The organism is Brevundimonas sp. TWP2-3-4b1 (assembly GCF_049897665.1).
Taxonomy (GTDB): Bacteria; Pseudomonadota; Alphaproteobacteria; order Caulobacterales; family Caulobacteraceae; genus Brevundimonas; species Brevundimonas subvibrioides_B.
This window is the reverse complement of record NZ_JAFCWQ010000006.1, coordinates 1-110,575: the sequence shown is the minus strand read 5'-3', so window position 1 is coordinate 110,575 and position 110,575 is coordinate 1. Positions and strand designations below refer to the sequence as shown.

General features: G+C 67.2%; 108 protein-coding genes, 1 other RNA gene and 1 pseudogene. 54 read left to right on the top strand and 56 right to left on the bottom strand.

Annotated features, from left to right (window positions below):
• Window positions 1-150 precede the first annotated feature (150 nt).
• From ACP7A5_RS06795 to ACP7A5_RS06775, 5 genes are all read right to left on the bottom strand, one after another.
• A complete protein-coding gene (locus tag ACP7A5_RS06795; RefSeq protein ID WP_426041201.1) occupies window positions 151-1,128 on the bottom strand; it encodes an alpha/beta hydrolase in 978 nt (325 codons plus the stop codon).
• On the bottom strand, window positions 1,128-2,315 hold the full coding sequence (locus ACP7A5_RS06790) for a thiolase family protein (RefSeq protein ID WP_426041256.1): 1,188 nt from the start codon (window positions 2,313-2,315) through the stop codon (window positions 1,128-1,130). The genes ACP7A5_RS06795 and ACP7A5_RS06790 overlap by 1 nt, the downstream gene beginning before the upstream one ends.
• 252 nt (window positions 2,316-2,567) lie before the next feature.
• The gene (gene gatA / locus ACP7A5_RS06785) at window positions 2,568-4,046 is read right to left on the bottom strand and encodes an Asp-tRNA(Asn)/Glu-tRNA(Gln) amidotransferase subunit GatA (RefSeq protein WP_426041200.1); all 1,479 of its coding nucleotides are present in this window, start codon (window positions 4,044-4,046) and stop codon (window positions 2,568-2,570) included.
• A 2-nt stretch (window positions 4,047-4,048) separates the two neighbouring features.
• Window positions 4,049-4,336 carry an Asp-tRNA(Asn)/Glu-tRNA(Gln) amidotransferase subunit GatC gene (gatC, locus tag ACP7A5_RS06780; RefSeq protein ID WP_426041199.1) on the bottom strand — a complete coding sequence of 96 codons (288 nt, stop codon included), beginning with the start codon at window positions 4,334-4,336 and terminating at the stop codon, window positions 4,049-4,051.
• A 74-nt stretch (window positions 4,337-4,410) separates the two neighbouring features.
• Entirely contained in the window at window positions 4,411-4,953 is a 543-nt protein-coding gene (locus tag ACP7A5_RS06775) for a hypothetical protein (protein WP_426041198.1), read from the bottom strand.
• A 72-nt stretch (window positions 4,954-5,025) separates the two neighbouring features.
• Here ACP7A5_RS06775 and ruvX point away from each other — a divergent pair, with 72 nt between their 5' ends.
• Genes ruvX through pyrC form a run of 4 tightly spaced genes read left to right on the top strand, consistent with a single transcriptional unit; the run spans window position 5,026 to window position 8,728 of the window.
• Complete coding sequence (gene ruvX, locus ACP7A5_RS06770) at window positions 5,026-5,505, top strand: Holliday junction resolvase RuvX (RefSeq protein ID WP_426041197.1); 480 nt, start codon at window positions 5,026-5,028, stop codon at window positions 5,503-5,505.
• Window positions 5,502-6,425 carry an AEC family transporter gene (locus ACP7A5_RS06765; protein ID WP_426041196.1) on the top strand — a complete coding sequence of 308 codons (924 nt, stop codon included), beginning with the start codon at window positions 5,502-5,504 and terminating at the stop codon, window positions 6,423-6,425. The genes ruvX and ACP7A5_RS06765 overlap by 4 nt, the downstream gene beginning before the upstream one ends.
• Window positions 6,426-6,473: 48 nt before the next feature.
• Complete coding sequence (locus ACP7A5_RS06760; RefSeq protein ID WP_426041195.1) at window positions 6,474-7,454, top strand: aspartate carbamoyltransferase catalytic subunit; 981 nt, start codon at window positions 6,474-6,476, stop codon at window positions 7,452-7,454.
• Window positions 7,451-8,728: a dihydroorotase gene (gene pyrC / locus ACP7A5_RS06755; RefSeq protein ID WP_426041194.1), complete on the top strand. Its 1,278-nt coding sequence runs from the start codon at window positions 7,451-7,453 to the stop codon at window positions 8,726-8,728. Before ACP7A5_RS06760 ends, pyrC begins: the two co-directional genes overlap by 4 nt.
• 235 nt (window positions 8,729-8,963) lie before the next feature.
• Here pyrC and ACP7A5_RS06750 read toward each other — a convergent pair whose 3' ends face one another.
• Window positions 8,964-9,206, bottom strand: coding sequence for a DUF2164 domain-containing protein (locus ACP7A5_RS06750; protein ID WP_426041193.1), 243 nt, complete (start codon window positions 9,204-9,206; stop codon window positions 8,964-8,966).
• On the bottom strand, window positions 9,206-11,086 hold the full coding sequence (locus ACP7A5_RS06745) for an ABC-F family ATP-binding cassette domain-containing protein (RefSeq protein WP_426041192.1): 1,881 nt from the start codon (window positions 11,084-11,086) through the stop codon (window positions 9,206-9,208). Before ACP7A5_RS06745 ends, ACP7A5_RS06750 begins: the two co-directional genes overlap by 1 nt.
• Window positions 11,087-11,235: 149 nt before the next feature.
• On the opposite strand from ACP7A5_RS06745, the gene ndk reads away from it, so the two are divergent.
• Together ndk and ACP7A5_RS06735 are read left to right on the top strand one after the other, a co-directional pair.
• Entirely contained in the window at window positions 11,236-11,655 is a 420-nt protein-coding gene (ndk, locus tag ACP7A5_RS06740; protein ID WP_426041191.1) for a nucleoside-diphosphate kinase, read from the top strand.
• 148 nt (window positions 11,656-11,803) lie between these two features.
• Entirely contained in the window at window positions 11,804-12,013 is a 210-nt protein-coding gene (locus ACP7A5_RS06735) for a hypothetical protein (RefSeq protein ID WP_426041190.1), read from the top strand.
• A 209-nt stretch (window positions 12,014-12,222) separates the two neighbouring features.
• Here ACP7A5_RS06735 and ACP7A5_RS06730 read toward each other — a convergent pair whose 3' ends face one another.
• The 4 genes from ACP7A5_RS06730 to purM form a co-directional block, all read right to left on the bottom strand.
• The gene (locus ACP7A5_RS06730; protein WP_426041189.1) at window positions 12,223-14,283 is read right to left on the bottom strand and encodes a M13 family metallopeptidase; all 2,061 of its coding nucleotides are present in this window, start codon (window positions 14,281-14,283) and stop codon (window positions 12,223-12,225) included.
• A 73-nt stretch (window positions 14,284-14,356) separates the two neighbouring features.
• The gene (gene purN / locus ACP7A5_RS06725; protein WP_426041188.1) at window positions 14,357-14,959 is read right to left on the bottom strand and encodes a phosphoribosylglycinamide formyltransferase; all 603 of its coding nucleotides are present in this window, start codon (window positions 14,957-14,959) and stop codon (window positions 14,357-14,359) included.
• Entirely contained in the window at window positions 14,956-16,347 is a 1,392-nt protein-coding gene (locus ACP7A5_RS06720; protein WP_426041187.1) for a M28 family metallopeptidase, read from the bottom strand. Before ACP7A5_RS06720 ends, purN begins: the two co-directional genes overlap by 4 nt.
• Window positions 16,348-16,550: 203 nt before the next feature.
• Window positions 16,551-17,582 (bottom strand): phosphoribosylformylglycinamidine cyclo-ligase, encoded by a 1,032-nt coding sequence (gene purM, locus ACP7A5_RS06715; protein ID WP_426041186.1) that lies wholly within the window; start codon window positions 17,580-17,582, stop codon window positions 16,551-16,553.
• Between the two features lie 80 nt (window positions 17,583-17,662).
• On the opposite strand from purM, the gene rnd reads away from it, so the two are divergent.
• Complete coding sequence (gene rnd, locus ACP7A5_RS06710) at window positions 17,663-18,811, top strand: ribonuclease D (RefSeq protein WP_426041185.1); 1,149 nt, start codon at window positions 17,663-17,665, stop codon at window positions 18,809-18,811.
• A 9-nt stretch (window positions 18,812-18,820) separates the two neighbouring features.
• Here the strand turns inward: rnd and ACP7A5_RS06705 are convergent, their stop codons facing one another.
• The 3 genes from ACP7A5_RS06705 to ACP7A5_RS06695 form a co-directional block, all read right to left on the bottom strand.
• A complete protein-coding gene (locus ACP7A5_RS06705) occupies window positions 18,821-20,242 on the bottom strand; it encodes a Ppx/GppA family phosphatase (RefSeq protein WP_426041255.1) in 1,422 nt (473 codons plus the stop codon).
• Window positions 20,243-20,304: 62 nt separating this feature from the next.
• Complete coding sequence (locus tag ACP7A5_RS06700; protein WP_426041184.1) at window positions 20,305-22,521, bottom strand: RNA degradosome polyphosphate kinase; 2,217 nt, start codon at window positions 22,519-22,521, stop codon at window positions 20,305-20,307.
• Window positions 22,522-22,544: 23 nt separating this feature from the next.
• On the bottom strand, window positions 22,545-23,258 hold the full coding sequence (locus tag ACP7A5_RS06695) for a chromosomal replication initiator DnaA (protein ID WP_426041183.1): 714 nt from the start codon (window positions 23,256-23,258) through the stop codon (window positions 22,545-22,547).
• A gap of 383 nt (window positions 23,259-23,641) precedes the next feature.
• Between ACP7A5_RS06695 and aspS the strand changes: the two genes are divergently transcribed.
• Window positions 23,642-25,477, top strand: a complete 1,836-nt coding sequence (aspS, locus tag ACP7A5_RS06690; protein WP_426041182.1) for an aspartate--tRNA ligase — start codon at window positions 23,642-23,644, stop codon at window positions 25,475-25,477.
• A gap of 41 nt (window positions 25,478-25,518) precedes the next feature.
• Here aspS and ACP7A5_RS06685 read toward each other — a convergent pair whose 3' ends face one another.
• The 4 genes from ACP7A5_RS06685 to ACP7A5_RS06670 form a co-directional block, all read right to left on the bottom strand.
• Window positions 25,519-26,415 (bottom strand): pentapeptide repeat-containing protein, encoded by an 897-nt coding sequence (locus ACP7A5_RS06685; RefSeq protein WP_426041181.1) that lies wholly within the window; start codon window positions 26,413-26,415, stop codon window positions 25,519-25,521.
• 74 nt (window positions 26,416-26,489) lie between these two features.
• The gene (locus tag ACP7A5_RS06680; protein WP_426041180.1) at window positions 26,490-26,975 is read right to left on the bottom strand and encodes a pentapeptide repeat-containing protein; all 486 of its coding nucleotides are present in this window, start codon (window positions 26,973-26,975) and stop codon (window positions 26,490-26,492) included.
• Between the two features lie 86 nt (window positions 26,976-27,061).
• Window positions 27,062-27,463, bottom strand: coding sequence for an acyl-CoA thioesterase (locus ACP7A5_RS06675; RefSeq protein ID WP_426041179.1), 402 nt, complete (start codon window positions 27,461-27,463; stop codon window positions 27,062-27,064).
• Between the two features lie 6 nt (window positions 27,464-27,469).
• A complete protein-coding gene (locus ACP7A5_RS06670) occupies window positions 27,470-30,238 on the bottom strand; it encodes a TSCPD domain-containing protein (protein ID WP_426041178.1) in 2,769 nt (922 codons plus the stop codon).
• 205 nt (window positions 30,239-30,443) lie between these two features.
• On the opposite strand from ACP7A5_RS06670, the gene ACP7A5_RS06665 reads away from it, so the two are divergent.
• Complete coding sequence (locus ACP7A5_RS06665) at window positions 30,444-30,836, top strand: NADH:ubiquinone oxidoreductase subunit NDUFA12 (RefSeq protein WP_425987293.1); 393 nt, start codon at window positions 30,444-30,446, stop codon at window positions 30,834-30,836.
• Complete coding sequence (locus ACP7A5_RS06660; protein WP_426041177.1) at window positions 30,833-31,510, top strand: DUF2155 domain-containing protein; 678 nt, start codon at window positions 30,833-30,835, stop codon at window positions 31,508-31,510. The genes ACP7A5_RS06665 and ACP7A5_RS06660 overlap by 4 nt, the downstream gene beginning before the upstream one ends.
• Here the strand turns inward: ACP7A5_RS06660 and aat are convergent.
• The 4 genes from aat to ACP7A5_RS06640 are packed head-to-tail and all read right to left on the bottom strand — an operon-like array spanning window position 31,477 to window position 34,530.
• Complete coding sequence (aat, locus tag ACP7A5_RS06655; protein ID WP_426041176.1) at window positions 31,477-32,172, bottom strand: leucyl/phenylalanyl-tRNA--protein transferase; 696 nt, start codon at window positions 32,170-32,172, stop codon at window positions 31,477-31,479. The genes ACP7A5_RS06660 and aat overlap by 34 nt on opposite strands.
• Window position 32,173: 1 nt before the next feature.
• On the bottom strand, window positions 32,174-33,526 hold the full coding sequence (accC, locus tag ACP7A5_RS06650) for an acetyl-CoA carboxylase biotin carboxylase subunit (RefSeq protein ID WP_426041175.1): 1,353 nt from the start codon (window positions 33,524-33,526) through the stop codon (window positions 32,174-32,176).
• Between the two features lie 4 nt (window positions 33,527-33,530).
• Window positions 33,531-34,043: an acetyl-CoA carboxylase biotin carboxyl carrier protein gene (gene accB, locus ACP7A5_RS06645; RefSeq protein WP_426041174.1), complete on the bottom strand. Its 513-nt coding sequence runs from the start codon at window positions 34,041-34,043 to the stop codon at window positions 33,531-33,533.
• Window positions 34,044-34,068: 25 nt separating this feature from the next.
• Window positions 34,069-34,530: a type II 3-dehydroquinate dehydratase gene (locus tag ACP7A5_RS06640; RefSeq protein ID WP_426041173.1), complete on the bottom strand. Its 462-nt coding sequence runs from the start codon at window positions 34,528-34,530 to the stop codon at window positions 34,069-34,071.
• 129 nt (window positions 34,531-34,659) lie between these two features.
• Between ACP7A5_RS06640 and thiS the strand changes: the two genes are divergently transcribed.
• The 4 genes from thiS to ACP7A5_RS06620 all read left to right on the top strand — a co-directional run bounded on the left by thiS (window position 34,660) and on the right by ACP7A5_RS06620 (window position 38,044).
• A complete protein-coding gene (gene thiS / locus ACP7A5_RS06635; protein WP_426041172.1) occupies window positions 34,660-34,857 on the top strand; it encodes a sulfur carrier protein ThiS in 198 nt (65 codons plus the stop codon).
• A 40-nt stretch (window positions 34,858-34,897) separates the two neighbouring features.
• Entirely contained in the window at window positions 34,898-35,704 is an 807-nt protein-coding gene (locus ACP7A5_RS06630; protein WP_426041171.1) for a thiazole synthase, read from the top strand.
• 57 nt (window positions 35,705-35,761) lie between these two features.
• Window positions 35,762-36,265, top strand: coding sequence for a DUF3224 domain-containing protein (locus tag ACP7A5_RS06625; protein ID WP_426041170.1), 504 nt, complete (start codon window positions 35,762-35,764; stop codon window positions 36,263-36,265).
• A 69-nt stretch (window positions 36,266-36,334) separates the two neighbouring features.
• Complete coding sequence (locus ACP7A5_RS06620) at window positions 36,335-38,044, top strand: hypothetical protein (RefSeq protein WP_426041169.1); 1,710 nt, start codon at window positions 36,335-36,337, stop codon at window positions 38,042-38,044.
• Between the two features lie 231 nt (window positions 38,045-38,275).
• Here the strand turns inward: ACP7A5_RS06620 and ACP7A5_RS06615 are convergent, their stop codons facing one another.
• A complete protein-coding gene (locus ACP7A5_RS06615; RefSeq protein ID WP_426041168.1) occupies window positions 38,276-38,848 on the bottom strand; it encodes a hypothetical protein in 573 nt (190 codons plus the stop codon).
• 346 nt (window positions 38,849-39,194) lie between these two features.
• Here ACP7A5_RS06615 and ACP7A5_RS06610 point away from each other — a divergent pair, with 346 nt between their 5' ends.
• The gene (locus ACP7A5_RS06610; RefSeq protein WP_426041254.1) at window positions 39,195-41,636 is read left to right on the top strand and encodes a hypothetical protein; all 2,442 of its coding nucleotides are present in this window, start codon (window positions 39,195-39,197) and stop codon (window positions 41,634-41,636) included.
• A gap of 62 nt (window positions 41,637-41,698) precedes the next feature.
• Here ACP7A5_RS06610 and ACP7A5_RS06605 read toward each other — a convergent pair whose 3' ends face one another.
• From ACP7A5_RS06605 to ACP7A5_RS06590, 4 genes are all read right to left on the bottom strand, one after another.
• Window positions 41,699-43,120 (bottom strand): phospholipase D-like domain-containing protein, encoded by a 1,422-nt coding sequence (locus ACP7A5_RS06605; protein ID WP_426041167.1) that lies wholly within the window; start codon window positions 43,118-43,120, stop codon window positions 41,699-41,701.
• Window positions 43,121-43,559: 439 nt separating this feature from the next.
• A complete protein-coding gene (locus tag ACP7A5_RS06600; RefSeq protein WP_426041166.1) occupies window positions 43,560-44,357 on the bottom strand; it encodes a thioredoxin domain-containing protein in 798 nt (265 codons plus the stop codon).
• A 22-nt stretch (window positions 44,358-44,379) separates the two neighbouring features.
• Complete coding sequence (locus ACP7A5_RS06595) at window positions 44,380-45,804, bottom strand: M48 family metalloprotease (protein WP_426041165.1); 1,425 nt, start codon at window positions 45,802-45,804, stop codon at window positions 44,380-44,382.
• 55 nt (window positions 45,805-45,859) lie between these two features.
• The gene (locus ACP7A5_RS06590; protein WP_426041164.1) at window positions 45,860-48,553 is read right to left on the bottom strand and encodes an Rne/Rng family ribonuclease; all 2,694 of its coding nucleotides are present in this window, start codon (window positions 48,551-48,553) and stop codon (window positions 45,860-45,862) included.
• Between the two features lie 580 nt (window positions 48,554-49,133).
• Here ACP7A5_RS06590 and ACP7A5_RS06585 point away from each other — a divergent pair.
• From ACP7A5_RS06585 to prfB, 3 genes are all read left to right on the top strand, one after another.
• Window positions 49,134-50,300: an N-acetylmuramoyl-L-alanine amidase family protein gene (locus ACP7A5_RS06585; protein WP_426041163.1), complete on the top strand. Its 1,167-nt coding sequence runs from the start codon at window positions 49,134-49,136 to the stop codon at window positions 50,298-50,300.
• Window positions 50,301-50,376: 76 nt separating this feature from the next.
• On the top strand, window positions 50,377-52,803 hold the full coding sequence (locus ACP7A5_RS06580; RefSeq protein WP_426041162.1) for a penicillin-binding protein 1A: 2,427 nt from the start codon (window positions 50,377-50,379) through the stop codon (window positions 52,801-52,803).
• Between the two features lie 147 nt (window positions 52,804-52,950).
• Window positions 52,951-54,073, top strand: a protein-coding gene (gene prfB, locus ACP7A5_RS06575) for a peptide chain release factor 2 (protein WP_426035421.1) whose coding sequence is annotated in 2 segments (ribosomal slippage) — window positions 52,951-53,019 and window positions 53,021-54,073 — 1,122 coding nt in all. Because the reading frame shifts where the segments join, the coding sequence is not laid out codon by codon here.
• Between the two features lie 196 nt (window positions 54,074-54,269).
• On the opposite strand, the gene ACP7A5_RS06570 is transcribed toward prfB, so the two are convergent.
• The 4 genes from ACP7A5_RS06570 to tyrS all read right to left on the bottom strand — a co-directional run bounded on the left by ACP7A5_RS06570 (window position 54,270) and on the right by tyrS (window position 58,047).
• Window positions 54,270-54,851, bottom strand: coding sequence for a bactofilin family protein (locus ACP7A5_RS06570; protein ID WP_426041161.1), 582 nt, complete (start codon window positions 54,849-54,851; stop codon window positions 54,270-54,272).
• A complete protein-coding gene (locus ACP7A5_RS06565; protein WP_426041160.1) occupies window positions 54,841-55,971 on the bottom strand; it encodes a peptidoglycan DD-metalloendopeptidase family protein in 1,131 nt (376 codons plus the stop codon). The genes ACP7A5_RS06570 and ACP7A5_RS06565 overlap by 11 nt, the downstream gene beginning before the upstream one ends.
• A 215-nt stretch (window positions 55,972-56,186) precedes the next feature.
• Window positions 56,187-56,639 carry a peroxiredoxin gene (locus tag ACP7A5_RS06560; RefSeq protein WP_426041159.1) on the bottom strand — a complete coding sequence of 151 codons (453 nt, stop codon included), beginning with the start codon at window positions 56,637-56,639 and terminating at the stop codon, window positions 56,187-56,189.
• A gap of 148 nt (window positions 56,640-56,787) precedes the next feature.
• The gene (gene tyrS / locus ACP7A5_RS06555) at window positions 56,788-58,047 is read right to left on the bottom strand and encodes a tyrosine--tRNA ligase (protein ID WP_426041158.1); all 1,260 of its coding nucleotides are present in this window, start codon (window positions 58,045-58,047) and stop codon (window positions 56,788-56,790) included.
• Between the two features lie 191 nt (window positions 58,048-58,238).
• Between tyrS and ACP7A5_RS06550 the strand changes: the two genes are divergently transcribed.
• Window positions 58,239-58,745 (top strand): DOMON-like domain-containing protein, encoded by a 507-nt coding sequence (locus tag ACP7A5_RS06550; protein ID WP_426041157.1) that lies wholly within the window; start codon window positions 58,239-58,241, stop codon window positions 58,743-58,745.
• Window positions 58,742-59,941 (top strand): exo-beta-N-acetylmuramidase NamZ family protein, encoded by a 1,200-nt coding sequence (locus ACP7A5_RS06545; protein WP_426041156.1) that lies wholly within the window; start codon window positions 58,742-58,744, stop codon window positions 59,939-59,941. The genes ACP7A5_RS06550 and ACP7A5_RS06545 overlap by 4 nt, the downstream gene beginning before the upstream one ends.
• Window position 59,942: 1 nt before the next feature.
• On the opposite strand, the gene ACP7A5_RS06540 is transcribed toward ACP7A5_RS06545, so the two are convergent.
• The 3 genes from ACP7A5_RS06540 to ACP7A5_RS06530 all read right to left on the bottom strand — a co-directional run bounded on the left by ACP7A5_RS06540 (window position 59,943) and on the right by ACP7A5_RS06530 (window position 61,486).
• Window positions 59,943-60,161 (bottom strand): hypothetical protein, encoded by a 219-nt coding sequence (locus tag ACP7A5_RS06540; RefSeq protein ID WP_426041155.1) that lies wholly within the window; start codon window positions 60,159-60,161, stop codon window positions 59,943-59,945.
• Window positions 60,162-60,311: 150 nt separating this feature from the next.
• Entirely contained in the window at window positions 60,312-60,764 is a 453-nt protein-coding gene (locus tag ACP7A5_RS06535) for a transporter (RefSeq protein ID WP_426041154.1), read from the bottom strand.
• Between the two features lie 71 nt (window positions 60,765-60,835).
• Entirely contained in the window at window positions 60,836-61,486 is a 651-nt protein-coding gene (locus tag ACP7A5_RS06530; RefSeq protein WP_303695578.1) for an alpha/beta hydrolase, read from the bottom strand.
• A gap of 156 nt (window positions 61,487-61,642) precedes the next feature.
• On the opposite strand from ACP7A5_RS06530, the gene ACP7A5_RS06525 reads away from it, so the two are divergent.
• The 13 genes from ACP7A5_RS06525 (at window position 61,643) to ACP7A5_RS06465 (ending at window position 72,136) form a co-directional block, all read left to right on the top strand.
• Window positions 61,643-62,107 (top strand): Rrf2 family transcriptional regulator, encoded by a 465-nt coding sequence (locus ACP7A5_RS06525; RefSeq protein ID WP_426041153.1) that lies wholly within the window; start codon window positions 61,643-61,645, stop codon window positions 62,105-62,107.
• Entirely contained in the window at window positions 62,104-63,246 is a 1,143-nt protein-coding gene (locus ACP7A5_RS06520) for a cysteine desulfurase family protein (RefSeq protein WP_426041152.1), read from the top strand. The genes ACP7A5_RS06525 and ACP7A5_RS06520 overlap by 4 nt, the downstream gene beginning before the upstream one ends.
• A 4-nt stretch (window positions 63,247-63,250) precedes the next feature.
• Complete coding sequence (gene sufB / locus ACP7A5_RS06515) at window positions 63,251-64,717, top strand: Fe-S cluster assembly protein SufB (protein WP_426041151.1); 1,467 nt, start codon at window positions 63,251-63,253, stop codon at window positions 64,715-64,717.
• Between the two features lie 14 nt (window positions 64,718-64,731).
• The gene (sufC, locus tag ACP7A5_RS06510; RefSeq protein ID WP_426041150.1) at window positions 64,732-65,481 is read left to right on the top strand and encodes a Fe-S cluster assembly ATPase SufC; all 750 of its coding nucleotides are present in this window, start codon (window positions 64,732-64,734) and stop codon (window positions 65,479-65,481) included.
• A 163-nt stretch (window positions 65,482-65,644) separates the two neighbouring features.
• Window positions 65,645-66,658 (top strand): Fe-S cluster assembly protein SufD, encoded by a 1,014-nt coding sequence (gene sufD, locus ACP7A5_RS06505; protein WP_426041149.1) that lies wholly within the window; start codon window positions 65,645-65,647, stop codon window positions 66,656-66,658.
• On the top strand, window positions 66,637-68,001 hold the full coding sequence (locus tag ACP7A5_RS06500) for an aminotransferase class V-fold PLP-dependent enzyme (protein WP_426041148.1): 1,365 nt from the start codon (window positions 66,637-66,639) through the stop codon (window positions 67,999-68,001). Before sufD ends, ACP7A5_RS06500 begins: the two co-directional genes overlap by 22 nt.
• A 5-nt stretch (window positions 68,002-68,006) precedes the next feature.
• Window positions 68,007-68,393 (top strand): SUF system Fe-S cluster assembly protein, encoded by a 387-nt coding sequence (locus ACP7A5_RS06495; protein ID WP_426041253.1) that lies wholly within the window; start codon window positions 68,007-68,009, stop codon window positions 68,391-68,393.
• Window positions 68,394-68,402: 9 nt separating this feature from the next.
• The gene (locus ACP7A5_RS06490; RefSeq protein WP_426041147.1) at window positions 68,403-68,822 is read left to right on the top strand and encodes a HesB/IscA family protein; all 420 of its coding nucleotides are present in this window, start codon (window positions 68,403-68,405) and stop codon (window positions 68,820-68,822) included.
• Between the two features lies 1 nt (window position 68,823).
• Complete coding sequence (locus tag ACP7A5_RS06485; RefSeq protein WP_426041146.1) at window positions 68,824-69,819, top strand: methionine ABC transporter ATP-binding protein; 996 nt, start codon at window positions 68,824-68,826, stop codon at window positions 69,817-69,819.
• Window positions 69,819-70,481 (top strand): methionine ABC transporter permease, encoded by a 663-nt coding sequence (locus tag ACP7A5_RS06480; RefSeq protein WP_426041145.1) that lies wholly within the window; start codon window positions 69,819-69,821, stop codon window positions 70,479-70,481. The genes ACP7A5_RS06485 and ACP7A5_RS06480 overlap by 1 nt, the downstream gene beginning before the upstream one ends.
• Window positions 70,482-70,504: 23 nt before the next feature.
• Window positions 70,505-71,308, top strand: coding sequence for a MetQ/NlpA family ABC transporter substrate-binding protein (locus tag ACP7A5_RS06475; RefSeq protein ID WP_426041144.1), 804 nt, complete (start codon window positions 70,505-70,507; stop codon window positions 71,306-71,308).
• A gap of 98 nt (window positions 71,309-71,406) precedes the next feature.
• Window positions 71,407-71,763, top strand: coding sequence for a hypothetical protein (locus ACP7A5_RS06470; protein WP_426041143.1), 357 nt, complete (start codon window positions 71,407-71,409; stop codon window positions 71,761-71,763).
• Window positions 71,764-71,767: 4 nt separating this feature from the next.
• Window positions 71,768-72,136 (top strand): TfoX/Sxy family protein, encoded by a 369-nt coding sequence (locus ACP7A5_RS06465; protein ID WP_426041142.1) that lies wholly within the window; start codon window positions 71,768-71,770, stop codon window positions 72,134-72,136.
• Here the strand turns inward: ACP7A5_RS06465 and ACP7A5_RS06460 are convergent.
• From ACP7A5_RS06460 to ACP7A5_RS06450, 3 genes are all read right to left on the bottom strand, one after another.
• A complete protein-coding gene (locus ACP7A5_RS06460; RefSeq protein WP_426041141.1) occupies window positions 72,126-72,911 on the bottom strand; it encodes a lysophospholipid acyltransferase family protein in 786 nt (261 codons plus the stop codon). The two genes, ACP7A5_RS06465 and ACP7A5_RS06460, sit on opposite strands and share 11 nt — an antisense overlap.
• A gap of 66 nt (window positions 72,912-72,977) precedes the next feature.
• Window positions 72,978-74,033: a diguanylate cyclase gene (locus tag ACP7A5_RS06455; RefSeq protein WP_426041140.1), complete on the bottom strand. Its 1,056-nt coding sequence runs from the start codon at window positions 74,031-74,033 to the stop codon at window positions 72,978-72,980.
• A gap of 113 nt (window positions 74,034-74,146) precedes the next feature.
• Window positions 74,147-75,736 (bottom strand): DEAD/DEAH box helicase, encoded by a 1,590-nt coding sequence (locus tag ACP7A5_RS06450; protein WP_426041139.1) that lies wholly within the window; start codon window positions 75,734-75,736, stop codon window positions 74,147-74,149.
• 297 nt (window positions 75,737-76,033) lie between these two features.
• Between ACP7A5_RS06450 and ACP7A5_RS06445 the strand changes: the two genes are divergently transcribed.
• Entirely contained in the window at window positions 76,034-76,393 is a 360-nt protein-coding gene (locus tag ACP7A5_RS06445) for a hypothetical protein (protein WP_426035465.1), read from the top strand.
• Window positions 76,394-76,519: 126 nt separating this feature from the next.
• The gene (locus ACP7A5_RS06440) at window positions 76,520-77,884 is read left to right on the top strand and encodes an MATE family efflux transporter (protein ID WP_426041138.1); all 1,365 of its coding nucleotides are present in this window, start codon (window positions 76,520-76,522) and stop codon (window positions 77,882-77,884) included.
• A 131-nt stretch (window positions 77,885-78,015) separates the two neighbouring features.
• On the opposite strand, the gene parE is transcribed toward ACP7A5_RS06440, so the two are convergent.
• From parE to ACP7A5_RS06420, 4 genes are all read right to left on the bottom strand, one after another.
• Window positions 78,016-80,094, bottom strand: a complete 2,079-nt coding sequence (gene parE, locus ACP7A5_RS06435; protein WP_426041137.1) for a DNA topoisomerase IV subunit B — start codon at window positions 80,092-80,094, stop codon at window positions 78,016-78,018.
• Window positions 80,060-81,406: an O-antigen ligase family protein gene (locus tag ACP7A5_RS06430; protein WP_426041136.1), complete on the bottom strand. Its 1,347-nt coding sequence runs from the start codon at window positions 81,404-81,406 to the stop codon at window positions 80,060-80,062. The genes parE and ACP7A5_RS06430 overlap by 35 nt, the downstream gene beginning before the upstream one ends.
• 41 nt (window positions 81,407-81,447) lie before the next feature.
• Complete coding sequence (locus ACP7A5_RS06425; RefSeq protein WP_426041135.1) at window positions 81,448-81,852, bottom strand: hypothetical protein; 405 nt, start codon at window positions 81,850-81,852, stop codon at window positions 81,448-81,450.
• A gap of 136 nt (window positions 81,853-81,988) precedes the next feature.
• On the bottom strand, window positions 81,989-84,364 hold the full coding sequence (locus ACP7A5_RS06420; protein WP_426041252.1) for a UvrD-helicase domain-containing protein: 2,376 nt from the start codon (window positions 84,362-84,364) through the stop codon (window positions 81,989-81,991).
• A 123-nt stretch (window positions 84,365-84,487) separates the two neighbouring features.
• On the opposite strand from ACP7A5_RS06420, the gene ACP7A5_RS06415 reads away from it, so the two are divergent.
• Both ACP7A5_RS06415 and ACP7A5_RS06410 read left to right on the top strand, forming a co-directional pair.
• On the top strand, window positions 84,488-84,679 hold the full coding sequence (locus ACP7A5_RS06415; protein WP_426041134.1) for a hypothetical protein: 192 nt from the start codon (window positions 84,488-84,490) through the stop codon (window positions 84,677-84,679).
• Window positions 84,680-84,997, top strand: a complete 318-nt coding sequence (locus ACP7A5_RS06410; RefSeq protein WP_426041133.1) for a hypothetical protein — start codon at window positions 84,680-84,682, stop codon at window positions 84,995-84,997. It abuts the gene before it with no gap.
• Window positions 84,998-85,097: 100 nt separating this feature from the next.
• On the opposite strand, the gene ACP7A5_RS06405 is transcribed toward ACP7A5_RS06410, so the two are convergent.
• Together ACP7A5_RS06405 and ACP7A5_RS06400 are read right to left on the bottom strand one after the other, a co-directional pair.
• Complete coding sequence (locus ACP7A5_RS06405; RefSeq protein ID WP_426041132.1) at window positions 85,098-85,814, bottom strand: SIMPL domain-containing protein; 717 nt, start codon at window positions 85,812-85,814, stop codon at window positions 85,098-85,100.
• 42 nt (window positions 85,815-85,856) lie between these two features.
• Window positions 85,857-86,081, bottom strand: a complete 225-nt coding sequence (locus tag ACP7A5_RS06400; protein WP_426041131.1) for a ribbon-helix-helix domain-containing protein — start codon at window positions 86,079-86,081, stop codon at window positions 85,857-85,859.
• A 75-nt stretch (window positions 86,082-86,156) separates the two neighbouring features.
• On the opposite strand from ACP7A5_RS06400, the gene ACP7A5_RS06395 reads away from it, so the two are divergent.
• Both ACP7A5_RS06395 and ACP7A5_RS06390 read left to right on the top strand, forming a co-directional pair.
• Complete coding sequence (locus ACP7A5_RS06395) at window positions 86,157-86,918, top strand: Coq4 family protein (RefSeq protein ID WP_426041130.1); 762 nt, start codon at window positions 86,157-86,159, stop codon at window positions 86,916-86,918.
• 102 nt (window positions 86,919-87,020) lie between these two features.
• A complete protein-coding gene (locus ACP7A5_RS06390) occupies window positions 87,021-87,935 on the top strand; it encodes a DMT family transporter (RefSeq protein ID WP_426041129.1) in 915 nt (304 codons plus the stop codon).
• On the opposite strand, the gene ACP7A5_RS06385 is transcribed toward ACP7A5_RS06390, so the two are convergent.
• Both ACP7A5_RS06385 and ACP7A5_RS06380 read right to left on the bottom strand, forming a co-directional pair.
• A complete protein-coding gene (locus tag ACP7A5_RS06385) occupies window positions 87,932-88,111 on the bottom strand; it encodes a hypothetical protein (protein ID WP_426041128.1) in 180 nt (59 codons plus the stop codon). The two genes, ACP7A5_RS06390 and ACP7A5_RS06385, sit on opposite strands and share 4 nt — an antisense overlap.
• A 4-nt stretch (window positions 88,112-88,115) precedes the next feature.
• Complete coding sequence (locus ACP7A5_RS06380; protein ID WP_426041127.1) at window positions 88,116-88,292, bottom strand: DUF4169 family protein; 177 nt, start codon at window positions 88,290-88,292, stop codon at window positions 88,116-88,118.
• A 66-nt stretch (window positions 88,293-88,358) separates the two neighbouring features.
• Between ACP7A5_RS06380 and ACP7A5_RS06375 the strand changes: the two genes are divergently transcribed.
• A complete protein-coding gene (locus ACP7A5_RS06375; RefSeq protein ID WP_426041126.1) occupies window positions 88,359-88,601 on the top strand; it encodes a DUF2171 domain-containing protein in 243 nt (80 codons plus the stop codon).
• A 108-nt stretch (window positions 88,602-88,709) separates the two neighbouring features.
• Entirely contained in the window at window positions 88,710-89,102 is a 393-nt protein-coding gene (locus ACP7A5_RS06370) for a YccF domain-containing protein (protein ID WP_303695611.1), read from the top strand.
• Here ACP7A5_RS06370 and ACP7A5_RS06365 read toward each other — a convergent pair whose 3' ends face one another.
• The 4 genes from ACP7A5_RS06365 to fumC are packed head-to-tail and all read right to left on the bottom strand — an operon-like array spanning window position 89,103 to window position 91,822.
• On the bottom strand, window positions 89,103-89,411 hold the full coding sequence (locus ACP7A5_RS06365) for a CcdB family protein (protein ID WP_426041125.1): 309 nt from the start codon (window positions 89,409-89,411) through the stop codon (window positions 89,103-89,105).
• A complete protein-coding gene (locus ACP7A5_RS06360; RefSeq protein WP_426041124.1) occupies window positions 89,412-89,654 on the bottom strand; it encodes a type II toxin-antitoxin system CcdA family antitoxin in 243 nt (80 codons plus the stop codon).
• Between the two features lie 42 nt (window positions 89,655-89,696).
• Entirely contained in the window at window positions 89,697-90,428 is a 732-nt protein-coding gene (locus tag ACP7A5_RS06355) for an AAA family ATPase (protein WP_426041123.1), read from the bottom strand.
• A gap of 2 nt (window positions 90,429-90,430) precedes the next feature.
• Complete coding sequence (gene fumC, locus ACP7A5_RS06350) at window positions 90,431-91,822, bottom strand: class II fumarate hydratase (protein ID WP_426041122.1); 1,392 nt, start codon at window positions 91,820-91,822, stop codon at window positions 90,431-90,433.
• Window positions 91,823-91,920: 98 nt separating this feature from the next.
• On the opposite strand from fumC, the gene ACP7A5_RS06345 reads away from it, so the two are divergent.
• Together ACP7A5_RS06345 and ACP7A5_RS06340 are read left to right on the top strand one after the other, a co-directional pair.
• Entirely contained in the window at window positions 91,921-92,535 is a 615-nt protein-coding gene (locus tag ACP7A5_RS06345; protein WP_426041121.1) for a peptidylprolyl isomerase, read from the top strand.
• A 62-nt stretch (window positions 92,536-92,597) separates the two neighbouring features.
• Entirely contained in the window at window positions 92,598-92,891 is a 294-nt protein-coding gene (locus tag ACP7A5_RS06340; protein WP_426041251.1) for a RusA family crossover junction endodeoxyribonuclease, read from the top strand.
• On the opposite strand, the gene ACP7A5_RS06335 is transcribed toward ACP7A5_RS06340, so the two are convergent.
• From ACP7A5_RS06335 to ssrA, 4 genes are all read right to left on the bottom strand, one after another.
• On the bottom strand, window positions 92,888-93,289 hold the full coding sequence (locus ACP7A5_RS06335; protein ID WP_426041120.1) for a GFA family protein: 402 nt from the start codon (window positions 93,287-93,289) through the stop codon (window positions 92,888-92,890). The two genes, ACP7A5_RS06340 and ACP7A5_RS06335, sit on opposite strands and share 4 nt — an antisense overlap.
• 61 nt (window positions 93,290-93,350) lie before the next feature.
• Window positions 93,351-94,106 (bottom strand): C13 family peptidase, encoded by a 756-nt coding sequence (locus ACP7A5_RS06330; RefSeq protein ID WP_426041119.1) that lies wholly within the window; start codon window positions 94,104-94,106, stop codon window positions 93,351-93,353.
• A 186-nt stretch (window positions 94,107-94,292) separates the two neighbouring features.
• Window positions 94,293-94,778, bottom strand: coding sequence for an SspB family protein (locus ACP7A5_RS06325; protein ID WP_426041118.1), 486 nt, complete (start codon window positions 94,776-94,778; stop codon window positions 94,293-94,295).
• Window positions 94,779-94,916: 138 nt separating this feature from the next.
• Window positions 94,917-95,284: a transfer-messenger RNA gene (gene ssrA / locus ACP7A5_RS06320) on the bottom strand.
• A 176-nt stretch (window positions 95,285-95,460) separates the two neighbouring features.
• Between ssrA and ACP7A5_RS06315 the strand changes: the two genes are divergently transcribed.
• Both ACP7A5_RS06315 and ACP7A5_RS06310 read left to right on the top strand, forming a co-directional pair.
• Window positions 95,461-95,928, top strand: coding sequence for a PP2C family protein-serine/threonine phosphatase (locus tag ACP7A5_RS06315; RefSeq protein ID WP_426041117.1), 468 nt, complete (start codon window positions 95,461-95,463; stop codon window positions 95,926-95,928).
• A 50-nt stretch (window positions 95,929-95,978) separates the two neighbouring features.
• Entirely contained in the window at window positions 95,979-97,160 is a 1,182-nt protein-coding gene (locus tag ACP7A5_RS06310) for a protein kinase domain-containing protein (RefSeq protein WP_426041116.1), read from the top strand.
• Between the two features lie 588 nt (window positions 97,161-97,748).
• Here the strand turns inward: ACP7A5_RS06310 and ACP7A5_RS06305 are convergent.
• On the bottom strand, window positions 97,749-98,201 hold the full coding sequence (locus ACP7A5_RS06305; RefSeq protein ID WP_426041115.1) for a response regulator: 453 nt from the start codon (window positions 98,199-98,201) through the stop codon (window positions 97,749-97,751).
• 63 nt (window positions 98,202-98,264) lie between these two features.
• Here ACP7A5_RS06305 and ACP7A5_RS06300 point away from each other — a divergent pair, with 63 nt between their 5' ends.
• The gene (locus ACP7A5_RS06300) at window positions 98,265-99,074 is read left to right on the top strand and encodes a DUF4344 domain-containing metallopeptidase (RefSeq protein ID WP_426041114.1); all 810 of its coding nucleotides are present in this window, start codon (window positions 98,265-98,267) and stop codon (window positions 99,072-99,074) included.
• Between the two features lie 58 nt (window positions 99,075-99,132).
• Here ACP7A5_RS06300 and ACP7A5_RS06295 read toward each other — a convergent pair whose 3' ends face one another.
• Together ACP7A5_RS06295 and ACP7A5_RS06290 are read right to left on the bottom strand one after the other, a co-directional pair.
• A complete protein-coding gene (locus ACP7A5_RS06295) occupies window positions 99,133-99,618 on the bottom strand; it encodes a hypothetical protein (RefSeq protein WP_426041113.1) in 486 nt (161 codons plus the stop codon).
• Between the two features lie 64 nt (window positions 99,619-99,682).
• The gene (locus ACP7A5_RS06290) at window positions 99,683-100,141 is read right to left on the bottom strand and encodes a hypothetical protein (RefSeq protein WP_426041112.1); all 459 of its coding nucleotides are present in this window, start codon (window positions 100,139-100,141) and stop codon (window positions 99,683-99,685) included.
• 810 nt (window positions 100,142-100,951) lie between these two features.
• On the opposite strand from ACP7A5_RS06290, the gene ACP7A5_RS06285 reads away from it, so the two are divergent.
• The 8 genes and pseudogenes from ACP7A5_RS06285 to ACP7A5_RS06250 form a co-directional block, all read left to right on the top strand.
• Window positions 100,952-102,271 carry a TolC family protein gene (locus ACP7A5_RS06285; protein WP_426041111.1) on the top strand — a complete coding sequence of 440 codons (1,320 nt, stop codon included), beginning with the start codon at window positions 100,952-100,954 and terminating at the stop codon, window positions 102,269-102,271.
• Entirely contained in the window at window positions 102,268-103,248 is a 981-nt protein-coding gene (locus ACP7A5_RS06280; protein ID WP_426041110.1) for a hypothetical protein, read from the top strand. Before ACP7A5_RS06285 ends, ACP7A5_RS06280 begins: the two co-directional genes overlap by 4 nt.
• Window positions 103,249-103,251: 3 nt before the next feature.
• Entirely contained in the window at window positions 103,252-106,359 is a 3,108-nt protein-coding gene (locus ACP7A5_RS06275; protein ID WP_426041109.1) for an efflux RND transporter permease subunit, read from the top strand.
• Entirely contained in the window at window positions 106,334-107,005 is a 672-nt protein-coding gene (locus ACP7A5_RS06270) for a winged helix-turn-helix domain-containing protein (protein WP_426041108.1), read from the top strand. Before ACP7A5_RS06275 ends, ACP7A5_RS06270 begins: the two co-directional genes overlap by 26 nt.
• A complete protein-coding gene (locus ACP7A5_RS06265) occupies window positions 106,986-108,410 on the top strand; it encodes an ATP-binding protein (RefSeq protein ID WP_426041107.1) in 1,425 nt (474 codons plus the stop codon). The genes ACP7A5_RS06270 and ACP7A5_RS06265 overlap by 20 nt, the downstream gene beginning before the upstream one ends.
• A 77-nt stretch (window positions 108,411-108,487) precedes the next feature.
• Window positions 108,488-109,642 (top strand): MFS transporter, encoded by a 1,155-nt coding sequence (locus ACP7A5_RS06260; RefSeq protein WP_426041106.1) that lies wholly within the window; start codon window positions 108,488-108,490, stop codon window positions 109,640-109,642.
• Between the two features lie 111 nt (window positions 109,643-109,753).
• Window positions 109,754-109,939, top strand: a complete 186-nt coding sequence (locus ACP7A5_RS06255) for a helix-hairpin-helix domain-containing protein (protein ID WP_426041105.1) — start codon at window positions 109,754-109,756, stop codon at window positions 109,937-109,939.
• Window positions 109,940-110,023: 84 nt separating this feature from the next.
• Window positions 110,024-110,575: pseudogene (locus tag ACP7A5_RS06250) on the top strand (IS701 family transposase); the annotation flags it as partial.

Sequence of the window (110,575 nt, the reverse complement as noted above, 5' to 3'; positions counted from 1 at the left end):
TGCGAAAGACCAGGCAATCTTGCGAATGGTTCGCAACGAGGAGGCGCCCGGTGATCGTTCTGTCGACAGGCCCGGATGACTTGATCCGCCTGATGCGGGAGGCGAGGCGACGGCCCGCGCCCGCGCCTCGGAAACCTGTCGTCCGCGTGTTTACGCGCTGAGCCAGCCGTTCCTGCCGCCGAACGCCAGGACAAGCTCGGGCCAGACGGCGGCGGGCTTTCCGGCGATCAGGCGGATGCCGAAGCCGTGGCCGCCTTCCTGAAACAGATGGGCCTCACTGACGACATGGGCGGCACGGAGCGCGGTCAGGAGCTGAAGGCTGTTTTCCGGCGGCACGCTGGCGTCATCGAGGGCGTGGATCAGGACGGTGGGACCGACACCAGTCCAGTCCAGCCTGTCCAGTGACCACTGTGCGATCTGTTCCTGCGTCGGCGACAGGCCCAGCAGGTGTTCACGCGATCCGGCATGAACGAACGGATCAGCCATGGTCGCGACCGGATAGAGCAGGAAGTTCAGGTCGGGGCGGTGAGAGACATTGTCCGCAGCATCGATCGCCTCGTAGGTCGCGTCGTGACGGGCGGCGAGCAGGCCGGCAAGGTGACCGCCTGCGGAGGCGCCCAGACTGGCGATGCGGGCCGGATCGACGCCATAGACGGCGGCATGGGCGCGGATCAGTCGCAAGGCCCGCTGGGCGTCCTGCAACGGCGCGTTCGGACCGGCGGCCCAGCCGTCGGCGGGCAGGCGATAGCGCAGGACGAAACAGGTGATCCCGGCCGCCGCGAACACGCGGGCGCAGTCCATCCCCTCCTTGTCCACGACCGCCCAGCGGTAGCCGCCGCCGGGGATCAGCAGCAGTGCGGCGCCGTTCGGTCGCTGCGGGCGCATGACGGTCAGGATCGGGTCGGTGGTGTACTGGGCGAAGCGGTCGTGGAAGGCCGGATCGGTCGAGCGCTCCGGCACGATCGGCGTGACGGTGACAGTCTCTCCGCCCGGCGCGCCGTTCGGCCACAGGTGGACAACTTCGGTGGGATCGGCCGGGGCGATGGTCTGCGCCCGGGCGGCGCCCGCCGCTGCTGCTGCGGTGACAGCCGCCGCGCCGAGGAGGGAACGGCGGCTGAGATCGATCATCAGGCCAGCTCGACCGCGACCGCTACGGCCTCGCCGCCCCCGATGCACAGGGACGCCATGCCCTTCGACTTGCCCCGGTTCTGCAGCGCTGAGATCAGGGTGGTCAGGACGCGCGCGCCCGAGGCGCCGATGGGGTGGCCCAGGGCCGTGGCGCCGCCGTTCACGTTCAGCTTGCTGTGTTCAATGCCCATCTCCTGCATGGCGATCATGGGGACGACGGCGAAGGCCTCGTTGATCTCCCACAGGTCGACGTCCTCGACCGACCAGCCGGCCTTCTTCAGCGCCTTCTGCATGGCCGGGACCGGAGCGGTGGTGAACAGGCCCGGCTCGTGGGCGTGGGCGGCATGGGAGACGATGCGGGCCAAGATGGGCAGGTTCATCGCCTTGGCCACGCTCTCGCGCGTCATGACCAGGGCGGCGGCGCCGTCACTGATCGACGAGGCGTTGGCGGCGGTGATCGTGCCGTCCTTCGAGAAGGCGGGCTTCAGGGTCGGAATCTTCTCGGGCATGGCCTTGCCGGGCTGTTCGTCCTCGGTGACCGTGACGGTCCCCTTGCGCCCCGCGACCTCGACCGGGGTGATCTCGGCCTTGAAGGCGCCGCTCTCGATGGCCTTCAAGGCGCGGCTCAGGCTTTCAAGGGCGTAGGCGTCCTGCTGCTCGCGCGTGAACTGGTAGGTCCGGGCCGAGTCCTCGGCGAAATTCCCCATCAGCTTGCCGGGCGTGTAGGCGTCCTCGAGCCCGTCCATATACATACTGTCGACGATCACATCGTGGCCGATGCGAGCGCCGCTGCGGTGCTTGTTCATCAGGTAGGGGGCGCCGGTCATCGACTCCATGCCGCCCGCAACGATGACGTCGGCCGAACCGGCGTGGAGGGCGTCACTGGCCATCATCACGGCCTGCAGGCCCGAGCCGCACATCTTGTTGACCGTCGTCGCCTCGACATGCTGGCCGAGGCCGGCGCCGATGGCCGCCTGGCGCGCCGGGGCCTGGCCCAGGCCCGCCGGCAGGACGCAGCCCATATAGATCTGCTCGATCTTTGCCGGATCGACGCCCGCCCGCTCGACCGCCGCCCTGACCGCCGTGGCGCCCAGCTCGGTCGCCTTCACGCCGTTGAACGCCCCCTGGAAGCCGCCCATGGGCGTGCGGGCGAAGGCGACGATGACGACGGGATCGGACATGGACAGGCTCTCACAATGACGTGGAGCGGATGTAGCGTTCACCGTGGTGGATTGCGAGGGGAGGGGAAATCCCTTCTCCCCTTGCGGGAGAAGGTGGCCGAGCGAAGCGAGGTCGGATGAGGGGTCACGCTGACGTCGACGGTCAGCGTTTGATCCGGCCATTCCAGCCGCCGGTGTGATCCCTCACCCTACCGCGCAAGGACGACGGCTACGCCGCCGTGCGCGGGCTCCCTCTCCCGCAAGGGGAGAGGGAAGAAATCACCACCAGCGCTCCGCCCGCCCCACGCCGCCGGCCGCCTGTTCCAGCGCTGCGCCGACCTGAAGCACGGTCGCCTCATCCAGCGCCTTGCCGATCACCTGCAGACCCAGCGGCAGGCCATTGGAATCCACGCCCGCCGGCACCGAAATCCCCGGCAGGCCGGCGAGGTTGGCCGTCACCGTGAAGACGTCGTTCAGATACATCGTCACAGGGTCGATCTGCTTGTCGCCGATGGCGAAGGCGGCCGATGGCGTCGAGGGCGTCAGGATGGCGTCGACCTGGCCCCAGACCTTGTCGAAGTCCTCGGCGATGCGGCGGCGGACCTTCAGGGCGCGGACGTAGTAGGCGTCGTAGAATCCGGCCGACAGCACATAGGCCCCGATGATCAGACGGCGCTTGACCTCGGCGCCGAAGCCCTCGGCGCGGCTGGTCTCGTACAGGTCGGTCAGGCTGGTCGCCTTCTCCGCCCGGTGGCCGAACCGCATGCCGTCGTAGCGGGCCAGGTTCGAGGAGGCCTCGGCCGGGGCGACGATATAGTAGGTCGGCAGGGCGTATCTGGTGTGCGGCAGGGAGATGTCGACGATCTCGCAGCCCGCGTCGCGCAGCCAGGCTACGCCCTGGTCCCACAGGGCCTGGATCTCTGCGGGCATGCCGTCGACGACGTATTCGCGCGGCACGCCGATGCGCAGCCCCTTGACCGACCTGCCGACCGAGGCGGACCAGTCGGGCGTCGGGATGTCGAGGCTGGTCGAATCCTTGACGTCGAAGCTGCACATCGACTGCAGCATCAGGGCGGCGTCCTCGACCGTCTTCGTGATCGGCCCGGCCTGATCCAGCGACGAGGCGAAGGCGACCATGCCGAACCGGCTGGCGCGGCCGTAGGTGGGCTTGATCCCGACCGTGCCGGTGAAGGCGGCGGGCTGGCGGATCGAACCGCCGGTGTCCGAGGCCGTGGCGGCCAGGCAGAGGTCGGCGGCAACGGCCGAGGCGGACCCGCCCGAGCTCCCGCCCGGCGTCAGGTCGACGTTGGATTTCTTCGACTTCCAGGGGTTCACGACCGGACCGAAGGCCGAGGTCTCGTTCGACGAGCCCATGGCGAACTCGTCCATGTTGAGCTTGCCCAGCATGACCGCGCCGTCGCGCCACAGGTTGGCGGTGACGGTGGACTCATACGGCGGCACGAAGCCGCGCAGCATGTTGGAGCCGGCGGTCGTCTGGACGCCGTTGGTGCAGAACAGGTCCTTGATCCCCAGCGGCGCGCCTTCCAAGGCGCCGGCCGTTCCGGCCGCGATACGGGCGTCGGAGGCCTTCGCCATGTCGATTGCCTTGTCGGCGGTGACCACGACATAGGCGTTCAGGGTCGGGTTGGCGGCCTCGATGTTCGAGATGAAGGCGCGGGTGATCTCTTCGGACGAGAAGGCCTTCGACTTCAGCCCGTCGACGGCGGCCTTGAGGGTCAGTTTCGTGAGGTCGCTCATGACTATTCGACCACCTTGGGCACGACGTAGAAGCCGTCCGCAGATTGCGGCGCATTAGACAGGACCGCCTCGACCCTGGCGCCGTCGGTGACGACGTCGTCGCGCAGGCGCAGCGGCTGGGCGACGTTCGAGGTCATCGGCTCCACGCCGACCACGTCGACCTCGTTGAGCTGGTCGATCCAGGCCATGATGCCGTTCAATTCCCCGGCCAGCGGCTCCAGCCGGTCGTCGGGGGTCTTGATGCGGGCGAGGTGCGCGACCTTCCTCACCGTCTCTGCGTCGATGGCCATCCGGCCCTCCGATAGTCTCAGTGCAAGCGGGCGGGATTAGCCGCCCGTGCCGCGCTGCACAAGGACCGCGGGCCTTACTGTGCGGGCGTGACGGTCAACAGGGTTGGGGCGGTGTCGCTCGCGTCTTGGGTCCACTGGACGATGATCTTGCGATGGCGGTCGCCGATATTGCCGGTCGCTTCGTCCATGGTGCTCTCATGGATGTCGAGATCGATCCGGCCGTTGGCGTGGGACAGGACCGTGTAGTCGAGGAAATCGCCGATCTGATAGATGGCCCAGCCGTCTGCGGGGTTCTCGAAGAAAGCGATGTAGGTCTGAAGCCCGTTCATGGCCGGATCGCCCCCGGACACGCCGAACAGCTTTGCGCTCTCGCGCGGAATATCGTCGCTCTTCACCACGCTGGCGGCCCATTGCAGGCCGTCGTCGCTCTGTGATGGCTCGGCGATCGTAAGGGGCTCAGGGGCCCCGGATGCCGTCAGGGCCGCGGCCTGCGGCGGCGTGTCGGCGCCTTCCGTGGTCGTGGTGACAGTCGTCTTCGCGGACGGCGTGGCGTCGCAGGCGGCGAGCGACAGGGCGGCGACGATAGTGATGCTCAGAAACGAAGAACGCACGGACATGGACCCCTCCCGGACCGGTGATATAGGACAGTCGCCTTTGACAGGGGGAATGGCAACGCCTACCGCCCGCATGTGCCAGTTCTAGACATCCTCGACCTGCCCGCCGCCTGCCTGCCCGGCACCGCCTGGATGGGGCTGGACCTGGGCGAGCAGACCATCGGGGTCGCGGTGTCGGATACGACACGGCTGATCGCCAGCCCGCTGTCGCTGATCCGGAAAACGAAGTTCACAGATGATGCCGCCGCGCTGTTCAAGCTGATGGACGCCCGCAAGGTCTCCGGCCTCGTCATCGGCCTGCCGGTCAATATGGACGGCACGGAGGGACCGCGCGCCCAGTCGTGCCGGGCCTTCGCGCGCAACCTCGAGCGTTTCCGGCTGGTGAACGTCGCCTTCTGGGACGAGCGGCTGTCGACCAGCGCCGTCGAGCGCTTCCTGATCGACGAGCTGGACCTGTCACGGAAGCGTCGCGCCGGGGTGGTGGATCGGACGGCCGCCGCCTGGATCCTGCAGGGAGCCCTGGACCGGGTGCGCGACCAGCAGACCTGGACATGATCGGCCTGATCGCCGGGGTCGTCCCGGTCTTCATCCTGATCGCCCTGGGCTACGGGTTGAGGAAGACGGATTTTCTGCCCGACGCGACGTGGCGGCCGATCGAGAAACTGTCGATCAACCTGCTGTATCCCGGCTTCCTGATCCCGGCGATCTGGGGCGCCGACCTGTCGGGCGGCAGCGCCGGGGCGGCCGCGGCGGCGGCGGTCGTCGCGGTCCTGATCGTGTCGGCGGCGACGCTGCTGGCCAAGCCTCTGATGACGATCGAGGGGCCGGCCTACACCTCCGTGTTCCAGGGCGTGATCCGGTGGAACAGCTTCGTCTTCCTGCCGGTGATCCAGACCGCGTTCGGGGCCGAGGGGCTGGCGCTGGCGGCGGTGATGATCGCCTGCATCATTCCTGTGACCAATATCGCCTGCGTCGCCGTGCTGGCGAAATGGGGCGCCGATCAGCGGGTGGTGACGCCGTTCCAGCTCCTGAAGGCGATGCTGGCCAATCCGATCCTGCTCGCCTGTCTGATCGGCCTGGCGCTGAACTTCGCCCGCGTACCGCGCCTGCCGGGGATTTCGGACACGCTGGAGCTGCTGGGCTCGGCCGCCCTGCCGCTGGGCCTGATCATCGCCGGCGCGGGCCTGAGCTTCGCCGAGGTGGCGCGCAGGAAGTTCACCATCGCCGGGGTGTCGTTCGTGAAACTGTTCCTGATGCCGCCCCTCATGTGGGGGCTGTGCATCCTGTTCGGCGGCGATCATCTGGCTCAGGGCGTCGCGATGCTGTGCGGGGCGGCGCCGGGGGCGGCGGCGGCCTATCTGCTGGCGCGCCAGATGGGCGGCGATGCGCCCCTGATGGCGGGTGTGATCGCTCTGACGACCGTGATCAGCGCCCTGATGATGCCGCTGCTGCTGTTCCTCCATCACCTGACTTGAGGCCATTGTCTTGAGGTCGGGGCCTGACGTCCGTATAGCCGGGCTTTGATGACCCAGCTTGATGCCGCCGCCGACCTTATCGCCGACCGGCTGGTTCCGTTTCCGAAACCCCATTTCCTCGCCGCCGGCGATCTCAACCCGCCGTTCGTGTTGAGCCTGCTGGATCTGGCGGACTCGTTCGTCGACCTGAACCGCCAGTCGACCAAGCAGCTCGACCTGCTGCGGGGCAGGACGGTGATGAATCTGTTCTTCGAGAACTCGACCCGGACCAGTTCCTCGTTCGAGATCGCGGCCAAGCGGCTGGGCGCCGACGTGGTGACCATGCCGGTCCAGGCCAGTTCGGTGAAGAAGGGCGAGACCCTGATCGACACGGCGGTCACCCTGAACGCCATGAAGCCCGACATCCTGGTTGTCCGGCACGGCGCGTCGGGCGCGGCGGCCCTGCTGTCGCAGAAGGTCGGCTGCGCAGTGGTCAACGCCGGCGACGGGCGGCACGAGCATCCGACCCAGGCCCTGCTGGACCTGTTGAGCCTGCGCCGCGCCTTCGGCGACGTGGGCGGGCTGACCGTCGCCATCTGCGGCGACATCGCCCACAGCCGGGTGGCGCGGTCCAATGTCGCCCTGCTGTCGATGATGGGGGCGCGGCTGCGGCTGATCGGGCCGCCGACCCTGGTGCCCGGCGACGCCGACCGCTGGGGCTGCGAGGTCTTCCATGACATGCGCGAGGGCCTGGCCGGCTGCGACGTCGTCATGATGCTGAGGCTGCAGCTGGAGCGGATGGACGGGGCCCTGGTGCCGTCGACGCGCGAGTATTTCCGCTTCTGGGGTCTCGACCGCGAGAAGCTGGCCTGGGCCAACGCAGGCGCGAGGGTCATGCACCCCGGACCGATGAACCGGGGCGTGGAGATCGATTCCGACGTCGCCGACGACCTGACCGTGTCCCTGATCCAGGACCAGGTCGAGATGGGCGTCGCAGCGCGAATGGCGGTCCTGGCCTCGCTTTCGGCCCGGCTGGAGGGCGCGGCATGAGCTCTCAGGCCATCATCAACGCCCGCCTGCTGGACCCGGCCTCCGACTACGACGGCCCCGGTTCTGTGGTCATCGAGGACGGCGTCATCACTCGCGTCGAGCGCGGCTCGGTCGCCGTCTCGGCCACGGAAATCCTCGACGCGCGAGGCCTCTGCCTGTCGCCCGGCCTGATCGACATTCGCGTGCGCACCGGCGAGCCGGGGGCCGAGCCCAAGGAGACGCTGAAGTCCGCCAGCCTGTCCGCGGCGGCGGGCGGAGTCACGACGGTGGTCATCCAGCCGGACACCGATCCGGCTGTGGATGATCCGGCCATGGTTGATTTCATCCAGAGACGGGGCGCCGCCCTGAACCTGGTCAACGTGCGGGCGGCAGGCGCGGCGACCAAGGCGCGCGACGGCAAGCGGATGGCCGAGATCGGCCTGATGCACGAGGCCGGCGCCCTGTATTTCACCGACGGCGACCACGTCATCGCCGACAGCCGCGTGCTGCAGCGGGTCATGGCCTATGCCACGGCGTTCAACGCCCTGATCGCCTGTCGTCCGGCCGATCCTTGGCTGACGGAGGGCTCGGTGGCGACGTCGGGCGAGCTGGCGACGCGGCTGGGTCTGAGCGGCGCGCCGGCCATCGCAGAACGCATCCAGCTGGAGCGGGATCTGGCCCTGGTCGAACAAACGGGCGTGCGGTTCCTCGTGGATCAAATCTCGACCGAGGCGGCGCTGGAGGTGCTGGCGCGCGCGCGGGGCCGCGGGCTTGAGGTCGCGGCCTCGGTCTCGATCAACCACCTGTGCTTCAACGAGATCGACATCGGCGACTACCGCACCTTCTTCCGGCTGGAGCCACCTCTGCGCCCCGAGAGCGACCGGCGCGCCCTGATCGAGGCGGTCCGCGACGGCCTGATCGAGGCGATCACCTCGGCCCACACCCCCGCGCCCGCCGAGGACAAGCGCCGCCCGTTCGCCGAGGCCGCGCCGGGCGCCGTGGGTCTGGAGACCCTGCTGCCCGCAGCCCTGAGCCTGCATCACGAGGAGGGGCTGGATATCCTCGACGTCCTGCGGCCGCTGACTCACGGACCGGCGACCCTACTGGGGCTGGACGCGGGCGTGCTAGAGGCCGGAGCGCCTGCGGACCTGATCCTGTTCGATCCGGGCGCACCGGTGATCGTGGATGCCGCGACGCTGCGGTCCAAGTCCAAGAACTCGCCGTTCGACGGACGCCGGCTCCAGGGCCGGGTCGAGATGACGATCGTCGGCGGGCGGGTCGTGTTCGAGCACTGACGCTTGGCAAGAGGTTCGTCCGTCCGTCCGGACGAAAAACACCCTGACGAAACGGACGAAACGGACGAAATCGCCTCTGTTCGCTCTCTCCGCGAACCGTGATTGGGAAGTATAGGGTCTCGGCGAACCAAGGCGCGCAAATCGCGGTGCGGGTCCCACTGTGACTGACCAGATCGGGATTTGGGCGTCGAACGGAAAAATTCCTTCGACATCAATTTGCGTCAACCCCGCCGGGTCAGGGCTTCCGCTCCAGCGCGTAGAGGGCCTCGGCCATCTCCTCGGCCTTGGCCGCGATCAACGCCTGGGCGTCATAGATCGCGCGGTTGTAGACCGCGTGACCCAGCTTCTCGGCGAAGAAGTCCATCAGCATCGACGCCTGCAGGTCGCCGATCTCCTGATCCAGTTCATCGCGCACGAAGGCCTTGATGCGCGGGATCAGGTCGCGCTGCTCCTCCTTCGAGAAGACGATCGCCTTCATCAGGACACCTCGGCCAGCGTTTCCTCCGCCGCCATCCAGGCCGCTTCCGCAGCGTCGAGATCGGCCTGCGACCTGGCCCGCGCGCGGGTCAGGCCTTCCAGCGCCTTCGGATTGGACACGGCGGCGTTGGCGAGGTCGTCGTCGATGCGGGAAATCTCTGCCGTCAGGGCGACGACCCGCTCCTCTGCCTTCTTCACCGCATGACGCAGGGTCGAGGGAGAAGGTCCGCCCTTCTGCTTCTGAGGCCTGGCGTTGGGGGTCGAGGCGACGGCCGCCTCTTCCTTCTTGATCTGACTGGGCTTCACCGCCGCCTGTTTGGCGCGGTCGAGGACGAATTTCGCATAGTCGTCCATGTCGCCGTCGAAGGGCTTCACCGTGCCGTCGGCGGCCAGCCACAGCCGGTCTGCGACCATCTCCATCAGCGACCGGTCGTGGGTGATCAGGATGACGGCGCCCGTATAGTTGTTCAGCGCGTCGAGCAGGGCGCGGCGGCTGTCGATGTCCAGGTGGTTGGTCGGTTCGTCGAGGATCAGGACGTGCGGCGCCTCCATGGCCACCATGTTCAGCAACAGGCGTGCGCGTTCGCCGCCGGACAGGCTGTCGACCGTGGTCTCCTGCTTCTCGTAGTTCAGGCCGAACTGGGCCAGCTTGGACCGGCGCCCGGCCTCGGTGGCCTCCGGCATGGCCCGGCGGATGATCTCCAGCGGCGTGTCGGTCGGGTCCATGGCCTCGATCTGGTGCTGGTGGAACCAGCCCACGCGCATCTTCCTGTCGCGATGCAGTTCGCCCTCGGTGACCTTCAGGGCGCCTGCGATCATCTTGGCGAAGGTCGACTTGCCCGCGCCGTTGACGCCCAGCAGGCCGATGCGGTCGTCCAGGTCCATGCGCAGGTTGAGATTGCGAAGGATCGGCCGGCCGGTCTCGTAGCCGACATTGGCACGCTCCAGCCGGATCAGCGGCGGGGCCAGGGGACGCGGCGGCGAGGGCAGGGTGAAGGGGGCGACGCGCTCCTCGATCGTGGTCGAGACAGGCTGCATCTTGGCCAGGCGCTTCATGCGGCTCTGGGCCTGGGCGGCCTTCGAGGCCTTGGCCTTGAACCGGTCGACGAAGGACTGGAGGTGGGCGCGCTCGGCGTCCTGCTTGGCCTTGGCCGACAGCTGCAGGCGGGCCTTTTCAGCGCGCGCCTGTTCGAACTGGTCGTAGTTGCCGGTGTAGATCTCCAGCTTGCGATTCGCGAGGTGCAGGATGTGGGTGCAGACCTCGTTCAGCATTTCGCGGTCGTGGGAGATGATCAGAGCCGTGGCCGGGTATTTTTTCAGCCGCGACTCGAGCCACAGGGCGCCTTCCAGGTCGAGGTAGTTGGTCGGTTCGTCGAGCAGCAGCATGTCCGGCTGGGCGAACAGGGCCGCGGCCAGGGCCACGCGCATGCGCCAGCCGCCGGAGAACTCCGACATCGGCCGTTGCTGGTTCTCGTGGTCGAAGCCGAGGCCGGCGAGGATTTCGGCCGCCCGGGAGGGGGCCCCGTCCGCGTCGATCTCGATCAGGCGGGTCCAGATCTCGCCCATCTCCTCGGGCTCGGCCGTTTCGAGGCGGCCCAGAAGGTCGTGGCGCTCGGTATCGGCCTCGAGAATGGTCTCGACCACGCTGACGGGCGTCGCCGGGTGCTCCTGATCGACAGAGCCGATCCGGGCGGTCCTGGGCAGGGAGACTTCGTCGCCGTTGCCGGCCAGTTCGCCCAGGATGATCTTGAACAGGGTCGACTTGCCGATGCCGTTGCGACCGACAAGCCCGACCTTGGAGCCCGGCGGCAGGCTGACCGAGGCGTCGTCCAGAAACTGGCGACCCCAGGCGTTGAACGTCAGGTTGGTGATCTGGAGCATGGCGAAAGAAAACGTCCGAAAGGCGAAAATCCGCTCCTCAAGCAGCGAGCCGCCGCGCAAGGAGCGATAGGAGCCAACATCATGTTGGAAACCGGGGAGGCGGCGTCTATAAGCCCGCGACCTTCAAACTCCCAACAAGAAGTCTATCCATGACCGACCGTACCTTCTCGATCATCAAGCCCGACGCCACGCGCCGCAACCTGACGGGCGCCATCAACGCCGTGATCGAGGGCGCCGGCCTGCGCATCGTGGCTCAGCGCCGCATCAAGCTGACCGAAGCCCAGGCGAAGAAATTCTACGATGTCCATGCCGAGCGTCCCTTCTACGGCGAACTGGTCGGCCAGATGATCGCCGAGCCGGTCGTCGTCCAGGTGCTGGAAGCCGAAGGCGCCGTCGCCAAATACCGCGACGTCATGGGCGCGACGAACCCGAAGGACGCCGCCGACGGCACGATCCGCAAGCTGTTCGCCCTGTCGATCGGCGAGAACTCGGTCCACGGTTCGGATAGCGAAGAGAACGCCGCGCTCGAGATCGCCCAGTTCTTCACGGACGCCGACATCGTCGGCTAAGCGGCTGATATAAAACGTCGCTCAAGCAGAGAGCGACCGCGTCGCGAACGATAGCGACACTTAACATAGAGGCCCGCGTCCGGAACCGGACGCGGGCCTTTCCGTTTGATCTGCACGCTGTCCCCGAAGCGAAACTGGAAATTTGACCATGAAGACGATCCTGAAGATGGCCCCGCTGGTTGGCGCGATGGCCCTGCTGGCCGCCTGCGGCACGACGATGGAACAACGCGCCGCCACCGGCGCCATCGGCGGCGCTGTCGCCGGCCAGATCATCGGCGGCAACACCGGCTCGACCGTTGCCGGCGCCGCGATCGGCGGCGTGGCCGGCGCTGCGACCACCCCGCGTCGTCCGAACTAGGCAAGACCGTCGCTTAGTAAGAAGAAAAGGCCCCGGAGCAATCCGGGGCCTTTTAGTTTGTATATGCGCCCCTTTTCCACCGTGCACCCCGGCGAAGGCCGGGGTTCAGATGGACAGCGAGGTGCTTTCCGACTGAACGAGACACCAGATCCAGACGACTGTGTCTGTGATCTGGACCCCGGCCTTCGCCGGCGTGCACGGCAGGATGCTTACCAGATCCGCGCCCGGGCTTCAGGGGCCAGATACTGTTCGTCGCCGGGCTGGACGCCGAAGGCTTGGTACCAGGCGTCGATGTTCCGGGGCGAGACCGCGGCGCGGTACATGCCCGGCGAGTGCGGGTCGGTCGTGACCTGCTGACGCAGGTATTCGTCACGACTGTTGGTCCGCCAGACCTGGGCCCAGCCGAGGAAGACGCGCTGATCGCCGGTCAGGCCGTTGATAACCGGGGCTTCCTGGCCGTTCAGCGACATGTGATAGGCGTCCAGCGCCATCAGCAGACCGCCCAGGTCGGCGATGTTCTCGCCCATGGTCAGGTCGCCGTTGACGTTGGCGCCTTCCACCGGCGACAGGGCCGAATACTGGGCCCCCAGGACCGCCGCCCGCTCCTCGAACTTGGCGGCGTCCTCCGCGGTCCACCAGTCACGCAGCACGCCGTCGCCGTCGGTCTTGCGCCCCTGGTCGTCGAAGCCGTGGGTGATCTCGTGGCCGATGACGGCGCCGATGCCGCCATAGTTGACCGCCGGGTCTGCGCGCGGATCGAAGAAGGGCGCCTGCAGGATGGCGGCCGGGAAGACGATCTCGTTGCGCGGCGGGTTGTAGTAGGCGTTCACCGTCTGGGGCGTCATGCCCCATTCCAGCGGGTTCACCGGGCGATCCAGCTTGGAGAGGTTGAACGCCCATTCGAAGGCCGCCGAGCGTTCGACATTGCCGTAGAGATCGCCGGCCACGAGGTTCAGCCCGTCATAGGAGCGCCATTCGTCCGGATAGCCGATCTTCACCCCGAACCGGCTCATCTTGTAGAGCGCCTGCTCCTTGGTTTCCGGGCTCATCCATTCGAGGTTCTGGATGCGGATGGTCATGGCGGCGCGCAGGTTGGCGACCAGGTCCTCCATCTGTGCCTTGGACTCGGCCGGGAAGTGGCGGGCGACGTATTCGCGCCCCAGGGATTCACCGAGCGAGCCCTCGACCAGGGTCACCCCGCGCTTCCAGCGGGGCTGGATCTCCTGCTGACCGCTCAGGGTCTTGCCGAAGAATTCGAAGCGAGCGTCGACGAAGGGCTGCGACAGATAGGGGGCGGCCTGATCGATGACGTGGAAGGCTTCCCACGACTGCAGGGTCGAGATCGGGGTCTCGGCGAACACCCGCGCCATTCCCGGGAAGGCGGTGTTGTTGGCGGCGATCAGGGTGCGATCCGTTCCGACGCCGGCGGCCCTGGCCCAGCCGGCCCAGTCGAAGCCGGGGGCTGCGGCGGTCAGTTCGGTCACCGTCATCGGGTTGTAGATCTTGTCGATCTGGCGGTTCTGGACGGCCGTCCAGTGCTCCTGGGCGATGGCGGTCTCGAAGGCCAGGATGGCGTCGGCGGCCGCGGCGGGCTCGGCCCAGCCGGCCAGGGTCAGGGCCTGTTCGACATAGGCGCGATAGGCGGCCTTCTGGGTCGCGAAACGGTCTTCCAGATAGTAGTCGCGGTCGGGCATGCCGATGCCGCCCTGGACCACATAGGCCGAGGTGCGGTCGGGGGTCCGCAGGTCCTCGAAGGTCTGGACGCCGAACAGGCTGGAGCCGAATCCGTACTGGGTGCGGCCCATCAGGACGGCCAGTTTCTCACGGGTGTCGGCGGCGCGGACCTCCGCCAGGTCCGACTGCAGCGGCGAGGCGCCGAGGGCGTTGACGGCGGCCTCGTCGAGGAAGGCGGAATACAGGGCGCCGATGCGGGTCGCATCGGCGCTGGCGCCGGGGTTGGCGGCGCTCTCGTCGATGATGGCGCGCAGATCGGCGTCCGAGCGGTCCCGGAGCACGGTGAACATACCGTAGGACGGCTTGTCGGCGGGGATCGGGGTGTTGGCCAGCCAGTTGCCGCTGACGTAGCGGTTGAAGTCGTCGCCGGGCTTCACCGACGTATCCATGCCGTTGAGGTCGACGCCGAAGGCGCCGATCTCGGCCTGGTCCTCGGACGGAATCTCGACCGGAAGGGGCGTGGTCTGGGCGAGGGCGGGCGAGGCGAGCAGGAGGGCGGCGGCGGCGGTGCACGCCATGAGGCGAATTCTGGACATGAGGGATCCCGGTCTGAAAATTTTCGGCAGACTGCCTCCGCCGCATCGCCGTGTCGCGGGCAAAGCGCGATGATTACAAACTTCTAATCCGCGCCTGGCAGAAGTCGGCCAGCGCGCGGGCATAGAGGACGTGCTCGGCCTGCAGGACGCGCTGGGCCAGTGTCGCGGGCGTGTCATCGGCGACGATGGGCACGGCCTGCCGGGCGAGGATCGGGCCTTCGTCCACGCCCTCGGTGACCAGATGGACGGTGCAGCCGGCCTCGGCATCACCGGCGGCCAGAGCGCGGGCATGGGTGTTCAGCCCCGGATATTTCGGCAGCAGACTGGGGTGGATGTTCAGCATTCGGCCTTCCCAGCGCTGCACGAGGAAGGGCGTCAGCAACCGCATGTATCCGGCCAGGGCGACGACCTCGGTCCCCGCAGCCTTGAGTTCAGCATCAATCGCAGCCTCGTGCGCGGCGCGGTCCTTGCCGAACCGCCTGTGGTCGATCGCAGCGGTGGGCACGCCCTTGGCGCGTGCGATGGCCAGACCGCCCGCTTCGGGGTCATTGGACAGGACGAGAACCACGTCGAACGACGCATCGGCTGCCTGACCCGCGTCGATCAGCGCGGCCATGTTCGACCCGGCCCCGGAGATCATCACGGCCACGCGCACGCGGCCCGACGGCTGGTTCATCGGGCGGCGGGCGCCAGCGGGTCGCCCACGGAGACGAAGGCGCCGGCGGGGCCGGGATAGACGACCGGGCTCTCGAACCCGTCTTCGGACAGGGCCGAGACGCCGAAGAAATAGTCGTCGATCGGCACCCCGGTCAGGACCAGCGACGTCGCCGTTCCGGCCGAGCGGTTGAACGTCCACTGCGGCGCCGTCGTCGATCGCCACCAGACGCGATAGCCGGCCGCGCCCGGGACGGCGGACCAGCGCAGGGTGGTGTCGGGCTTGACCGCGCCCTCGATGGTCACGCCGGACGGGACCATGGGAGCGCTGGCCAGGGCGGCCATGGTGGCGATGTTCAGGCGGGCGACCTGGGCCAGGTAGTCGAAGTCCACGCCCTCTATCGTATCGCCGTATTCGACGCCGTTCTCGGTGCGCAGGTCCTGATGCTGGCGGTCGTAGTTTTCGGAGCCCTCGGAGATGCGGACGGCGGGGAAGCCGGCGCGCAGCATCTCCACCTGGTCGCCGCCCCGGCCGAAACGGTCGGTGCGATAGATCATGTCGACGTCGAAATTGGTCAGGTAGCGGTCGGCGATTCCGTCGACGTAGCGGGCGAGATTGCGCGAGGAGCTGTCGACCTCGCCGCCGTTGTAGCGCCGCCGCTCGGCCTGCAGGGCGGTCTCGACGGTCTTGGTGCCCTCGGAGAAGACACGGACGCGGGTGGTGTCGCGGATGCCCGACTGGCCTTCAGAGTTGCCGACGATGTCGTTGTTCAGATTGGCCTCGACGACCCAGCCCTGGGCCTTGGCATAGTCGGCCAGGATCTTGCCGCCCAGCAGACCCTGCTCCTCGCCCGACAGGACGGCGTAGACGAGGGTTGCGTCGAACGAGTGTTTCGACAGGACGCGGGCCGCTTCCAGCACTGCGGACACGCCCGAGGCGTCGTCGTTGGCGCCCGGCGCGTCGGCGGTGAAGTTCATCACGTCGGTGACGCGGCTGTCGATGTGGCCGGAGATGATGATGACGCGGTTCGGGTCGCCCCCCTCTTGCTCAGAACGCCCGCGCTGGATGGCCACGACGTCGACGACCTCCGTCGGGGTCGGCACGCGGGGGCCGGTCACGGTGTCGGCGGGCAGGGCGATCTCGAGACAGCCGCCGCATTCCGTGCTGATGGTCCGGAAGTGGCTCTCGGCCCAGCGGCGGGCCGCGCCGATGCCGCGCGTGTCCGAATCGGTCTGCGACATCGTGTGGCGGGTGCCGAACCCGACGAGGGCCGTGATGTCGGAGCGCATCCGTTCGGCTTCCACCTGGGAGACGACGGTGTGGAGCAATGCCTGTTCGACGGCGGCGGGCGTCTGGGCGTGGGCCACGGCGGGCAGGGCCAGCAGGGCGGCGAGGGCGATCAGACGCATGGACGACTCCGTTTTCAGCGGCAACCTAACCATATCCCTCTCCCGGCGGGAGAGGGCTTGAGCGTCCAGGAGCGAAGCGATTGGAAACGCGAAAGGGTGAGGGGTTGGCGATAACCGGAGAGGGCGCGGCCCTCACCCTTTCGGCCAGGCCGCATCGCTAACGCTCTGCGGGCCTCAAGCCCTCTCCCACCGGGAGAGGGAAGTCAGACCAGTTGCCCGCAGACGAAGGCCGCTTCACCCGCCTCCAGCAAGCCGGCCAGCACATCCTCGGCGTTCTCCGGCGCGACGATCAGAATGAAGCCGATGCCGCAGTTGAAGGTGCGGCGCATCTCGTGGTCGCTGATGCCGCCGGTCTCGGCCAGCCACTGGAACACCGCCGGCATCGGCCAGGCGTGCCAGTCGAACTCGGCGGTCAGGCCCTCGGCGATGCAGCGGGGCGGGTTCTCGATCAGGCCGCCGCCTGTGATGTGGGCCGCGCCCTTGATCAGGCCCGCCTTCATCAGCGGCAGGACCGGCTTCACATAGATTCGGGTCGGCTCCATCAGGGCCTGGGCCAGCGAACGATCTTTTGCGAACGGCGCGTCGTCGCCCCAGGCCAGGCCCGAGCGGTCCACGACCTTGCGGATCAGCGAATAGCCATTGGAGTGTGGGCCCGAGGACGCCAGGCCGATGATCAGGTCGCCGGTGTTCTGCAGATCCAGCCGGGGCAGGGCGTGGCCGCGCTCCACGGCGCCCAGCGAGAAGCCGGCCAGGTCGTAGTCGCCGCCCGAATACATGCCGGGCATCTCGGCCGTCTCGCCGCCGACCAGAGCGGCGCCGGCCTGACGGCAGCCCTCGGCGATTCCCGAAACCACGCGGCGAGCCGCGTCGATTTCGAGCTTTCCAGTCGCATAATAGTCGAGGAACAGCAGCGGCTCGGCACCCTGGGCCAGCAGATCGTTGACGCACATGGCGACCAGATCAACGCCGACGCCGTCATGACGGCCCGTCTCGATGGCGATCTTCAGCTTGGTGCCGACGCCGTCTGTGGTGGCGACGATCAACGGGTCGACGAACCCGGCCGCCTTCAGGTCGAACAGGGCTCCGAATCCGCCCAGCGAAGGCTCCGAACCGGGGCGGGCTGTGGATTTGGCCAAAGGTTTGATGTGCTCGACCAGCATGTCGCCGGCGTCGATATCCACCCCTGCATCGGCGTAGGTGAGGCCGTTCGGCAATGGGTCTTTATTGTCGCTCATCGCTCACGGGCCTGGAATCGGTGCGGAAATATGGTCGCGGCTCTTGCCACGACCGCGTCGCGGGGGGCTATAGCATTTCAATGACGCCGATCACCACTAATGACGCGCTGGTTCAGTTCTGCGCGGCCGTCGCCCAAGCTCCGTTCATCGCGGTCGATACCGAGTTCATGCGGGAAACGACCTACTGGCCCAAGCTGTGCCTGATCCAGGCCGCCACGCCGGAGCATGAGGCCATCATCGATCCGCAGGCCGAGGGCCTGGACCTGGAGCCGTTCCTGGACATCCTGCGCGATCCGAAGATCGTGAAGGTCTTCCACGCCGCGCGGCAGGACACGGAAATCTTCGTCAAGCTGGGCGCCATGCCGAGGCCGATGTTCGACACCCAGGTCGCCGCGATGGCGGCCGGGTTCGGCGATCAGGTCGCCTATGACGGGCTGGTCCGCCAGATGCTGCGCATCGACCTCGACAAGGGCAGCCGGTTTACCGACTGGTCGCGTCGGCCCCTTTCCGACGCCCAGCTGACCTATGCGATCGGCGACGTGACCCACCTGGCGGCCCTGTATCCCAAGCTGCGCGATCGGCTGGAGAAGGATGGCCGCCTCGACTGGGTGACCTCGGAGATGGAGGATCTGGTCGATCCGGCCCTCTACGACACCGATCCGGAGAAGGCCTGGAAGCGGCTGAAACCCAAGAAGTACAACGCGAAATATCTGGCGGCCTTCAAGGCCACGGCGGTGTGGCGCGAGAAGGCGGCTCAGGATCGCGACCAGCCGCGCGGCCGCATCCTCAAGGACGAGGCGATCGACGAGATCGCGACCCAGGCCCCGATGGACGTCGAGGCCTTCAACCGCCTGCGCTCCGTGCCCAAGGGATTCGGCGGCTCGCGCCTGGGCCTCGAACTGACGGAAGAGCTGAAGCGGGTCATGGCCGATCCGGAGGCCTATGCGCCCAAGCTGGACCGCCCGGCCCACAACCAGCCGGCTCCGCCCTCGGTCGTCGAACTGCTCAAGGTGCTGCTGAAGGCCAAGAGCGACAATGCCGGCGTGGCGTCCAAGCTGATCGCCAATGTCGCCGACCTGGAGCGGATCGCCATCGACGACAATGCCGGGGTCGACGCCCTGACCGGCTGGCGGCGTCAGCTGTTCGGCGAGGATGCGCTCAAACTCAAGCGCGGCGAGATCGCCCTGGTCCTCAATGGGGCCCGGGTCGAGGTCGTCGAGATCGAATAGGCCGCCCGTTCAGATCTCCAGCTTCAGCCCCATGGCCTCGGCCAGGGCCTTGGCGCGGCGACGGGTCTGTTCGCCCAGCAGCACGTCGGCATAGCCGGGCGACGCGGTCAGCTTCAGCGCGCCGTTCTTCACGGTCACCGAGGCGTTGGCCAGCAACTGGGGCGAGCGGCCCGACAGGTCGCAGCCCAGCCGCATGGCCAGGCCCAGGGCCCGGGCGCTGACCCGCGCGTCATCGCTGAGAAGGCGGGTGACGGCAGCCGGCGCGGGCGTCGAGGCCCCGCCGCCGTAGCGACCGTTCAGTGCGCAGGCGAGCCACACGCGCTCGGGGTGGGTCTGGCCCGGGATCGGCGCGCGCAGCACCTGATCGAACACCAGTTCCAGCCGGTGATCGGGATGAAGCCGGGCCCCGAGGTCAGCGAGGCGGCAGGCCGCGGCGGCGAGGACGGCGTCGCGTTCGCGGTCGAAGGCCACGGGCAAGGCGGCGATGACATCGGCGAGCCAGGCGTTAAGGGCGGCTGGCATGGCCGGCGAAATGCCCTGGCGCGCCCCCAGGGCGGCGGATCCGGCGATCAGCGGATCGGCGGGGGCCTCATCCTGATCCAGCGTCTCGTAGAGCAGGCCCTCGCGCAGGCCCCAGGCCGAGAAGGTGAGCGTCTTCAGTCCCAGGGTATCGATCAGTCCCTCCAGCACCAAGGCGGCGTAGGGCAGGGTCTCGGCGCGGCGTTTTGAGACGCCCGGAAGGCGGTCGAGCGAGGCCTTCGATTGTTGGGCCACCAGTCGGGCCACCCCGCGCGCGTCTTCGGCGCTCATCGCGTACTGGTGGACGATGCGGAGCGGATAGCCGCTCATTTCCATGTGCAACTGTGCCAGAGAGCGCCAGCCGCCGCCCACGGCATGGAGTTCGTCGGCGGCGAACCGTTTCGCCGCCGGTCTCAGCCGTTCCGCGATCGTGGCGCGCAGTCGCCCGGCGTCGAACCCTCTCGGATCGGCCAGGCTGAACGGCCCGAGCGGCAGGGTGATGCCTGACGACGCGGTCCCGTCGCCGACCTTGATAAGCTCCAGGCTGGACCCGCCCATGTCGGCGGCGACGCCGGTCGAGCGCGGCTCTCCGGCCAGGACGCCCAGGGCGGCGTATTTCGCCTCCTCCTCGCCGGTCAGGACGCGGACGCGCAGGCCCGTAGTGGCGGCGACGCGGTCGCAGAAGTCCGGGCCGTCTGCGGCCTCGCGCACGGCGGCGGTGGCGGCGACGAAGGTGTAGGCGGGACGCACCCCCTCCAGCACGGCCGCGAACCGGCGCAGCGTCGTCATCGCCAGCTCGACGCCCTCCGGCGACAGTCTGCCGGTCTCCGGCAGGTCGCGGCCGAGGCCGGCCTGGACCTTTTCGTTGAACACGGTCCAGATGGCGCGGCCTTCCAGCCGGTACAGCACCATGCGGACGGAGTTCGAGCCGATGTCGATCACCGCCGCCTCGCGCGGCGTCGCATAGAGTGCGTTCACTGACCGGGCCGATCGTAGCGCAGCGCTTCCGGCCGGGTCTTCACCTTGCGGCCGCGTCCCGACAAACTTGGGTTGGTCATGAAGTATTTGTGGGCCGAGAAGGGCCGTGCCGGATCGGCCGGCGTGACCCTGGTGTAGCCGCCGTCGGCGCCCAGAACCCAGCTCTGGGCGTCGTCCTTCAGGTTGGCGACCATGATCTGGTCCAGCACCTGGTCGTGGACCGTGGCGTTGAACACGGGGGTCATGATCTCGACGCGCCGGTCCAGATTGCGGGTCATCCAGTCGGCCGAGGAAATGAAGAGCTTTGCCTTGTCGTGCGGCAGGTCCTTGCCGTTGGCGAAACAGATGATCCGGCTGTGTTCCAGGAACCGGCCGACGATCGACTTGACGCGGATATTCTCCGACAGGCCCGGCACGCCGGGACGCAGGCAGCAGATGCCGCGCACGACCAGCTCGATCCGCACGCCCCACTGGCTGGCGCGGTACAGGGCATCGATGATCTCTGGATCGACCAGGGCATTGAGCTTGACCCAGATGGCCGCCGGCTTGCCCTTGGCCGCCGCCGACATCTCCTTGCCGATCAGCTCGATCAGCGTCGACTTCATGTTCAGGGGCGAGACGACCAGCGCCTCCAGATCCTCGGGCTGGGCATAGCCGGTGATGTAGTTGAACACCCGCGACGCATCGCGGGCCAGCACGGGATCGGAGGAGAACAGACTAAGGTCGGTGTAAATCTTGGCCGTGATCGGGTGATAGTTGCCGGTGCCGAAGTGACAGTAGGTCTTCAACGCATCGCCCTCGCGCCGCACGACGACACTGAGCTTGGCGTGGGTCTTGTATTCGACGAAGCCGAAGACGACGTGGACCCCGGCCCGCTCCATGGCGCGGGCCCAGCGCAGGTTGGCCTCCTCGTCGAACCGGGCCTTGATCTCGACCAGGGCCACGACGTTCTTGCCGTTCTCGGCCGCCTCAATCAGGGCCGCAACGATCGGGCTGTCCTTGGAGGTGCGATACAGCGTCTGCTTGATGGCGATGACGTTGGGGTCGCGCGCCGCCTGCCGCAGGAACTGCACCACCACATCGAAGCTCTCGAACGGGTGGTGGATGAGGATGTCCTTCTCGCGCACTGCGGCGAAGACGTCGCCGCCCTGGTCGCGAACCCGTTCCGGATAGCGGGGCTCATAGCCGGGGAACTTCAGGTCCGGGTGGCCGGAGGGGATCAGTTCGCCCATCTGCGCCAGGCCCAGCATGCCGTCGACCAGAACGACATCCTGGGGCGCGGCTTCCAGTTCGCCGATGATGAAATCGCGCAGATCGGCTGGCATCGACGCCTCGATCTTCACCCGCACGACAGAGCCCAGACGACGCTGTTTCAGCGCCTCCTCGAACTCCAGCACCAGGTCCTCGGCCTCCTCCTCGATCTCGATGTCCGAGTCGCGGATCAGGCGCAGCACGCCCTTCTCGAGCACCTCGTGGCCCGGGAACAGGTGCTCGATGAACAGCAGCAAGACGTTTTCGAGCGAGATGAACCGCCTGCGCCCCTTCACCGACCGCCCGTCGCCGGTCAGTTCCCAGAAGCGCCGCACCTGGGTCGGCACGGGCACCAGCGCATAAAGCGTCTTGTTGTCCCGGTTCCGGCGCAGCTTCAGCGCCAGGGAAAAGCCGAGGTTGGGCAAGAAGGGGAAGGGGTGCGCCGGGTCTATGGCCAGCGGCGTCAGCACGGCGAAAAGCTGGTTCAGGAATTCGGGCTCAAGCCGTTCCTTGTCCGTCTTGGTGATCTTGCCCGGCTGAACAACCTCGATCCCCGCCCCTGTCAGTTCCTTGCGCAGTTGGCGCCAGCGTTCCTGCTGTTCGTCCATCAGCTCGCCGGCGGCGACGTTGACCTTTTCAAGCTGTTCGGCGGCCGTCAGGCCATCGGCGGACAGCACCCGCACCCGTTCGCGCACCTGACCCTTCAGACCGGCGACGCGGGTCATGAAGAACTCGTCGAGGTTATTGGCCGAGATCGACAGGAACCGCAGCCGTTCCAGCAGCGGGTGGCTGGGGTTCGCGGCTTCTTCGAGAACCCGGGCGTTGAAGGCCAGCCAGCTGATCTCGCGATTGAAGAACCGTGTGGGCGAGGCCATCAGGCCCTCGTCCAGGTGCAGCTGGGGCGCTCGGGAAGATGGGACTTCCTCGCCCCGGGTGGCATCGGCTATGGCGGCGTCGGACATGGGCCGGTTGTGGGGCGCGATTGTTACGGCTGCAAGCCTGATCCGCCGTCATCTTCAGGCGCCTCGTCGAACAGGTCGTCGCTGGCCTCCAGCACCTGCCGCGCCAATGTCCGCGTGACCGGCCTGTGCTCCGCATCCAGCCGGTCGACCACGTCGGCGACGGCGGCCGCCGACCGGTCGATGCGTCTGACCAGGTAGTCGATCACGCCGTCACCCGGCGTGATGCTGTGTTCGGCGAAACGGGCGGTCAGAATAGCCGACAGGACCGTGTCGTCCGGGGCCTCCATCGCCACCACCCGCACCGCATCGAGCCGCGACCGCAGATCCGGCACCGCCACATGCCAGCGACGCGGCGAGGGCCGCGAGACCATCAACAGGGCGCCGCCGTCGTGCTGGGCCAGGTTGATCAGGTGGAACAGGGTCTCGTCGTCGGCGTCCTGCGCGATGTCCAGCAGGACAGGGCGGCCCTCCAGTTCAAGCGGATCGGCCAGCGCCGCCTCGGCCCCGTTCAGGGGGATGGCGCCGACCCGTTCGGCCCAGAGGGCGGCCAGATGGCTCTTGCCGCATCCGGCAGGACCGCAGATGGCCATGACCTGACCCGCGCTGTCGGGCCAGGCGGCGAGCGCATCGACGGCATAGGCGTTGGACGCCGAGCGCACGAAGGCCGTCGCGCCATGCGACGCCGCCCGGGTCAGGGGCAGTCTGAGCTGTTCGCGAAGGGGAGGGCGCGCCGACATGGCTTCACCATAGCAGATCGCCCGGATTGTCCTGATACGGGATTGTCTTGCGACGTGGACAGACGATCCGGCCCTGTGGACCGCTGCGACCGCTTCTGACGTCGAACATAAAAAGTCATTCGACGGTCTGGAAGGCGCCTCTTCCCGGCGGGCGGGCATCGAGGCCTCTCGTCCGCGCCTTGGCGGTCTGCGGGTATAGACTACGGGGCTGGCTCGGACGTCGGCCGCGAACGTGTAGACTCTGCCGACTCTATCGACTCCGTTCTTGGAGTCGCGCAGGTCCCGAAACCGGCGTCCGACCTTGACTTTCGGGGGCGCGGATGCGCCTTACGCCGCTTCCAATTCCCGCCGTTTCGCGGCCGATTCAGACGATTTTCCCCCCGATGTCCGACATGCACGCCTATCGCTCCCACACCTGCGGCGCCCTCCGGTCTTCTGACGCAGGCTCCAATGTGCGTCTGTCCGGCTGGGTGCATCGCAAGCGCGACCACGGCGGTCTGCTGTTCATCGACCTGCGCGACCACTACGGCCTGACCCAGCTGGTCTTCCACCCCGAGACCCCGGGCTTTGACGCCGTCGAGCGCGTGCGTGCCGAAAGCGTGATCCGCGTGGACGGTGAAGTGGTCGCCCGCGACGCCTCGGTGGTGAACCCGAACCTGCCGACCGGCGAGATCGAACTGCGCGCCACCGGCGTCGAGGTCCTGTCAGAGGCCGCCGAACTGCCGCTGCCGGTCTTCGGCGAGCCGGAATACCCCGAGGAAATCCGCCTCAAGCACCGCTATCTCGATCTGCGCCGCGAGACCCTGCACAAGAACATCGTCCTGCGCTCGCGGGTGATCTCCTCGATCCGCCAGCGCATGGTCGGCCAGGGCTTCCTCGAGTACCAGACCCCGATCCTGACGGCCTCCAGCCCCGAAGGCGCGCGCGACTTCCTCGTGCCGTCGCGCCTGCACCCCGGCAAGTTCTACGCCCTGCCGCAGGCCCCGCAGCAGTTCAAACAGCTGCTCATGGTCTCGGGCTTCGACCGCTATTTCCAGATCGCCCCCTGCTTCCGCGACGAGGACCTGCGCGCCGACCGGTCGCTGGAGTTTTACCAGCTCGACGTCGAGATGAGCTTCGTCACCCAGGAAGACGTCTTCGCCGCCATCGAGCCGGTCATGCACGGCGTGTTCGAAGAGTTCGCCGACGGCAAGCCGGTCTCGGCGATCGACGGCGCCCATACCTTCACCAACGACTTCGGCCAGACGCTGGAGCATGCCGGCTTCGAACGCCTGACCTACGCACAGTCGATGAAGTGGTACGGCACCGACAAGCCGGACACCCGCAACCCGATCAAGATGCAGGACGTCTCGGAGCATTTCCGCGACGGCGGCTTCGGCCTGTTCAACAAGATCCTCGGCGCCGACGCCAAGAACGCCGTCTGGGCGATTCCCGCCCCGACCGGCGGCTCGCGCGCCTTCTGCGACCGAATGAACTCCTGGGCCCAGGGCGAGGGCCAGCCGGGCCTCGGCTACATCTTCTGGTCGGATGACAACAATGCCTGGGGCGGCCCGATCGCCAAGAACCTGGGCGAGGCCACCGACGCGCTGATGACCGCCCTGGGTCTCGGCAAGGGCGACGCCGCCTTCTTCGCCGCCGGCCTGCCGTCGGTCTTCGCCAAGTTCGCCGGCCTGGCCCGCACCCGCGTCGCCACTGAGCTGAAGCTGGTCGACGAGGCGCAGTTCAAGTTCTGCTGGATCGTCGACTTCCCGATGTTCGAATGGTCCGAGGAAGAGAAGAAGGTCGACTTCTCGCACAACCCCTTCTCGATGCCGCAGGGCGGGCTGGAGGCTCTGGAAACCCAGGACCCGCTGACCATCCGCGCCTATCAGTACGACATCGTCTGCAACGGCTACGAGCTGTGCTCGGGCGCGATCCGGAACCACAAGGCCGAGATCATGCTCAAGGCCTTCGAGATCGCCGGCTACGACGCCTCGGTGGTCGAGGAGCAGTTTGGCGGCATGCTGAACGCCTTCCGCTATGGCGCGCCGCCGCACGGCGGCCTGGCCCCCGGCATCGACCGCATCGTCATGCTGCTGGCTAACCAGGTCGCCATCCGCGAGGTCATCGCCTTCCCGCTGAACCAGCAGGGCCAGGATCTGCTGATGAGCGCGCCGGCCGAGGTTGCGGACCGTCAGTACAAGGAACTGCACATCCGTCAGAGCCTGCCGCTGAAGTAGGGCTTCGGCTCACACAGCGGCGGCTTCGGCGGCCGCCGCGATCAGTGGTCGGCGCTGGCGAAGTTGCGGCGCGGCGAGGGCGGCGCCGGAGGTGCGGGCGGGACCGGCGGCGCAGGCGTCCGGATCATGACCCGGGAGCCGCAGCTCCGGACGCTGAGACCGTTCGGCAGGCGGGTCGAGGAGTCGCCGCAGGCCTGCGCAATCTGGGCCTGGGTCAGGCCCCGGGCGCTCGACAGGTCGGCGCCCCGGATGTCGGCCCGGCGCATCGAGGCGTCGGTGAAACGGGCCCGGCCGAAGATCCCCCGGGACAGGCGGGCTCCGTCCAGCTGGGCGTTGCTGAAGTTGGCGGCGCTGAAGTCGCCGTTGGCCATGTTGGCCGCGTTCATCTCGGCGTTGGCGAAGGAGGCGCCGCGCGCGCTTACGTTGGCCAAGGTGGCACCGAACAGCTCGGCGTTGGACAGATTGGTCCCTGACAGGACCGCGCCGTTCATGTTCGCGCCCATGAGTTCGGCGCCCGACAGGTTGGCCCGGCTGAGATCAGCGCGGCTGAAGACGGCGCCCTGGGCCTCCGCTCCGCTGATATTGGCGTTGATGAAGACCGCGCCGCCAAAGTTCGATCCCTGGATCTGCACACCGGTCATGTTTGCGTCGGTGAAGTCGCTGTTCGAGAAATTGGAGCCGACCAGTTCAGCGCCGCGCATGTCCGCCCCGACCAGCATCGCGCCCTGGAAGCTGGCGCCGGTGAAGGTCGCGCCGGCCAGGTTGCGGCCCGACAGCTCGCAGCGGTTGCAGGACCCGCCCAGCGAGACCATCCGGGTCACGTCGCGGTCCTGGATCGACAGGCCGACCTCGGCCGCCGCAGGAGCCGCAAGCGCCGAAAGGCCGGCGAACAGCGCGAGCGCCGGCAGGGCGGCCGACAGGTGGCTGGAAAAAGTCACGGTCTGTTTCACACCCCATAGATGATCTCTGATCACCGGAAACCCTACTTAAATCGCGGTAAGGATGGAGGTCTTCAACAGGCGGGAATGCGCAGACTTCCGGGCAGGGTCGTCGCGGCGTCGCCGCAGGCCCGGTTCAGCTGGCTCTGGGTCAGGCCCGTGGCGCGCGCCAGTTGGGCTCCGGAGAAGTTTGTCCCGGTCAGGGTCGCGCCCGAAAAGCTGGAGCCTTCCAGATAGGTCCCGACGAAGCTGGCGTTGGTCAGGTCGGCGCGGTTGAAGTTCGAGCTGGAGAAGACACCGCCGTAGGCCTCTACGTCGCGCAGGTCAGCGCCGGAGAATCGCGTGCGGTTCATCTCTGCAAGACTGAGGTCCGCCTGGCGCAGCCTGGAGCCGCTGAGGTTCAGGCCGCGGGCCTCCAGCCCCGAGAAATCGCCCTGGAACAGGTTGCACCCTGAACAGCTGGCCCCTCCGCGCACGCGGGCGATCTGGCCGGCGTTCTGGGCAAGGGCCGGGGCGGCGATAAGGGTCAGGGCGGCGGCGGCGAGGATGAGGCGTTTCAAGGCGGTCGTGCTCCGAAGCCGGCGAACCGGCGGCGTTCGTCGCCCTGTGGTTAGCGCACAGGTGCTTACGATCTGTTGAACCGTGCTCAGTCGGGAGCCGCCACGCGGGCGAGCATGGCGCGATAGGCGTCGGAGAGCGGTTCGGACCTGCCCTCCAGGGCGCGGACATAGGTCAACGAGACGTCGGTCAGGATCTGGCCGTCGCGCCGGATATCGACGCGAAGCTCATAGCTGGAGCGACCGATACGGGGCAGGGAGACCTCCATGTCCAGAAGGTCGTCGAACCGGGCCGAGCTGCGAAAGCTGGCCCGCGCGTCGACGACATAGCTCTGGGCCATGTCTGGATGGTCGTCGGTCAACACGCCGGCGGCGCGGAAGAATTCAGTCGCGGCGACGTCGGCATAGGCGAAATAGTTGGGATTGAAGACGACGCCCTGGGCATCGACCTCGCCCCAGCGGACGCGGAGCGGGCAACTGAACCCGGACATTTGCGCCTATCCGCGCATCTGGGGCGCGATCCCGCAGGTGTCGCAGATCCAGGCCGCCCCACGCTGTTGCAGGGTGAAGTCGCCGCAGGCGGGGCAGGCATCGGCCTCGCTGTGGTCGCCGCTGACGACGGGCGCCTCGGTGCGGCGGCCGAAGGGCAGGACGACCAGATTGTCAGGCGTGGCGCCCCGCGCGAAGCCCTTGGAGATGAAACGGGCCGCCGGGACCAGTTCGTCAGCCTTGCCAGAGCCCAAACCGTCGGCGTCCAGGGGCTCGGCGTCGGCGTTGGCCAGCTCGTGCCGATCCAGGTAGCTGACGCCCAACTCGCGGAAGATGTAGTCGAGGATCGAGGTCGCGGAGCCGATCGAATCGTTGCCGGTGACCCGCCCGGCCGGCTCGAACCGGGTCAGGACGAAGGCGTCGACGAACTCGTCCAGCGGCACGCCGTATTGCAGGCCAATCGAGACCGCGATGGCGAAATTGTTCATCAGGCTGCGGAAGGCGGCGCCTTCCTTGTGCATGTCGATGAAGATCTCGCCGAGCTCGCCGTCCTCGTATTCGCCGGTGTGGATATAGACCTTGTGGCCCCCTACGGCGGCCTTCTGGATATAGCCCTTGCGGCGGTCGGGGAGTTTTCGGCGAGTGCGGACGCGCTCGATGACCCGTTCGACCACGCGCTCGGTCCTGGCGGGACGGGGCGAGGGAGCGGGTTCCGGCGCGCGCCGGGCCGGTTCGACGTCCGGCAGCAGAAGCAGGGGCTGGTTCGCTGCCTGACGGCGCGACAGACGAATCGCGCGGCGGCCCTCGGATGCGGCCTGGGTCAGCATGGCCATGGCCGCGCCGATGCCCGCCCGGCTGGGCAGCTGCACCGATGTCATGTCCGCGACGTCGCTCGACGGCTCCGCCGCGCGCACGAGCGCGGCGGCTGCGGCATCGAGGTCGGCGAGAACGGTCTTCAGTCGGGTGGGCGTGCTGGGCCAGGCGGACAGGTCCCGATGCCCGAACACATGCTCCGTCGCTGCCGCGATTTCATCGGGGGACGCCAGCTGGGCCAGCAGCCCGCCTTGTATCAGGGTCTCCTGATCGATGCCCAGGACATCGCGGATGAAGCCGGCTTCCAGGGTCGGCGCTCTAAAGGCGTCTTCGAGCCGCTCGACATGGGTCAGAGCCGTCTCGACGGCTTCCAGCTCCAGTTCGGTGAACCCTTTCGCCGAGAGTTCGGCATGGCCGAGGGCCGGCGAGTCCATCAACGTCCGACGGCCCAGCAGCCAGCGCTCGGCGCCCTCCACGTCGCCGCCCTGGGCGGCGATCGCGGCGGCCAGCGTCGGATGCAGGCGGCGAACCATCTCGCCGTCGCGGGTCTGGAAGACTTCGAGGCCGGACAGAGGGGCGACGCCCAGCCGCAGATCCCGCTCCGCGTCCGCTGACAGGGTGGCGATGAGGCACTGGCGGCGACCGGACGCGCTCGCGGCGGCGTGGGCCTGGGCGGTACGCAGGGCTGCGGCCCGCCCCAGATCGCTCGTCAGGTCGGCGAGGCGCGCCTCGCGCGCCGCAAGGGCGGCGAGGATGGTCTCGGCGGCGACGGGCCAGTCGGCGGCGGGGCGCAGGGTCTCGGCCAGTTCGCTGGAGGCCAGGGAGGCTGACGCCGCCAGCAGGCCTGAGGCGGCCACGAACTCGGTCTCGTTGATCGCTCCGTCGGCCTGGGACGCCAGCCAGTCGAGCCCGCCCACCAGAGTCAGGACAACCGGCCGCACGGCGTGACGCCGTCGGGCCAGACGGCCGTCGGGGGCGAAGCCGCAGGCGACCTCGATCTCCAGCGCCGTCGTCCACAGCCGGGCGAGGGCATCCAGGCCTGCGATCATGTCCGGCAGGGCGGCGGCCACGGCGGGCAGGGCGATGGCGCAGCCCGGAGCGATGGCCAGATCGGCGGCGGCCTCCGCATCGCGCACGGAGAAGGCCACGATCAGGTCGTCGGCCAGACAGCCGTCGGCGGCGGCGCGCAGCGGGGCGTCCATCGGCGAATCGGGATCGGACACCGCGACGACCCGCGTCTGTTTCAGCGGTTCCGGTTCGGGGGCGGAGAACACTCGCCGGGCGATGGCGTCCAGGATGGCCGTGTCGTCGGCGCCGGCCCGGCGGGCTGCGAGGGCGGCGCGGCCCAGGACCGGGTTGGCGGCGGGGTCGGAGCATATCGACGCCGGGCCGTCGCAACGCCTGACCGCGTCGGTCACGGCCCGCAGGGTGCGGGTGACCCCGGACAGGGCGTGGGCGGTGACGCGCGCAGTGCGCCGCCGCGCCGTGTCGCTTTCGAATCGCGCGCGCACCCCGGCGTCGCCGAGATCGAAGACGGTCGCGTTGCGCGTCGGACCGGGCTGATCCTCGGCTGCAGGGGGAGTCCGCGCGCCCTCCATCAGGACCGAGGACGGCGCGGCCAGCCCCAGAATGACGCTGGCGACCAGCTCCGAAGCGAAGGTGTCGGCAGCGATCGCGGACGGGAATATGCCGGTGGAACGGCCCCAGGCGGCGAGGCGGGCGGCCCAGCGATCCAGGGCGCCGTCCAGGACGGGGGGGCCGGCGGCTGCGGTGCGGGTCGGCGCCCCCTCGAGGCGGGGCCAGTCGTCGGGCGACTGGTCGTACCAGTCCAGCCACGCCTCGACCCTGGCGTCGCTCCAGCCGGCAGGCGCCAGCACCCTGATGACGCGGTCAGCGCGCTCGATCTCGCGCCCTTCGCACACGACGGAGGCGGACAGGTCGGTCAGGAAGGGGGTGAAACGCATTCGCAGGCCCGGACAGGATCGTTTCGCCAGCCTAGGGCGCTCCGCAAGGTCGCTGCAATAGATGTAGCGGTTTGAGGCGAGGTTACCCCCAAGATGTTGCTCCATGTGATTTGGGTTGGACGCTGGACGCGGACGCGGCCGGTTTCTATGATCGGGCGAGTGGATCGGGGCTCCCGCCGATCCGAATCTGGACTGGAATCGCCTCGTGCTCGGCAGAATCTTCGGTTGGACGTCCGGCGCGACGATCGGCACCCTCTTCACCATCGCCAAGCGCGGCGAACTGATCGGGACCGACGAGAACGGCAACCGCTATTATCAGTCGCGCGATAACATCAGCTACGACGGCCGCAAGCGCCGCTGGGTCGTTTACGACGGATATGCCGAGGCGTCGAAGGTGACGCCCGACTGGCACGGCTGGCTGCACTATACCTTCGATGAACCGCCGACCGAGGCGCCGTTGCCGCGCCGTCGCTGGGAACTGGATCACCGCCCCAACATGACCGGAACGCCTTTGGCCTGGCACCCGCAAGGGTCACTGCTGGAGGAGGGCGTGCGCCCGGCAGCGACCGGCGACTACGAGGCCTGGAAGCCCGAATGAACCGTGCTCGCATCCTGCTGATCGGCACGGCGGTCGTCGGACTGGCCGTCTCGGGCGGCGTGGTCGCGGGCGGCTGGCAGAATGCGCCGGCCCAGGATGCGACCCCGGCGCCCGATCCCATCGGCGACGTCCTGAGATCGACGCCGCAGACCGACGAGGCCGCGCCCGCTGGTGATCCGGCCCCGGCCGTGCCCATCGCTATTACTCCGCCGACGCCCGCGATCCAGATCGAGACGGCCGCTCTTCAAGGGGATGAGGCCGACGCCGAGGGAGCGGATGACGCGGACAAGGAAGACGAGGACGCCGAGTCTGAAGCGGACAAGGCCAAACGCCTCGCCGCCGATACCGTGCTCCCGCGCCAGCGTCGCCGCGTCGCCATCATCGAGGCGATCGACAAGATCACGGCCGAAAGCATGCGGTTCGAGGTCGAGGTCGGCGGTCGCCCGGTACGCTTCAACCAGGCGCTGATCTTCACCGCCCGCGCCTGCGAGGTCTCGGCGGAGAACGAACTGGTCTCGGACGCCATCGCCTATGTCGATGTGACGCTGCAGCCGAAGGCAGCCGGCGCCGCGCCGCGCCAGATCTTCCGGGGCTGGATGTTCTCGTCGAGCCCGGCCATCAGCGGGCTGCAACACCCGATCTATGATGCCTGGGTCGTGGGCTGCAAGGCATAGGTTACGGCCTCCACGCCTGACAGCGGGCGGGTGAGGGCGGACGTGTCCGGTATCACGGGCAAGGCGTCGGCCAAGCGTTTCAGATAGGCCCGCTGCGGGATTTCCAGCAGACCGAACTGATCCAGATGCGGCGTGCGGAATTGGGCGTCGAGCAGTCGCCAGCCGCCAAGCCGAAGCCGCGCCACCAGATGGACGAGCGCGACCTTTGAGGCGTCTGTGGCCCGGCTGAACATGCTCTCGCCGAAGAAGGCGCCCCCCAGGGTCACGCCGTAGAGGCCGCCGACCAGGACCTCGTCTCTCCAGCATTCGATGCTGTGGGCGTGACCCCGCATATGCAGGTCGAGATACAGGCGCATGATGGGGTCGTTGATCCAGGTTTCCTCGCGCCCTGGCCCGGATGCGGCGCAGGCATGCAGGACGGCGTTGAAGGCCGTATCGACGCGCACGACGAACGGTTCGTTGCGGATCGTGCGGCGCAGACGGGCGGGAATGTGGAAGCGGTCGAGCGCGATGACGCCCCGCTGCTCGGGCTCGACCAGATAGACGCGCGGATCATCCCTGTCCTCGCCCATTGGAAAGACGCCGTGGGCGTAGCACTGCAACAGGGCGTGGGCGTCAAACGGATCCGGCGGCGTGAAGGCGCTGGCCGCCGGATCGGTCACGTCAGGCGTCGGTCTTTTGACGCTTGGCCCAGTTCTCCAGCCAGTGGATGTCGTAGTCACCGGACAGGATGTCGGGCTCGTTCAACAGCTTCTGGAACAGGGGAATGGTCGTATCGATGCCGCCGATGACCATCTCGTTCAGGCTGCGCTTGAGCCGGGCGACGCACTCGGCGCGGTCGCGGCCGTGGACGATCAGTTTGCCGATCAGGCTGTCGTAGTAGGGCGGGATCGAATAGCCGGCGTAGATGGCGCTATCCAGCCGCACGCCCAGCCCGCCGGGGGCGTGGAAGTCGGTGACCGTGCCGGGCGAGGGGGCGAAGGTTTCCGAGTTTTCGGCGTTGATCCGGACCTCGATGGCGTGGCCCTCGAAGTGGATATCGTCTTGCGTGAACGAGAGCGGCAGGCCGGCGGCGATACGGATCTGTTCGCGGACCAGGTCAACGCCGGTGACGGCTTCGGTGACCGGGTGTTCGACCTGCAGCCGGGTGTTCATCTCGATGAAGAAGAACTCGCCGTCCTCCCACAGGAACTCGATGGTGCCGACGCCGAGGTAGCCGATCTTGCCAATGGCCTTGTTGACGACCTCGCCGATCTGGATGCGTTCGGCGGCCGACAAGGCAGGCGACGGGGCCTCTTCCAGCACCTTCTGGTGGCGACGCTGCAGCGAGCAGTCGCGTTCGCCCAGGTGGACGACGTTGCCGTGGCTGTCGGCCACGACCTGGATCTCGATGTGGCGGGGCTTCTGAAGGTAGCGCTCCATATAGACCGCGCCGTTGCCGAAGGCGGCCTTGGCCTCGGTCTGGGCGGTCTGGACGGCCTCGACGAGATCTTCGGCGGTCAGGGCGACCTTCATGCCGCGTCCGCCGCCGCCCGCAGCCGCCTTGACGATCAGCGGGAAGCCGATCGTCTTCGACGCCTCGATGGCGGCCTCAATCGTCTCGACCTCGCCGGCCGAGCCGGGCACGCAGGGGATGCCGGCTTCCAGCACTGTCTGCTTGGCGCTGATCTTGTCGCCCATGACCCGGATGTGCTCGGGTTTTGGACCGATAAAGGTCATGCCGTGAGCCTCGACGATCTCGGCGAAGCGGGCGTTCTCGGACAGGAAGCCGTAGCCCGGGTGGATCGCCTGGGCGCCGGTGATCTCGGCGGCCGCGATGATCGACGGGATGTTCAGGTAGGATTTCGCGGCCGGGGCCGGGCCGATGCAGACGCTTTCGTCCGCCAGCCGCACCCACATGGCGCCGCGATCGGCTTCCGAGTGCACGGCGACGGTGGAGATGCCCATCTCCTTGCACGCGCGGTGAATACGCAGCGCGATCTCGCCGCGGTTGGCGATGAGGACTTTGGTGAACACGGGATCAGGCCTCGAGGACGACGAGAGGTTCGCCGAACTCGACGGGCTGGGCGTCGCCGACCAGGATCTCCTGCACGACGCCGTCGCGTGGAGACTGGATCGGGTTCATCGTCTTCATGGCCTCGACGATCAGCAGGGTCTGACCCTTCTTGACCTTGTCGCCGACCTTGGCGAACGGCGGGGCCTCGGGCGAGGCCTGCAGATAGACGGTGCCGACCATCGGCGACTTCACCTGCTCGCCCGACTTGGCGACGATCGTGGCCGGGTCCGACGGCATGGACAGAGGCGCTGCGGCGGCTACGGGCGCTGCGGCGGCCTGCGGGGCGTAGGCAGGAGTCGACGCGTACTGCATCACCGGGGCGGCGGTGATTTCGCGGGCGACGCGGATGCGCAGCTCGCCGCGCTCGACCTCGATTTCGGTCAACGAAGTGTCATTGAGAATGTCGGCCAGCTGGCGGACCAGCATGGTGTCGATCTCCACCGAGGACTCGTTATCCAGTTTCTTGTCGGTCGCCATGAGAGCTATGCCTTGTGGTCTGGGTTCAACGGGCAGGCGATGCGGAGCGTTCCCGCGCCAGCCGGAGGGCGGCCTTGACGGCCAGTTCGTAGGAATGGGCGCCGAAGCCGGAGACGATGCCAGTCGCCGCCAGCGAGACGTAGGAGTGGCGCCGGAATTCCTCGCGGGCCGCCGGGTTGGACAGGTGGCACTCGACGACCGGGATCGTCAGGGCCTTGAGCGCGTCCAGCAGGGCGATGGAGGTGTGGCTGTAGGCCGCCGGGTTGATGACGAGCGCCACAGCTTCCGTGCGAGCCTCCTGGATCCAGCCGACCAGTTCGCCTTCATGATTCGACTGGCGGAAGACCACGGTCGCGCCTTCAGCCGCCGTCTCGCACAGGGCCTGGACGTCGGCCAGTGTCTCGCGCCCATAGATGTGCGGCTCCCGCACCCCCAGGAGGTTGAGGTTGGGGCCGTTCAGGACGTAGAGGACGGGGGTTTCGGGCATTCGCTCCGGATGGGTTGGCGACGGGGCCAATGAGAGTGGTTCGCCGCTTCGGTGGGCGGGCCTTTTAGCGGAACGGCGTCGCTCGTCAAAGCCGAGGTTGCGCCGCACAGGTCAGGTTGACGTAACGACATGCGCATTCAAGTCAACGGAGATACGCGAGAGGTGGCCGCGCGGACGGTCCTGGCGCTGGTCGAAGAGCTCGGATTCGACGTTCGCAAGGTCGCCGTTGAGCGCAACCTGGCCCTTGTGCCCCGGTCGCTGCATGCCGTGACGGCGCTGGAGAACGGCGACCGGATCGAGCTGGTCCAGTTCGTCGGCGGCGGGTGAGCGGGTTCCGTTCCCGGGCGCGCAGGCCTAGATTGGCGCGATGAACGCTCCCTTCGTCGCACCGACCGCCGATTTCCCGACCGATCGCTGGACCGTCGCCGGTCGCAGCTTCAACTCGCGCCTGATCGTGGGCACCGGCAAATACGCCGACTATGCCCAGAACGCGGCGGCGGCCGAGGCTGCGGGGGCCGACATCGTCACCGTGGCCCTGCGCCGGGTGAACCTCAGCGATCCGTCCCAGCCGATGCTGGTCGATTATCTGAAGCCGGACCGGTTCACCTTCCTGCCCAATACGGCGGGCTGTTTCACGGGCGAGGACGCGGTGCGGACTCTGAGGCTGGCGCGCGAGGCAGGCGGCTGGGACCTGGTCAAGCTGGAGGTTCTGTCCAACTCGGCGCACCTGTATCCCGACATGATCGAGACGCTCAGGGCCCTGGACCTGCTGGTCAAGGACGGGTTCGACGTCATGGTCTACTGCACCGACGACGTGGTCATGGCCAGGCGGCTGGAAGACGCGGGCGCGGCGGCGATCATGCCGGCGGCCTCGCCGATCGGATCGGGTCTCGGCATCCAGAACCGGGTCAATATCCGGCTGATCGTCGAGCAGGCACGCGTTCCGGTGCTGGTTGACGCCGGTGTCGGCACGGCCTCGGATGCCACCATCGCCATGGAACTGGGCTGCGACGCCGTGATCGCCAACACGGCCATCGCCGGGGCGCGCGATCCTATCGGCATGGCGCGAGCGATGAAGCACGCCGTCATCGCCGGGCGCGAGGCCTATCTGGCCGGGCGTATGGCGAAGAAGATGTACGCCGATCCGTCCTCGCCGCTGGGCGGGCTGATCTGAGCTTGACGGAACGCGGGTTCGGAGACAGGGTGTTCCTGTAATGTTCCGGAGCGACCGATGCGCACCCTGACTCTCCGAGGCTATCTCGCCGTGGCTGTTCTCGGCCTGTTGATCGCGATCGGGGTCATGGCCGCCGGAAGCGCCAAGGCCCAGGAGACCGTCGTGCACCACGCTGTTGGAACCTTCGAAGTGGCAATGGTCCCTGCCGACGAAGAGGTTGTCGAGGCCGGACTGGGCCTGTCGCGCTATGGTCTGATCAAGCGCTTCAAGGGCGGCATCACCGGCGTGTCGAGCGGCCAGATGCTCACGGGAGGGCCTCCGGGCGACACGACCGGGACCTATATCGCGCTGGAGCGGGTGGTTGGCACGCTGGATGGCAAGGAGGGCGGCTTCCTGCTGGCTCATCGGGGCGACATGAGCCTGGAGGGCTATACGCTGTCGATCACCGTCGTGCCGAACTCGGGCACCGGAGCGCTGGCGGGGATCAGCGGGGACTTCGCCCTGACGCTCGAAGGCGGGGAACACCGCTACGACCTGAGCTACAGCCTGCCAAACCCCTGAGACGATCGGGGCGCTTGGAAGCGCTCTGCGGCTGGTGCAGGATCGTCGCCTCGGATCGAGGGGAAGACGATGCGACTGACACTACTCACCTTCACCGCCGTCGCCCTCTGTCTGGCGGGGCCGGCCGCCGTCGCGGATGCGACCACGGCCGCGGCGGATGCGGAGGCGAGCGCCTCCCTGTTGCAGAATCCCCGGGGATGCGGCCGGGTCGGGTCGGTGCTGGACGCCGCGCCGGAAGCCTCCATGGTCCTGGTGCCCGGTTTCGGCGAGGTCGCGAGCTGGCCTGTCGACACCACAAATCCGGAGGCCCAGGCCTGGTTCGACCACGGGGTGCGGCTGCGCTGGGCCTTCGAGCACAAGGAATCGGTCCGGGCCTTCCGCCGGGCGCGGGCCATCGATCCCGACTGCGGCCTGTGCGCCTGGGGCGAGGCCTGGGAGACCGGGCCCAACCTCAACGGCGGCGGCACGGATGACGACTCCCTGCGGGCCGGGCTCAGGCTGGCCCAGCTGGCCCGGCGCGAGGCGGGAGGCGCCACTGCGGTCCAGCGCCAGATGATCGACGCCCTGATCCAGCGCTATTCCGGGGCCAAGGCCAGCCAGGGCGTTCGCTTCGCCCGGGCCATGGACCGGATCGTTCGCCGCAACCCCGACAGCCCCCTGATCGCCGCCATCGCCGCCGACGCCTGGATGCTGCAGGCCGATGAGTGGTTCGACGACGACGGCGCGCCCAAGGACCGCGGCATCGTCCGGGCCATGGACATCCTTGAGGCGTCGCTGGCGAAGGCGCCCGACGACCCCGGCACCATCCACCTCTACATCCACCTGACCGAGTGGTCCGACGACCCGCACAAGGCCATTCCCTATGGCGAGAAGCTGGCCCGGCTGGCGCCCTCGGCCAGCCATCTGGTGCATATGCCGTCGCACACCTTCTATCGCGTCGGGCGCTACCGGGACGCCATGCGATCCAACGTCGAGGCCGTGGCCCTGGACAAGCGCTATGACCGGCTGGCCGCGCCTCCGGGCGGGATCACCGGCATGGCCCTGCATGCCCACAACATCCACTTCGGCATGGGCGGCGCCCTGATGGCGGGCGGGGCCGAGGAGGGGCTGGCGCTCGCCGAGGGCTTCCTGTCGACCTATCCCGACATCCCGGCCGAGAACCTGTGGCGTCAGCTGATGGCCAACGACGCCTATGCGATCTACGGCCGCTTCGGCACGGCCACCCAGGTCGCAGCCCTGGCGGAACCGCCGGAAGACAAGCCGGTGCAGCGCGCCAACTGGCGCTACGGCCGCGGCGAGGCGGCGGCCCGGGCCGGCGATGCGGGCGCCGTCCGCGCCGAGGCCGAGGCCATCCGGGCGATCCGCGAAGGCGACGCCATCACCGGCGCCCAGGCCGCCGACATGAAGGACTTCATCGAGGTCTCGCAACGCGTGCTGGAAGGCCGGGCGGCGATGCTGGAGGGCAATGCGGCGGCGGCCGTGGCCGCCTTCACCCGCGCCGCCGAGATCCAGGGCCAGGAGGAGGAGGGCGGCGACCCGCCGATCATCTGGTTCCCGACCCGCCGCAGCCTGGCCGCCGCGATGCTGGCCAATGGCGACGCGGCCGGCGCCAAGGCGAAGATTGAGGAACTGCTGACCGACTGGCCGATGGACCCCTACAGCTATTTCGTCCTGGCCGAGGCCGAGGCCGCCTTGGGCAACACGGCCGCCGCCGAGGCCGCGCGGGCGCAGGCGCGGGTCGAGTGGATCGGCGGGGAGATGAGCCTGAAGCTGGCCTAGGGCCCCGCGTCTGTCCCGTTTCGTGCCCTGGTCCTGACGCAAAACACCCTGACGAAACGGACGAAACGGACGAAACTCGGGATCAGGTCCTCAATCTCCGTGCACCCCGGCGAAGGCCGGGGTCCAGATGGCAGACGCTGTCTCTCGATCAGTCGTTCAGGTGCGAAATCCCGGCCGCTTCGGTTTGTGATCTGGACCCCGGCCTGCGCCGGGGTGCACGGGTGGGGGAGGTCAGGTCTCTTCCGCCGCCTCCTCCTCGGCCGCCGCCTCGTCGTCTTCCACCCGCCCCTCGGCGATGGCCTCGTTGATCCGGTGCAGATAGGCGGCGCGGACGTAGTCGACCTCGCGGAAGGCGGCGGCGTCGCTGTCCAGACCGTCGCCGCAGCGCTCGACGAGCTGGCACAGCCGCATCCAGGCGACGGCCTGCTGCGGCCGGTCGACGGCGGCGTTCTCGGCCGCCTGGCGGAAGGCGAAGCGCCGCAGGGTCCGGGGATGGGGGTTGAACAGGAGGCCGAAGCGGGAGGTCGACTCGGCCGCGTCCACCTCCTCCAGCGCCGGATCGGTCTCCATCTCCTCGTCTTTGGTGCGCGGCCCGGCCATCCAGGGCGGCGGCGGGGCCACACGTGCAGGCAGGAAATCACGGCGTCGCCAGCCCTCGAGGGCCGCGCGGCGGCGGACGCTGCGGTCGGTCGTGCCGTAGCGTTCGGCGATGACGGCGCAACTGACGCCGGCGATGAAGTCCTCGCGGGCGTGGCCCCAGGTTTCGGCGGTGAGGCGGGGCGGTCTGTGGTCGGTCTGGGTCATGCCCGGCATTGTCCGGCCGTTTCGAACCAGGGCGCGTAAAATGGCTCTCGTCAGAGCCGGGCGTTGAATTTAAAGGGGTTTGGGGACGATCCGCGCCTTGGTATCAGGGCTATCGCATACATTGATGAGCCTGATAGCGGACGCTTCGAACGTCGGTAACGGGTGGGGAGCGGACATCGGGCGGGGATACTGAAAAGGCCTCCAGAACGTCCTGTCTCGGCGACCATCCTTGCTACCCTGGAATGGGCCGTCGCACTGGACAGGCTACAACATCGGGTTGTTCTGCCGGACAGCCCCGGGTAACATGCTGCTATAGAGCAGTTCTCGTTTGTCTTGGAGTTTGGGTATGCCGACCATTACGGGCACGATTGGCAACGACACCCTGACCGGTTTCGACGACACGACTGACCCGGAAGCAGGGACCGACACGATCTCCGGCCTGGGTGGCAATGACACCATCAATGGACTGGGCGGCACGAACACCCTCTACGGCAACGAAGGCGACGACGTCTTCCTGTTCACGTCGAACACGACCGAGACCCAGACGGTCAATGGCGGATCCGGCGTTGACGTCTTGGACTTCACTGCCTTGGGCGCACGACGCTTGTCTTACGGCGACTTCACCGACGGCCGAATGTCGTTCAACGGCGATGGGCCGGCAGGCACGCCGCCCTACAGCAGTGTTCCAGCGGGAACGCCGCGCTACACCTGGTATGCCACCGAGGTCGAGCGTCTGGTGTTCGGCGCCCAGGACGACACGGTCACCCTGGGGGGCTTCCTGTCCGTGACGGCCGATCTTGGCGGGGGTAACGATTTCGGACATCTCGCCGTCCTCGGCTATCAGGCCAACAGCCAGACTCCCTTTGCCCATGGCGCTGGAGGGTCGACAATCAATGGCGGCGACGGAAACGATTTCCTGCGGGCCACCTTCAACGGGCCCAAACAGACCGGGACCCTGAATGGAGACGGCGGAAACGACACCTTCGTGATCGCGTTTGGCACGAAAGTGCCAGTCTACGGGTCGGTTTCACCCACAACCAACTATGCTTCCGACACGTTTCTCACAGTGAACGGCGGGACCGGCCGTGATCTGCTGTCGCTCGAGGGGCCGGTCGGGACGGCCACCGGCAATGAGGCCTTTGGCGTTCGCGTGAATATCGATCTGCGAGCCGGGTCATTCTCGATTCTGTCCAACGTCGTATCGTTCTCGAGCATTGAGGACGTAAATTCCACGTTCGGAGGCGCAATCACCGGCACCGCGGGCGATAACGAACTTAGAGTCACGGGCTTCAATGCCGTCGATCTGTTCGGCCTGGGCGGCAATGACAGGCTGTTCGGGGGGGCGGCGGGCGACATTCTGGATGGCGGCGACGGCGACGACTATCTCGTCGGCGGGGCTGGAGCCGATCGCCTTGTCGGAGGGGCTGGAAATGATGTGATGTACGGCGGCGAAGCCGGGTCATCGGTTTCTTCCGGGCAGGATGTCCTGAATGGCGGGGACGGCGACGACCAACTCTTCGGCTCGGGCACCCTGGATGGCGGCGCAGGCAATGATATAATTCGCGGCTCGGGAATCTTGATTGGCGGGCAGGGCGACGATCAGCTTTCCGGCAGCGGGAGCTCGGAAGATACTCTGCGACCCGGCGCGGGTCAGAATTTCGTTTCAGGGGGAGAGGGGCCGTACACGTCTTCTCCCGACACCGTGGAGTTCAGCTACAGTTGGGCGGACGCGGACATCCGCACCTTCCTGAGCGGGATGGTCATCACAAATCCGAACGGCGTGGATACGCTGGATCATTCGATTGAGAGGTTCCAGTTCTCGGATGTGTTGATCAACAACTACGACGGCAATTATCTCGTCGACGACCTGTACTATCTGACCGAGACACGGGATTTCAACGCGCCGACCGTCGATGCCGAGGCGTCATACAACTCCGTGGGCTGGCGGATGGGCCGGGACCCCAACCCTCTCTTTGATACGTCGGCCTATCTCGCCGCCTACCGTGATGTCGCTGCAGGCGGGAACAATCCGCTGGACCACTATCGCCTCTATGGGTGGAGGGAGGGGCGCGACCCGTCCTTGGCGTTCGACACCGAGCAGTATCTGGCCCGGAATCCACAAGTGAGGCTGGGCGCCGCCAGCGCGCTGGAACACTATCTCATAGTTGGCCGGTACGAAGGCCGCCAGATCTATGCAGCGGTGGGCGCCACGATCGTCGAGGGCTTCGACCGCGACTACTATCTGATGGCCAATGAGGACGTGGCCAGGTCGGGAATGGATCCCTATCAGCACTTCATCCAGTATGGCTGGCGCGAAGGGCGTGATCCGAATGCCTATTTCGACGTCAGCTTCTACCTGGATCGGTATGTGGACGTGCGGGCCGCCGGCGTCGATCCGCTGCAGCATTTCTACCAGTTCGGATATGCCGAGGGTCGCGACCCATCGGCACTGTTCAACTCGACCTATTACGCCAGCACATATCGCGACGTCGGCGCTGCGGGCGTCAACGGCCTCGAGCACTATCTGGAATACGGGCGTCTGGAAGGGCGCAACAACATCGCTCCCCCGTCAGCGGCCTCAGCCGACATGAACAGCGGCTCTTGGCCGGTCCTGGAGATGAGCGGGGAACAGGCGGACTCAGACCTGGCGTGGGTTTTGCCTGCGCTTGAGATCGAGCGATCTGAACGGCATCGGATGGACGAACTCGGGTTGGAGATCCTTGATGTTTCGGCTCCGCCAAGCGTGCCTTTGATCGATCCTTGGCATTCCGAGTTCCTGCTGGCGTGATGTTCTGACCGTTTTGGGGCTGGAGCCGACCGTCGCGTGAGGATGGAAAGCAGACGCTGCGGCTAGATTGACTTTTTGCTGAGCCGCCTGGGCGGCGTGGGGAGGCCTGCGCGCTGCACCTTGCGGGCCGCCGCTGCCAGGGCTGCTTTCAGGCGGGCCCGCCGGCTCCAGGGTCGCCATGAATCATGTGGCGTTATCGGGTCTCCAATGTGGAAGGTCGCGATAAAGGTGGCCATTGGCCCGATCGGCGTTGGCGTCAACGGTCGCAGGCGGCAGTAACCGGCCAAGCGAAGCGCCTCGATGGCCAGACCGACCCGACCTGCCTTGCTGAGCGCCGCCTGGACGATGCCGTCTTCACAGCCAAACCAGTGGGCGAGGATGCGGGTTCGAATATCCCTGATGCGCGCCCGGTCTTCGGCGCCGCGGGCGCCGCGGGGCGCCTCGATCGACAGATCGCATTCCGTGTCAAAGCCGAACGATCGATTATTCAGGTTGCTCGATCCAACGCGCAACAGCACGTCGTCAATGATCGCCATCTTGGCATGGACAATGATCGTGTGGCCGAGGGTAGTGATCGGACTGTAGGCATGAAAGCGGCCGTGCTTATCGGCGTCCTGCAGTCGCTTCAGAAATACCGACCGGGTACGATCCATGGTTATCTGGTCGAAATAGCTCGGCGAATGTTGAGTCGAAACCAGGATGATCTCCGGCCCCTTCGGCTCACCCAGGCGCGTTGCAGGGGCCTCCGCCATGATCGGTGAGGTGAGGTATTGGTTCTCCAGATAGATGCAGCGCTTCGCCGCCGCGATTGACGCGAGATAGAGCGCCTCGCTTTCCCGAACCTGCTTGACCCGCCGCCACGCCGCCACGCTCCGGGACAACCCCACGGTGACCTGGCGAAAGTCGGGATTTACGGATGCCGGCCAGGCAGATGGCGGGAGCGTGTCCGGCTCAGGCAGTATCTCTTTGGTGGCCCGGAGCCAGCGATCTCGAACCAACTGTCCCAAGGCGCGCGCGGGGTCGCCGTCCACCACCGTCATCACCTCGTGCCGTGAATCGAAACACGTGTTGTCGTGAGAGGTTTTCTCGCGGCGTGGATTGTTGTCGAGATGATCAGCCGTGTCCCAGCGGTCGGGTCCGATGTCGCCGCCGCCACAGAATGCGACAGCATCGTCAACGATGATGACCTTCTGGTGATGCGAGGCGCCCAGCGGCAAGGCGCCGTCCAGCACGAACTTTACTGCCGTGCCCGCGAAGCATTTGCGCGCCTTAAGTGGAAAGAAGTCCTGCGTCGCGGCGATCGGCAAGGGCGACTTCCAGCACAGCACGCGCACGTCCAAATCTGGTCGGCTGCAAGCGAGCTCTTTCAGGAATGCGCCGAAGCGGTCGGAGTCTGGCCCTGTACAGCCTGGCTGGGGGTCGAAGAGCGTGTCGGGATCAAACGCCCAGTTCAGCAGGTGGATCGAACGCTTGGCCCGGGACATTGCGTCCCTCGCTGCGAGGAAATAGTCCGCCATATCGAGCAGGAAGGCGGCTCGCGGAGCGACCCCGACGCGCCAACAAGTGGTCCCCTCGTGTAGCAGCATTGTCAGATACCCGAAGTTCACGCGGCCGCGTCGTGCAGCCGGCGGCTCCGACGCCACAACTGCCGAGCTTCCAGTCGCGTTCCGCCGCTAGCCGATATTGTCGCGCCAACGGGGCCGCTGCCTGACCCCAAGCCCATCCTCAGACTGATAAAGCGCTTCCGACTCACTGCGGAAAGTCCGCAAAGAGTCGGACGCGGTCCAGCGCACATCTCCCGAAATCGGACGTCCGCCCGAGCTTTGAATGCCGTCTTTCGGGCAGTGAGCCGAGGACCGGTTCTGGGGCAACAGCGTCGGTAGCTCGCGGCTCTGCCTCATGCCCAAGTCCAGCTGCCCCCGACTACTCCCGCTTCGCCGCCTCGATCGCCGCCGCCACCTCCTGCGGGTTGATGGTGGCCGTGGTCTTGCCGTTGATCAGGAAGGTCGGGGTGCCGATGAGGCCGAGGGTGGCGCCGGTGGTGTGGATGTCGGCCAGCAGGCGGTCCGTGCCGGTATCGCGGATAACGGCGGCGGCCTGGTCCAGGGCGACGCCGTTGGCGGCGAGGATGCGATCCACCGCCTCGGGCGTCAGGCTGCGCTCGGCCATGAGGGCCTGGTGGACGGCGAGGTATTTGCCCTGGCGATGGGCGGCGAGGGCGGCGCGGGCGGCGTAGTTGGAGGTGGTGCTGTCGCCCCGGTCGAGGATGGGCCATTCCTTGAAGACGAAACGGACGTCCGGATGGGCGCGCATCAGGGCCAGATAGTCCTCGGAAACGGCCTTGCAGCCCGGGCACTGGTAATCGAAGAACTCGACCACCGTGACCTTCGCATCGGCGGGGCCGAAGGCCGGGTCTCGCGGGTCGGGCGCCATCAGGGCCGCGTTGGAAGCGACGGCTGCGTTGATCGTGTCGACGCGGACGGTCTCGGCCCGGGTCTCGAACGCGGCCTGGACCTCGGTCATGACTTGGGGGTTGGCGAGCAGATAGGCGCGGACCTTGCCGCCGAAATCGCCCCCGGTGAAATAGGGCGCGGCCGCCAGACCCAGGGCGACCACGGACACCGCCAGAGCCGCCGCGCCGCCGCGACCGGACGCGAACCAGGCGAGGGGGGCGCGAGTCGGCTTGTCGTCCGGGGACGGGGCGGGGGCTTGGTCGGTCATGCAGGTCTCGAAAAAGGAGAGGTCAGGCGCCGGGCGTGATGACGGTCTGTTGTTGTTCGCGGCGACGCTCGTTGCGCCGATCGACGTCGGCGATGTCGTCCATCGTGGCCCCGGACGCCAGAACGATGTCCATGGCGCGCCGCCATTCGTTCGAGCCGGGCGGCAGCATGTCGCGCGCGCGCAGGGCGAACTGGGTCGACTGTTCCTCAGCCCCGGCGGCGAAATAGTATTCGGCCGAGGCCAGACGCGCCTCGCCCTCCTTTCCCTGGCTGGCATAGGCCTGACCCAGCAGACGCCAGGCCAGGGTGTTGTCGCCTTCGCGGGCCGTGGCGCGCTTCAGCTGGTCGACGGCTTCCTCGAGGTTGGCGGGATCGTTGGTCTCGATCAGGGCGTGGGCCAGGTTGATGCGCAGCAGGGGGGCGTCGGGCTTCAGCCGGATGGACTCGCGGTGGGCGTCGATGGCCTCGCGCGGGCGGCCTTCCTCGAACAGAATCTGGCCCTTCAGCTCCCACAGATAGGGGTTGTCGACGTCCCCGGCGATCAGGGCGTCGGTGGCGTCCAGGGCGCGCTGGGTCTGGCCGTCGCGATACCAGGCGATGGCGCGGGCGTAGCGGGCCGGGAAGGACGTGTCGCTCTCCAGATAGGTGCGCAGGGTCTGGGTGGGCGCATCCATGAAGGCATGGACCTTGGCCAGGATCAGGGCATGCTCGGCCAGCCTCTCCGGGCTGTCCCTGTGGCTGTAGTGAGGCGCGGCCTCGACGGGCCTTCGCAGGGCCTCGATGCGCTGGCCGGACAGGGGGTGGCTGCGGAAATAGGGATAGCGGCGGGCGTCGGAGAAAACCTCCTGACTGCGGAAATTCTCGAAGAACTCGACCAGGCCCCGACCGGATTCGCCGGCGGCTTCCAGTCCGCGCGCGGCGGTGATGTCGGCCTCGCCCTCCTGGCCCTGCATGTAGCGCAGGGCCCCGAGCGTGCCGAAATACTGGCCGGACCCGATCAGCGCCATGCCGGCGCCCGGCTGACCGGCCGCGACGGCCAGGGCGCCGAGCGCCATCGACATCAGCATGGGTTGCATGCCCGCGCTCTGGGCGCCGTCGCGCAGGGTGTGCCGATTCTTGACGTGACCGGCCTCGTGGGCGAGCACGCCCAGCAACTCGTTGGGGTCGCGGGTGCGCAGGATCAGGCCGGTGTTGATGCCGATGATCCGCCCGCGCGTGGCGAAGGCGTTCAACTCGGGATCATTGATCAGCAGGACCTCGACCTCGGACGGTTCGAGACCCATGGCCGCGAACACCGGGTCCGACCACCCGCGGATGATGCCCTCGACCTCGGTATCGCGGATCGTGCTCTGCGCGGTGGCGGGTCCGGCCGCCGCCATCACGAGGACGGCGGCGGACGCGGCGACCAGCCCGAGAAGGGAGGACGTGACGCGGGTCGGCCGGATCATGGCGAACTCCTTCGACTGGCGCCCCCGCCCCACGGTCTAATCTAGGCGCGGTTCATCACAGACGCCACCATCCGCGTTTCGGCTTGGCCGGCGGCGCGGTGATCTGGTTCGGATCGTTGGCGATGATCGCGCTGAGATCGGCCTCGGGGGCCGGGGCGACCGAGGCCTCGGCGGTGACCAGGGTCTCCGTCCCGATGACGACCGATTCCGGCACCGGCTCGGCCGCGACGGGCGCGGTTTCGGGCTCCGCCTCGACGAAGGCGATCTCGGGCTCCAGCGGCGGCGCGACAGCCTCGACGGCTTCGGCCGTAACGACTTCGGTCTCCACCGCCGAGCCGGCCGTCTTGCGACGGACGCGGCGACGCTGGGGCTCGGGCGCGATCACCGGAACGACCGCCTCGGAGGCCTCGTCCGACAAGACCACGGCCATGGGAGTCTCGGGATCGCCGTCGGCGGGCATGCCTTCGTTGGTGGCGCGACCCTCGACCCTCAGATCCTGCGGCGTGGCGCGTTCGCCGCGACCCCTGCCGCGACGGCGGCGACGCGAGCGACCGCCTTCGCGGTCTCCGGCCAGTTCGCCCTCGGGACGTTCACCGATCATCTCCTCGACGTCGTGCGCGGCCTCTGCCGTGTCACGGGCGGGCGTGGCCGAACGTTCGGCGCGCGGGGCGGGGTTGATCGGGTCGAACCAGACATAGGGATCGTCCAGGGACGGCGTGCGGCCCCGGACCCAGAAGAAGGATCCCGCGCCGGCGCCGGCGCCGGCGGTGTCACCGTCTTCGCGGATGCGACGTCCGCCCCGACGACCCCGACGACGGCGACGGCCGGCCTCGCTGTCATCGTCATCGGCGGCCAGACCCTCGACCTCGGCGTCGGCGGCCACGGGAGCGGCCTCCTCGTCGCGACGCCCGCCCCGACGGCGGCGACCCCGACCGCGGCCCTTGTCGCCCTCCGAACGCTCGGCGCGCTCGGCCCGCTCGCGCGGTTCGTCGTCGTCGGAGTCTTCGCGATCCAGCGCGTCCTCGTCGTCGTCGCCCGCGATGATGTCGTCTTCGTCGTCGTCGTCTTCGTCCTGCCAGGCGTTGTCGTCGAAGTCGTCGTCGAGATCGGCCAGCGAGACGATGGCTTCAGGCGGGGTGAAGTCCTCGTTGGTTTCGGTGCGCTCGATGGCGCTCTCGCCCTGACCCATGCGGTCGTCGATCTGGATGATGACCGCCAGACCGCGACGCTCCAGCAAGCGCTGCAGATAGTCGCGCTTGTGGTTCAGGATGTAGAGGGCGACGGCCGAGGAGACCTTGAGGTTGATCGAGCCCGCGCCGTTCTTGCCGGCCTCGATGTCGACCGCACGCAGCACCATCAGGGCGGCGGATTCGGCCGAGCGGACGCGACCTGCGCCCTGGCAGTGGGGGCAGACCTCGGTGGCGCCTTCCAGCACGCCGAGGCGGCGGCGCTGGCGGCTGATCTCCATCAGGCCGAAGCCGGAGATGCGTCCCATCTGGATGCGGGCGCGGTCGTGGCTCAGTTCATCCTTGAGGATGCGCTCGACGGTCCGGTTGTTCTTGGACTCGTCCATGTCGATGAAGTCGATGACCACGAGACCGGCGAGGTCGCGCAGGCGCAGCTGACGGGCGGCCTCGACGGCGGCTTCGCAGTTGGTCTTGAAGGCCGTGGCCTCGACGTTGCGTTCCTTGGTGGCGCGGCCCGAGTTGACGTCGATGGCGACCAGGGCCTCGGTCTGGTTGATCACCAGATAGCCGCCGGACTTCAGTGGCACGATCGGCTGGTGGATCTGCGTCAGCAGCTCCTCGATGCCGTTGGCGGCGAACAGGGGTCTGGACCCCTGGTAGAGGTGAACCTTCTTCGCCTGCGAGGGCATCAGCACCCGCATGAAGTCGCGCGCCTCCTTGAAGCCTTCGAGGCCTTCGACCTGGATGCCGTCGAAATCCTTGTCGAACATGTCGCGTACGGCGCGGCGGACGAGGTTTTCTTCTTCGTAGATCAGCGAGGGGGCATGCGAGGCGAGGGTGGTCTCGCGGATCGTCTCCCACAGGCGCAGGAGATATTCGTAGTCGCGCTTGATCTCGGCCTTGGTGCGCTTGGCGCCGGCCGTGCGGATGATCAGACCCATGCCGCGCGGCACGTCCAGGGCGGCCGCGGCGGCCTTCAGGCGCTTGCGGTCGCTGGCCTGGGTGATCTTGCGGGAAATGCCGCCGCCCTTGCCGGTGTTGGGCATCAGGACGCAGTAGCGGCCGGCCAGCGAGAGCCAGGTGGTCAGGGCCGCGCCCTTGCCGCCGCGCTCGTCCTTGACGACCTGGATCAGCAGGATCTGGCGACGCTTGATGACGTCCTGGATCTTGTAGCGCCGCATCAGGCGACGCTTCAGCCGCTCTTCCTCGGCCATGCCGCCTTCGGAATCGCCGTCGTCCGAGTCACGGGCGTTCTCGTCGTCGTGATCGTCCTCGGCCGAATGCGCCTCGGCCATGATCGCGTCGCGGTCGGCGGCCGGGATCTGGTAGTAGTCGGGGTGGATTTCGTTGAAGGCCAGGAAGCCGTGGCGATTGCCGCCGTATTCGACGAAGGCGGCCTGCAGGCTGGGTTCTACGCGGGTGACCTTGGCGAGGTAGATGTTGCCGCGAAGCTGGCGTTTGGTTTTCGACTCGAAGTCGAATTCCTCAACCTGGCGGCCGTCCACGATAGCGACGCGGGTTTCTTCCGCGTGCGCTGCATCGATTAGCATCGTCTTTGACATTGAAGGTATCTCTCTGGCGCGCTCGGCCATTGCCTGGGGAGGCAACGGCGGCTCGCCGAACGGGGTAAGGGGCGGACGCGTGCGTCATCCCGTCGTCGCGGCGATGGCCGAAGACGACTGCGACCGGCCCGAAGAGGGCTGTCGGTTCACGGGAGAGGCAGGCGGAAATGCCCATGGGTTCTGGTAGGTCCTCGACCCGCACGCGCCGAGGGCGTCGCAAGGTCCGGTTCGGAATAGGCCCGGCTTTGTCGATCGTTGGGCCAGTCAGTCAGTGACCACGGTCAGAGACAGGGGGCGACACGATCCGCGAAGGCGGGAAGTCGGCACCGCGCCGGGGCCGCGCCAAACCGACTAAGCGGCGGCGCGATCGTTCGCGGACGGACGCAAGCATAAGCATCAAGTCACGGAATGGAAAGGCAGCCCTCGGCTTTAGGTGGCGAATGCGCGGAAAGCGTTGTCGCTTAACCCAATCCAAACCGGGCCCTGTCACTACGGGACCAACGATAAAGGTGGGCCCGCCGTCAGAATGACCGGTCGCAAGTATTTTAACCTGTCCCTCTGGGGCCCGCGGGAGTGGGCCATGACCGCGCTCGCCCTGCTGGTGCTGGGCGTCGTGCTGCTGGTCAGCACGCGCGGTCTGGCGGCCGGCGCGACCGGTGACGTGCGCGGCGTGCGCTTCGGCGGAGATGTGCAGCGGACCCGGGTCGTCATCGACCTGGACCGATCCGCTCGCGGAGAGGTGATCGAGAGCGGGGACCGCGGCTCGCTCGTTCTGACCCTGGCCGGGGTCGGCGCCGGTCGCGGCGTCGATGGCGCGGGCTCGGGACTGGTGCGCGACTGGCGCGTCAGCGCATCGGGCACGGCGTCGCGGGTGCAACTGGGCCTGGCCCGGACGGCCCGGATCGAGCGTCGGTTCCTGCTGCCGCCCGGCGACGGGGTCCCCTACTATCGCTATGTCATCGATATCGCCGCGACCGGATCGGCTTCGATTCCCGCGGCTGCGCGCCAGGCCCCGCGTCCCGAACAGCGCCGGGCCGAGCGCCCGTTGATCGTCATCGACGCCGGTCACGGCGGCCGCGATCCGGGCGCACAAGGCGCACAGCGCAGCGAGAGCGAGGTCACCCTGGCCGCTGCCCTGGCCTTGCGCGACGAACTCACCCGGACAGGCCGCTATCGCGTCATGCTGACGCGCGAGACCAATGTCTATGTCGACCTGTACCGCCGCGTGCGGATCGCGCGTCAGGCCGACGCGGACCTGTTCATCTCGTTGCACGCCGACGCCGGGGCCGATCCGGCCACGCGCGGGGCTTCGGTCTATACCCTGTCCGAACAGGGGGCCACGCGGGCCGTCCGCGAAGTGACACGCAGCGATGACTGGCACCGCGACCTGCATCTGCCGGGGCGGGATCCTTCGGTGGACCGGATCCTGCTCGACATGACCCAGAGGGCGACCCAGAATCGGTCGGCCCAGTTCGCCCGCGTCCTGCTGACCCACCTTGAGGCCGCCGACCATCCGCTGCTGCGCCGCAGCCACCGCGACGCCGGTCTGGCCGTCCTCCTGGCCCCCGACGTGCCGGCCGTGCTGCTGGAGATGGGGTTCATTACCAATCCCGACGACGAGCGGGCGCTGGGCGACACCGGTCAGCGACGCACGCTGGTCCGCGCCGTGGCCGAGGGGATCGACCGCTATTTCCGCGAACCGTCGGCCGGAACCCAGATCGCCGGCATGCCGAGCGCGGGCGGCTGATCCCGAACGATTCCGGCCTTCCCGCCGGACCCGGCGCAGGTTACATCGGGCCAAGGGCGTAGTCGGAGAAGTCTTGGTGAAGGTTGCCGAACGGTGGTTCGTGATTGCGGGCATCGGCCTTTTGGGCGCGATCGCGCTCGCAGGGCTGATCGTGGCGGTCTACGCCGCCTGGCTGTTCCATGACCTGCCCGATGCATCCGAGCTGGCCGACTATCGGCCGGCGACCGCGACGCGGGTCTATGCCGGCGACGGAACCCTGATCGGCGAGTTCTCGGACGAGCGCCGCATCTATGTGCCTTACGAACAGATTCCGACGCCGGTCGTGCAGGCCTTCCTGGCCGCCGAGGACCGCAACTTCTTCCAGCACGGCGGCATCGACGTGTCGGGCCTGGGCCGGGCCATGCTCAAGAACGTCTTCAATGCCGCCACCGGACGGCGGCTGGAGGGCGGTTCGACCATCACCCAGCAGGTCGCCAAGAACGTCTTGCTGACCAATGAATCGACCATCGGCCGCAAGCTGAAGGAAGCCATCCTGTCCAGCCGCCTGGAGGCGACGCTGTCCAAGGAGCAGATTCTCGAGCTGTATCTGAACGAGATCTTCCTGGGTTACCGGTCCTACGGCGTGGCCTCGGCCGCCTACAACTATTTCGGCAAGTCGCTGGCCCAGTTGACGCCGGACGAGGCGGCCTTTCTGGCGGCCCTGCCCAAGGGCCCCAACAACTATCATCCGAAGCGGCACCCCGAGGCGGCCAAGGGCCGTCGCGACTGGGTTCTGGGCGAGATGGCGCAGAACCGGTTCATCACCCAGGCGCAGTATGCCGAGGCGATCGCGCGTCCGCTGACGACCCGCGCCGCCCCGCGCCGCGCCGAATACCAGGACGCCGACTTCTTCGTGGAAGAAGCGCGTCGTCAGGCCGCCGCCAATCCGGAGTTCGGCGACCAGCTGAACGCCGGCGGTTTCTACATGCGCACCACCCTGGATCCTTCGCTGCAGACGGCGGCGCGCGACGCCCTGATGCGCGGGCTCGAGAACTACGACCGCCGCCATGGCTGGCGCGGGGCCTGGGGCACGACCGACTTCGCGCCGGGCTGGCAGGCCGTGGCCCTGCGCCAGACCGCTCCGCCGGAACGCCGCGAGTGGCGCGCCGCCGCCGTCGAGAGCGTCTCGGGCAACACGGTCCAGATCCGCACCGCCCGTGATGACACGACCGGCAGCCTGATCGTCTCGGATGCCGCCTGGGCCAACGCCAACCGGCCGCTCAAGCGCGGCGACCTGATTTTCGTCGAGCCGCGCAACGGCCAGTTCGCCCTGAAGCAGGTCCCGGCCGTGAACGGCGCCATGGTCGCCATCGAGCCGCAGTCGGGACGGGTCCTGGCCATGGTCGGCGGCTATTCCTACGCCCTGTCGAGCTTCAACCGTGCGACCCAGGCCCAGCGTCAGCCGGGGTCTTCGTTCAAGCCCTTCGTCTATGCCGCCGCCCTGGAGGGCGACTTCACCCCGGCCTCGATCGTGGTCGACGGGCCGATCAGCTTCGCCGGCGGGGCGAACGGTCAACGCTGGACGCCCGAGAACTACAGCCGTCGCTACTACGGTCCCTCAACCCTGCGGCGCGGCCTCGAGCTGTCGCGCAACGTCATGACCGTGCGCCTGGCCAACACCATCGGCATGGACAGGGTCGTCGACCTCGCGGCCCGCATGGGCGTGGCCGACAATCTGCAGCCCAATCTGTCGGTGTCGCTGGGGGCAGGGGAGGTCACGGCCTATCACCTCACCGCCGCCTATGCCGCCTTCGTCAACGGCGGGCGGCGCGTCGATCCCTATCTGATCGAATACGTCCAGGACCGGGACGGGGAGACCATCTATCGCGCCGACCAGCGCCGCTGCCGCGACTGCGGCCGCGCCTTCTCGGGCCAGGCCTCGCCGTATCTTGATCAGCGCGGCACGCAGGTGATCGATCCGATCACCGCCTACCAGATCAGCTCGATGCTGGAAGGTGTTGTGCAGCGGGGCACCGCCGCCAGCGCGCGCGGACTGGGCCGCTGGGTTGGCGGCAAGACCGGCACGACCAACGAATACCGCTCGGCCTGGTTCGTCGGCTTCACCACCGACATCGTGGTCGGGGTCTATATCGGCTTCGACGACAACCGGTCGCTGGGATCCGGGGAAGCCGGCGCCTCCGCCGCCGTGCCGATCTTCATCGACTTCATGGAAGACGCGTTGAAAGAGCGGCCGGCGCGGCCCTTCGTCCGTCCGCGCGGCGCCGTCTTCCGCAACATCAACGGCATCGAGGAGGCCTTCCGCCCCGGCACCGAGCGTCGCCGAGAGGAAGAGCGTCGCGATAGGGGCCCCGCCGTGCCGGAGGGGCCGCAGAACTACAACGAAGTCATCCGTCGCGAGCAGGAGGCGGCCGCCGGCATCACGCCCGGACCGTCCGCGCCCCCGCCGACCGCGCCGCCTGCGCCGAAGCAGGAGCCGGCCGAGGATCTGGACGGGCTGTTCTAGGACGCGGGGCAGCAGGGGTCAGGCCCTCGGCAGCAGGAAGGGCGAGCGTCGCCGGCGGGAAGAAAACCTCCTCTACTGCCTGCTGCCTATTGCCTACTGCCTTCGATCCCCCCTATCTCCGCGCCTTCGAACCGTAAGGATTTGCATATGAGACCGGATGTCGAGGCCATGAAGGCCGACATCGAGCAGAGCGTCGCTCTGCTCAGGAGGCGTCTTTGACTGGGATGTCGCCAACCGAAAGCTCGATGAGCTGAACGCCCGGGTCGAGGACCCGACCCTTTGGGACAAGCCCGACGAGGCCCAGGCCGTGAGCCGCGAGCGCTCGAAGCTCGAAGCCCAGATCAACACCGTCAAGGCCATGGAGCGCGAGCTCGAGGACGGCGTCATGCTGTCCGAAATGGCCGATGAGGAAGGTGACGAGGCGACGCTGGAGGAGGCGCGCGCCCAGCTGAAGGCCATCAAGGACCGCGCGGCGCGGGCCGAGCTGGAAGCCCTGCTGTCGGGCGAGGCCGATGGCAATGACGCCTATCTGGAAGTGAACGCCGGCGCCGGCGGCACGGAGAGCTGCGACTGGGCGGGGATGCTGCTGCGCATGTATTCGCGCTGGGCCAGGGCGCACGGCTACGAGGTCGAGATGGAGGCGTCGGAAGACGGCGATCAGGCGGGCATCAAGTCGGCGACGATCCTCGTCACGGGTCCCAACGCCTATGGCTGGCTGAAGTCGGAGTCGGGCGTGCACCGTCTGGTTCGGATCAGTCCGTATGACGCGGCGGCCAAGCGGCACACCTCCTTTGCCTCGATCGGGGTCTCGCCGGTGGTGGACGACACGATCGAGATCGACATCAATCCGTCCGACGTACGCACGGATACCTATCGCGCCTCCGGCTCGGGCGGTCAGCACATCAACAAGACCGATTCCGCCGTCCGTCTGACCCACATCCCGACCAACACCGTCGTGGCCTGTCAGGCCGGGCGATCGCAGCACCAGAACCGCGAACAGGCGTGGAAGATGCTGCGCGGGCGTCTGTATGAGCTGGAGCTTCAGAGGCGCGAGGCCGCGGCCCAGGCCATGGCGGACGCCAAGACCGACATCGGCTGGGGTCACCAGATCCGAAGCTACGTCCTGCAGCCCTATCAGATGGTCAAGGATCTGCGGACCGAGGTCGAGACCTCGGACACCCAGGGCGTGCTGGACGGCGACCTGGACGCCTTCATGGGCGCAGCCCTGGCGCAGCGGGTCGGCGAGACCCGCGGATCAACGGTGGATTAAGGGAGCCCTTCTCCCCTTGCGGGAGAAGGCGGCCGAGCGAAGCGAGGTCGGATGAGGGTCACGCTGACCTCACCGATCGTCCCAGTTGATGCAGGCTTCAGTCGCTGGCGTGACCCCTCACCCGACCGCGCAAGGACGACGGCGATCGCCGCCGTGCGCGATCTCCCTCTCCCGCAAGGGGAGAGGGATCAATGGATCAGACCGTCTTGAGGTCGATGATCTGCGGCTTGTCCTCGACCGGTGCGGCGGGCGCTTCGAAGTCGGCGGCGGCCGGAGCCTGGGCCGCCGGACGCGGAGCCGGGGCGACCTGAGCAGGCGCATCGCGGCGGCTCTGAAGCACGCGACCCTGGAAATAGGCGCCGATGTCGATCGACAGCTGTTCGGCGGTGATGTCGCCGTCGACATAGGCGGTCGAGACCAGCTTGACCTGCTTGCCGTTGACCGCGCCGACGATGCGGCCGCGAACTTCAAGATAGTCGGCGGTGACATTGCCCTCGACGGCGCCGGTCTCGCCGACGATCAGACGGCCGACGCGGACGTCGCCCTTGATCGATCCGTCGACCTGGAGATCGCCGCCGCCCGAGATATTGCCTTCGAACTGCAGGTCCGACGACAGGGTCGACAGGCCGCGCGAGGAGGCGATGGGCGAGGGGGCCGGAGCCGCGACGGGGATGCGGCCCATGCCGGGCGACGGCAGGTCGGGCAGCGGCGGGATCGGCGGCGCGTTGGAGGAACGGTCCGGCGTGGCGGGGGCGGGGGATTTGGTCTTATTGAACAATCTGGTCTCCTGCTCGGAAGAAGCGGGCGGGGTTCTGGGGGCGGCCGTCCATCCACACTTCATAGTGCAGGTGAACGCCGGTGGAGCGTCCTGTCGTGCCCATGGCGCCGATCCGCTGGCCCAGCGCAATGCGCTGGCCGGGCTGGACGGCCATGGCGTTCAAATGGGCGAAGCGGGTCTTGAAACCGCGACCATGGTCTATCTCAACGGTGTTGCCATACCCTGAACGAACGCCGGCGAAAGACACGATTCCGGGAGCGGTGGCGAAGATCGGCGTGTTCAGGGGGGCGGCGAAATCCTGGCCCTGATGAACCGCCGGGCGGCCGTTGAAGGGATCGAAACGGACGCCGAAACCCGAGGTGGTGCGGGCCTGGGTCGGGCGGTCGAACGGCAGGTGTTCGGCGGCGTCGGACAGGTTGCGCATCTCCGACAGATTGTCGGCGGCGCGGCGGATTCTGACGGCGAAGGGCTCGTCCACGTCGAGGATGGTGGCCAGAGCCTTGGGATCGCTAGCCTCGACCAGAGGTCCACCGAGGGCTGACCCGGAGGCTGCGCCATAGGCGGCGGGGTTCAGGCCCGCGAGGCGGAAGGCGAGGCGCAGGCGTTCGGCGCGGGTCTGGGCGAAGTCGCCGGCCCGTTCGATCAGCCGCTCCTGGTCCATGCGGACCGCGACGATACGCTGGACCGGACGGGCTTCGGTGGCGCTGAGGGCCGGGGCGGGGGCCAGGGCGGCCTCGGCGCCGTCGACGCCGTGGAACATGCCCATGACGTTGGTCAGGGCCGCGTGGCGGCGCTCGACCATCCGGGCCATCTCGTCCAGGCCGCCCGTGGTGGCGGACATGCGGACGACGGCCGTCTCGAGCCGGGCCTGAAGGTCGGCGTTCAGGCGTTCGGACGCCGCGCGGGCGCGAACCACCTGGGTGTCCGCCTGGCTGCGGGCGATCATGTCGAAGACGAAGCCGCCCGAGGCGACCAGGGTCCAGGCGGCGGCGGCGCAGGCTACGCCGGCCATCATCATCTGGCGGCCGCTTGTCAGGACGTAACCGCGCGTGTCGCCGTTCGAGCGCAGATAAACATGGCGCTCAGGAAACCAACGCTCGATCAAAGAGCGTCTGACCATTCCTTGTTCTTCATTCATTTGAACACGCCCCCACGTACTGGAGGCTTTATCCGCGAAGTGTTGCCTGTGGGCAATACCGTTCACGCAATGTTAACCACGTTGCTCGTCCCGAGCGATCAAAACGAATCTATTCAGGCGAAGATTCGCGTGCTGGGCGTATTCCGATTGACTGTCGCGGGCGCCGTCTAGACTTCACCGATCCGTCCGGCCTCGGATCAAACCTCTTTCGCGACGGCGAGAACCGCCTCGGCGTGGCCTTTCACCGAGACCTTGCGCCAGACCTTGCGGACCGTGCCCGCGCCGTCGATCAGGAAGGTCGCCCGCTCGATGCCCATATACTGGCGGCCGTAGAGGGTCTTCTCGACCCAGACGCCATAGGCCTCGGTGACGGCCTCGGCCTCGTCGGATCCGAGGATGACCTTGAGATCGTGTTTGGCCTTGAACCGGTCGAGCTTCTTCACCGGGTCGCGCGAAATGCCGATGACCTGGACGCCGGCCGCCGTGAAGGCGTCGATGTGGGCGGAGAAGTCTATGGCCTCGTTGGTGCAGCCGGGCGTATCGGCCTTCGGATAGAAGAATACGACCGTGGGGCCGGACAGGGTCGCGCGGCCGCCGCCGTCGGCGGGGATGTCGAACGCGGGGGCTTTCGAGCCTTCTTCAACGGTCACTTCAACACTCCGATCATCTCCGCGAAGGCGGGGACACAGTTCTGTGGGCGCTCCGGCCCTTTCCTGTTCGCCACCGCAATCGTTCCCGCGCACGCGTGCCTCACGAAAGCACTGGGTCCCGCCTTCGCGGGGATGCACGGGAATGGGGTTAGACGGGGCGAACCAGGACGATCTTTTTCTTCCCGAACTGGACCTTGAAGGCTCCGTGACCGGGCAGGAGTTCATCGTAGCTGTGCATTCGATCTTCGACGACAAGTTCGTCATTGATGCGGATCGCGTTGCCGGCCATGTGGCGGCCTGCCTCGCCCAACGACCGAGCGAACCCGGCGGCCTTAACGAGGGCGCGAGTTGAGCGCGCCTGCTCCCATTCGTCCTTTGGCAAGTCGACTACCGGCAAGTCAGCGCTCGTGACGCCCTGCTCGAACGCGCCTTCCGCCGCCGCGCGGGCCGAGGCCGCCGCCTCCGCCCCGTGCAGCATCGTGGTGGCCGCGTCGGCCAACGCCTTCTTGGCGTCGTTGATCGCGGCGCCTTCCAGAGCCTCAAAGCGGGCGATCTCATCCAGCGACAGGTCGGTGAACAGGCGCATGAAGCGGCCGACGTCGCCGTCCTCGGCGTTGCGCCAGAACTGCCAGTAGTCGTAGGCGCTCAGCTGTTCGGCATTGAGCCAGATGGCGCCCAGGGCCGTCTTGCCCATCTTGCCGCCGGACGCCGTCGTCAGCAGCGGCGTGGTCAGGCCGAAGGCGGCCTTCTGATCGACACGACGCACCAGATCGACGCCTGAGACGATGTTGCCCCACTGGTCCGAGCCGCCCATCTGCAGGGTCACGTTCTGGCGGCGGTTCAGCTCGAGGAAGTCCACCGACTGCATCAGCATGTAGTTGAACTCGAGGAAAGTCATCGGCTGCTCGCGCTCGAGCCGCAGCTTGACCGAGTCGAAGGCCAGCATCCGGTTGACCGTGAAATGGGTGCCGTAGTCGCGCAGGAACTCTACGTAGCCGTATTTCGACAGCCACGCGTCGTTGTCGATCAGGATCGCGTCGGTCGGACCGTCGCCGAAGGTCAGGAATTTCTCGAACACCGTCTTGATGGAGGCGATGTTCGACTGGATGGTCGCGTCGGTCAGCTGGGGGCGTGAAGCGTCCTTGCCGGTCGGGTCGCCGACCTTGGTGGTGCCACCGCCCATGATGACGACGGGCCTGCCGCCCGCCTGCTGGAGCCGACGCAGCATCATGATCTGGATCAGGCTGCCGACATGCAGGCTGGGCGCCGTGGCGTCGAAGCCGATGTAGCCGGCGACGATGCCGGCCCTGGCCGCCGCATCCAGCTCGGCCGGATGGGTGATCTGATGGATGTATCCGCGGGCCTGGAGCGTCTGCAGGAAGTCGGACTGGAAAATCGGGTCGGTCATGGTCGGCTCCGTTAGCAGGGAGGCCGGCGCTCTGTCTCGGGTGTCGCGCCGGCTAAATGCGGCGCGTGGGTTCGCGGCCGCTCGCTAGATCAGCGGGCGGTAATAGAAGCCGGGGAGGGCGCGGGGCGCGAACATGGGCCGTTCGTAGCGCCCGGCGTTGACCGGCGTCAACCAGCCGCTATCGGTTCAGGATGCGCGCCACGCTGATCCCTTTTCCCGACGCCATGGTCGGCTATCCCGAAACGATCTCGGTCGAGTTCGAGCGCGAGGGCGGCCTGCTGTGGTTGAGGTTCATCATTGACGACAATCCGGATTTCATCGCCTGGCCCGGCGAGGCGCCGGTCGGGCGGGCCGACGAGCTGTGGAAACACACCTGTTTCGAGGCCTTCGTGACGACCGCCGACGGCTATCGCGAGTTCAACCTGTCTCCGTCGGGCCAGTGGGCCAGCTACCGGTTCGACGGCTATCGCGAGGGCATGAGGCCGGCCGACGAGGTCTGCGTCGTCGAGGGTCTGGACAGCGGTCGGGACTATGTCGCCCTGGAAGGTCGGATCGAGCTGCCGGTCGAGGCGCGCAAGCTGGCCCTGTCAGTGGTGATCGAGACCATCGACGGGGCAAAGACATATTGGGCGCTGGCCCATCCGTCCGATAAGCCTGACTTCCACCATCCCGATTCCTTCGTTCTGGACCTGCCATGAAATTCGGCATCGACCGCCTGCTCTCCGAGCCCGAACTGCAGGCTGCGCTGAAGGGGCGGCGGGTGGCGCTGGTGGCGCATCCGGCCTCGGTGACGGCGGACCTGACCCATTCGGTCGACGCCCTGATCGCCTCGGGCGTGCGGATCAGCGCCGCCTTCGGGCCCCAGCACGGGATGAAGGGCGACCTGCAGGACAATATGATGGAGAGCCCGGACGAGACCGATCCGGTCCACGGCTTCCCCGTCTTCAGCCTGTACGGCGAGGTGCGCCGCCCGACCGGCCAGATGATGAGTACGTTCGACGTGGTCCTGATCGACCTGCAGGACCTGGGCTGCCGCATCTATACCTTCATCACGACCCTGCTTTATGTGCTGGAGGCCGCGGCCGAGCACGGCAAGGAGGTCTGGGTTCTGGACCGGCCGAACCCTGCCGGGCGGCCGGTCGAGGGCACGACCCTGGTCTCGGGCTGGGAGAGCTTCGTCGGCGCCGGGCCGATGCCGATGCGGCACGGCATGACCCTGGGCGAACTGGGCCACTGGTTCATCGACCACTTCAGGCTGAAGGTCGCCTATCGCGTCATCGAGATGCAGGGCTACGACCCCGAGGCGGGGCCAGGCTTCGGCTGGCCGCTCGGTGAACGCGCCTGGATCAACCCCAGCCCCAATGCGCCGAACCTGTCGATGGCCCGCGCCTATCCGGGGACAGTGATGGTCGAGGGCGCGACCCTGTCGGAAGGGCGGGGCACGACCCGGCCTCTGGAGCTGTTCGGGGCGCCCGACATCGACGCCCGCGCCGTGATCGCCGAGATGAAGGCCTTCGCGCCCGAATGGGTGAAGGGCTGTGCCCTGCGCGATATGTGGTTCGAGCCGACCTTCCACAAACACGTCGGCCGGCTGTGTTCGGGCGTCCAGATCCATGTCGAGGGTCCGCACTACGATCACGCCGCCTTCCGGCCGTGGCGGGTCGAGGCCCTGGGCTTCAAGGCGATCCGGCGCCTGTATCCCGACTACGACCTGTGGCGGGACTTCCCCTATGAGTACGCCTTCGGAAAACTGCCGATCGATGTGATCAACGGCGGGCCGGGCCTGCGGGAATGGGTCGACGATATGAACGCGACGGCGGCCGATCTGGATGCGATCGCGGAGCCGGATGAGGCGGCCTGGATCGAGACGCGCAGGCCGTTCCTGATCTACTGACCTAGAACCGCCGCGCCACGCCCACGCCGAACTCCACGTCCGGGCTGTCGTCGTTCAGGCCGAAGTTGAGGCCGAAGTCGACCTGGCTGTCGGGCAGGAAGGCAGGAGTCCAGATGGCGATGAGGTCGGCGCTGGCCTGGGTCGTTTCGACGAGAGGATCGTCGTCGCGGCTGACCCAGACCTCGGCCCCAAGGATCCAGTCGCCGAGATCGCGATCCACGTCGACCGCGAACGAATATGCGGCGTGCGATCCTTCGCCGTCTTCGTCGCGGACGATGTCGAGGTAGGGCGACAGGCCGAGGCCCCACTCATTGCCCAGGTCGATCGAGACGGGGACGACGACGCCGGCCTCGATGCCGCTGGCGCGGACCTAGTCGCCGCCGGTCGGCAGGGTGGCGTATCCCATCAGTGCGACCGAGAAACCCTCGCCATCCGGCCGGATCAGCCCTTGGCGGACGGCCAGGAACAGGTCGCCCGTGCCCTCGGCGACGTCCTCGACGCCCGTGACGCGGTCGGTCGTGGTCTCGCGCTCGAAGGCCGTGACGCCGATCTGGAATTCCGTGGCCGGGCCGACGCCGAAGCGGGCGGTGATGGAGCCGGCCGACCAGCTGTCGATCTCGGCCACGTCATCCCTCTGGCGCGCGCCATCGAAGGCGCCCACCTCGATCTGCACATGGCCCTGATTCAGCACGCAGCTGGCCGCGCCCTTGCCCGGCCTGTCGGCGCAGAAGGGACGCAGATCGTTCGTCTGGGCCGAGGCGGATGCGGGCGCGAGCCAGACGCCAGCCAACGCAAGCACGCCCACGGTGAAGTTGCGGATCATGTCAGCTCCCCGAATCCCGGGCTGAACCATAGGGGCAAGCGCAGCCGCGAAGAAGCGGCCGTCAGACGATATCAGGCCGGTTTTTCTTCCAGCCGCTTGTCCAGGTACAGGCCCACGCGGCGATCGACGGCGGGGATATGGTCCTGCCAGAAGTGGCTCGCGCCTTCTTCGAGTTCGTAGTCGATGATGATGCCCTTCTGGGTGCGCAGCTTGTTGACCACGCGCTCGACCTCCACCGGCGGGACGATGGTGTCGGCCGTCCCGTGCAGGAACAGGCCGGAGGCCGGGCAGGGGGCCAGGAAGGAGAAGTCGTACATGTTCGACGGCGGCGAGACCGAGATGAAGCCGTCCGTCTCGGGCCGGCGCATCAGCAGCTGCATGCCGATGTAGGCGCCGAACTGATAGCCGGCGACCCAGGTCTGGGTGGCGGCGGGGTTGTTGGACTGCAGCCAGTCGAGCGCCGTGGCCGCATCGGCCAGTTCGCCGATGCCGCTGTCGAACTCGCCCTGCGACTTGCCGACGCCGCGCGAATTGTAGCGCAGGGTCGCGAAGCCGCGCTTCTGGAACAACTGGTACAGGGTGACCGTCACCGGGTTGTTCATGTGCCCGCCCGCCTTGGGGTGCGGATGCAGGATCAGGGCGATGGGCGCGTTGGCGCGCTTGCCGGGGGAATAGCGGCCCTCGATGCGACCGGAGGCGCCGGGCAGGATGACTTCAGGCATGGGGCTCTGGAATCCGATCAACTGTCATTTCGGGCCCGCCGAATACTTGACTACAGGGGTAGGACTTTCTAAGTCCCGTCTGCGTTCGGCCGCCTCGCGAAGCGGCGGGTCATAGCACAGGACCTCTGAAAAGCGCGCGATTTTTGAGGATGGGCGATGCGACTGTCGACCAAGGGACGATACGCCGTGATGGCGATGGCTGATCTGGCCCGGCACGGCCGGTCAGAAGCCGGCGCGGGCCGCGCCGTGTCCCTGGCCGAAATCGCGACCCGTCAAGAGATTTCATTGAGTTATCTTGAACAGCTGTTCGCCCGACTTAGAAAAAGCGGGCTGGTGCTCAGCGTGCGCGGTCCGGGCGGCGGCTATCGTCTGGCCAAGACGGCCGGCGAAACCGTGGTGTCCGAAATCGTCCTGGCGGTCGATGAGCCGCTCCGGGCGGTGCGTTGCGCGGCCCACGGCACGCCGCGCGGCTGCATGCTGGGCGGCGAACGCTGCATCACCCACAATCTGTGGGAGGACCTGGGCGACGAGATCCATCTCTATCTGGCCAGTGTTTCTCTGGAAGACGTGATCCTGAACCGCACCAGCCGTCGCCCTGCGAGCGTGGGAGTACCGGCATGAGCGGCGTCTATCTGGACTACAATGCTTCGGCCCTCGTGCGGCCCGAGGTGCTGGACATCATGACCGAGGCCCTGGCCGACAACGGCAATCCGTCGGCGGTCCATGCGGCCGGTCGGCGGGCGCGGGCGCGGGTCGAGACGGCGCGGGCCAGGGTCGCCGAACTGGTCGGGGCTGATCCCACGGCCGTCATCTTCACCTCCGGCGGCACCGAGGCGAACGCCCAGGCGCTGCAGAGCGCGCTGGCGGCCGGGTGCGAGCGTCTGATCGTCTGCACCACCGAACATCCCTGCGTGGTCGAGGCGGCCATGGCGTCGGGCAAGTCGGTCAAGCCGCTGTCCGTCGATGAGCGCGGCGTCATCGATCTGGTCAAGCTGGGCCAACTGCTGAACCAGACCGGCGGCCGGGCCGTGGTGGCGATCCATCATGCGAACAACGAGAGCGGCGTCATCCAGCCGATCGCCGAGGCGGCGCGTCTGGTGCGGGCGGCCAAGGGCTGGCTGCACGTCGACGCCATCCAGTCGGCAGGCAAGATCCCGGTCGACATGCGCGCCCTGGGCGCCGACAGCCTGACCCTGTCCGCGCACAAGCTGGGCGGGCCGCAGGGCGTGGGCGCTCTGGTGCTGGGCGAGGGATCCTCGGCGGTTCGCATCCTGCACGGCGCCGGTCAGGAGCGCGGCCTGCGCGCCGGGACCGAGAACGTGCCGGGCATCGCGGGCTTCGGCGTCGCAGCCGATTGCGCCGCGCGCGACCTGCCCATGGCCGAGGCGCATCGTCCGTGGCGCGATGCGGCCGAGGCGGCCGTCGAGGCGGCCGGCGCGACCATCCTGGGCAAGGGGGCGCCGCGTCTGCCCAACACCCTGTTCCTGTCGGTCGCCGGCTGGGACAGCCCGCAGCAACTGATCGTGCTCGATCTGGACGGTGTCATGGTCTCGGCCGGGAGCGCCTGTTCGTCGGGCAAGACCAAGCCCAGCCGTGCCATCGTCGCCATGGGCCGGATGGATCTGGCGACCGGAGGCGTGCGCGTCTCCGGCGGCTGGGGCACCACGCAAGACGATTGGTCACGCTTCGCTACGGCGTGGGCCAAGGCATACGAGACACATCGCGCGCGTCAGTCCGCCCGCGTGAAGGAAACCGCGTAAGATCATGGCCGCCGTTCAGGAAACCATCGATGCCGTCGCCGCGCTGGAGAAGTACGAGCACGGCTTCACCTCGGACATCGAAACCGAGTTCGCCCCGCGCGGGCTGAACGCCGACATCGTCCGCTTCATCAGCGAGAAGAAGGGCGAGCCGGAGTGGATGCTGGAGTGGCGCCTGGCCGCCTATGAGCGCTGGCTGGCGATGGAGGAGCCGACCTGGTCGTCGGTGAAATATACGCCGGTCGATTACCAGTCGCTGTTCTACTACGCCGCCCCCAAGAAGAAGGACGGGCCGAAGTCGCTGGACGAGGTCGATCCGGAAATCCTCGAGATCTACAAGAAGCTGGGCATTCCGCTGAAGGAGCAGGAGGTGCTGGCCGGCGTCGAGGGGGCTCCGCGATACGCCGTGGATGCCGTATTCGACAGCGTCAGCGTGGTCACCACCTTCAAAGCCGAGCTGGCCAAGGTTGGGGTAATTTTCATGCCCATTTCCGAGGCGTTGCGCGAACATCCTGAACTGGTGCGGCAATATCTGGGATCGGTCGTGCCGGTCTCGGACAACTATTTCGCGGCCCTGAATTCGGCGGTCTTCTCCGACGGATCGTTCGTCTACATCCCGCCGGGCGTGAAATGCCCGATGGAGCTGTCGACCTATTTCCGCATCAATGCGAGCCAGACGGGCCAGTTCGAACGGACCCTGATCATCGCCGACAAGGGCAGCTACTGTTCGTATCTGGAGGGCTGCACCGCCCCGATGCGCGACGAGAACCAGCTGCATGCGGCCGTCGTCGAACTGGTCGCCCTGGACGACGCCGAGATCAAATATTCGACGGTGCAGAACTGGTACCCCGGCGACGCGGAAGGGCGGGGCGGGATCTACAATTTCGTCACCAAGCGCGCCGACTGCCGGGGCGACCGGTCGAAGGTCAGCTGGACCCAGGTCGAGACCGGGTCGGCCGTGACCTGGAAATACCCGTCCTGCGTCCTGCGCGGCGAGGAGAGCTCGGGCGAGTTCTATTCGATCGCCATCACCAACGGACATCAGCAGGCCGACACCGGCACCAAGATGATCCATCTGGGCAAGAATTCGAAGTCGCGGATCATCGCCAAGGCGGTCTCGGCGGGGAAGTCGGACTCGACCTATCGCGGGCTGGTGTCGGTGCATCCCAAGGCCACGGGGGTGCGCAACTTCACACAGTGCGACAGCCTGCTCATCGGCGGCGACTGCGGCTCCCACACCGTGCCCTATATCGAGGCCCGCAACGGCTCGGCCCAGCTGGAGCACGAGGCGACGACGACCCGCCTGTCCGACGACCAGCTGTTCTATGCCCAGCAGCGCGGCCTGTCGCAGGAAGAGGCCGTGGCCCTTCTGGTCAACGGCTTCGTCCGCGACGTGATGCAGAAACTGCCGATGGAGTTCGCCGTCGAGGCGCAGAAGCTGGTGGCGATCAGCCTCGAAGGCTCCGTCGGGTAAGACAAAGAAAAACAATGCTCAAGATCAATAACCTCCACGTCTCTATCGGCGACAAGCCGATCCTCAAGGGGCTGACGCTCGACGTTCCGGCGGGCGAGGTGCACGCCATTATGGGCCCGAACGGGGCGGGCAAGTCGACGCTCGGCTACGCCTTGTCGGGACGGCCGGGTTACGAGGCCATCGAGGGGTCGGTCGAGTGGCGGGGCGAGAGTCTGCTCGACCTCGACCCGGCGGCGCGGGCGGCCAAGGGCGTCTTCCTGTCGTTCCAGTATCCGATCGAGATTCCCGGCGTCCCGGCCCTGACCTTCGTGCGCACGGCGCTGAACGCCCAGAAGCGCGCGCGCGGCGAGGAGGAGGTGTCGGCGCCCGCCTTCCTGAAGCAGGTCCGTGAAGCGTCCAAGGCGCTGAAGATGGACTTCGACATGCTGAAGCGTCCGCTGAATGTCGGCTTCTCCGGCGGCGAGAAGAAGCGGATGGAGATCCTGCAGATGGCCCTGCTGGAACCATCGCTGCTGATCCTCGACGAGACCGATTCCGGCCTCGACATCGACGCCCTGCGGATCGTGTCGGAGGGGGTGAACGCGCTGCGCTCGCCCGATCGCGCCATGCTGGTCATCACCCACTATCAGCGGCTGCTCGACTATATCAAACCCGACCGGGTCCACGTACTGGCCGCCGGTCGCATCGTCGCCTCGGGCGGCCCGGAACTGGCGCATCAGCTGGAGGCGGAAGGGTACGACAAATACCTGCCGGTGGCCGCTTGATGATCCTTCTCCCCTTGCGGGAGAAGGTGGCCCGCGTAGCGGGTCGGATGAGGGGTCACGCCGGCGTCGCCAGTGAGTGTCCTGCAAACCAACCGGATGGGTGCGTGCGACCCCTCATCCGTCAGCCTTCGGCTGCCACCTTCTCCCGCAAGGGGAGAAGGACATGAGTCTGGTCGATCTGCGCGATCCCTCGACCTTCCCGTCGCGGCGGGTCGAGGCGTGGAAATACACCGACCTGCACCGCGTGCTGCGCGAGACCCCGCCGCCGTCGCCGGCCATCGAGATCGCATCGGGCGGACCGTTCGTCGCGCTCGGCGGCGAGGAGATCGCCTTCGCCAACGGCCGGGCGGTCGGGGCCGACGCCTTTGTCGCCTCGGGCGAACAGACGTTGCGGCTGCGGTTCGTCTCGGACGCGACCGGCACAGGGCACAGCGCCTCTGTGCGGATCGCGGTCAAGCCGGGTGCGCGGCTGACCCTGCTGGAAAGCCATGAAGGCGCCGGGGCAGGTTATGTCGCCAACTATCGGATCGAGCTCGATGTTCCAGCCGGGGCCGAGGTCACGCGGGTCGTTATGGTCGATGAACCGGCGGACGCGATCTCGATCGCCGTGGCCCATGTGAAGACGGCCCCAGGCTCGGTCTACCGCCAGACGACCATCGCCAGCGGCGCCAGGCTGCAGCGCCAGGAAACCCATCTGGCCCACGGCGGCGCGGCGACGGCGGTGACACTGGATGGTCTCTACGCCCTGTCCGGCGCGCGCCACACCGACCTGACCAGCGTGGTGCGTCACAACGGCCTGAACGGCGTCACCTCCCAGCTGACCAAGGGCGTCGTCCGCGACACGGCGCGGGGCGTGTTCCAGGGCAAGATCGTGGTCGAACGCGGGGCGGACGGGACCGACGCCCGCATGGGCCACCATGCCCTGATCCTCGGCGAGCGGGCCGAGGTCGACGCCAAGCCGGAACTCGAAATCTACGCCGACGACGTGCAGTGCGCCCACGGCAATACGGTCGGCAATCTGGACGAAAGCGCCCTGTTCTACATGCAGCAGCGCGGTATTCCGGCTGACGAGGCCCGGGCCCTGCTGACCCAGGCCTTCCTGTTCGAGGTCGTCGACCGCATCGCCCACGAAGGCGCGAGAGAGGGGGTGAGGTCATGGCTGACGGCACGCCTTTGATCAATCCTGCCCCGTCGGGGGAGGGGGACCACGAAGTGGTGGAGGGGGCTCGTCCCCAGACGCCGAGCGTGGGGCTGGCCCCCTCCGTCACGGCGCAAGAGCGCCGCGCCACCTCCCCCGATGGGGGAGGATTTGATGTGCATGCCGCCCGGGCCCAGTTCCCGATCCTGTCGCGGACGGTGAACGGCAGGCCGCTGGTCTATCTGGACTCGGCCGCCTCGGCGCAGAAGCCGCGGGCCGTGATCGACGCCCTGACGGCGGCGATGGAGGGGAGTTATTCCAACGTCCATCGCGGTCTGCACACCCTGGCCAACGAGACGACGGAAGCCTTCGAACAGGCGCGCGAGACGGTCGCCCGGTTCCTGAACGCCGAGAGCCCCGACCAGATCGTCTGGACCAAGGGCGGCACCGAGGCCTTCAACCTGGTCGCGGCGGGGCTGGCGCAGAGCCTTAAGCCCGGCGACGAGATCGTCACCACCCAGATGGAGCACCACGCCAACATCGTGTCCTGGTCGATGCTGCGGGACCGGCTGGGCATCGTTCTGAAATGGGCCCCCGTGCTGGACGACGGCTCGCTGGACTTGGCGGGTCTGGCGGCGCTGATCGGGCCGAGGACGAAGCTGGTCGCCGTGACCCATATGTCCAACGTGCTGGGCACGGTGAACGACGTGAAGGCTGTCGCCGACCTGGCCCATGCGGCGGGCGCTCTGGTGCTGGTCGATGGCTGCCAGGGCGCGGTCCATTGCAGTCCCGACGTCCAGGCGCTCGACTGCGACTTCTACATTTTCACCGGCCACAAGCTGTATGGCCCGACCGGTATCGGCGGGCTGTACGGCAAGCGCGCCGCTCTGGAGGCCCTGCCGCCCTGGCAGGGCGGAGGCGAGATGATCGCCACCGTCACCGAGGACGCGGTGACCTATGCCGGCATTCCGCACCGGTTCGAGGCGGGCACCCCGCCGATCCTCGAGGTCATCGGCCTGGGAGCCGCGCTGGAGTGGTTCATGACCTTCGACCGCGCGGCGATCGCAGCTCATGAACAGGCGCTGTACGACCATGTCGTCGCCCGGCTGTCCGGCCTGGACTGGCTGCGGATCATTGGCGAAGCGCCGGGCAAGGGCGCCATCCTGACCTTCACGGTCGAAGGGGCGCACGCCCACGACGTGGCCCAGATCCTGGACCGGTACGGCGTCGCCGTGCGGGCCGGGGTGCATTGCGCCGAGCCGCTGTCGAAGCGATTTGGCATCACCTCGAGCGCGCGGGCCAGCTTCGCCCTATATAACACCACAGAGGATGCAGATGCCTTCGTGGACGCGCTGATCAAGGCGCGGGAGTTCTTTGTGTGAGCGAGATGGACGGACAGATCAGCAGCAGCGACGCCTTCACCGAGACCTGGGCGGAACCGCAGACGGCCGCCCTGCCCCAGGCCGAACTGGATCGGCTGACCGATGCGCTGATCGCAGCGCTGAAGACCGTCTATGACCCGGAAATCCCGGTCGACATCTATGAGCTGGGCCTGATCTACAAGGTCGATCTTTCGGACGACAAGGACGTGCTGATCGACATGACCCTGACGGCGCCCGGCTGCCCGGTGGCCGGGGAGATGCCCGGCTGGATCGAGGACGCGGTGATGAAGGTCGAGGGCATCAAGTCGGCGCGCGCCAACCTGGTGTTCGACCCGCCGTGGGATTCCTCCAAGATGAGCGATGAGGCCAAGCTGGCCTTGAACATGTTCTGAGGTGACGCGATGACCGACTTCGAGACATCGTCATCCTCCGGCTTGACCGGGGGACGCCCCCGCCGCCCACGCCCCAAGGTCGTGACCCTGACCGACGCCGCCGCAGAGCGGGTGCGCGAGATCATGGCCAATGCGGAGAAGGCCTATGTCGGGCTGCGCGTCGGCGTGAAAAACGGCGGCTGCGCGGGTCAGGAATACACCTTCGCCTATGCCGATCAGATCAGCCCCCTCGAGGAGGTAGTCGAGGACAAGGGTGTCACGATTCTGGTTGAGCCCAAGGCGATCCTGTTCCTGATCGGGTCCGAGATCGACTACGAGGCGACGAGGCTGGCGTCCAAATTCGTGTTCCGCAATCCGAACCAGACCGACGCCTGCGGCTGCGGCGAGAGCGTCACCATCATCCCGGCTGCGGCGCTCGAGACCGACTGACATGATCCGGCTTGAAGGCGTGACCAAGCGCTATCGCAGCGCTGCGGGCGAGCGCGTGGCGCTGAACGCCGTCGACCTGTCTGTCGCGAGTGGTCAGGTGTTCGGGGTGGTCGGACGCTCCGGGGCCGGCAAGTCGACCCTGATCCGCACCATCAATCGGCTGGAGACCCCGGACGCGGGCAAGGTCTTCGTCGGCGATCAGGAGATCACGGCGATGAAGCCGGCCGAGCTGCGCGCCGCGCGCCGGCGGATCGGCATGATCTTCCAGCATTTCAACCTGCTGAACGCCAAAACCATCGCCGAGAACGTCGCCTTTCCCCTTCAGCTCGAAGGCCGTCCGGCGGCCGAGATCGAGCGGCGGACCGCGGAGTTGCTGGACCAGCTCGGCCTGGCGGAGCACGCGAAGAAACATCCCGCCCAGCTGTCCGGCGGCCAGAAGCAGCGCGTCGGCATCGCCCGCGCCCTGGCCTGCGGACCCGACGTCCTCCTGTGCGACGAGGCGACCAGCGCGCTCGACCCGGAGACGACCCACGAGATCCTCGGCCTGCTCGACGGGCTCAACCGCGACCTCGGCCTGACCATCGTCCTGATCACCCACCAGATGGAGGTGGTGCGTCGCGTCTGCGACCGCGTCGCCGTACTCAAGGACGGGCGGCTGGTGGAGGAGGGGGCGACGGCCGATGTCTTCCTGCATCCGCAGTCGCCGGTGACCCGCGCCATGCTGGCCGAGGGCGAGGGCGGCGAGACCTACGAGGCCTCGGTCGTTCCCGCCGGCGGGCGGCTGGCCAGACTGACCTTCCGGGGCGGTTCGACCTACGCGCCCGAACTCAGCCGCGTCGCGCGCACGACGGGTGTCGACTATTCGATCCTTTCCGGCCGCATCAGCCGCATCCGGGGCGAGCCCTATGGCCAGATGGTCGTGGCGTTCACGGGGGGTGACGCGGACGCCGCTGTGGCCCAGCTAACCGGACGCGGCGTCGTGGTGGAGGCGTTGTGATGGAGTTCTTCGTCAACATCGACGGGCCCGAGATCCTGCGGGCGACGCGCGACACCCTGCTGATGCTGGGCGGGGCCATGGTGCTGACCGTCGTGTTCGGGGTCCCTCTGGGCGTGCTGCTCTACCTGTCCGGCAAGGGGCGGCTGGCGGCCAATCCGGTTCTGAACGGGGTGCTGTCGCTGGTGGTCAATATCCTCAGGTCGGTGCCCTTCATCATCCTGCTGATCGTCATGCTGCCGGTGACAGTGCTTCTGGTCGGGACGTCGCTGGGCGTCGCGGGCGCCATTCCGCCCCTGGTCGTCGGAGCCGCGCCCTTCTACGCGCGTCTGGTCGAGACGGCGCTGCGCGAGGTCGACAAGGGCGTGGTCGAGGCGACACAGGCCATGGGCGGTTCGACCTTCCAGATCGTCACCCGCGCCCTGCTGCCCGAGGCCATGCCCGGGATCATCGCGGGGGCCACGGTCACGGCCATCGCGCTCGTCAGCTACACCGCCATGGCTGGCGTTGTCGGCGCCGGCGGGCTCGGCGACCTGGCGATCCGGTTCGGCTATCAGCGGTTCCAGACCGACGTCATGGTGGTGACCGTAGTTCTGCTGCTGGTGCTCGTACAAATTCTGCAGATGATCGGCGACCGTCTGGTCGCTAGGGTCTCGCACCGCTGACATTCGACTTTGAGAGACTTCCTATGCTTCGACGCTCCCTGATCCTCGCCGCCGCCGCGCTGGCCCTCGCTGCCTGCGGGCAGGGGACGGAGAAGGCCGCCGACGGATCGGCGCCGCTGATCGTGGGCGCGACGGCCGTCCCGCACGCCGAGATCCTGGAGTTCATCAAGCCGACGCTGGCGGCCGAAGGGTTCCCGATCGAGATCAAGGTCTTCAACGACTATGTTCAGCCGAACACCCAGCTGGCCGAGCGCCGCATTGATGCCAACTATTTCCAGACCAAACCCTATCTCGACGAGTTCAACGCCGCCCGGGGTGCTGATCTGATCACCGTGGCGGGCGTGCATGTCGAGCCGCTTGGAGCCTACTCGCGCCGTTTCAAGACGCTGGCCGAACTGCCGAACGGGGCCGATGTGGCGGTCCCGAACGATGCGTCCTCGATCGGGCGCGCCCTGATCCTTCTGCAGTCAGCGGGGCTGATCCGCCTGAAAGACCCGACCAACCCGCTTCAGAGCGTGCGGGACATCGCCGAAAATCCGGGGAACCTGCGTTTTCGCGAGCTTGAATCGGCGACCTTGCCGCGCGTGCTGGACCAGGTCGACCTCGCGGTGATCAACACCAACTATGCGCTGGACGCCGGACTGAAGCCGAAGACCGACGCCCTGGCGCTGGAGGGCGGCGACAGCCCTTATGTGAACTATCTGGTCGCCCGGCCGGACAATCAGAACGACCCACGAATCCAGGCCCTGGCGCGGGCCCTGCGCAGCCAGGCGGTCAAGGATTTCATCGCCCGGAAGTACGACGGGGCGGTTGTGCCGGCGGCTTGACGAGCTCTCTGAGTTGAGGTCATCATCATCTGATGAGACCGCATGCTCACAGTCTGGCGCCGCACCCCTCTCTCGGCCCCCGAGCGCTCCGGGCTGTCGTGACCGGGCTTCTCATCGCCGGTCTGATCGCCCTGATGCACTGGATCGGAAAAGACGGTGAGGCCTCCGCCCTGACCTTCGCCGCGAGCGTGCTGGCCGGCGCCATGGCGAGCTTCGTCCTGGACTTCCTTCCGCGTGCTCGCTCGAGGCGTCTGTCGGTGGCAGGCATGAGCCTGGCGACAGCGTTCGTCGGTGCACTCGCGTTCACCGCTAACGACTTGTTCGGCGGTGCCGACTGGACGCCGATCCAATGGATATCGGCCGTCGCAGTGGGCGCGGCCTGCGGCGCGGGCATTGGAGCCCTGATTGGCCGGCTCGACCGTCTCCTCCGCCGGCGAGACTCGATAGCGGCCTGACCGGATGTCCTACGACCCTGATTTCGGCGAATGGATGCGGGAGCATTTCGCGGCCCTGGGCCAGATCGAGATCAAGCGGATGTTCGGTGCCGGGGCCGTCTACGCCCACGGCCTGATCTTCGCCCTGCTGGATGACGGGACGGTCTGGCTGAAGGCCGACGAGATCAACGCACCGCTGTTGCAGGCGGCCGGGTCGCGCCAGTTCACCTATCCGACCAACGGCGGTGAGACGATGAGCATGGCCTACTGGTCGTTGCCCGAGACGGCGCTCGACGACCCGGACGAGGCCGTCGACTGGGCGCGCCGGTCGATCGACTCGGCGCTGCGCAAGGCGGCGGCGAAGAAGCCACGCAAGGCCAAGCCTAGGCCGTAGCGGCCGCCTTGGCAGCGCGGGCGGCTTCGTCGGGGGCAAGCACGCGAACGTTCTGGATCACGGGCCCTCCACGCGCCTCTGCGATCAGTTCAGCGGTGCGGTTCTCGACCATGGCTTCGAGGCGCGTGAGGAACTCGTCCTTGCCCAAACCCGTCGGAATGGGGTCGAGGAACTCCAGGGTCGCCGTGCCCGGGTGTTTCTCATAGGCCTCCTGCGGCCAGAACAGGCCGAGGTTCGACGCCAGGGGCACGACCGGCATGTCGAAGTCGCGGTACAGGTGCCAGACGCCGGAGCGATAGCGGAACTTCTCGCCGATCTTCGCCAGATTGCCCTCTGGATAGATCAGGATCTTGCGGCCCTCGGCATGGGCGGTGGCGCCGCTCTGTTTCAGGGAGTCGCGCGCTTCCCGGCCGCCGCAGTTGTTGACGACGATGGCGCCGAGCTTGTTGAGCACCGTGCCCAGCAGCGGGAATTTCTCCAGGTGGTCGCCGGTGACGAAGGCGAGGTCATCGAACTGGTCATAGGTGGCGAAGCCGTCGCCCCAGCTCTGATGTTTCGAGGCGATGATGAAGGCGCCGGCGGGCAGACGTTCGCGGCCGCGCACCTCGATCCGGATTCCGGCAAGGATCCGCATCGCCTGAACCATGCGCTTCACATAGCGGCGGATCACCCAGGTGGCGGCGGTCCGGCCGGGGGCGAGCGCGGCGAAGGCGGCCGTCAGGCCGTAGCCGATCGACAGGAACCAGTAGGCGATGTTGAACGCAAGGTTTCGCATGCGATCAGCCTGCCAGAGTGTGGTGATCAGGTTGACCAGATTGGCGCCCGACCTTGATCGGATCGATCAGGCCGCCTGTTCCAGCCGCTCGCCGTTGGTGACCTTGTTCCGGCCGGTGCGTTTGGAGGCGTAGAGGGCCTCGTCGGCGCGGTCGAGCAGGGAGGAGCCGGTCTCGCCGGGGCGACGCTGGGCGACGCCGGCCGAGACGGTCACGGCGCCGAGTTCGTCATTGGTCGAGCGACGGCGCAGCGCCCGGGTGCCGACCTCCTCGCGCATCGTGTTTAGCACAGCCTCGACGATGGAGGCGCTTTCCGACGGGAAGATGATGGCGAACTCTTCGCCGCCGTAGCGGGCGGCGACGCGGGGCGCCTTGGAGACGCGGCCAATGACGCTGGCGACGTAGCGAAGGACCTGGTCGCCGGTCTGGTGGCCCCAGGTGTCGTTGAACCGCTTGAAGTGGTCGATGTCGATGACGGCGAGGCTGAGCGTCTGACGCTTCTTTTCGGCCTCGTCACAGGCCCGCAGCAGTTCCTCGTCGAAGGCCTTGCGGTTGGCCAGGTTTGTGAGCGCGTCCGTCATGGCGTCGCGGCGGACCTGTTCCAGATGTTCGCGCAGACGGGCGACTTCCTTGGTGGAGCTCTCCAGACGCTTTTCGAGGGTGGCGTTCTCGGCCTGGACCTGGGTCGTCGCCGAGGTCAGTTTGGACACGACGCCGAGCAGGACGGTTGGCTCGGATGCGCCTTCCAGATGGGCGGAGGCTCCGGCCAGGGTCTCGCCATAGGCAGCCTGCGACCGCTGGGCCTTGGCGATGGCCTCCGAGACGGTCGACAGTTCGCGGTTCAGCACGGCGCCGGCGTCTCGGATTTCCTCCGAGAGGCGGCCGCGGGGCAGGTATTCGGCGGCGAGCATCTCGGCCGTGCCCTCGGTGAAGGCATCGCCGACGGCGAGGAGACGCAGCATCTCCTGGCCGAGCGCGCCGTCGGGATCGCCGAGGTAGTGAAGCCACAGCTCAAAATTCAGCGGGGTCGGCCACACGCCGGCACGCTCCATCTCCTCGACCGCCTTGCGGGCGAGGCAGAAGGCTTCTGGCCCCCGGAGCGTGGTCTGCACCTGTGTGGACATTCTGTTTTCCCGACCGCCGTTCTTTTCTAGCGCTCTACGGGCGGAACTCTAGGCTGGCGTTCCGTAACACCGGGTTAAGCGAGGCCGTCAAATCGCCGAACCCGGCTCAGAAATCAACCTTTACGAGAAATCGAGCGGCGCAGAAACGCAGGGATGTCTCCCCCGAAACCGGCGCCTTCGCGGGCCGGCGGCGCATCGCCTTCGGTCCGGCCGCCGGGACGGCGATCGGCCTGACGCAGGCGGGGTTCGGCGGCGGCGACGGGCCTGGCGGCATCTTCCGTCACGACGGGCGCCGCGACCACTTCGGCGGGTGCGATCTCGGCCTGAGCAGCTTCGACGGGCTTGCTGGAGCGGCGGCTGCGGGTACGGCGGGCGGGCGGTGCGGTTTCACCTTCGGGCGAAGCTGCTGCGGGCGCGGAGGCGGGAGCCGCTTCAGCGACCTCGGCCACGGGCTCGGGCGCCGGGCGTTCGCCACGGCTGCGGCCCCGGGCGGGACGGCCTTCCGCGCGCTCGGCGGGACGAGCCGCCGCCGGGCGACCTTCCGACCGGCGAGCGCCGCCCAGGTTGGACCAGTCGATATCCAGCACCAGTTCTTCAGGCTGCATCTTGATCAGCTTCATGACCTTGTCGAGCGACTTGTCGTCGGCCGGGGTCACGATCATGAACGCCTGACCCGTCTTGCCCGCGCGGCCGGTGCGGCCGATGCGGTGGACGTAGTCGTCGGCGTGGTGCGAGACGTCGTAGTTGAAGACGTGGCTGACGTCGGGAATGTCCAGTCCGCGCGCGGCGACGTCGGACGCGACAAGGATCTTCAGCGCTCCGGACCGGAAGTCCGCCAGGGTCCTGGTGCGCAGCGACTGATCCAGGTCGCCGTGGATCGGGGCGGCGTCGAAACCGTGCTGCTTCAGCGACTTGGCGACGACGTCGACTTCGGACTTCCGGTTGCAGAAGACGATGCCGTTCTTGACGTCCGCCCGCTCCATCAGGGCCCGCAGCGCCGCGCGCTTGGCCTTGGGATCCGCCGACGGGATGCGGACCAGATACTGGGTGATGGTCTCGGCCGTCATGGCGGGGCGCGAGGCCTCGATCCGGGTCGGGTCCTTCAGGAAGGCCTGGGTCAGACGGGTGATCTCGGGCGGCATGGTGGCCGAGAAGAACAGGGTCTGGCGCTTAGGCGGCGTCAGTTTGAAGATGCGCTCGATGTCGGGGATGAAGCCCATGTCGAGCATCCGGTCGGCTTCGTCGACGACCATGAGCTCGACGCCGTTCAGCATCATCTTGCCGCGTTCGAACAGGTCGAGCAGGCGGCCGGGCGTGGCGATCAGGACATCGACGCCCTTGTTCAGGGCCGCGACCTGGTCGCCCATGGAGACGCCGCCGATCAGCAGCACCCACGAAAGCTTGGTGCCCTTGGCGTATTTCTCGAAGCTCATCGCGACCTGGTCGGCCAGCTCGCGGGTCGGGGCCAGGACGAGGGCGCGGGGCATGCGGGCCCGCGCGCGTCCCTTGGACAGGCGTTCGATGAGGGGAAGGGTGAATGCGGCGGTCTTGCCGGTGCCGGTCTGGGCGATGCCGAGAACGTCGCGGCCGGCGAGGGCGACAGGAATGGCCTGGGCCTGGATCGGGGTGGCGATCGTATAGCCGGTGTCGATGACGGCTTGCAGGGTCGTGGGCGAGAGGCCCAGCTGGGAGAATTCGGTCATGCGTCCTTAGGACTAAGGCCCGGTCGCCAGGGGCGCCGGGTTGGGACTGTTCGACCGATGCGAGACGGATCGATCGAGGAGGGCCGCGCCATCGGTGGCGAGGCGGGGAATACGCGGAACCACCCTGTCTCTTGGGCGAGCGGGTGGCGCAGTAAGCCAGTCCTGTCCCGAACGTCGGCCGGATATAGAAGCCCCCTCGCCAGAGTCAAGTATTCGCGGGCCACGGCGCCGCTTGGCAATTCGTGAACGAAAGGTAATAATCGACCTCGCGATTGGAATGCCGCGTGAGGGTAGGGCATGAGGAAATGGATCGGCGCCTTGGCGCTGGCGGCGGCCGTGATGGCCCCGATCACGGCCTCGGCCGAGATCGACGAGACCTTCGGCAACACCGTCCTGTCGCGCTATCCGGACGGCGGCTGGGTCAAGCACTGGTTCAATCAGGACGGCTCCTATTCTGCTGAGTTCTCCGACGGTCGCCGGCTGGCGGCCCGCTGGCGCGTCGAGGGCGAGCGCATCTGTCTGAATGGCATCCGGCCCTCGTTCATGATGATCTCGCGCTTCTGTTCTCCGTTGATCGAGGCCAGCCTGGGTCAGAGTTGGGTGTCGCGCGATCCGCTGGGCCGTCGGGTGACCAACGTCCTGCAGCCGGGGCGATAGGACACCCGCGGGTCCTCCCTCGGAGAGACAAATAATAAAGTCCGGGCAATATTGACGTCACTATTTCGTCCGGGTAAATCCAATCCCGCGAATCCGAGTTCGATCGGATCTTGGGGGAGAATGGCGATGCAACAGGATCTGACTCAGGGGTCCATCACCGGGAAACTGGTGGGGATGGCCGGGTTCATCGGCATCGGTCTGGTGTTCCAGACCCTGTATTTCATCGTCGACCTGTATTTCGTCGCCGGACTGGGCGCGGCGGCCATCGCCGGCGTCGGTCTGGCGGGGAACGCCTTCTTCCTCAGTCTCGCGTTGGCGCAGATGGTGGGCGTCGGCGCCCTGTCGCTGATCGCGCGGTCGATCGGGGCCAGGGATTTCGCCGCTGCGGAGGGGGTCTATCGTCAGGCGATGATCCTGTCGCTCGGGCTCGGCGCCCTGACCCTGATCGTCGGCTATCTGCTGGCCGAGCCGGCGCTGGCGACGATCGCGGCGGACGCGGAGACGACGGCCATGGGCAAGGCCTATCTGTTCGGCTTCCTGCCGGCCCTGGCCTTGAGCTTCCCGACCAACGCCATGGGATCGGCGCTGCGGGCAGCGGGCGTGGCGCGGCCGACCATGTTGCTGCAGACGGCCTCGGTGCTGCTGAACGCGGCGCTGGCTCCTGTGCTGATCGCGGGCTGGGGCACGGGGGTTCCGCTGGGCGTGTTCGGCGCCGGTCTGGCCAGTTCGATCGCGGCCCTGTTCGGCTTTCTGGGCATGCTGTTCGTGTTCGGCCGGTCCCAGACCCTGATTGCACATCCGCTGAAACTGCCTCGGCCGGACTGGAGCGTGTGTCGCCGGATCGTCGGCATCGGCCTGCCGACCGCCGGCGAGTTCCTGTTGACGTTCGTCATCACCGCCGTCGTCTACGGCGTCATCCGCCAGTTCGGCAGCGAGGCCCAGGCCGGCTACGGCGTCGGCGCGCGGGTGATGCAGTCGATCTTCCTGCCGGCCATGGCGGTGTCCTTCGCCGTCGCCCCGGTCGCGGGCCAGAACTTCGGGGCCGGCCGCGCGGATCGGGTCCGGCGAACGGTGCGGGACGCGACGGTGTTGTCGTCGGGGTTGATGCTGGTGCTGACGCTGGTCTGTCAGGTCTGGCCGCACGCCATGATCGCGGTCTTCGCCCATGATCCGGCGGTCATCGATGTAGGGGCCATGTTCCTGAGGATCGCCTCGATCAACTTCCTGGCGACGGGGCTGATCTTCGTGGCGTCCGGGACTTTCCAGGCGCTGGGCGACACGCGGCCGGCGCTGTGGGGGAGCTTCAGCCGACTGGCGACCTTCGCGATCCCGGCAATCTGGCTGTCGGGGCAGCCTTGGGCCAAGCTTGAATACATCTGGTGGCTATCGGCGACGTCGGTGGCGATCCACTGCCTGGTAGCGCTGTGGTTCCTGCGCGGCCAGCTGAAGCTCAAGCTGGCGGGCCTGACGCCGCGCGTGGCCGTCGCTTAGAGCCTGATCGTTTGAGACGGAAGCGCTTCGCGCTTCTGTCGAAAGCGTGAATCAGGCTCTCGCTATTATCTGGAGCAGGATTCACGGCATCAGCGGAATCGCGAAGCGATTCCTCCTCAGCCGATCCTGCTCTAGACGTCGAGATCCGCCTGCGCGAATTGCGCGTTGTCCTGAATGAAGCGGAAGCGGGCGTCGGCCTTCTTGCCCATCAGGCGCTCGACCAGGTCCTCGATGTCGTCCTCGGATTCCGGGACGGTGACGCGGGCGAGGGTGCGCTTCTTCGGATCCATGGTGGTCTCCTTGAGCTGGGAGGCCATCATCTCGCCGAGACCCTTGAACCGGCCGATCTCGGTCTTCTTGCCCTTGAAGACGGTGGCGATCAGCTCGTCGCGGTGGGCGTCGTCGCGGGCGTACTCGCTCAAGGGACCGGCGCTGATCCGGTAGAGGGGGGGCAGGGCCATGAAGAGGCGGCCCTGGCGGATCACCTCGGGCATCGAGCGATAGAAGAAGGTGATCAGAAGCGCCGCGATATGGGCGCCGTCGACGTCGGCGTCGGTCATGATCACCACCCGCTCGTAGCGCAGGGTGTCGATGTCGAAACGCGGGCCGGGGGTGACGCCGAGCGCGAGCGTGAGGTCCGACAGTTCGATGTTCTGTCGCAGCTTGTCGGCGGTGGCCGAGGCGACGTTCAGGATCTTGCCGCGCAGGGGCAGGATGGCCTGGGTCTGGCGGTCGCGCGCCTGTTTGGCCGAGCCGCCGGCCGAATCGCCCTCGACGATGAACAGTTCGGTGCCGTTGGCGGACTGGCGGCTGCAGTCCGACAGCTTGCCGGGCAGCCGCAGCTTGCGGGTGGCCTGGGCGCGCTGGACCTCCTTGTCCTTGCGACGGCGCAACCGGTCCTCGGCGCGCTCGATGATGAAGCCGAGCAGGATGTTGGCCTGTTTCGGGTTCTCGGTCAGCCAGTGGTCCAGCGGGTCGCGCATCAGGGCCTCGACCAAACGCTGGCCCTCGGCGGAGGACAGGCGGTCCTTGGTCTGGCCCTGGAACTCGGGGTTCCTGATGAAGACGCTGATCAGGGCGCCGGCGTTGGCGACGACGTCCTCGGCCGTGATCTGGGTCGCGCGCTTTTCGTTGGTCAGTTCGCCGTAGGATTTCAGGCCCCGGACCAGGGCGGCGCGCAGGCCGGCCTCATGGGTGCCGCCGTCGGGGGTCGAGACGGTGTTGCAGTAGGACTGGACGAAGCCGTCGGCCTCGCCGAAGCCGATCGGCGACCAGGTCACGGCCCATTCGACGGCGCCGGTCTCGCCCTTGCGTTCGACGCGGCCCGAGAAGGCCGGGGTGACCGTGTCCAGCTCGCCGATCCGTTCGGCCAGGGCGTCGGCCAGACCGTTGGGGAAATGGAAGGTGGCCGTCTCTGGCGTCGCGTCGATGATCCGTTCGGGCGCGCAGGTCCATTTGATCTCCACGCCGCGGAACAGATAGGCCTTGGACCGGGCCATGCGGAACAGGCGGGCAGGCTTGAAGGCCGCGCCGACGCCGAAGATTTCCGGGTCCGGATGGAAGCGGATCAGGGTGCCCTTCTTCTTCGACGGCTGCAGCTGCTGGATCGGGCCCAGCGGGATGCCGCGCGAGAAGGACTGTTTCCACTCGAAGCCGTCGCGCCAGACGGTGACGTCGAGAATATCGGACAGGGCGTTGACGACCGAGACGCCGACGCCGTGCAAACCGCCTGAGGTTTCATAAGCCTTGCCCGAGAACTTGCCGCCAGAATGGAGGACGGTCATGACCACTTCCAGGGCCGATTTGCCCGGATGTTTCGGGTGGGGATCGACCGGGATGCCCCGTCCGTCGTCGAACACCGACAGGACGCCGTCCGCGTCGAGATCGACCTTGATGATCTTGGCGTGCTTGGCGACCGCCTCGTCCATCGCGTTGTCGAGGACTTCGGCGAACAGGTGGTGCAGGGCGCGCTCGTCGGTGCCGCCGATATACATGCCGGGGCGTTTGCGGACGGGCTCCAGCCCTTCCAGCACCTCGATCGACGAGGCGGAGTAGCTGCCGGGGACGTGAGCCTGGACGGCCTGCGCAGGCGCTGCGGCCTGCAGCTTCAGGGCCGGTTCCGGGGCGGGCGCGGGTGCGCGTTCCGCGGCCGCCAGCTTCGGCGCTTCGGGCATGTCATCGAACAGGGACGGGACGGTGGACGCGGGCATTGGCGGAGTGTGCGGCGATTCGGGGAGCCGTCTGGTAGGCCCGTGACCTCGCCGTAGCAAGCGGCGCGCGGACGCGATCGGGCTCGAACGCCAGGGCGCGCGCCAGGATGGCCAGCAGCAGGGTCCAGGGCAGGTTGGCGTGACTGAGCAGCACGCTCTCCGACAGGCTCAGCAGGAGGAAGACGAGCAGATAGCCGACGGCCCAATAGCCTTCGCGGGCGCCCGAGCCCGGGATGCGGAAGACGGTGACGACCGTAGCGATGGCGACGGTGATGCCGACCGTGATCGCGCCCGGCCAGCCGAGCTGGATCAGCAGATCGATCCAGCCGTTGTGCGCCGACGGCACGGGCCACTGGGTCTCGGCGCGGATGAAGGCGGCGGGCACCGAATCCTTGCCCCAGAAGGCCTGGTAGCCGAAGCCTGTCCACGGCCGTTCGGCGACCTCGCGCATCAGGGCGGCCCAGATGTCGGTCCGGCCGGTCAGGGACGGGTCCTTGCCCAGCGCCTGAAGCACCATAGCCGGGTCGGTGATGAAGACGTAGGCCCCGCCCGCCGTCAGGACTACGCCGAACCAGACGGCGACGATGGAGAAGGCCGCGCCGCCGCGCTTCATGGCCCATAGGCCTCCGACCGCTCCGACGCCGAGCATCAGGCAGAGGAGGGAGGTCTTGGACTGGGTCGCCAGCACCAGAAGCGTGGTGATGGCCAGGGTGATGGCGGGCAGCAGTCTTCGCGGATCCGCAGAGGCGAGACAGGCGGCGGCGGCCACGGCCCCGGCCGACATGACCAGCCCCATCTGGTTCTTCTCGTACCAGAGGCCGCGCCACAGGCCGGCGTTCTCGATCTGGTGCACGCCGATGGTCGGGTTGGCGAAGACCATGACGAGACTGCCCAGCCCCATAATCAGCGAGGCCAGCATCAGCATGCGCGGCAGGTGGCGGCCGGTGAAGGCGACACCGAGATAGATGGCGAAGGCGCTGGAGATGGCCATGGCGATGACCCGCCTCTGGGTCACGCCCGGATCGATGGACCACCATTTCGAGGCGAAGGCCTGAAGCACCAGCAGCGCCAGGATCAGCCACGCCGGCCAGGCGCGCACGAGGACCGCCGGACGCAGGGCGATCAGGCCCGCGATGACGGCATAGACCGGCAGCCAGACGAGACGCAGGATCGGCGTCTCCACCTGTGTGGGGGCGAAGACCGGGCCGATGAAGGCCTGGGTCAGCATCATGATCACGACGATGGCCGCCGCCTGTTCCCACAGGGGCGGGCCGGGGTCGGTCAGGTCAGGGGATTCGCCAGGCGGTCGCACGACCTGCAGGGTCGGCTATCGCCGCTAACGAACCGTTAGCCTCACCAGCGCGCCAGAAGGGCGTCGAGGCGCGCAACGGCGCCAGGGGCGCCGGCGAGAGTTCCCCGCAACGCCCGCGCCTCGGCCAGCAATTCGTCGCCGCAGCGGAGTTCGTCCATGCGGGCGTTGATGGCGCGATCCTGTCCGGAGTTGTCGCCGCCGAACTCGCTGCCGAGGAAGTCGCAGCGCACCCCGCGCCACATCACGGCCTCGACGGGGTCCGAGGGCTCGACGTTGACCGCCAGATAGCGGTCCTGTTCCGCTGCCCAGGCCGCGTCGACGGCAGACTGGGCCGCGGGGGCCGGCGCGGCGGCCGCCGCAGGATCGGCAGGGGGCGCCGGCTCGGCGACGGGCTTGCAGGCGGCGAGGACGAGGCCGGCGAGGCCGATGGTGATGATCCGGGACATGGCTGGCCCTCCCCAGGCTATTGAATAGTCACTGTGATTGGAAAGTGGAGCCGGGGGAAGGCCGTGCTGGACGAAACCGGTCCGGCGCGACCCTCGCCGTCCTGGGCGCCCCCGCGAAGCTGACTGAAAAGACAGCCTAGTCGCCCGCCTTTTCCACGAAGGTGTCGATGACCTTTTTCTCGCCGGCCTTTTCGAACTCGACAGTCAGCTTGTTGCCCTCGACAATCCGCACCGAGCCGTAGCCGAATTTCTGGTGGAAGACGCGCTGGCCCTTGGTGAAGCCCGAGCCCGACTTCGGGTCGGCGGTCGCCACCAGCCGGCCTTCGCCTTCGATGACAGTATTGCGGGCGGGGCGTGCTCCGGGGGCTCTGGATGCGGTGACCGCCTGGGCCCGCTGCCAGCCCGGAGAGGTGTAGCCGGCGCCGAAGGTGGGGGCGTCATCCCAGCGGGACTTGGCCTCCTTCATCCCGGTCGAGGCGCCGTAGTAGCCCGTGTCGCTTTCGGCCTCGACGTGGGCGATGGGCAGTTCGTCGACGAAGCGGCTGGGCAGTTGCGAGGTCCAGCGGCCATAGACCAGCCGGTTCGCGGCGAACGAAATCCGCGCGTCCTGTTTGGCGCGGGTGACGCCGACGTAGGCGAGGCGACGCTCTTCCTCGAGACCCTTCTCGCCCTTTTCGTCGATGCTGCGCTGGGACGGGAAGACGCCTTCCTCCCAGCCCGGCAGGAAGACGAGCGGGAACTCCAGCCCCTTGGCGCCGTGCAGGGTCATGATCTGCACCGCGTCCGACGACGGGCCGCGATCGAGGTCCATGACCAGGGAGACGTGTTCGAGATAGGCCCCAAGGGTCTCGAACGACTGCATCGCCTGGGTCAGTTCCTTGAGGTTGTCGAGGCGGGTCGGGCCGGTGACGCGGTCCGCCTTCTGCATGTCGGTGTAGCCGCTCTCTTCCAGAACGGTTTCGGTCAACAGCCAGTGGCGGGTGTCGGCGGCCAGCGTACGCCAGCGGTCGAGGTCGCGCACGAAGGTCGACAGGGCCGTGCGCGTGCGGGCCTGAAGCTCGTCGGAGCCGATCAGCTCACGCACGGCGGTCATGGCCGAGACGCTGCGATGACGGGCGATCTGGAGGATCTTCTGGACCGAGGTGTCGCCGATGCCACGCTTGGGCACATTGACGATCCGCTCGAACGCCAGGTCGTCGTCCTCGGACTGGATCAGGCGCAGATAGGCGTGGGCGTCGCGGATCTCGGCCCGCTCAAAGAAGCGCGGCCCGCCGATCACCGTATAGGGGATGGCGAGGAGGACGAACCGCTCCTCAAAGGCACGCATCTGAAATGACGCGCGAACAAGGACGGCCATGTCTTTGTATTTTCTGCCGTCTCGTTTCGCTGTCTCGATCTCGTCGGCGATCAGCCGGCTCTCGGCCTCGCCGTCCCAGACGCCGCGCACCCGGACCTTGTCGCCCGTCTGGTCCTCGGTCCACAGGGTCTTGCCGAGCCGGTCGCGGTTCGCGGCGATCAATCCGGAGGCTGCCCCGAGGATGTGGCTGGTGGAGCGGTAATTCCGCTCCAGCTTGACGATCTTGGCGCCGGGGAAGTCCTTTTCGAACCGGAGGATGTTGTCGACTTCTGCGCCACGCCATCCGTAGATCGACTGGTCGTCGTCGCCGACGCAGCAGACATTGCCGGTCGAGGCCGTCAGCAGCCGCAGCCACAGATACTGGGCGACGTTGGTGTCCTGATACTCGTCGACCAGGATGTAGCGAAAGCGTTTGCGATAGTCCTCAGCAATATCTGCGTGTTGAGACAGAATAGTCAGGTTGTGTAGCAACAGATCGCCGAAGTCGCAGGCGTTCAATGTGGCCAGCCGCGACTGGTAGGCGGCGTACAGGGCCTGGCCCTTGCCGTTGGCGAAATCCTCGCCGGCTGGCAGCTGATCGGGCCTCCAGCCGCGGTTTTTCCAGTGGTCGATCAGGCCGGCCAGCGACTTGGGCGTCCAGCGCTTGGTGTCGATGTTGGCAGCCTCGATCAGCTGTTTCAGCAGCCGCTCCTGATCGTCGGTGTCGAGGATGGTGAAGGTCGACTTCAGTCCGACCAGTTCGGCATGGCGACGCAGGATCTGGGCCGCGACCGAGTGGAAGGTGCCGAGCCAGCGCAGTCCCTCGGCCGACGGGCCGATCAGATGGGTGATCCGCTCGCGCATCTCGCGCGCGGCCTTGTTGGTGAAGGTGACGACCAGCAGTTCCCACGGCCGGGCGCGGCCGGTGGCGAGGATATGGGCGAGACGGGTGGTCAGGACCCGGGTCTTGCCGGTGCCGGCGCCGGCGAGGACCAGGACAGGCCCCTCGGTCGTCTCGACGGCCTCGCGCTGTTCGGGATTCAGGCCGCTGAGATAGTCCGGCGTCTCATGCGCCACGCCTCCGGGGCCGCGCGAGCGGGCCAGGTCGGAGATGCGCGGCCCGGACACTGGAGGATTGGGCAGGGAATCGGTCAAACAGAGGCACTCGGGAGCGATGCGGGATTCGAGAACATAATGAGCACATGAGGCAAAGTCAGGCCCTCACGGTTCATCTCCCGGAACCGGCAAGCGTGGCCGGAGTTTGGTCGGCTCAGGGGAAACTTCTGAGAGGGAAATACAATGGCTGAGAATACAAACAGCGGCGGCGGCAACACAGGCCTCGCCTTTATCGTTGGCGCGGTCGTGGTCGTGCTGGCGATCGTGGCGTACTTCGTCTTTGCGCGCGGCGGCATGGGTGGAGACACCAAGGACGTGAAAGTCGACGTGAATCTGCCGTCGGTCGAGGCTCCGGCCGTCCCGGGGACCAACTAGATGACGGACCCGAATATGCCGCCCGAACGCGTCGTGGTCGTCGATCCGCCGCGCCAGACCACCGTCAATGTCCAGCCCGAGCGTCGTGGCGGAGGCGGCGGCGCCATGGCCTTCATCGTCGGCGGCCTTCTGGTCGTCGTCGCGGTCATCGCCTTCTTCGTCTGGAACGGTGGCGGCATTGCCACGCCGGACGCGGCGGACACCAACGTCGATGTCGATGTAAACCTGCCATCTCTGCCCGAGGCCCCGAAGATGCCCGATCTGCCGAACGTCGAACCGCCGACCCTGCCGGCGCCGGGTCCGGCCCCTTCAAACTGATCGCGTGATTGTTTCCTCCCTGTTCGCCGCCTGGCGAATGGGGAGGTGTCAGCGAGCCTCCTCCCCATCGCTGCGCGACAGAGAGGAGACGCTGTGACAGCTAGCGCAGTTGGTAGGTGACCGTGGCGACCACCCGGACGCGCTTGTCCAGCGAGGTGGATTCGCTGTCGACATCCTCGCGGGCGAGGATCTCGAACGAACCCTGGGTCGCCTGTTTGATCGGACCCAGCGGCGCCCCCGAATCCTTGGCGAACTGTTCGGCGCCCGAACGGGCCGAGGCGGTGGCCTCGGCGATCATCTCCGGCCGTACGTCATTGAGCTTGGTGAAGACATAGGTCGGGGCGGTGAAGTCCAGCAGGACGCCCTGACGGACCAGGTCGTTCAGGGCGCGTTCGGTCTGGGCCACGCGGGCGACGTCCGTCGTGCGAACCGTCACGCTTTGGGCCACGATATAGTGGGGCGTGCCGTCGGACGGGGCATAGCTCTGCGACTGGGTGTCGGTGACTTCCAGGCGGCCGATGGTGATGATGTCGTCGGCATAGCCCTGTGAGGTCAGGAAGGCCCGGACCTTGGCCAGATCGCCGTCGATCTTGGACTGGACCCCCGGCAGTTCCTCGCCCGCCACGGTGAACCGCAAGGACAGGATGGCCAGATCGGCCTCGACATTGCGCTCGGCGACGCCGCGTACGGTGACCTGGCGGTTACCGGTGTTGGCGTTGACCACGCCCCCGCCGACGGCGATGCCGGCCCCGATCAGGCCGATGGCGATGAGGCCGCCGATGATGGCGGGTGGAATGAGACTGCGGTCGATCTGCACGTTGGTTTCCCCTTGTTGAGAAGGCCAGGCTGCGCCTTGAATTCAGCGTTCGCCAATGATCCTTTCTGACGCCGCGGATTCCAGCGCCAGAAGGCGGCAGGCGGAGGCCAGGGGGCGGCGGCCGCGCGTTTCGTCGACCCAGACCAGCAGGCCTACGTGGCTGAGCCCGCGCGCCAAGGCGATGCGGTCCAGCACGGCCCAGAATTCGGGCTCAAGCGCCACGGAAGTGGCGTGGCCGGCGAGGACGACGGATCGTTTCTTGAGCACAGGATCTCCGGCGGCGGGGCTTTGAGCGGACGGTGGGTTGCGTTAGGATACCCGACTTCGAGCAGGATGTTTTCGATGACGATGGGCGCCGCCGTCTACCCCGACGAATTCCAGGTGCTCAAGCCGCAACGGATTCGGCCGGTCACCGCGTTTCGCGCCTTCCGCAAGCTGATCCGCGACAAGGAGGACACCGCCCAGGTGTTCGAGATCATGCGGGCCCTGGCCGGCCGGTCGGGCGCGAGGGGCTACGGCCGGATGCTGAAGACGGTCGAGGGCGGGCGTCAGGCGTTCCTGCGCGACGAACTGGCGTTGAAGCTCGACGATCCGGTCTGGCTGGCGCGGTTCGCGCCGGGCACGGTCGGGGCGGAATACAAGGCGTTCCGTGAAGCGCGAGGGTTCACCGCAGACGGCCTGGCCGAGACGGCGCGCGAAGTGACGCCCGAGATCGACGCGCCGCATCCGGTCGTATGGTACTCGCGCCGGCTCCGGGACGTGCACGATATCTGGCATGTGCTGACCGGCTACGGCACCGACGCTCTGGGCGAGGCCTGCGTGGTCAGCTTCTCCTATGCCCAGACGCACAATCTCGGCTTCGGTTTCATCGGCTATGGCGCGGCGCGGGAAATCCAGCGTGAGAAGCGGTCCATCCCGGCGCGGCGGGCGGTCTTGCAGGCCTGGTCGAACGGGCGCCGGGCGCAGTGGCTGCCGGGGCTGGATTACGACGCCCTGTTCGCCGAGCCGCTGGCGACCGCGCGGGCGCGGCTGGGCATTCGACGGGCGACCGTTTACGCCGCCGTCCCCGAGGCGACTCGTGCGGCGCTGAAGCTTCGCGGCTGACATAAGCGGCGCTTGTCAGCAGTCTTCGGGATCGATGTTGCACCGTTCCCGCCGGGAGCGCATCCAGCGCAATCCCGTCTCCCCGCCTTCCGTGAGTCTGCCTTGACCCTTTCCGAGCTGCGCCGGCCCTCCGCCGGCGTTCTGGCCATCGCAGGCGTGGCGCTCTGCGCGATCATCTGGGGCACGACCTGGTATGCCATCACCTGGCAACTGGGAACGGTCGATCCGGTGGCGTCCTTGACCTGGCGGTTCGGGCTGGCAGCCCTTGTCCTGTTCGTCGGCTGTGCGGCGACCCGGCGGTCGCTGGCGTTGAACCGGGGCCAGCATCTGGCGGCGCTGGGGCAGGGGGCCTTCGTCTTCGCCGTCAGCTACACCTTCACCTATGCCGCCGAGGGTCATGTGACCTCCGCCATCGTCGCCGTGGTGTTTGCGGCCCTGGCCTTCCTCAATCTGGTGATGTTCCGGGTCTTCGTGGGCCAGAAGGCGTCGCGCATGGCGTGGATCGGAGCGATCCTGGGCGTCGTCGGGGTCGCGGTGCTGTCCGGCGGCGAGGCCTTGGGGGCCGGGTTCGACGCCCGCGCCCTGACCGGCATCGGCCTGGCCGTGCTGGCTGTGAGCAGTTCGGCCGTCGGCAACTATTTCTCCTGGAAGGGTCAGGAGCTCGGGTCCGCGATCCTGCCGCAGACGGCCTGGGCCATGGGCTATGGCACGGCCATGCTGGCGCTGCACGGCCTGGTCACCGGCGCAGAGTTCACCATTGATGCGTCGCCCGGGTACCTGATCTCGCTGGTCTACCTGGCGGTGCTGGGATCGGTGGTCGCCTTCGTCGTCTATTTCGCCGTCGCTCGGGCGCGCGGCTATGCGCTGGCCAGCTATATCTCGGCCCTGACGCCCCCCATCGCCATGCTGGTGTCAGTCCTGTTCGAGGATGCCCGGTTCGGCTGGACGGCGCTGGTTGGCCTGCTGCTGGTCCTGGCCGGGCAGGCCCTGCTGATCCGGGCGCCGAAAGTCCCCTAGCGGAACCAGCCGCGCGTCTTGGGCCGCTTCCCGGCAGTCGCGTCCTTGTTCGCCTCGCGCTCAGCGTCTTCCTTTGCGCGACGTTCGCGCATGGCCCTGGCCTGACGGATGGCAACCAGGGCGATGAGGCCGTAACGGGTCCGGGACGATGTCGTCGGAGTGTCGGTCGCGCCCATGAGTTCAGTCCTCGCGCTTCGTCTGATCAAGAAGCCGCGACAGCCGCTCCCGTTCCGCCTTCGCCGTTTCGCGCTGCGCCTTCGTCAGGCCGTGGGCGACACGATTGGCGGCGGCGTCGGATTTTGCCACGGCCTTGTCGCGCGCCTTTCTGGCCCGGTTCAGATTGACGATCTCGGCCATCGGTTCCTCGCAACCGGCTGAAGCAAGCGGCGTTTCAGGGGCTCACCATTCGACAGGAGACACCCGATGGTAGACCTCACGCTCATCAAGGAACACCTCGAAGTCGTCGGCTCCGACGGCGGCCATGTGGGCCGCGTCGATCACGTCCTCGGCGACCAGATCGAACTGGCCAAGCTCGATCTCGCCGGCGGCTTCAAACATCACATGATCCCGACCCGCTGGGTCGACCATGTCGATGACGACAAGGTCCGCCTGACCCTGACCAAGGATCAGGCCAAGGCGCAGTGGACCGAAAAGCAATCCCACTAGATCTCGCCACACGACTAACCGCGAATTCACGAGGGCCCCGCTGATATTGGCGGGGCCTTTCGCCTATCTAGGGTCAGTCGGCGACTCCGCCGGTAGGAGAGAGACGCCGTGATCCGACTGATCCTGAATATCCTGTGGTTCATCCTCGGCGGCTGGATCTCCGGCCTGCTGTGGCTGATCGGGGGCGCGGTGCTGGCCCTGACCGTCGTCGGCCTGCCGTGGAGCTTCGCGGCCTGGCGGATCGCCAGCTATTCCTTCTGGCCGTTCGGACGCGAAGTCGTCTGGGGCGGCGAGGCGGACGGCAAGGACATCGGCTGTTTCGGCGTCGGCCTGAACATCATCTGGTTCCTCTTCGCCGGCTGGTACATCGCCCTGTCGCACCTGCTGATCGCCTTCGCCGAGGCCATCACCCTCATCGGCATCCCCTTCGCCCTGAAGGACCTCGAACTGGCCAAGCTGGCCTTGGCCCCGGTCGGCGCGACGATCAGGGACAAGCCCTGATCAGAAGCCGGGGAACAGCCGGTCGAGCGCCCGGCGAATGTCGTCCTCGTGGGCGAGGAGGGAGCCGACGCGGCGCTTCAGGGACCGTCCCTGAACGCCCGCGAGTTCCGTCAGAACGATCACGAGCGGCTGCTCGTCGACCACCACCGGGATTTCGAACTCGGCGACGGCCGCTGTGCTGTCGTTCACCAAGGGCGCGACGACCGCGTCGTCGAATCCAGGGATCAGATGGGAAGACACGACAACGACGAAAGGAGCGAACCGTCGTGCTTCCGCCGACGGGTTCTCATAAACGTCGAACTGACGCACTCACCAGGTCCGCAGGTAGTCGGACAGGACGCCCCGCTCGGCGATACGCCGGTTGTGGTCCTTGATCGCCTCGGCGTTCTCCTCCGCCCAGCGTTTGGCGCGCGCCTCGGCGCCGGCGGGATCGACCTTCTGCAGATGCAGGCGCAGGGCGCGTTCGTCCATGCCGGCGATCGAGATGCCGAGCCGGCCGGCCTGTTCGATCAGCTCCGGATCGATGCCGATGTTCAGTTCGACCTTGCCCATGCGCGGAAGGTAACCCGAAAGGCGCCAGAGCCCAAACCCGGCTCACTCCGGTTTCAGCAGTACGTCCAGCATCCTCTCGCGCCGCGTCAGGAAGTTCTTCGTGACCCTATAGTGGTCGGTGTCCTCGTACTCGATCCGGTCGAGGCCGTGGTCCGAGGCCTGATAGATCCAGGCGTTGGGATAGCCGAGCAGGATCGGCGAGTGGGTGGCGATGATCAGCTGGGATCGGGCCAGCACCAGTTCGTGCATCCGCGCCAGGAACGACAGCTGCCGGCTCGGTGACAAGGCGGCTTCGGGCTCGTCGAGGATATAGAGGCCGTCGCCGATGAAGCGATTGTCGAACAGGGCGAAGAAGCTTTCGCCGTGCGACTGCTCGTGAAGGGGTTTCTGCCCAAACCGATTGGCGCCGGCTCCCTCCAGATAACTGGCGACGGTGAAGAAGCTCTCGGCCCGGAGGAAGAACCCGTCCTGCAGACGCAGCGGTGATTTGACCGGCCTCACGTAGCGATGGAGCGGCGAATGGCTTTCGCGCGTGCCGAAGCGGTGCTCTCGCCCGCCGCCCTCGGCATTGAAGCCCCAGGCGATCGCCAGGGCCTCGATCAGGGTCGACTTGCCGGAACCGTTCTCACCCACAAGGAAGGTGACGTTCGGATGAAATTCCAGCGTGTGCAGGGACCGCACGGCCGGCAGGTTGAACGGATAGACGCCCTCATCCCACCCCTCGCGCCGCTCGAACCGCGCCTCGATCCAGTAGGGGCGGGTAAGGGCGGTCATCCTCAGCCCGGCGAGATCATCTTCTCGGGACGGACCGCCTCGTCGAATTCGGCATCCGTCAGATAGCCGCCGCCGACGGTTTCCTGACGCAGGGTGGTCCCGTTCCTGTGGGCTGTCTTGGCGATCTTGGCGCAGGTGTCGTAGCCGAGCCTGCCGTTCAGGGCCGTGACCAGCATCAGCGAATTGTTCAGGCCGCGCGCGATGTTGTCTTCGCGCGCCTCGATGCCGACGACGCAGTTGTCGGTGAAGCTGATGGCGGCGTCGGCGACCAGGCGGACAGACTGCAGGAAGTTGTAGGCCATCACCGGGTTGTAGACGTTCAGCTCGAAATGGCCTTGCGAGCCGGCGAAGGTGATGGCGGCGTTGTTGCCGAACACCTGGACGCAGACCTGGGTCAGGGCCTCGCACTGGGTCGGATTGACCTTGCCCGGCATGATCGAGGAGCCCGGCTCGTTCTCCGGCAGGGCCAGTTCGCCCAGGCCCGAACGCGGGCCGGACCCGAGGAAGCGGATGTCGTTGGCGATCTTGAACAGCGATGCGGCGACCGTGTTGATGGCGCCGTGCGAGAAGACCATGGCGTCGTGGGCGGCCAGGGCCTCGAACTTGTTCGGGGCCGTGGTGAAGGGCAGGCCGGTGATGCCGGCGATCCGTTCGGCGACGGTCTCGGCGAAGCCGATGGGGGCGTTGAGACCGGTGCCGACGGCGGTGCCGCCCTGGGCCAGTTCCATCAGGGCCGGCAGGGTCTGTTCGATGCGCGCGATGCCGTTGGCGACCTGCTGCGTATAGCCGCCGAACTCCTGACCCAGCGTCAGCGGGGTAGCGTCCTGGGTGTGGGTGCGGCCGATCTTGATGATGTGGGCCCAGGCTTCCGACTTCGCCTTCAGCGCCGCGTGCAGGTGCTTCAGGGCGGGGAGCAGGTCGTTGACCACCTGTTCAGCGCAGGCGATGTGCATGGCCGTGGGGTAGGTGTCGTTGGACGACTGGCTCATGTTGACGTGGTCGTTGGGGTGGACCGGCTTTTTCGAGCCCATCTCGCCGCCCAGCATCTCGATGGCGCGGTTCGAGATCACCTCGTTGGCGTTCATGTTCGACTGGGTGCCCGATCCTGTCTGCCAGACGACCAGGGGGAAGTGGTCGTTGAGCCTGCCTTCGATGACCTCGTCGGCGGCGGCGATGATGGCGTTTCCGATCCTCGGGTCCAGCTTGCCCAGGGCCATATTGGTCTCGGCGGCGGCGCGCTTGACGATGCCGAGGGCGCGGACGATCGGCAGGGGCATCTTTTCCCAGCCGATCCTGAAGTTGCCGAGGCTGCGTTGCGCCTGGGCGCCCCAGTAGCGGTCGGAGGCGACCTCGATGGGGCCGAAGGTGTCGGTCTCGGTGCGATAGGCGGTCATCGGCTTCGGCTCTTCAGAGGCGTGGCGGGAGGATGCGCGGCGGTGTAGCACGGGGGAATGACCGGGCAAGCGCACGGGCGTCGGAGACTGGGATAGGCGTGATCAGAAGAACCCTGACGCTACTGGCGACGACGATGCTGGCCATGACCAACGGCCCCGCTCTCGCGCAGGACAATCAGCCCCTCGTCACACTGCATACGCCGCAGGGCGACGTCATCGTTCGTCTTGACGCCAGGCAGGCGCCGATCACCACCTGCAACTTCCTGCGCTACGTCCAGCAAGGTCGGTACGCTGGGGGAACATTCTTCCGCACCGTCGTGGCGGAGACCAACGCCAGTCCTGCCCCCATCGATGTGATCCAGGCCGCGACCACGGCCGGAAGCGACGATCCCGGACTGGGTCCCATCACGCTTGAGCGGACGATCGACACCGGCCTGCGTCACTCGGCGGGCGCCATCTCGATGGCGCGGGACGGGCCCGACACGGCGACCTCCAGCTTCTTCATCGTGACCCGCGACACGCCCGCGCTCGATTTCGGCGGCGGGCGCAATCCGGATGGCCAGGGGTTCGCGGCGTTCGGCCTGGTCATCTCCGGCATGGAGATCATCCAGGCGATTCATTCGGCTCCGGCGGAGGACGAGCAACTCGTCAGCCCGGTGGTCATCGGGGCGGCTACCCTGTCGACCGGGCTGCCGGCAGTCTGCCGCGCGTGAACGACGACTGGACCATCTCCGGCAAGGTCCGGGCGCGGGAGGAGGGGGAGACGGTCGTCATCATGATCGACGGCCTGACCACCCAGGCCAAATACTACAAGCCGCTGGTCTATGAGTTCTTCCGCAAGGAGTGGCGTGGATCACGGCCGGCCTACGGCGATTTCGTCGTCGAGATCGTGATGGAGCACATCGGCGACCCGCCGTGGATGGACCTGGACAACCTCGCCAAGGCGCTGCTCGACGCCATCAAGGGCTATCTGTTCCATGACGACGCCCAGGTGGCGCGGCTGCTGGTCGAACGGCGCGAGGGCGACCGCGAGCGGATCACGATCCGGGCGTTTCCGCGCAAGGCCTAGCCCGGCGGTCCGGGATAGCGTTCGAACGACGGCAGTCTGTGCAGTTCGGCCATCCAGCCGATGCCCTCGGCGGTCTGGATCTGGGCCTGGAGGGGAATGGCGTCAGGGTTGTCCAGCGTCGCACTCTGAACGTCGATCTGGTCGGGGAAGATGTCTTCGTTGGTATAGAACAGGCCGGTCCCGCACCGTCCGCAGAACCCGCGCCGTCCATGTTCGGATGACGCATACCAGACCGGCTCGCCCGTGATCCTGACCTGATCAGATGGCGCCAGGGCCCATGCGACCGCGGGCGCCCCCGCGCATTTACGGCAATCGGTGCAGTGGCACAGGGCGTGATGGATCGCTTCCCCGGCGGTCTCATAGCGAATGGCGCCGCAATGGCAGCCTCCGGTCAGCATCGGCAACCTCCCTGCATGTTCATGGTATGTTCTAGTCGACCATTGATGGCGACGCAATGCTTCAAGGCGGCGGATGGCTGAAGCGCAGTGTCGGCAGAAGCAGTTGCAGGTCGGCCCCGATCGAGACCTGTGGCTCCGAGGCGGGAGAAAGTCCCTCGGCCTCCTCGCGGGCCTTCACGCAGGCCCGGGTCGCGTTGGCGAGGGAGATGAAATCGCTGGCCGCCGGCAGGGTCTGGATCACGCAGGCGTCGAAATACGGGTAGGTCGCGTCCTCCGAGCAGCCGAACGAGGAGCGGTCACGACGGGCGGCGGCCATGATCATCCGGTTGGGCGCGGCGAGGGAGTCCACGAAGATGCCGGAATAGCAGGCGGAGAGGACCACCACTGTCGGCCGGTCCTGGCACCATCCGCGCACCAGCGTCACCATGCTGGTCGGGCTCAGGATCCGGTTCGGACCGAACACAATGCCCTGGGGACCGCCGTGCGAGGTGACGTAGAGCAGGCAGCCGCGCGTGGCCCGCGCCGTCGCCTCGGCGATGCCCCGGGCGGCCGCCACGTCGGTGGTCACGAGCGTCACATCGGGACGCAGACTGTAGTCGACCATGTCGGCGCGCGAGAAGCCTGCGGCGAGGAAGCCGGAGGTCAGGTCGCGACGGGCGTTGTCGAAGGCCTGGATCGCCTCACCCTGGCTGGTGCGCCAGTCGGCGGCGACGACGGCGGAGGCCCAGCCGTCGAAACGGCTGGCGGGCGAGGTCTGGGCGGCCGTCGTCGTCGCGCAGGCCATGCTGAGCAGCACCGACAAGACCAGTCTGAACATGCGACCCCCGACGCCAATCCCCCTCACACCGTGCACCCCGGCGAAGGCCTGGGTCCAGATGGAAAATCTGGCAGTCGGAGTTCGGGTCGAGCTTCAGATCCCGGCGATCGAGTGCGCGATCCGGCCCCCGGCCCTTGGTTCATCCGCGGGCCGGCGAAGCCGGACCCGGGGGCCGCGGTGCACGGATTATTTCTTCCGGAACTGGTCGAGGGAGACGACCTTGGGGCCGTCGTCGCCGGACGGCGGCGTGTCGGTCCGGGTCGGGGCCGGCAGTTCGGCGACGGGTTCGGGCACCGGCTCGGGCGCCTCGAACTGCAGCAGGAACTGGACGCTGGGATCGTAGAAGCGGGTCACGGCCGTATAGGGCACGGTCAGGACCTTGGGCATTCCACCGAACTTCAGCATGACCGAGAACAGGTCGTACTCGACGGCGAGGTCCCAGTACTGGTGCTGGAGGACGACCGTCATCTCGTCGGGATATTTGGCGATGACGTCCGGCGGGACGGAGACCCCGGGGCCGCGCGTCTTGAAGGTGATGTAGAAATGGTGGCCGCCGGGGATGCCCGAGGGGCTGGCCGCGCGTTCGAGGGCGGAACGGATCACCCCGCGCAGAGCGTCCTGCGCCAGCTTCTCGTACTGCATCTCGTCGACGGGCGGGGTCTCTTCGGCCATGGGTATCCTCGCTGCGGGGCGACAGATAGCGGGACCGTGCCCTGGGCGGAAGATAAGAATGCGAGGAAAGTGCCGGAGGTTCTGTTGGCAGGCCCCCATCCTTCAAGAATCAGAAGGAGGGCCGCTTCAAACAGGGAAAGTGCCGGAGGTTCTGTTGGCAGGCCCTCCGGCGGCCCCGCCCAAGGATCTGAACCCCTAGGACTTAAGATTCGAAATCAACCGAACCGCATTACGCGGCGAGGCGGACTTCTCCAGCGAAGTTATCGTTCGCAGTTAGAAAATGGCCCGATACGGTGGGCCAGGACGGGCAAAAGCAGTCTTCTTTACACGTCCGTCGATGCTAGTCGGCCCCATGCTGTCCCGCCGATAACGCGGATGAAGAGATGGTGGAGCCGCCGGGAATCGCACCCGGGTCCGGTCCGCTTATTACAAGCGCGTTTATCGCCATATCCGGAGCAAGCCCCGGCAAGACTAATATAGGGGCCCGGCGGGTGAATGCCAAGTTCCGCGTTCTCCATTCCGTTCAGCCCGGCCCCTCGGGTCCGGCTTCGCCGGCCCGAGGATGGACCCAGGGCCGGGATCCAGGAGACGCGTACAGCCGCCGGCCGCGTGTCTAAATCCCGACCACCGTCTGGACCCCGGCCTTCGCCGGGGTGCACGGTGGGGCGGAGGGGGATCGACCATGGACGCGGACGGCAGGCTGGAGATCGCGGCGGGGTTCGCCACGGCGCTGGGGCCGCGCAAGGACAACCAGGATTTCGGCGCGGTTCATCTGGGCACGCCGTCGGAACAGGCCCTGCACGGCATGCTGGCCATCGTCGCCGACGGGGTCAGCGGGTCCAGGGCGGGGCGGGTCGCGTCGGAACTGGCGGGCCGGACCTTTATCGACGGCTATCTGGACCAGAGCCCGCTGAAAGGCATCGCTGCGGCCGGGGTGGCGGCTCTGTCGGGCTATAACCGCTGGCTCCACGCCAAGGGCCGGTCGGATCCGGAGATGGCCGGAGCAGCGACGACCTTCACCGCCCTGGTCATGCGCGGGCGCGAGGCAACGGTCCTGCATGTGGGCGACAGTCGGGCCTGGCATTTCCGCGACGGCGTCCTGACCCGGCTGACCGAGGACCATGTGCTGGCCCAGCCCAGCCCGGCCTGAGCCATGTCCTGTACCGCGCCATCGGCATCGAGCCGGACCTGAGGCTCGATGTGCGGGCGGTGACGCTCAAGGCGCACGACCGGCTGTTGCTGACCACCGACGGCGTGCACGGAGCCGTGTCGGAGGAGGATCTGACGCGACTGCTGGCCCGCCGCGCCTCGCCCGAGGCCGACGCCCAGGCCATCGTCGACAAGGCGGGCGAGGAGGAGACCCGCGACAACGCTACCGCCATCGTCATCGACGTCATCCGTATCGGAGCGGTGGATCAGGACGCCATCGGCGCCGAGGCCGCCGGTCTGGACATCCTGCCGCCGCCCGACGTCGGCGACAATGTCGACCGGTTCCGGCTGGAGCGGCTGCTGTCGGACGGCAAATACACCCGGGTCTTCGCGGCGAAGGACGAGGAGGGCGGGGGCCCGGTGGTGCTGAAATTCCCCAGGCCCGCCCTGGTGTCCGAGAGCGGCGCCCGCGGCGCCTTCCTGCGCGAGAGCTTCATCGGCCGGCGCATCGACAGCCCGTTCGTCGGCAAGACCCTGACCCTCGACGCCGGGCGCCAGAGCCGGCTCTATATCGCCCAGCCCCTCTATGTCGGCCGGACCCTGCACGCGAGGATTGCCGAAGAACCGTTTGATATCCCTGAAGGTGTCACCATCGCCATTCGTCTGTCGCGCGCGGTCGCGGCCCTGCATCGCCAGGGCATCACCCACCGCGACATCAAGCCGGACAATGTGATTCTGGAGACGGACGGCGGCCTCAAGCTGATCGACCTGGGCGTCGCGCGGCTGCCGCGGATCGAGGAGTTCGCCGAGGCCGAGACGCCCGGCACCTCCGGCTACAAGGCGCCCGAGATGTTCGCCGGGAACAGGGGCGACGCCCTCACCGACCAGTATGCCCTGGGCGTGACTCTCTATCGCCTCTTCACCGGCGACTATCCGAGCGGCCAGGAAGAGGACTTCAACCGCATGCGGTTCGAAAAGCCGACCCGCCCGACCAGCCATCGCCCTGACATGCCCGCCTGGCTGGAGGCCGCGATCCTGCGGACCCTCGCTGTCGAGCCCGGCGACCGCTTCGCCGACGTCGAGGAACTGATCCACGTCCTCGAAAGCGGCAGCGCCGCCGCCGTGCCGCCCAGCCGCGAACTGTCGCTGATGGAGCGGGAGCCGGTGCGGTTCTGGCAGGGGGTCAGCGCGCTGTTGCTGGTGCTGCTGCTGGCGTCTTTGATGGCGGGATGAGCCAAGGTCCGCTTCCGACCCGAAGGCGACATTGAGCGGGTCGGCTTTGGGGCCATGCGCCTGAAGGACCGCTTTCCGGCCCGACGCCAACTCGTGAAATCGACCCAAGGCAGCAATTAGAGGCCGCGTCTGGGCCTCCTCCCGCCCCCCGCCATTTGCCGAAAACGGAACTTCCGCTGGCGTTGTTTGTTCCGTTGTTCGGAGAGGTCCCGCTTGGCTGGATTCCTCTTCTCCTATGTATTCAGAAAGCGTCCTTATGCTTGACGAAAAGCCCAGTTTCTCAGACCCTTCCCAGCTGCGCCAAAGGGCGCTGTCGAGGTGGGACAATGAGGGCGGCGCCAGCCGCCACGGATCACAAGGGAGTTCAATCCCCGACGCAGTGCGATCTGACCCACCTCCGTTGATCAATGCCGAATTGGTGCAACGCCCTATGCCTCGCAAATCTGTTGGGCGTCGAAAGCCGCCAGCGTCGTCATGGTGACGACCGGCGACTGCAAAGCGCACCTATCAACCAATCGAACTTGGGATGAATATTGCGGGCGGTTTTCTTTCGCGCGTGTTTCCACAACCTCGACCCATAGCGGTCGTCTATCGTTCTCGAATGATCCCCCCGCCGTCAAGCACCAGCCGCACCTTGATGGCGAGATCGTCGATGGTGAAGGGCTTGGAGATGAGGGCCACGCCGAGATCCAGGACCCCGTTGTGGACCACGGCGTTCTTCATGAAGCCGCTCGTGTAGAGCACCTTCAGGTCGGGACGTGACTCGCGCGCTTTGTCGGCGAGCTGACGGCCATTCACGTCGGGCATGACGATGTCAGTGAACAGCAGGTCGACGCGTGGCTGCACGGCGAGCACGGCCAGGGTCTGGGAGGCGTCGCCGGCCTGTACGACGGTATAGCCGAAATCACGCAGAGCCTCGACCGACAGGAACCGGATTTTTTCATCGTCCTCGACCACGAGAATGACCTCGCCATCCCTGGCACGGGCGGATTCTGCGCTGAGCGCGGGCGCCTCGGCGTCGAGGCGGGACAAACGCCGCAAACCGTCTCTTGCCGCTCTGGACGACCGCCGTTACGTTGTCCTGCTATCAACACGGAACCGTTCATGTTCTCATTCTTTCGCGGGGCGCGGCCTCTCATCTTCGCCCTCCTGCTCGCCGGCCTAATGGTTCAAAGCCATGACAGCAGGGCCTCAGCCCTCTCCGGGGCGGGCGAGGATCTGGGTGATTTTGTCGTGCGACCAGCGAAGCTGGAAAGCGACACTTACGTCGAGCTGGCGCAACAGCTCAGCGAAGAACGCTTGCTGGAAGAGATCGCCGACGGCCTGAATGCGTGGCTCATTCTCCCCGTCGATATCGGAATGCGCTTCGCTGAATGCGGTCAGAGTAACGCCTTCTACGACCCGAACGAGCGTGAAGTCCTCATGTGTCTCGAACTCTTCGAGGGCGAGCGTGAGGTTTTCGCCGCCTATTACGAAACCGAGGAAGAGATCGAGGGCGCGGTCAACGGATCATTCCTGTTCACCGTCTTCCACGAAGTCGGGCACGCCCTCGTCGACGTGCTGGAAATCCCGATCACTGGCCGGGAGGAAGACACCGTCGATAGTCTCGCGGCCTGGTGGCTGCTCGACGGTGACGGCGGGGACGAATCCGCGATTTCGGGCGCGCTCAGCTTCTACGTGGACCCGGCACAGGCTGGAGAGATCGACGACAGCCAGTATGCGACCGAACACTCGCTCGGCCAGCAACGCTATTATATTCTGGCGTGTCTCGTCTACGGGTCCAACCCCGAGGGCTACGCAAACCTCATCGAAGAAGGGTGGCTGACAGCCGAGCGTGCCGAGCGGTGCCCCTATGACTTCCAGCGTTTGTCGACGAGCTGGTACGCGCTTCTGGGACCGCACCTGAAAGGCTAGCAGCGGCGGCTTGTGAACCAGGAAGACGCGTTGGACCCGCGGAGAGCCGGAGCCGGGTTCACCGGTCGCGGTCCCTCACCTCAGCGAGTAATCCGGCGGCCGCATGGACTTTGTCGAACAGTCCATCCGCATCGCCGCTGACACAGCCCGGATCGAAATCCAGGGTCTGGATCGGTTCACCCTGCCGGGACCATTCCAGTCGTCCGGTTGGCATGTCCGTCATGACCCGGTCGCAACTGAACGGAATGCCTTCGAAGTCGCGAACCTGATCACGAACGCGCTCGAACTCGGCTTGGGTGACCGGGAAATCTGCCTCGCCACTGCCTTGTCTGACCCACCGGGCCTGTCCGCCGGCCGGTACGGTAAATTCTTCTTGAACCTCTCCCCAGACCATCCACGATATCCTGATTTCCGATACCTCGGGCCATGGCTGCGGCTCTGGCGAGGTCGTCACACAGCCTGTTAACGCCGATGCGAGCAGAACCGCGACGCCCAGTCGGGTCAAGGTCCAACGTTGCAAAAGCGTGGAGGCAAGATCGACCATGTTCGCCGGGATTCGGCTTTTACTCCAGAATGGATGGGACGCGGGCCAACTCTTTAGCTGGCTTTCATATCTGCCGGTACGCGAACCTTCGAACGATCCAGGCGCAAACCCCGCCGGGCAGGATGCACATCGGAAGCAGCGAAACCGACGCGACGTCGAGGCGTATGGGCTCGCCGGGATAGCTGACCGAGTACCATGCCCCGACCAGGAACAGGCTTGAGAGGCTTCCGGCGAGGACCGAGTTGAATAACGAGTCCAGCCGCATCTTTCTCAGCACAAACCAGACCGGAAGACCCCAAACGATCAAACCTGCAGCGATCAGGGGAGTGGCGACGACGAAAGCGGCAATGAAGACGGCGCCGGCAGCAGAGCTCTGGGCCATGGCGTCGTCCTGGATGATGAAAAGATGGGCAGAGTAGCTGAGAGCCGTCGTCGCACCTGCCGAAACTATTGCGATCAGGCCAACAGCGACGATCGCCCACCACGGCCGAAAATCAGACTTCACCATCATTTTGAAGGGCATTTGGCGTGGCGACGAGGCGTGCCGGGTCCACGGCCGATGGGAGATAGTCGGTTGATCATTTTCAAAAGTCGTTTCGCACTGTCTGATCGTCGAAGCCGAGCTTCACCGCAGGCTGCGATCATTGCATCGGCGCAGCAATCTTAACAGAATAATGTTGGGCAGAATGGCTCGGCGGCGGCTTGTGTTGGGGCGAGGCGCGAGAACAGGGTTCTCTCTGCGATCTGGACGCAAGGTCTGCTCTCCACCCCGAACAGACCTGCGGAAGGTCTGCTCCCGGGACAGGGCGGTGAATGTCCGGTTTCGGGCCTGATGCCAATGTCGTGGTGCGACCCATTCGAGACATTTCCGTCGGAGGGCACAACGACCGGATTTGACACAAAGGCGCAGTTGGGAATGTCTGGTCTCAGGGAGATGGCCAGAAAAGGCGTTCCGCAAAACAAGTCGCTCTCACGCCAGTGCTGTGGGCGGTCCTGTGGCCGCGCCTCGCGCGCAGTTGTACGCGAATCGCTGGAAATCCATGAGACCTTCAAATCAAGCCAGATTTGTCGATCATCGCAAACTTCCCACGCTCAGCGAGCGTTTCAGCCTGATGGCACGGAAGCGCCGGTCCTGCAGGTCACCAGCCCGAACGACGCCAGCACCACCGGCAGTCATTGGGAATCGACAATGTGCCGCACGGTCCAGCTTTGGGCATGAAGAGCGACGATGTTGCCGTTCGTTCGATCATTCAGACGCTTGCTCGGAATTTTTCCCGTCGTCGCCTTGGGCATGTTGGCGGGCTGCACCACCTATGCACCGGCGCCCTTGGACGTGCCCGCGATCCTTGCCGTTCGCCGGGGGACCACCCTCGATCCTGAGCGCGTCGCTGCGGCGGCCACGGCAATCGCACCGGGCGCCAACCCTGCATACGGACCATGGGATCGGCTGACGCTGCTGGCGGCTGCCCTCATCTACAATCCCGACATTGAGGTCGCGCGTTCGGGCGTGGTCAGCGCCGAGGCCGGAGCCCGGGCGGCGCGGGTGGGGTTGCCAGCAACGCTTACGCTCAGCGCCGAATATGCCCGTGACGCAGCGGCCCAGTCCCCGTGGTTGCTAGGCGCGGCGCTGGACCTGCCGATCGATCGTGGGGTTCGGCGTGCCGCGCGATCCGGAGTGGCCGACATTGCCGTCGAGATCGCCCGCTATGACGAGGCCGAGGTGATCTGGACTGCGCGCATGGCGCTTCGTCGGGCGCTCACCGATCGTTTGATTGCCGAGAGACGCGCCGCTGGTTTTCAGTTCGTCGCCGATCTGAGGGCGCGCCAGCTGGCTGCGGTGGACCGGCGAGTCGCGGCAGGCGAAGCCAGCCGGACCGAGCTGGACCGGGTTCGCGCGGACGGGGCCGACGCGTCGCGCGGCCTGATCGACGCCCTCGCTCAGGCGAACGACGCTCGATTGCGCCTGGCCGCCGCGATCGGTCTGCCCCCCGAGGCCCTGGAGGGCATCACACCGGACTGGAAGGGCTTCGACGAGCCTGTTTCGGACTCGGGCGAGACCCTCGACCCCGAAATCCGATCGCAGGCCATCCTGGCCCGTGCGGACGTGCTGAAAGCCCTGGCCGCCTACGATCAGGCCGAGGTGGAGTTGCGCCTTGAGGTCGCCAGACAATACCCGGCCCTGACGCTGTCACCCGGTTACGCCTGGGAGCGCGGTCTGGTGAAGTTTCCAGTTTCGCTCGGCCTCGCCTTGCCGCCTCTGGACCTGAACCGAAGCGCCATCGCCCTGGCCGAAGCCCGGCGGGCTGAAGCTGGCCAAAGGCTAGGGGCGATCCTGGCGTCAGCCGATGCGGCGATCGAGTCAGCCAGGGCGGAAACCTCCGCCGCGCGCACGGCCCTCGATCGGATCCGGTCGGTCGAACGGCCGACAGCGGATCGGTTGGCCAGACAGGCTGATCGCGAGTTGAGCGCCGGCGCCATCGACCGCGTGGATTGGGCAGCGGCCCAGGCCGGCGCGGCCCAGACCCGTCTGGTCGAACTCGATGCCCTGGCGCGCGTCCATGCGGCGTATGCCGCCCTCGAAGACGCGGTTCGCCGGCCGCTCGAGGGTCCTGAAATCCTGATCAACGCCGCTGACGTCCGGAGCCGCCCATGACCCGCTTTGTCGCCATCGGCTGGGCCGCATTGGGGGCAGTAGTGGCCTCGGTCGTCCTGGTGGGTTTCGTGCTGCCGCGCGCCGAGTTGAAATCAGCATCTCCTGACGCTCCGGCCGAGACCGAACGCGCCGTCGATGGAACCGTGCATCTGGAACCCGATCAACAGGGCAGGGCGGGCGTGACCATCGCCCTTCCTCGCTCAGGCACGGCGCCTGTGCTGGAACCTGCCTATGCTCGGGCCCTAGATGTAGCGGCGCTCGCCGCCATCGATTCCGAGATCGCGGCGGCCAGCGCCGCTGCGGGGGCATCCCGCGCCGAAGCCATCCGACTGGGTGGCTTGGCCGCCGAAGACCAGAGCGCATCGACCCGGTCCGTCGAGGCGGCGCGGGCCCAGGCCATGGCCGATCAGGCGCGCGTCGATCTCGCGTCCCGCAGGATCGGTCTGGAGTTCGGACCGGGACTCGCCCGCTTGGGCGTTGGACAGAGGCGTGCCCTGGTGGCCGACGTCGCGGCCGGTCGGGCGTCGCTGGTGCGGATCGACCGTCCAGGCGGCGCGGTGGCCGGTCGGATCCGCGTCATCGACGGCGATATCAGCACGCTAGTCACCGTCCTCGGTCCTGCGGCTGTGTCGGATGCGCGGCTGCAAAGTGCTGGTGTCCTGGCGGTCGTGCGAGGGCCGCTGGCGGCGAGCGCCACGGCGGGACGTGTTCTGACAGCGTCTGTCGAAACCAACGCTGCCGAGGCCGGCTCCATCCTGACAAGAGACTCGCTTATCCGATGGCGGGGCGGGATGTGGGCCTACGTCCAGTCGGCGCCCGATACCTTCGTCCGTCGCGAACTCGTCGATGCCCGGCCGGTCCAGGACGGCTGGTTTGTTGAAAACGGGTTCGGGCCGGAAGACCGCATCGTCGTGGGGGGCGCGGGCGTGCTTTTGGCCATCGAGCGCGGTGGCGACGCCCCGGCCGAGGAAGACTGAGCGATGCTGTCGCTGATCGTCCGACTTGCCTTGCGTCATCCGGGAATGGTCGTCCTCGGTGCACTGCTGTTGCTGGCGTTCGGTGTCGTGACCGTCGGCTCTGCGCGCTATGATGTGTTCCCCGAGTTCGTGCCGCCCCAAGCGACGGTTCAGGCCGAATCCCCCGGCCTGACACCGGAACAGGTCGAAGCCCTGGTCACCCGCCCGCTGGAAACGACGATCAACGGCTCCAACGGGGTCGCCACGGTTCGTTCGGAATCGATCCAGGGTCTGTCCGTCATCACCGTGATCTTCGCAGAGGGAAGCGACCCCTTTCGAGCCCGTCAGGTTCTAGCCGAAGCTCTGAGCGAGGCCGCCGGCCGACTGCCTGCGGGGGTGTCGGCCCCTAAGCTCAGTCCCCTGACCTCGTCGACCATGGATCTGCTGAAGATCGGCTTCGTGAGTAACACACTGAGCCCGATGGCCCTGCGGGATCTGGTGCAGTGGACAGTGCGTCCTCGCCTCCTAGCGACCGCCGGGGTTGCCCGGGCGACGGTCTTCGGCGGCGAACTTCGCAGGATCGAGGTGCGGGTGCGCCCAGACGATCTCGCCGCTCGCGACATTCCCTTGTCCGATGTTCAGAGCGCGGTTCAGGCAGCGGCGGCAGTCCGGGGGGGTGGGTTTTCCGAAACGGCGACCCAACGAATCCTGATCGAACCCACCAGCGGCGCGGTGACACCGCAAAGCCTGTCGGGAGCGGTCCTCCCGGCGGCGACAGGGCTGCCGGTTCGCATAGGAGACGTCGCCGACGTCGTGGAAGCACCATCGCCACGCTTTGGCGACGCCAGTGTGATGGGTCGGCCGGGCGTTCTGGTGTCGCTTGCGAGCCAGTATGGCGCCAACACCTTACAGGCCACACGCGCTGTCGAAGCGACCATTGCCGACCTCCGCCCCGGGTTGGAAGCGCAGGGCGTCACCCTCTACCCAGCCCTTCACCGTCCCGCCAACTTCATCGACGCCGCGCTCGGCGGCATTCGCACGGACCTACTGATCGGAGCGGCGCTGATCGGTCTGATCCTCATGGCCTTCCTGCGCGATCTGCGGGTCGCCTTCATCGCCTTCGTCTCCATTCCCCTGTCGTTGCTGGCGGCCCTGATTGTGCTGGACCGCATGGGTCAGACGATCAACACAATGACCCTGGGGGGACTGGCGGTTGCGTTGGGTGTGGTGATCGACGACGCCATTGTGGGCGTGGAGAACATCGTAAGGCGTCTGCGCGATGCGGGACCGGAGACCGATCGGCAGTCGGTGATCGAAGCGGCCTCGGTCGAGGTCCGGGCACCGGTCGTCTATGCGACCTACGTCCTGGCGCTGACGATCGCGCCGATCCTGTTTCTGACCGGTCTACAGGGCTCTTTTTTTGGGCCCCTGGCGTTCGCGTTCCTGCTGGCCACGCTCGCATCGCTGGCCGTCGCCGTTACTGTGACGCCGGCGCTGTCGCTGCTCCTTCTGCGTCGTGTCAGGCTTCATGAGGAGCCGCGTTACATCACCCGACTGAAGGACGCCCATGCGCGTTTGCTGAACCCCATCTGCGCCCGCCCTCGTGCCGTTGCCCTGGGAACCCTCAGCGTCGGCGTAGTGTCGCTATTGGCCTTCCTCGCATTCGGCTCGGAGCTTCTGCCATCGTTTCGGGAGGGCCATTATGTCCTCAAGATCAACGGTCCGCCCGGAGCCTCGATCGGCTGGATGCAAGGGGTGGGGACGCGCATCTCCCGTGACCTCCTGGCGCTGCCCGGGATCGCGACCGTCGAACAGCAGATCGGTCGCGCTGAGTCGGGCGAAGACACCTTCCCGCCCAACCTTAGCGAAATGCACGTTGAACTGCGCAAGGGAGCCGATGACGCCAAGGTCAGGAAAGCGATGGCGGAGGTTCTGTCTCACTATCCCGGCATGACCACCGAGACCTTGACGTCGCTCGGTGACCGCATCGGTGAATCCCTGTCCGGCGAGACGGCGCCCGTCGCCATCGCGATCTATGGCCCCGATCTCGACGTGCTCGACCGCGTCGCGGATAGACTGTCCCAGACGCTTCAGGTTGTCCCGGGAGCCGCCGAGGTCCAGGTGCGTGCGCAGCCAGGGGCGCCGACACTGAGGGTCGCGCTGGACCCTGACCGAATGGCCCTGCATGGCGTCACGCCGTCCGATGCCTATGACGCGGTAGACATGGCCTTTCAGGGCCTGACGGTCGCCGAGGTCACGGACCCCGACCGCCTGACCGAGGTCGCCATCACCCTGCCGCCCGAACTGCTCCGCGACCCTGAGAGCCTCGGCGGTGTGCTGGTTCGCTCGATGACGACGGCCGTTCCCCTGTCGCAGATCGCAACCTTGCGAACGGTGGATGCCAGAACGTCGATCAATCACGAGGCAGGCCAGCGTCGCCAGGTCGTGACGGTTCACCCGACGCGCGCCGATGTCTCGGGCTTCGTGCGCGATGCCAAGGCCAGCATCGCCGCCGACGTGACCCTGCCGCCCGGTGTGTCGCTCCAGTTCTCCGGCGTGGCCGAAGGTCAGGCCGCCGCCGCGCGCCAGATCCTCACCAATGTCGCAGCCGCTTCGATCGGTGTTGTCGCCCTTCTCGTCCTCGCCTTCGGTGGAGGGCGGCCCGCCGGCCTGATCCTGGCCGGCACACCCTTTGCCCTGGCTGGCGGCATCGTCGCGGTGGCGCTGACGGGCGGCATCCTTTCGCTGGGGGCGCTCGTCGGGTTCGTCACCCTGTTCGGGATCGCGGCGCGCAACGCGATTCTGCTGATCTCCCATGTGGATCATCTCGTTGCCGAGGAGGGAGAGCCGTGGGGGCTGGCGACCGTTGTGCGAGCAACCCGCGAACGGGTAACACCAATTCTTATGACCGCCCTCGTGACCGGTCTGGGCCTTGCACCCCTGGCCCTGGAAGCGGGGTCGGCGGGGCGTGAGGTTCAGGGTCCGATGGCGGCGGTCATCCTGGGCGGTCTCGTGACCTCCACCCTGATGAGCTTGCTGCTGTTGCCAGCCCTGGTTCTGGCCTACCGCTACCGCACTCCTGCAACCGTTCTGGAACCACCGGTCGATGCGCCTGTTGCTGATCGAGGATGACGCTCAGTCCGCAGCCTATGTGGCCGACGGTCTGGGGGCGCGGGGCCATGAGGTCGAAATAGAAGCGGATGGCCAACGGGGCCTTGATCGTGCCCTTGTCGAGCCGTTTGACCTCCTGATCGTCGATCGACTTCTCCCGAGCCGGGACGGCCTGGTGATCGTCAGCGCACTTCGCGACGCCCATGTCGATGTCCCGGTTCTGATGCTGACAGCGCTCGGCTCCGTCGAAGACCGGGTCATTGGCCTCGAGGGCGGGGCCGATGACTATCTGGCCAAGCCGTTCGCCCTGTCCGAGCTGATCGCCCGCGTCGATGCGCTTGCACGTCGGCGAGACCCGGCCCCGCCGATCCGTCTGCAACTGGCCGACCTCACCCTGGACCGACTGTCGCGCGAAGTTCATCGGGGCGATGTCTGGATCGAGCTGCAGCCGCGGGAATTCCAGCTGCTGGAAACCCTGTTGCTGCAAGCACCGAACGTCGTGACCCGCACGATGCTGCTGGAGCAGGTCTGGCGCTTCCGTTTCGATCCCGGCACCAATCTGGTCGAAAGCCATATGAGCCGACTGAGAGCCAAGATCGATCGTGGGGGCGACCGACCGCTTCTTCATACCATTCGGGGCGAGGGCTATGCTGCCTTTTCCGCCTAAAGGCTGGAGCCGCTCCACCAGCGTCCGGATCGCCCTGATCCAGGCAGGCCTGCTCGTGGTAGCCATCGGCGGAGCAGGCCTTGGGGGCTGGTTGAGCACGCGAGGACTGGCCGAACGCGACGCGCGCGATCGAATCTCGCTGGAGATCGATGCTGTTTCGCATGAGTTGTCCTCCGAAGGACTCCTGGCGGCGGTCGCGGCCGTCGCCGCGCGAGCCGAGCGGCCAGGTGCGCTGGAATACCGGCTGGAGACCCGATCAGGCGCCGTGGTCGCAGGCGACCTTACCCCAGGTCCCGCGTCCGACGGCTGGAGCGTTATCGATGTAGTCGACGGCACGCCCGGCTTCGAGGGCAAAGAGAAACTGCTGATCCGGACCCAGACGCTCGCGGACGGGTCACGTCTGGTCGTCGGCGATGACCTCGGGCGCGCCGAAGGCCTAAGGGACGGGCTGTTCCGGACCTTCCTGGCTTGGGGTCTGGCTTCGATCGTTGCGGGGCTGGTCGTCAGCCTTCTTTTGATCCGACGCGCCCTGGCGCGCATGGACGACCTCGTGCGGACCGTGGCCTGCGTCGCAGAGGGCGATCTGGCAGCGCGGGCGGCGGCAGACGCGCCTGCGTCCGGCAGCGGCGACGATATCGACCAGCTGGCCGAAGGGATCAATCAGATGCTGGATCGCATCGACCAATTGGTCGGGGCGGTGCGGCGTGTGTCGGCGGACGTGGCTCATGACTTGAGGACGCCTTTGTCCCACGTGCGCCAGAAACTCGAAATCGCCGCTAACGCGCCCTCCGTCGAGGCTCGCACAGCAGCGATCGCAGCCGCGTCCGACGGCGTCACGGCCGCCCTCCGCGTGTTCGACGCCATGCTTCGTTTGGCTGCGATTGATGCAGGGGGTTCAAAGACCCGGTTCGCGCCGGTTGACCTGGACGAGGTGGCAGATCGGGTCGTGGATGCGTATCGCCCCGAAATCGAGAGTTCGGGTAGAACGCTGAAGCTGGTTGTGTTTGGCGGAGCCCGACTGATGGGTGACGGCGACCTGCTCGCTCAAGCCCTCGCCAATCTGCTGGAAAATGCCCTGAAACATTCGAGACCCGGTGCCGAGATTGACGTGATCGTCCATCAGGATACCGAGGCCAGCAAACTGATCGTTCAGGACGACGGCCCCGGCATCCCGCCTGATCTGATCGAAGCCGCCCTACGTCGGTTCTCGCGCCTCGACGCGGCGCGGTCCTCGCCCGGAACCGGCCTCGGCTTGCCGATAGCCGATGCCGTGGCCCGATTGCATGGCGGATCGCTCACATTGGAAAACTCGGGACCGGGCGTTCGAGCCATCCTGCGCCTTCCGGTAACCGACCGCGTCAGTGTTTTGGAAGAATCGACCAATTTTTCAGGACGTGGCCGATGAGCGATCCGGGCAAGCCTTTGCGTCGGTCGGGCCTCGGAGCCGTCCCCGCCGGCGTCTGGACCCTGGGGTTTGTGTCGATGTTCATGGACGTCTCCTCCGAGATGATCCACTCGCTGCTGCCCGTCTTTTTGGTGACGGGTCTGGGGGCGAGCGTCGCCCTCGTCGGCGTGATCGAGGGCGTCGCAGAGGCCACAGCCTCCATCACCAAGGTGTTCTCCGGCTACATCAGCGACCGCCTGGGCAAGCGAAAGCTTCTCGCTGTGATCGGCTACGGGCTGGGCGCTTTGACCAAGCCGATCTTTCCGCTCGCGGTGACGCCGTTCGACGTCTTCGGCGCCAGATTCGCCGATCGCATCGGCAAGGGCGTTCGGGGCGCGCCGCGTGATGCCCTGGTCGCCGACCTCGTGTCCCCTGAGATCAGAGGGGCCGCCTTCGGACTGCGCCAGTCGCTCGACACCATAGGGGCCTTCGCCGGCCCGCTGGTGGCCATGGGGCTGATGGTCCTGCTCGCGGGTGATATCCGTGGTGTGTTTGCCTGGGCCGTCGTCCCGGCCCTTATGGCGGTGGCGCTTCTGCTGTTCGGCGTCCGTGAACCGGCGGTGTCCAAGCAAAGCGATCCATCCGCTCGGATGCCGATCCGCTGGCGTGAGGTAAGCGCGATGGGCCGTCCATTCTGGTCGGTGGTGGTTCTTGGGGTCGTGTTCACCCTGGCCCGTTTCAGCGAAGCCTTTCTCGTCTTGCGCGCCCAGGACGTGGGACTGCCGATTGCCCTGGTTCCGATCGTGATGGTCGTCATGAATGTCGTCTATTCGGTCGTGTCTGCCCCGGCGGGCAGCTTGTCGGACCGGATCGACCGCCGCTGGATTCTTGCGGGCGGCCTTGTCTGCCTGATCGCCGCAGATCTGGCCCTGGCCCTCGGGAGCAATGTGGTCGCCATCCTGGTCGGCGTTGCGCTCTGGGGGCTTCACATGGGGCTCACCCAGGGGCTCTTGGCCGCCTTGATCGTGGACACGGCGCCCGCCCGGTTAAGAGGCACTGCTTTTGGCGTGTTCAACCTGGCGTCTGGGGTCGCAATGCTGGCTGCGAGCACGGTTGCGGGTCTTCTCTGGACGGGATGGGGTGCCGAGGCGACGTTCCTGTTCGGGGCCGGATTGGCCTTGCTCGCGCTCGCCATGACCATCCGATCGGCCAGCCGAGTGAATGCACGGGCCCCACGCGCAAATCCCGATTAATGGCGCCTCTGGATCCAACACCACATACGCTTGCGTAGTAGTCATGGGGGCTACGGTCTAAGTTTCCGGAGATGGACCGTGCGCTGCGTGTTGGCCAAGATGGAAGTCTAAATGATTGACCTCAATACTGCGTCAGCCGCCGATCTCGACGGCGTGCCTCAACTCCACGGACACGGTTTTGAGGTCGTCAAATACCGAGAAGAGCGCGGAGGTTTCGAAGCCGTTCGGCAACTTGAGGAAGTCCCAGGTTTGGCAGGTAAATGGGACGGCGCTCAAACCATGGTTACCATCGAGTAATGCCGACAAAGAAGGCGCCCTGACCACCCCTCGCGCTAGCATTACAGTTGCGCTGACGTAGGCCTTCTAAATCTATGGGCGACCATGATTCGGAGGTCATGGGATGTCGGGTGCATCGGTTGAGACGACGCTTGAGCTTTGGGCGTCTTGCCTGCGGGATGTGAAGGCGCGGATGCGGCCGTTGTTTGGCGACGTGCGGATGGCGCGCTCGGCGGGCCTTTTCCTGGACGGGTTGCTCAGTGACGAGCGTCGCAAGACCGGCTGGATGCGGGCTGAAGCGGCGGGCGATCCTGGTCCCTGGCGGCAGCAGGCGGTGCTCGGCCGCGGTCTGTGGGATGCCGAAGCGCTGGTCAAGATCGTGCGCGACTATGTCGTGGAGACCCTGGCCGATCCCGACGCGGTGCTGGTGATCGACGAGACGGGGTTCCTCAAACAGGGCAAGGCCTGGTGCGGCGTCGGGCGTCAGTACACGGGCTCGGCGGGCAAGATCACCAACTGCCAGATCGGGGTGTTCGCCACCTATGCGTCGCGCCACGGCCATGCCTTCATCGACCGGTCGCTCTATCTGCCCAAGGCCTGGACAGACGACCCCTCCCGGATGGCGGCGGCGCATGTCCCGCCCGGCACGGTGTTCGC

Excerpts from the sequence above, each read along its gene's own strand:
- ACP7A5_RS06795 (WP_426041201.1), bottom strand. The coding sequence starts at position 1,128 with ATGATCGATCTCAGCCGCCGTTCCCTCCTCGGCGCGGCGGCTGTCACC.
- gatA (WP_426041200.1), bottom strand. The coding sequence starts at position 4,046 with ATGAGCGACCTCACGAAACTGACCCTCAAGGCCGCCGTCGACGGGCTG.
- gatC (WP_426041199.1), bottom strand. The coding sequence starts at position 4,336 with ATGGCCATCGACGCAGAGACGGTGAGGAAGGTCGCGCACCTCGCCCGC.
- ACP7A5_RS06775 (WP_426041198.1), bottom strand. The coding sequence starts at position 4,953 with ATGTCCGTGCGTTCTTCGTTTCTGAGCATCACTATCGTCGCCGCCCTG.
- ACP7A5_RS06765 (WP_426041196.1), top strand. The coding sequence starts at position 5,502 with ATGATCGGCCTGATCGCCGGGGTCGTCCCGGTCTTCATCCTGATCGCC.
- ACP7A5_RS06760 (WP_426041195.1), top strand. The coding sequence starts at position 6,474 with ATGACCCAGCTTGATGCCGCCGCCGACCTTATCGCCGACCGGCTGGTT.
- pyrC (WP_426041194.1), top strand. The coding sequence starts at position 7,451 with ATGAGCTCTCAGGCCATCATCAACGCCCGCCTGCTGGACCCGGCCTCC.
- ACP7A5_RS06750 (WP_426041193.1), bottom strand. The coding sequence starts at position 9,206 with ATGAAGGCGATCGTCTTCTCGAAGGAGGAGCAGCGCGACCTGATCCCG.
- ACP7A5_RS06745 (WP_426041192.1), bottom strand. The coding sequence starts at position 11,086 with ATGCTCCAGATCACCAACCTGACGTTCAACGCCTGGGGTCGCCAGTTT.
- ndk (WP_426041191.1), top strand. The coding sequence starts at position 11,236 with ATGACCGACCGTACCTTCTCGATCATCAAGCCCGACGCCACGCGCCGC.
- ACP7A5_RS06735 (WP_426041190.1), top strand. The coding sequence starts at position 11,804 with ATGAAGACGATCCTGAAGATGGCCCCGCTGGTTGGCGCGATGGCCCTG.
- ACP7A5_RS06730 (WP_426041189.1), bottom strand. The coding sequence starts at position 14,283 with ATGTCCAGAATTCGCCTCATGGCGTGCACCGCCGCCGCCGCCCTCCTG.
- purN (WP_426041188.1), bottom strand. The coding sequence starts at position 14,959 with ATGAACCAGCCGTCGGGCCGCGTGCGCGTGGCCGTGATGATCTCCGGG.
- ACP7A5_RS06720 (WP_426041187.1), bottom strand. The coding sequence starts at position 16,347 with ATGCGTCTGATCGCCCTCGCCGCCCTGCTGGCCCTGCCCGCCGTGGCC.
- purM (WP_426041186.1), bottom strand. The coding sequence starts at position 17,582 with ATGAGCGACAATAAAGACCCATTGCCGAACGGCCTCACCTACGCCGAT.
- rnd (WP_426041185.1), top strand. The coding sequence starts at position 17,663 with ATGACGCCGATCACCACTAATGACGCGCTGGTTCAGTTCTGCGCGGCC.
- ACP7A5_RS06705 (WP_426041255.1), bottom strand. The coding sequence starts at position 20,242 with ATGGTGCTGTACCGGCTGGAAGGCCGCGCCATCTGGACCGTGTTCAAC.
- ACP7A5_RS06700 (WP_426041184.1), bottom strand. The coding sequence starts at position 22,521 with ATGTCCGACGCCGCCATAGCCGATGCCACCCGGGGCGAGGAAGTCCCA.
- ACP7A5_RS06695 (WP_426041183.1), bottom strand. The coding sequence starts at position 23,258 with ATGTCGGCGCGCCCTCCCCTTCGCGAACAGCTCAGACTGCCCCTGACC.
- aspS (WP_426041182.1), top strand. The coding sequence starts at position 23,642 with ATGTCCGACATGCACGCCTATCGCTCCCACACCTGCGGCGCCCTCCGG.
- ACP7A5_RS06675 (WP_426041179.1), bottom strand. The coding sequence starts at position 27,463 with ATGTCCGGGTTCAGTTGCCCGCTCCGCGTCCGCTGGGGCGAGGTCGAT.
- ACP7A5_RS06670 (WP_426041178.1), bottom strand. The coding sequence starts at position 30,238 with ATGCGTTTCACCCCCTTCCTGACCGACCTGTCCGCCTCCGTCGTGTGC.
- ACP7A5_RS06660 (WP_426041177.1), top strand. The coding sequence starts at position 30,833 with ATGAACCGTGCTCGCATCCTGCTGATCGGCACGGCGGTCGTCGGACTG.
- accB (WP_426041174.1), bottom strand. The coding sequence starts at position 34,043 with ATGGCGACCGACAAGAAACTGGATAACGAGTCCTCGGTGGAGATCGAC.
- ACP7A5_RS06640 (WP_426041173.1), bottom strand. The coding sequence starts at position 34,530 with ATGCCCGAAACCCCCGTCCTCTACGTCCTGAACGGCCCCAACCTCAAC.
- thiS (WP_426041172.1), top strand. The coding sequence starts at position 34,660 with ATGCGCATTCAAGTCAACGGAGATACGCGAGAGGTGGCCGCGCGGACG.
- ACP7A5_RS06630 (WP_426041171.1), top strand. The coding sequence starts at position 34,898 with ATGAACGCTCCCTTCGTCGCACCGACCGCCGATTTCCCGACCGATCGC.
- ACP7A5_RS06625 (WP_426041170.1), top strand. The coding sequence starts at position 35,762 with ATGCGCACCCTGACTCTCCGAGGCTATCTCGCCGTGGCTGTTCTCGGC.
- ACP7A5_RS06620 (WP_426041169.1), top strand. The coding sequence starts at position 36,335 with ATGCGACTGACACTACTCACCTTCACCGCCGTCGCCCTCTGTCTGGCG.
- ACP7A5_RS06615 (WP_426041168.1), bottom strand. The coding sequence starts at position 38,848 with ATGACCCAGACCGACCACAGACCGCCCCGCCTCACCGCCGAAACCTGG.
- ACP7A5_RS06610 (WP_426041254.1), top strand. The coding sequence starts at position 39,195 with ATGCCGACCATTACGGGCACGATTGGCAACGACACCCTGACCGGTTTC.
- ACP7A5_RS06605 (WP_426041167.1), bottom strand. The coding sequence starts at position 43,120 with ATGTCCCGGGCCAAGCGTTCGATCCACCTGCTGAACTGGGCGTTTGAT.
- ACP7A5_RS06600 (WP_426041166.1), bottom strand. The coding sequence starts at position 44,357 with ATGACCGACCAAGCCCCCGCCCCGTCCCCGGACGACAAGCCGACTCGC.
- ACP7A5_RS06595 (WP_426041165.1), bottom strand. The coding sequence starts at position 45,804 with ATGATCCGGCCGACCCGCGTCACGTCCTCCCTTCTCGGGCTGGTCGCC.
- ACP7A5_RS06590 (WP_426041164.1), bottom strand. The coding sequence starts at position 48,553 with ATGTCAAAGACGATGCTAATCGATGCAGCGCACGCGGAAGAAACCCGC.
- ACP7A5_RS06585 (WP_426041163.1), top strand. The coding sequence starts at position 49,134 with ATGACCGCGCTCGCCCTGCTGGTGCTGGGCGTCGTGCTGCTGGTCAGC.
- ACP7A5_RS06565 (WP_426041160.1), bottom strand. The coding sequence starts at position 55,971 with ATGGTCAGACGCTCTTTGATCGAGCGTTGGTTTCCTGAGCGCCATGTT.
- tyrS (WP_426041158.1), bottom strand. The coding sequence starts at position 58,047 with ATGACCGACCCGATTTTCCAGTCCGACTTCCTGCAGACGCTCCAGGCC.
- ACP7A5_RS06550 (WP_426041157.1), top strand. The coding sequence starts at position 58,239 with ATGCGCGCCACGCTGATCCCTTTTCCCGACGCCATGGTCGGCTATCCC.
- ACP7A5_RS06545 (WP_426041156.1), top strand. The coding sequence starts at position 58,742 with ATGAAATTCGGCATCGACCGCCTGCTCTCCGAGCCCGAACTGCAGGCT.
- ACP7A5_RS06535 (WP_426041154.1), bottom strand. The coding sequence starts at position 60,764 with ATGATCCGCAACTTCACCGTGGGCGTGCTTGCGTTGGCTGGCGTCTGG.
- ACP7A5_RS06530 (WP_303695578.1), bottom strand. The coding sequence starts at position 61,486 with ATGCCTGAAGTCATCCTGCCCGGCGCCTCCGGTCGCATCGAGGGCCGC.
- ACP7A5_RS06525 (WP_426041153.1), top strand. The coding sequence starts at position 61,643 with ATGCGACTGTCGACCAAGGGACGATACGCCGTGATGGCGATGGCTGAT.
- ACP7A5_RS06520 (WP_426041152.1), top strand. The coding sequence starts at position 62,104 with ATGAGCGGCGTCTATCTGGACTACAATGCTTCGGCCCTCGTGCGGCCC.
- sufB (WP_426041151.1), top strand. The coding sequence starts at position 63,251 with ATGGCCGCCGTTCAGGAAACCATCGATGCCGTCGCCGCGCTGGAGAAG.
- sufC (WP_426041150.1), top strand. The coding sequence starts at position 64,732 with ATGCTCAAGATCAATAACCTCCACGTCTCTATCGGCGACAAGCCGATC.
- sufD (WP_426041149.1), top strand. The coding sequence starts at position 65,645 with ATGAGTCTGGTCGATCTGCGCGATCCCTCGACCTTCCCGTCGCGGCGG.
- ACP7A5_RS06500 (WP_426041148.1), top strand. The coding sequence starts at position 66,637 with ATGGCTGACGGCACGCCTTTGATCAATCCTGCCCCGTCGGGGGAGGGG.
- ACP7A5_RS06495 (WP_426041253.1), top strand. The coding sequence starts at position 68,007 with ATGGACGGACAGATCAGCAGCAGCGACGCCTTCACCGAGACCTGGGCG.
- ACP7A5_RS06490 (WP_426041147.1), top strand. The coding sequence starts at position 68,403 with ATGACCGACTTCGAGACATCGTCATCCTCCGGCTTGACCGGGGGACGC.
- ACP7A5_RS06485 (WP_426041146.1), top strand. The coding sequence starts at position 68,824 with ATGATCCGGCTTGAAGGCGTGACCAAGCGCTATCGCAGCGCTGCGGGC.
- ACP7A5_RS06480 (WP_426041145.1), top strand. The coding sequence starts at position 69,819 with ATGGAGTTCTTCGTCAACATCGACGGGCCCGAGATCCTGCGGGCGACG.
- ACP7A5_RS06475 (WP_426041144.1), top strand. The coding sequence starts at position 70,505 with ATGCTTCGACGCTCCCTGATCCTCGCCGCCGCCGCGCTGGCCCTCGCT.
- ACP7A5_RS06465 (WP_426041142.1), top strand. The coding sequence starts at position 71,768 with ATGTCCTACGACCCTGATTTCGGCGAATGGATGCGGGAGCATTTCGCG.
- ACP7A5_RS06460 (WP_426041141.1), bottom strand. The coding sequence starts at position 72,911 with ATGCGAAACCTTGCGTTCAACATCGCCTACTGGTTCCTGTCGATCGGC.
- ACP7A5_RS06455 (WP_426041140.1), bottom strand. The coding sequence starts at position 74,033 with ATGTCCACACAGGTGCAGACCACGCTCCGGGGGCCAGAAGCCTTCTGC.
- ACP7A5_RS06450 (WP_426041139.1), bottom strand. The coding sequence starts at position 75,736 with ATGACCGAATTCTCCCAGCTGGGCCTCTCGCCCACGACCCTGCAAGCC.
- ACP7A5_RS06445 (WP_426035465.1), top strand. The coding sequence starts at position 76,034 with ATGAGGAAATGGATCGGCGCCTTGGCGCTGGCGGCGGCCGTGATGGCC.
- ACP7A5_RS06440 (WP_426041138.1), top strand. The coding sequence starts at position 76,520 with ATGCAACAGGATCTGACTCAGGGGTCCATCACCGGGAAACTGGTGGGG.
- parE (WP_426041137.1), bottom strand. The coding sequence starts at position 80,094 with ATGCCCGCGTCCACCGTCCCGTCCCTGTTCGATGACATGCCCGAAGCG.
- ACP7A5_RS06425 (WP_426041135.1), bottom strand. The coding sequence starts at position 81,852 with ATGTCCCGGATCATCACCATCGGCCTCGCCGGCCTCGTCCTCGCCGCC.
- ACP7A5_RS06415 (WP_426041134.1), top strand. The coding sequence starts at position 84,488 with ATGGCTGAGAATACAAACAGCGGCGGCGGCAACACAGGCCTCGCCTTT.
- ACP7A5_RS06410 (WP_426041133.1), top strand. The coding sequence starts at position 84,680 with ATGACGGACCCGAATATGCCGCCCGAACGCGTCGTGGTCGTCGATCCG.
- ACP7A5_RS06395 (WP_426041130.1), top strand. The coding sequence starts at position 86,157 with ATGACGATGGGCGCCGCCGTCTACCCCGACGAATTCCAGGTGCTCAAG.
- ACP7A5_RS06385 (WP_426041128.1), bottom strand. The coding sequence starts at position 88,111 with ATGGGCGCGACCGACACTCCGACGACATCGTCCCGGACCCGTTACGGC.
- ACP7A5_RS06380 (WP_426041127.1), bottom strand. The coding sequence starts at position 88,292 with ATGGCCGAGATCGTCAATCTGAACCGGGCCAGAAAGGCGCGCGACAAG.
- ACP7A5_RS06375 (WP_426041126.1), top strand. The coding sequence starts at position 88,359 with ATGGTAGACCTCACGCTCATCAAGGAACACCTCGAAGTCGTCGGCTCC.
- ACP7A5_RS06360 (WP_426041124.1), bottom strand. The coding sequence starts at position 89,654 with ATGGGCAAGGTCGAACTGAACATCGGCATCGATCCGGAGCTGATCGAA.
- ACP7A5_RS06355 (WP_426041123.1), bottom strand. The coding sequence starts at position 90,428 with ATGACCGCCCTTACCCGCCCCTACTGGATCGAGGCGCGGTTCGAGCGG.
- fumC (WP_426041122.1), bottom strand. The coding sequence starts at position 91,822 with ATGACCGCCTATCGCACCGAGACCGACACCTTCGGCCCCATCGAGGTC.
- ACP7A5_RS06340 (WP_426041251.1), top strand. The coding sequence starts at position 92,598 with ATGATCGACGGCCTGACCACCCAGGCCAAATACTACAAGCCGCTGGTC.
- ACP7A5_RS06335 (WP_426041120.1), bottom strand. The coding sequence starts at position 93,289 with ATGCTGACCGGAGGCTGCCATTGCGGCGCCATTCGCTATGAGACCGCC.
- ACP7A5_RS06330 (WP_426041119.1), bottom strand. The coding sequence starts at position 94,106 with ATGTTCAGACTGGTCTTGTCGGTGCTGCTCAGCATGGCCTGCGCGACG.
- ACP7A5_RS06325 (WP_426041118.1), bottom strand. The coding sequence starts at position 94,778 with ATGGCCGAAGAGACCCCGCCCGTCGACGAGATGCAGTACGAGAAGCTG.
- ACP7A5_RS06315 (WP_426041117.1), top strand. The coding sequence starts at position 95,461 with ATGGACGCGGACGGCAGGCTGGAGATCGCGGCGGGGTTCGCCACGGCG.
- ACP7A5_RS06300 (WP_426041114.1), top strand. The coding sequence starts at position 98,265 with ATGTTCTCATTCTTTCGCGGGGCGCGGCCTCTCATCTTCGCCCTCCTG.
- ACP7A5_RS06295 (WP_426041113.1), bottom strand. The coding sequence starts at position 99,618 with ATGGTCGATCTTGCCTCCACGCTTTTGCAACGTTGGACCTTGACCCGA.
- ACP7A5_RS06290 (WP_426041112.1), bottom strand. The coding sequence starts at position 100,141 with ATGCCCTTCAAAATGATGGTGAAGTCTGATTTTCGGCCGTGGTGGGCG.
- ACP7A5_RS06280 (WP_426041110.1), top strand. The coding sequence starts at position 102,268 with ATGACCCGCTTTGTCGCCATCGGCTGGGCCGCATTGGGGGCAGTAGTG.
- ACP7A5_RS06275 (WP_426041109.1), top strand. The coding sequence starts at position 103,252 with ATGCTGTCGCTGATCGTCCGACTTGCCTTGCGTCATCCGGGAATGGTC.
- ACP7A5_RS06270 (WP_426041108.1), top strand. The coding sequence starts at position 106,334 with ATGCGCCTGTTGCTGATCGAGGATGACGCTCAGTCCGCAGCCTATGTG.
- ACP7A5_RS06265 (WP_426041107.1), top strand. The coding sequence starts at position 106,986 with ATGCTGCCTTTTCCGCCTAAAGGCTGGAGCCGCTCCACCAGCGTCCGG.
- ACP7A5_RS06260 (WP_426041106.1), top strand. The coding sequence starts at position 108,488 with ATGTTCATGGACGTCTCCTCCGAGATGATCCACTCGCTGCTGCCCGTC.
- ACP7A5_RS06255 (WP_426041105.1), top strand. The coding sequence starts at position 109,754 with ATGATTGACCTCAATACTGCGTCAGCCGCCGATCTCGACGGCGTGCCT.